Genomic DNA, 108,939 nt, shown 5'->3' on the forward strand with positions numbered 1-108,939 from the left:
CCGTACCGAGGAGGATCTCGCATGTCCGTTCAGCCGCAGAGCCGGTTCGTCGTGGTCACCGGAGGGCCCGGGGCCGGGAAGACGACGCTGATCGAGCAACTGCGCCGCGAGCGGTTCGCGTGCGCTCCGGAGGGCGGTCGCGCCATCATCCAGGACCAGGTGGCCATCGGCGGTGCGGCGCTGCCCTGGCGGGACCCCGGACTGTTCGCCGAGCTCATGCTCGCTTGGGACCTGCGCTCGTACCGGCATGCGACGGAGTACGGGGCGGCCGGGAGCGCGCCGGTCTTCTTCGATCGCGGGGTCGTCGACGTCATCGGGTATCTCCGGCTCATGCGGCTGCCCGTACCCCCGCATCTGCACGCCGCCGCGCAGCGGTTCCGGTACGACCGCCGGGTGTTCGTCGCCCCGCACTGGCCCGAGATCTACCGGCGGGACGACGACCGTCGGCAGACTCCCGAGGAGGCGGAGCGGACCTTCCACGCCTGCGTCGCGGCCTACACCGACTATGGCTATGAACCGGTCCTCCTTCCTCGCACCGCGGTGACGGAACGAGCGCGCTTTGTTCTCGACGCCCTCGGGCACGCCGCGCAAAAGACTCGGTGAACGCGGCTGGGTGTTGCTAAAGCACACGCTTATCTCCAGCCAAGCATCGGTGAAAATTTCGCCTTATAACGAAATATGGGTTGATTCGGGGCGTGATGCGAGGTCGAGTGGAGTGTGGATAGGCACCGCATACCGTCTACCGGTCAAGTCCTGAGTGTGTGCCAACCGCATGTCCATCGATCGAACAAAGGGGTGTGTTCCATGAGAATTCCCAAGCGGATTGCTATCGCCATCTCAGGAGCGGCCTTCGCCGGAGCGACAACCCTGTTCCTGGGAACCGCCGTCCAGGCCGGCGCGCAGGTCGCCATCGCACCTCACAATGGCATCGCCGTCGCGCCTCAGCACACCGCCGCCGGTCATATCTCCACCCAGATCCGAACCGACGACGATGACTGGGGCGACGAGGGCTACTCCTGCGGCTAGTCAGCAAAGTCGACAACAGCAGCGAGGGAACGGCACGGCCGACCAGCGGTGCCGTTCCCTGCGCCGGGGGTCCCGTCCAACGAGCGGGGTTGCGTCCGGCGACGCGTTCCTCGACTCAGCCGACCGCGGAAACGTAGAGGTCGATCAACCGATTCTGTCATAAGACGTTGCCTCGCTTTGACTCACGTAGTGGACGAAAAGGTGTATATGTGAGCATATCGCGCGGACAGGGCCGGGTCGCCGATGTAATGGCTCAGTGATCGGCGGAAGTGAAGATCTCCCTTGGCGCAGCGACATCGTGGGTCGGCGATGAAGATCGGAGTCACGCAGCCGGGCGAGCGGAGGTGTCACGGGAGCGATATGAAGATCCAGGTACTCCAGGGGAGGGGCGGCGAGTATCGGCTGTCACCGAACGTCGTGTTGCTACGACTTCCCGACGGAACAGGCCAACTACTAGATCTTGATGGACAGTTCTACGCGCTCTCCAGCACGGCCGTCGAGATGCTGCACGATGTCCTTGATGGCGGCACCGCCTCGGCGGCCGAAAAGTCCGCGGTCACTTACTCGACGCCTCTCTCGGTAATCCGTAGAGACCTTGACTCGTTCTTGCGCGATCTGACAGGTAGAGGACTCATCTGCCCGCTCGATGAGATCTCTGAAGCATCGGGTCGACGATCGGCGATACTGTCTCGAGTCGTGCTGATCTTGTTGCGGTTGGTGCAGGCCAGAACGCGCTCGGTCAATAGGCGCATGGCGGCTTTGATGACCCTTTCCTATGTCTCCGTCCGGATACTCGGTTGGTCGCAAGCGGTTGCAACATGGCAGGCCTGCCGTCGGCAGAATTCGGCACCTACTGGAGCCGCCTGTTCAGATCGCCGACGACTGGCGGACTTCATCAGGGAGACGACTCGTCGGCTCAGAGCCCGCCATCCGCTGCCCCTCGACTGCAAAGACCAGGCTTTGTGCTCTTGGGCGCTCCTCCGCGACCAAGGGCTGCGGCCGACGCTGGTGGTGGGGGTGGCGTACCCGGTGGCTTTCCACTGTTGGTGCGAATTGGATGGCTTCATCGTCAGCGATGACGAGTATATCTGCCGGCAGCATACACCTGTCGCACGCTACACATAACGACGAAGGGGGCCTGGTTGATGGCGCCGGGATTTACGGTTATTCGCCGATCAGGAAAGCTCCAGGTTCAGATTGCAATCGTTCGTTCGGGGCAACCGTCGGGCCTGACGTCGTGGATCCGTAGGGGCGGCGACATTGCAGCGCTCATGGGTTCGCTCTATTACAAACAGGACCTTATGTCAAGACTCAAGTCGCTGTCGCCGGCGCTGTATGAGAACGATGCGGACCTCGCGCTCACCGCCTATCAAGATATGGGTGTATCGGCGCTGGACCTACTGGAGGGAGACTTCGCACTTGTTATTTGGGATGCGAAGAGCCGACGTTTGATCGGAAGTCGTGACCCGATGGGCGGATATCCTCTGTTCTGGATGAACAGACCGGATCGGCAATTGTTCTCCACGGAAATGAGTGCTCTGGCGGCCGAGCAAGAGCCGCGGCGCCTCAACTATGAATACTTCGCCGAGTTCCTGATGGCAATGCTGCCTCATGAGGAGGAACCGAGGGAAGAATGCGCGTACGCAGGGATCGCGCGAGTACTTCCAGGAACAGCCGTGATCCTGGGACTCCCAGGAGCGGAGGTCGAGCGGCGCAAGTGCTTCGATTGGGTATCGAGCATTGTAGATCCAGGTTCAAATGTTCCGGCGGAGATCGCTGAGCAATACAGGTCTATGCTCACTGCGGCGACTCGGGAGCGGATCCATGGACGCACGATGGCTGATCTGTCTGGAGGGATGGACTCCACCTCGATTTCTTTGCTTGCCCGGGATCTGATTCGCTCCGGAGTCGGTGAGTATCCTCTGCATACTCTATCTCTGATATATGAGAAGCTACCCCTTCTCTCCAAAGAGCAACTATATATCGATACGATTCTTCGCGGCGAAGGGAATATGTGTGCCCATAAGATCGCGGCGGACGGCCTCCTTTTCTTCGACCCCTTCGAAAATCCTCCGCTCTATGATGAGCCTTATACGGGGTTGTGGGGTGATTCGATATCCCGATGCACTGTCGATGCTGCCGCCCAAGAAGGTTGTCTGACCTTGCTTACGGGCATGGGATCTGACGAGGTGCACGTCCTTCAGCCGTACTATCTGGCGGACTTGCTGCGTAGCGGAAAGTTGCTGGAGACGTGGAGACAGGTTCACATTTGGGCGCAGACATGCAACCGCGGCCCGTGGGCTGTCGTGCAGCAATATGGCATTGAACCGATTGCGTCGGCCTGGCGAATACCCCTATTCCATCGTCGCAACGAGAGGCGACTCGGTCGGCAGACGGACGCCACGATTCCGCCATGGGTCAGGCCAGAATTCGCGCGTCGCCACGACTTGCGTGAACGAACAATGGTGCAGCTCCAACGTAGGTACCGGCGGTGTTCTCGGACGGCTCTGTCTTTGGCCATTGATATGGTCGAGCAACGAGCTGGCGACGCACTTCGATGGGAGGTGGCGGCGCCTCTGGGAATTGCACGTTCTCACCCCTTCCTCGATCCGAGATTGCTCGCTTTCGGATTGGGGATACAGGCCCGAATGCGGCCAGAGCCGGGAGAAAGGAAACCAGTCCTCGCTGCTGCGATGGAGGGTCTGCTCCCCGAAATCATCCGCAAGAGGAAAGTCGCTAAGGTTGGCTTTGGCGAGGTGTACTTCTTGGGATTGACGCGTAACGAACCAACCCTTCAGAAGCTGATCCGCCATGCCCCTGGCGATATTTGGGAGATGTTCGATCAGGACGTTCTCTCCAGTGTGCTCAAACAAGCTGGAGTGGCGGCAGTGACTTCACGACAGTTGCAACGCCTCGATATCACGCTTTCATTGATCGGCTGGCTGAGTATTGAGAGGACGCACCCCCTCTCGTCTCGCAGGTCTCAAAGCGTGAATGTCATTGACATTGCTGAATCCAGAGATGCAAGCTAATGGCGCGGTAAACTATGTGTCATATGGCGAACAAATATTCCGGTCGTCATGTATGGCGAGCGACTTTGCGCGTACAATGAGAAAGAGAAGGGCGATAAATATCTGACGCGGGAGGAAATAATGAGAAACGTTGAGTATCAACCTCCATGGATCCTGCCCATTGGAACGGCGGCGCAGCTGATAGCAGGGTGGACCGGTTCCGACAAGGAGAGTTCCGGCCAGGGCAATTACAAGTACGACCCCTGCTTCGGATGAGCTGCTCAGATCGTAATCCAAGAACAGGTTGGAAGGGGTTGTGATTCACGAGCTGATCGCAACCCCTTCCCCGTGGCGCGGCCCGGTGGGGTGTGTGCCTGATTGAGGGTCGACGTGAATGAATGATCACTCGGCCGCTTGGCGGGCGCTGCTCGATTATGTGCGGCCGCACCGCCTCGCCCTTCTTGCAGGCGGTGTGCTGAGTGTCCTGAGCGGGGCGGCCGGCCTTGCGCTCCCACTGGTCACGCGGAGGCTCATCGACGAACTCTCGCATCGTCGAGCCCTGACGGCGACGTTGTTGCTCATGACCGTCCTGGTGATGGTGAGCTCCGTGATCGGAGCCCTCGCCGACTACGTGCTGCGGCGGACCTCGGCGTCGGTGGTGCTGTCCGCGCGCGGGCGGGTGGTGTCCTGCCTGCTTCGGCTACGGGTCGGCGCGGTGGATCACTCCGAACCGGGCGATCTGATGTCCCGGGTCACCTCCGACACGACACTGCTGCGCGAGGTCACGACCACGTCTCTCATCGGCTCGGTCACGGGTGGCCTCACCGCGCTCGCCACGCTTTTCCTGATGGCACTGCTGGATCCGGTGCTCCTCGCCGTCACCTTGACCGTGATCGCGCTGACGTGGTCGGTGATCAGTGCGGTACTGCCACGGATAAGGCACGCCACTCGCGAGATACAACGGTCTGTCGGACTGATGGGGGCGGCCTTGGAACGGACGCTCGGCGCCTTCCGAACCGTCAAGGCGGCCGGTGCCGAGCAGGCTGAAGGTCAACGCATCCACGCCGCCGCGGTCCAGGCCTGGCAGGGCAGCTTGCGTGCCGCCAAATGGCAGGCTCTCGCCGGCAGCGCAGCGAGGCCCTCGTCAGAGATCGCCTTCCTGACGGTGCTCGGCGTAGGCGGAGCACGGGTGGCTTCCAATGCCATCGATGTCGGCACTCTGATCGCATTCCTGCTGTATGTGTCCTACCTGCTGCCGGCGGCACAGCAGTTGGTGGCCGCGGTCACCGGCTACCAGATCGGTGTCGGGGCGGTCGCTCGCATCCGCGAGGTCGAACAGCTACCCCGCGAACCCGCCGGCTCGTCGGTGGAACCTCGTCAGGAGCGTGGCCGCGACGATCGGCTCGGCCGCAGGTCCGGCGACGGGAGCGCAGGCCCCGCCCCGGCTGCGGTGGCGTTCGAAGGTGTGCACTTCCGCTACCGGCCGGACGCACCGAAGGCGCACCACGATGTCACTTTCGCGATTCCGGCGTTGGGCACGACCGCCATCGTCGGCCCGTCCGGGGCCGGCAAGACCACCATCTTCTCCCTCCTCGAACGGTTCTACGAGGCCGATTCCGGCCGGGTCCTCCTCGACGGCATCGACGTCACCGCCTGGCCGATCGCCCGCCTCCGTGCCCTCATCGGCTACGTCGAGCAGGAGACGCCCGTGCTGTCGGGAACCCTGCGTGACAACCTGCTCCTCGGAGCCCCGCTCGCCGGGGACGATGCATTGCGCGACATTCTGCATGCCACCCGCCTCAACGAACTGATCGAGCGCCTCCCTCTCGGACTCGACACCGAGGTAGGGCCCCACGGCGTCGAACTGTCCGGAGGACAACGCCAGCGAGTGGCCATCGCCCGGGCCCTGCTGCGCCGTCCGAGGCTGCTCCTTCTCGACGAAGTGACATCACAACTCGACGCGGTCAACGAGGCCGCGCTGCGCGATACCGTCGCCGAGGCCGCCCGCAGCATCACCGTGCTGATCATCGCGCACCGGCTGTCCACTGTCGCGCTGGCCGACCGCATCATCGTCATGAACGCCGGCCGGATAGAGGCGATCGGCAGTCACGCCGACCTTCTCGCCACCAATTCCCTGTACGCCGAACTGGCCGCCACTCAGTACGCCGCCTACGGCGTACAGAAGGCTCGGTGACCGCGCCCTCGGAGTAGCCCGGTCGCACGGCGGCCGACGGGCTCGGGTAGTCCTGCGGCATGGCGGCGGTGTCGTTGTTCGTGGTCATGTCAGACCCACTTCGTCTTCGTCCGGTCCGCGAGGTGGCCCGGAGCAACGGCCCGGGCGCTACGGGGCGGGCGACTCGTTCGGCGGTCGCCAGCCGTGGGCGAGGACGTCGAAGATCGTCTCGACGGCGGCTCGGCGGTCCTGCCGGCCGCGCGCGAGAGCCGGGACCTCGAGGACGAATCGCGCGAGAGTCGCGCATGCGAGGTCGTCGTGGTCGACGCCGAGTTCGTCGGCGATGGCTGCGCCGAGGGCGTCGGTGTGCCGAGTCCACATGCGTTCGGCGTACGCGCGTAGCGCCGGCGTGGAGTCCACCAAGTTGATGAACTCGGCCCGCTGCGGATGCGCTGCGATCGGCAGCCAGGTGTCGAGGACGTGCTGCCGGAGGGCGTTGAGGATGCTCTGGCCGGCGGTTCGCTGCCGGACTGCGGCGATCAGTTCCGACTCCCGGGCCTCGGCCTGGTCGAACACCAGGGCCTCCTTGCCGGTGAAGTGCTTGAACACCGTGGCGGGCGACACGTCGGCGGCGTCGGCGATGTCACGGATGCTCACCCGCTCGTAGCCGCGCTCCAGGAAGAGCCGCAGCGCCGCGTCGGCGATCGCTTGCCGGGTGGCCGCCTTCTTACGTTCACGGCGGCCGACAGGAGGCATGGTCATGAGTTGAGTCTATCCACTAGTTGTATCGAAAGATAAGTTAACTCGTTGCACTTTTCGATTCGGTCTGCTTTTCTAGGCGCTGAGAGCATCCGATTGGAAGGAACGGCCATGAACTCCCCAGCACCTGACCACGCCAGGATCAGCGTCATCGGCGCCGGGCCCGGCGGGCTGACCTGCGCCCGCATCCTCCAGCAGCGCGGCATGGCGGTCACCGTCTACGACCGCGACACCGGGCCCGACGCGCGCAACCAGGGCGGCACGCTCGACCTGCACGCCGACAACGGCCAGATCGCCCTGCGCGAAGCCGGCCTGCTCGACGCGTTCTTCGAGCTGGCCCGCCCCGAAGGGCAGGAGATGCGCCAGATGGACCCGACCGGCACGATCACGTTCCACAACGTCCCGGAGGCCGACGAGCTCTTCAAGCCGGAGATCGACCGCGGTCAGCTGCGCGACCTGCTGCTCGACTCCCTGCGACCGGGAACCGTGCACTGGGGCCGTGCCCTCGAAACGATCAGCGGGCCCGCCGACGGGCCGCGGCGGTTGCACTTCGCCGACGGCACCACCGTCGAGACCGATCTGGTCATCGGCGCCGACGGCGCCTTCTCCCGGGTACGCCCGGCCGTGTCCCCCGCCGTCCCGGCGTACACCGGGGTGAGCTTCCTGGAGGCATGGTTCTCCGACGTCGAGAACCGGCACCCGGACATCGCCGAGCTGGTCGGCCAGGGCAGCGCCGCCGCAGCCGACGGCGACCGCGGCCTGTTCGCCCAGCGCAACAGCGGAGACCACATCCGCGTCTACCTCATCCAACGAGTCCCGGTCGACTGGATCACCGCGAGCGGCCTGGCCGCCGACGACACCGACGGGATCCGCGCCCTGCTACTCGTGGAGTACGCCCACTGGTCGCCCCGCATGCGCCAGATGATCAGCGACAACGACGGCCCCTACGTCGATCGTCCGATCTTCGCCCTGCCGGTCCCGCACACCTGGGAACACGACCCCACGGTGACCCTGCTCGGCGACGCCGCCCACCTCATGCCTCCGCTCGGCGTCGGCGTCAACCTCGCCATGCTCGACGCCAGTGAACTCGCTCTCGCTCTCGCGAACGCCGCCACCGTCGACGACGCGATCCACACCTACGAGAAGACCATGCTTCCCCGCTCCACCGAGACGGCCAAGGCCCTCGAAGGCGGCGCCGAACACCTGCTGTCCGCCGACGTCCCCGACTTCGGCGACGATGGCGACACCAGGTCCTGAGCGCCGGTGACGGTGCCCGATCGGGGCTGGTCTTGGGAGCGGGCCAGGGCTTTGGGAGACTGCGGGCATGGCTGCTTCGCTGAACAAGGTCGGGGTCGTGGGGCTCGGGACGATGGGGGCCGGGATCGCCGAGGTGCTGGCCCGTAGTGGGCTGGACGTCGTCGGGGTCGAGGTGGGCGACGAGGCGCTGCAGCGCGGGCGCGGTCACCTGGAGAACTCCACCGGCCGAGCGGTCAAGCGCGGGAAGCTGTCCGCCGAGGAGCAGCAGGCGATCCTCGACCGGATCACGCTGTCCACGTCGTTCGGCGCGCTCGGCGACTGCGACCTGGTCATCGAGGCCGTGCCGGAGCAGCTCCAGCTCAAGCGCCGCGTGTTCGAGCAGCTCGACGAGGTCTGCCGGGCCGACGCCGTGCTCGCCACCAACACCTCGTCCCTGTCGGTCACCGAGATCGCCGTCAGCACGAACCGGCCGGAGCAGGTCGTCGGGGTGCACTTCTTCAACCCCGCGCCGGTGATGAAACTCGTCGAGATCATCCACTCCGTGCTGACCCGGCCGGAGGCCCTGTCCGTCGTCCAGGGGCTGGTCGAGCGGCTCGGCAAGGTCGGCGTGACGGTCGGCGACCGGGCCGGGTTCATCGCGAACCGGCTGCTGTTCGGCTACCTCAACCAGGCGGCGGCGATGTACGACGCCGGGCACGCGAGCCGTGCGGACATCGACGCGGCGATGAAGGCGACCGGCCTGCCGATGGGCCCGCTGACGCTGATGGACCTCATCGGGCTGGACGTCTCGCTGGAGGTCTGCGAGGCGATCTACCGGGAGACGCGGGACCGGCGGCACGCGCCCGCGCCGATCCTCCGGCAGATGGTCACCGCCGGCCTGCTGGGCCGCAAGACCGGCCGCGGCTTCTACTCCTACGGCGAGCCGGCCGCCGCGGCCGAGGCCGAACCGGCCGGGGCGCCGCCGCGGGTGGGCGTCGTCGGGTCGGGGCCGCTCGCCGTCGCCCTCATCAGCGGCTGCCTGCGGGCCGGGGCCGACGTCCGGTTCGTGGCGGGGGACGCGGAGAAGGCCGACGCCGTCCGTACGGCGCTGGAGCAACCCGTCGAGGGCGGCACCGAGCTGGGGCTGCTCGCCGACTGCGACCTCATCGTCGAGGCGGTGGCCGAGGACACGTCGGTGAAGCGGTCGCTGTTCGCCGCCGTCGACGACGTGGCCAAGCCGGGCGCCGTCCTCGCCACGACGACGACCACGGTGCCGGTGATCGAGGTGGCGGCCGCGACCGACCGGCCGCAGGACGTCATCGGGCTGAACCTGCCCGACCCGGCGGGCGAGCTCGTGGAGATCGCCGCGACCGTGGTGACCGCTCCGGAGGTCGTGCGCCGGGCCGCCGAGTACGTCACGGCGCTCGGCAGGCGTCCGGTGCGCTGCCGCGACCGCGCCGGGTTCATCGTCGACGCGCTGCGCGTCCCGTACCTCAACGACGCCGTCCGCATGCTCGAGACGGGGTACGCCGACGCGGACTCCATCGACGCCGCGATGCGCTACGGCTGCGGGTACCCGATCGGGCCGATCGCCGACCTCGACCGGCTCGGCCTCGGCCACGCGGTGGAGGTGCTGCGCGCCCTCTACACCGAGTACCGCGAGCCGGCCTACGCGCCCGCGCCGCTCCTGGAGGAGCTGTTCACCGCCGGCCGCACGTTCCGCTGAGACAATCGGAACAAAAAGATGGAGCGGCCCCGAGGGGCCGCTCCGGTGACACCGAAGTGGCGAGTACTAGATCCGCCAGCCCAGGTGCGCCTTGATGTTGTCGCCCTCCTTGACGCTGCCGTTGCGGTTGCGGTTGCGGTTGTCGCTGCTGCCGCTGCCCTGGCTGCGCCCGGCGTTGTTGTCGGTGGTGGTCTGCTTGGAGTCCGTGTTCGCGCTCATGTCGATCCACCTGTCTCGGTTTGGGTCCGCCGATGGCTGGACTGCTTACTTATGAATGGATCGTCCTCGAGCAAGACCGGGCGGCAACCCTTATCGCGCGCATTCATGGATCCGTCGGGCATTGGCGCGGGCAGGTGGTTCGGCCCGTACGGCCCGGTCCCCGTACCCTGAACGCCTTGACGTCCTCCCCCGCCTGAAGGCGGGGGATTCCAACCCGATTTCTACCCGGGGGTGAGAACAGGTTGAGGTTCGCGGTTCACGGCCCCGCCCGGCGGCTGGAGGGCTCCTCGCGCTGTCACGGCACGTCCTGCCGCGATGTTCTTGGCCGCGTTCACGTCCGCGTGATCGGTATGCCCGCAGGCGCGACAGCGAAAGACCGCTTGGCTCTCACGGCTCTCCGCAGCGCAATGCCCACAGGCATGACAGCTCTGAGACGTATACGCGGGATCGACCTTCTCCACCCGGCCCGGCGCCTTCTGCTCCAGACGGGTCACCAGAAGACCCCAGCCGGCCGCGTGGATGGAGCGGTTGAGTCCGGCCTTGGCCCGCACGTTCGTGCCCGGCGCGTCGAGGGTGCCGCGCGCGGACCGCACCATGCTCTTGATCTTCAGGTCTTCGACCCGGATGACGTCGTAGCGGCGGGACAGGGCGGTGGAGGCCTGCTCCACCCAGTCCTTACGCCGATCGGTCTCACGCGCCTTCAACTGGGCGATCACGGTCTTGATCTGCGCGCGGCGGTTCGACCCGAGCTTGGCGCGCGCGAGCCTGCGCTGCAGCCGCCGCAGGCGGTTGGCCTCGGTCTCGCGCAGGCCCGGCACGGACAACCGCTCACCTGTCGAGAGCGCGGCCGAGACGGCCACCCCGCGATCTATACCTACGACCTCGCCCGTACTGGGTCCATTGATTGGGGGTGGGATCACCGCGAATGCGACGTGCCAGCGGCCCGCCCGGTCTCGGTTGACCCGGAACGACTTGGCGTCGTCCGGAACGTTACGGGACCAGCGGAACTTCACCCAGCCGACCTTCGGGATCCACACCTGTCCCGTCTTGCGGGCCAGGCGGCGTACGTCCCAGTGGTTGCCGCGCTGCCCGACGATCCGGAACCCCTCATGCCGACCTGCTTTACGCCAGGTCGGCCGCCGATGCGTCCCGGCGAAGAAGCCCGCCATGGCCTGGGCGAAGTCTCGCAGGGCCTGCTGTCGTACGGTTTGGGAACCCGCCGCCAGCCATGCGAACTCTCGTCTCGCTTCGGTCAACTGGCGGGACTGCTCGGCATAGCCCGGCGCGTTCTTCCGTCCCGGTCGCCAATGTTGGTGCTGCTCGACCGCGAGATTCCATATATATCGGGCATGTGTACAGTGCTCCAGCAGCGCCTGCTCTTGAGCGGGCGTGGGCGCAAGCCGGAACCGCATGCCCGCACCCTAAACACCACCACCGACAATCAGAGGAGGAAGCGGCGTTCCCTCCCCGGCCCGAAGGCCGGGGACTCCACGCCGCACGACCGATGAGTCCGCGCAAGAACCGCCGTGGTCGCGACACCGTCCGGGAGACCGGGGCGAGCGCGTTCGGCGGTCCGCAGCGGATCGAGGAGGGGCCGGACGGCGACTGGATCGTACGGCCGGTGGCCGGCGGGACCAAGGCGTACCGCTGTCCGGGCTGCGACCAGGAGATCACACCCGGCGTCGGGCATCTCGTGGCCTGGCCCGCCGAGGGCGGTGGGCCCGACGACCGGCGGCACTGGCACCGGCCGTGCTGGAACCACCGGCTGAACCGGCTGCCGAACATCCAACGGTCCCGTCGGGGACCGCGCTACTGAGAAGGGACCGCGATGGGGGAGATCCGGGCGAGCACGGTGCTGCCCGCGCGTCGTACCGACATCGAGCTGCGGACCGCCGACGGCCTCACCCTCGTCGGCGAGCTGGCCGTGCCCGAGGACCGGCCGCCGGTCGCCACCCTCATCTGCCTGCACCCGCTGCCGACGCACGGCGGCATGATGGACAGCCACGTGCTGCGCAAGGCGTCCTACCGGCTGCCGGCCCTCGCCGGGCTCGCCGTGCTGCGGTTCAACACGCGCGGCACGACCAGCGAACGCGGGACGAGCGAGGGGGAGTTCGGCGGCGGCGACTCCGAGCGGTACGACGTTGCGGCGGCGCTCGAGTACGCCGAGTACCACGACCTGCCGCGGGCGTGGCTGCTCGGCTGGTCGTTCGGCACCGAGCTGGCCCTCAAGTGGGGCCACGACCCGCTCGTGGAGGGCGCGATCCTGCTGTCCCCACCGCTGCACCGGGCGACCGACGCCGACCTCGACGCCTGGGCGGAGTTCGGCCGCCCGCTCGTCGCGCTCGTCCCGGAACGCGACGACTACCTGCAGCCGGCGGAGGCCCGCGAGCGCTTCAAGCGGGTGCCGCAGGCGGAGGTCGTCGGCGTCGACGACGCCAAGCACCTGTGGGTGGGTGAGCCGTACGTCCGGATCGTGCTGAACGAGATCGTGCGCCGCGTCGCGCCGGAGGCGTACCCGCTGCCCACCGAGGTCGAGTAGAAGGATTTTCTAAACCTCCGCGACCGAACACGGCCACCCTCTCGGCGGATCGATCCGCAGCGGTGAGGATAACGGGGTCCGGGCGTTCGCCGGGCTGAGCCGGATTCTTACCCGATGAGGTGATAGCCGTGCAGCTGTACAGCCGTGACGTCGGAGACGGGACACCGCTGGTCCTGCTGCACGCGTTCCCGCTGTCGTCCGCCATGTGGCTGGCTCAGCGGGAGGCACTGTCCGCACGGTTCCGGGTGGTGACACCGGACCTGCGCGGCTTCGGCGGGTCCCCGCTCGGCACCGCGGAACCCTCGGTCGACGTGATGGCGGACGACGTCGCCGCGCTGCTCGACGCGAAGGGCATCGACCGGGCCGTCGTCGGCGGGCTGTCGATGGGCGGCTACATCACGCTCGCGTTCTGCCGCCGGCACGCGGATCGCGTCCTCGGCCTGGTGCTCGCCGACACGAAGGCCACGGCCGACACCGAGACGGCGCGGGCCGGCCGGCTGCGTATGGCGGAGCGGCTGGAGGAGGACAAGACCGTGGACGTCCTCCTCGAGGATTTATTGCCACGGCTGGTCGGGCCGACGACGATGCGGCAGCGCGCGCTGATCTACGGGCGGGTGCGCGGGCTCGTGCAGTCGGCGCCCCCGGCCGCCGCGGCGTGGGCACAGCGGGCGATGGCGGCCCGCCCGGACGCCCTGGAGTCCCTCGCCGAACTGCGGTCCCCGGCGCTCGTCATCCATGGCGCGGAGGACGAGATCACGACGGAGGAGGACGCGCGGGCGATGGCCGGCGCCCTGCCGAACGCCGAGCTCACCCTCGTGCCCGGATCCGGCCACCTCACCGCCGTCGAGCAACCACAGCTGTTCAACGACGCGGTGGCGGAGTTCGCGGCGGCGCTCGGCCGTACGACCCGCTGACCCGACGGCCGTACGGTCAGGAGCTCTCCTGGCGGGGCATGACGACCTCGCGGAGGATCAACGCGACCGCGGCCGCGGTGGGGATGGCCAGCAGCGCGCCGATCACGCCGAGGAGCGCGCCGCCGAGGAGGGCCGCGATGATCGTGACGGCCGGCTGGACGTCGACGGACCTCTTCATCACGCGCGGCTGGACCAGGTAGTTCTCGACCTGCTGGTAGATCAGGAAGAAGATCGCGGTGGCGATGCCGATCCAGAAGCCGGAGAAGAACGCGATCGCGGTGACGAGGACGGCCCCGATCGTCGCCCCGATCAGGGGGATCAGGTCGGTGATGGCCACCAGCATGGCCAGCGCGATGGCGTACGGGACGTTGACGATCAGCAGATAGATGTAGGCCACGATCCCGGCGATGACCGAGATGAGGACGTTGCCGGCGACGTACCCGCCGATGCGGGAGAGGATCTCGTCGCCCAGCAGCGCGACGCGGGCGCGCCGGGACCTGGGCGCCAGGCGGTACATGAAGCCGGTGATGTTCGGCAGCGAGCCGAGGAAGTAGAGCGTGAGGATCAACACGGTGAACGTGCTGAACACGCCACTGATCACCACTTGGCCGACGCCGAGGATCCCGTTGGCGGCCTGCTTGCCCAGGTCCTTGCTCTGCACCGCCGTCTGGGCGCGTTCGAGCAGGTGGTAGCGGTGGTCCCAGTCTTGCAGCTTCGGGTTGTGCGCCAGCTGCTCGAGGTAGCCGTTGCCGCTGCTGAGGTTGTTGATGAAGGCGGTGATCTGTTCGGTCAGCGGCGGCACGATGGCGAAGCCGAAGCCGACGAAGAACCCGACCAGGCACAGGAAGACGATGAGCACGCCCCACCGGCGGGACACGCCCAACCGCGTCAGCGCCTCGACCGCCGGGTTGAGGCCCACGGCGAGGAACAGCGCGACGACGATCAGGACGATCACCTGCCGGGCGTCGGTGACCGCCTTGACCAGCATGTAGGCGGCCAGCACCCCGAGCGCGCCGTAGAAGCCGAAGATGAACGGGTGACTGCGGGTCAGCGGACGGCCCGGGCGGCCGAAGGGGAACAGCGCGTCGACGCCCGCCTCACGCTCCCGGGCCGCGATGTCGGTGACCGGATCGAGCGCGGCGACCTCGCCCGCCGGCTGCCGGGCACTGTCCGCGAGGGTCCCGACCTCCTCGCGCTGTCCGCCGTCGTGGGGGGTTTCCGCCGGCACGCACGTCTCCTTGAGCTAGATATCGACAAGAGCCTAGGGGATTACGGCCCCTAGGCTCTTGTCCGGCTCAGTGCGGTCGAACGGCGGAGGATGTTACTCCTGCCACCAGTCGTCGTCTTCGTCCTTCTTCTTGGCCTCCGCCGCGGGCGCGGCCGCCGCGGGCGCCGGCTTCGGCGCGGGCTTGGGCTCGGCCGGGGCGATCGCGGGCTTCTCCGGCGGCGCGGCGATGGCCTCCTCGGTCGGTCCGCCCATCGGCGCGGACACGCCGCCGATGAGCTGACGGAGCTGGTTGAGGTGGCTGGTGATGCTGTCCCGCTGGCGCGTGAGCTCGTCGACCTGTCGCTGGGCCGTGGTGCGCATCCGCTCGGCCTCGCTCTTGGTCTCGCTGAGCAGGTGCTCGGCCTGGGACTTCGCCTCGGCGATGATCTGCTCGGAGTTCTTGCGGGCGTTGGCGACGAGCTGCTTGGCGTGGCTGTCGGCCTCGCGGCGCGTCTGCTCGGCCTGCTGGGTCGCCTTGGTGGCGCGCTGCTCGGCGGACGCCGCACGCTGCTCGGCCTCGGCCACGAGCTTCTGCGTGGCGCTCTGCGCGGCCGCGTGCCGCTCGGCGTCCTGCCGCTCGGCCTCTTCGCGCCGGGCGGCCAGCTGGATCTCGAACTCGGCCTCGGCCTGGGCCCGCTGCGCCTCGCTCTCCTCGAGGATGCGGTTGGCCTGCGCCCGCATCTCGTCGGCCTGGCGCTTGGCGGTGGTGAGGATCTCGTCGCGCTCGCGCTTGGTGGACGCCCGCAGCTGGGCGACCTCCCGCTCGGTCGTGGTCCGGAGCTTGGCGATCTCCCGCTCGGCGCTGGCGCGCTTCTCGGCGACCTCGTGGTCGGCGGTGGCGCGCAGCTTGGCGACCTCGCGCTCGGTGGTGGAGGTCAGCTCGTCGGCGTGCCGGCGGGCCGCCGTGCGCACCTCCTCGGCCTCGCGCTCGGCCGCGTTGCGCATGTCGTCGCCCTCGCGCTTGGCGGTGGCGCGGACATCGGCCGCCTCGCTCTCCGCGGCGGCGCGCAACTCCGCGGCGTCGACCTTCGCGGCGGCCTTGATCTCATTGGCCTCCGTGCGGGCGGCCTGCACGAGCTCGGTCGCCTGCTCCTCGGCGAGGCGCAGCAACTGCTCGATGCGCGCGCCGAGGCCGGAATAGGTGGGTCGCTCCTGTTCCTGGAGCTGACGATGTGCGTCGGAGAGCTCCCGTTGCAGTGCCTGAGTCTGCTCACGGCTCTGGCGGACCTCGGCGTCGAGCTGCTTGATGTGCTCTTCGACCTGGTGCCGGTCGTAGCCGCGCAGCACCACGTCGAACTCGCGTGGGGGCGTGCTGTCTTCGAAGAAGTTGCTGAGCTGGGCGTCGATGTCGGACTGCATGAGGCTCAATCCTGCTGTGACGAGACGGCTACAAGTGGTGGAGGTACCAGACGATGGCCGCGCGAGTACTGCGTGTTACGGGGTACGGCACGTGCGGGACCACTTTCCGGCGACAGCAGAGTACTCCCGACACTGCCGTGTTGGGGGCTCAACTTTACGACCTGGGCAGTTTGTCGCGATTGTCAGAGCCCATGTAGCGACCTGGTAAGGCACCGGGTTCTGCCCGGGTGACAATGAGTCAGTGTTGGCGTGGCCTCGCCTGGACGAGTTCGGTCAGGACGCCGCCGACATCCTTGGGGTGCAGGAACGCGATCGAAGCGCCCATCGATCCGTGCCGCGGACGTTCGTCCAGCAGGCGCACGCCCTTGCCGCCGATGCTCTCCAGTGCGGCCACCACGTCCTCGACGCCGTATCCGATGTGGTGCACGCCTTCTCCCCGTTTCGCCAGGAACTTCCCGACCGGCGTATCGGGGTGCAACGGTTCCAGCAACTGGACGTACGAGGCTCCGGCGGGCCCGTCCGCCACGTGGAGCATCGCCTCCTTCACCCCCTGCTGCTCATTGACCTCCCGGGACGCGACGATCAGACCGAACGTGCCCTCGTAGAAAGCGATCTTCTCTTCAAGATCATGGCATGCGATCCCGACGTGATCGATTCGGGTGAGCATGGCGGTGGCCTCCCTGGAAAGTCCCGGCTCTCTTGTGGGTATGTTGGCAAACGTCGCCCCCACCATTCGTCGGAGGTCTCGTTTCATGGCCGGTTCCGTCATCGTCGCCGGAGCGCGGACGCCCATCGGGCGCCTGCTCGGCTCTCTCAAGGACTTCGCAGCGGTGGACCTCGGCGCGATCGCCATCCGCGCCGCCCTGGAGCGCGCCGGTCTCACCGGCGACCAGGTCGACTACGTCATCATGGGCCACGTGCTGCAGGCGGGCGCGGGACAGATCCCGTCCCGCCAGGCCGCCGTCAAGGCCGGCATCCCGATGAACGTCCCGTCGCTGACGATCAACAAGGTCTGCCTCTCCGGCCTGGACGCCATCGCCCTCGCCGACCAGCTCATCCGCGCCGGCGAGTTCGACGTCGTGGTGGCGGGCGGCATGGAGTCGATGACCAACGCGCCGCACCTGCTGCCGAAGTCGCGCCAGGGCTACAAGTACGGCTCGATCGAGGTGCTCGACGCCACCGCCCACGACGGTCTCACCGACGCCTTCGACGGCGTCTCGATGGGCGAGTCGACCGAGCGTTACAACGCCAGGCTCGGCATCTCCCGCGAGGAGCAGGACGAGTTCGCCGCCCGCTCGCACCAGCGGGCCGCCGACGCCATCAAGAACCAGCTGTTCGACGACGAGATCGTCCCGGTGGAGATCCCGCAGCGCCCGGGGGCGGCGGGGCGTAGCCAAGGGGGTGGAAAGCAGGGTGACCCCGTCGTGTTCTCCGCCGACGAGGGCGTCCGCGCCGACACGACGGCCGAGTCGCTGGCCCGCCTGCGGCCCGCGTTCAGCAAGGACGGCACGATCACCGCCGGCACGTCCTCGCAGATCTCCGATGGCGCGTGCGCGGTCGTCGTCATGTCCAAGGCCAAGGCCGAGGAGCTCGGGCTGACCTGGCTGGCCGAGATCGGCGCGCACGGCAACGTCGCCGGCCCGGACAACTCGCTGCAGTCCCAGCCGGCCAACGCCATCAAGCACGCCCTGGGCAAGCAGGGGCTGACCGTCGGCGACCTCGACCTGATCGAGATCAACGAGGCGTTCGCGTCGGTGGGCATCCAGTCGATGCGCGACCTCGGCGTGGACGCGAGCAAGGTGAACGTCAACGGCGGGGCCATCGCGCTCGGCCACCCGATCGGCATGTCCGGCGCGCGGATCGTCCTGCACCTGGCGCATGAGCTGCGCCGCCGGGGCGGCGGCGTCGGCGCCGCGGGGCTGTGCGGGGGCGGCGGCCAGGGCGACGCCCTGATCCTGAAGGTCTGAGGGCCCGGGGTGGCGCGGAACGTCGACGTCGAGGATCTGGTCGAGCGGGCGAGGAAGGGACAGCCGCGCGCACTGGCGCGGCTGATCTCCCTCGTCGAGAACGCCTCGCCGCAGCTGCGGCCCATCATGGCCGCGCTCAACCCGCTCGCCGGCCGGGCGCGGGTCATCGGCCTGACCGGCGCCCCGGGCGTCGGGAAGTCCACGTCCACCGGCGCGCTGGTGACGGCGTTCCGGGCGCGCGGGCTACGCGTCGGCGTGCTGGCGGTCGACCCGTCCTCGCCGTTCACCGGCGGGGCGCTGCTCGGCGACCGGGTGCGCATGCAGGACCACGCGAGCGACTCCGGCGTCTTCATCCGCTCGATGGCCAGCCGCGGCCACCTGGGCGGCCTGTCCTGGGCGGCGCCCCAGGCCATCCGCGTGCTCGACGCGGCCGGCTGTGACGTCGTGCTGGTCGAGACCGTCGGGGTCGGCCAGGCGGAGGTGGAGATCGCCTCGCTGGCGGACTCGACGATCGTGCTGGTCTCGCCGGGCATGGGCGACTCGATCCAGGCCGCCAAGGCGGGGATCCTGGAGATCGCCGACGTCTTCGTCGTCAACAAGGCCGACCGGGACGGCGCCCAGCAGACCGTACGCGACCTGCGCAACATGATCGCGCTCGCCGGCGACGTCGGCTGGAAGCCGCCGATCGTGCCGACCGTCGCGGTCAAGGGCGAGGGCATCGACGACGTCATCCGGCGGCTCGACGAGCATCACGCCTGGATGGAGGAGTCCGGCGAGCTCCGCCGGCGCCGGCTGGCCCGGGTCCGCGACGAGGTGGAGGCCATCGCCGTGACCGCGCTCCGCGAGCGGATGGGCGACCTGCACGGCCACCAGCGCCTCGACGTGCTCGCCGCCAAGGTCCTGTCCGGCGACTGCGACCCCTACTCCGCCGCCGACGAACTCATCGCCGCCCTCACCAGCGACTGAACGCGTACATTCGGTCACCTCGACATGCGTGGAGGCGCCGAATGACGAAGATCCTCGTGGCAGTGGATGACGACGCGCTCGCCGCGGCGGCAGAGATTCTGGGCACCAGGACGAAACGTGACACGGTGAACACCGCTCTCAGAGCGACGGTCGCGGCCTTGCGCAGCGCTCGCGAGATCAGCGTTTCGCCTCACCCGGCGGAACGCCAGGGCGAGGGGGCGTAGCCGTCCTCGGAGGCTTGCTCGGCGGCAGCGGCGGCGGGATCGGGCTGGGCCCGGGGTGGGCGGCGGTGGCCGAACTCGAGGGTGAGCAGGGCCACGCCGACGGGCACGAGGCTCGCCCACGACGGGAAGGCCACGGCCCTCCGTACGTAGCGCGGCCGGAACTTCCGGTTGAACAGGTACAGCGACTCGACCTTGATGAACGGGTCGAGCAGGTGGATCAGGCGGTAGCCGCCCTGCTCCAGCGGCCCGCGCTCGGCGGTGTCGAACAGCTCCCGGAACGCCGCGAAGTTGAGCGAGACCTCGTCGAGTCCGCGGTCGCGGGCGTACTCCATGACGTCGACGATCATCCGCTCGTTGAGGCCGTTCGGGGCGCCGGGGACGCGGCGCATCGCGTCGAGGGAGAGCCGCCGCCCGCAGGCGCTGGGCAGGTACCGCTGGAAGCCGATCGGCGCGCCCTCGGCGTCGCGGGCGATCACGACGACCGAGGAGGCGTGTCGGCCGGTCAGCAGGTCGTCCATGTTCATGGAGAACCCGCGCTCCTCGGTGCCGCCCATCGCCTCGGCGGCCACCATCTGCAGCCGGCCCAGCTCTTCGGCGGTCAGGTCGCCCTCGCGCGCGACCCGCGTGGTGACGCCCGCGTTGCGGGTGCGCTGCACCGCCTGCCGGACGTTGCGCATGCTCCGGCCGCTCAGGCCGAACTCGTTCGGCGACAGCAGGACCTCGTCGCCGATCTCGATGGAGCGCAGGCCGTACGGGCGCCACAGGTCGAGCAGGTCGGCGCGGGCCCCGAGCACGGCCATCCGCCACCCGGAGCGCTCCGCGAGCGCGGCGAACTCGGCGACCGCGGCCGGGTAGGAGCGCGGGTCGCCGGCCGGGTCGCCGCCCGCCACGGCGACGCCGAACAGCACGCGGTACCCGATGACGGCCCGCCGGTCGGGGCTGAAGACGTACGACTTGTCGCTGCGCAGGACGAACGGGGCGAGGGTGTCGGAGCCCTGGTCGTCGACCAGGCGTGCCGCCTCGGCGCGCTCCCGGTCGGTGCCCGCCGGGGGCGGCGGCGCGGGTGTGAGCATCGTGACCAGCATGGCGAGCAGGCCGCCCCCGCCGATGACGCCCAGGCTGGCCTCGAACCAGTGGTCGGCCGAGCCGCTGAAGTGGATGGGGCCGGGGCCTGAGGCGGTCAGGCCGGCGAGGATCTCGCGGCCGGCGTCGGCCGGGCTCGGGCCGGGCGTCATCTGGTGCCACTGCAGGACCAGCACCGCCAGGCCGTACGCGATCGCGAGGCCGTACGTGATGAGGCCGGCGCGGACGGCGGTGCGCACCCGGCTGGGGGAGGCGGTGAACTCTCCCCGGTACCGGACGAACGCGCCGATGGCGGCGGTGAGGAGGACGAGCCGGCCGAGCTGCCAGGTGCTCAGGGCGTCGAGGGCCGACAGGCCGGTGAGCAGCAGGATGACGTAGTACGCGACCCGGCGGCGCAGGAGCACGCCGCGCGCGGTCGCCAGGAGGATCAGCGCGAGCAGGAGTTCCTGGCCGTTCGGGAACAGGTCGCCGATGACGAGGTTGGCCGGCCGTTCGGGCGTCGAGCCGCTCAGGGCGGGAAGCGCGACGGCCACCGCGGCCGCCGCGATGGGCAGCGCGAGCGGCCAGGTCGGCCGGCGATGGAGAGCGGACATGTGGTGAAGAGCGGACGCGCCTGCCACGGACACAACGATCACCCCGGTTTATCCGTAACCGGCCCTTTGTTAGTGCTATTCCCCGCGGGCCGTCTCGGTAAGATCACGGTGATGTGGCGTAAGTCACCGTAACGGTTTTGAAGCCCAGGCTGCGCAGTAGGTTCATGATCATCTGCTTGGTGTTCGTATCGGCGCGTTCGGCCAGGCCACTGGAGCCCGCGGCATCCTGGATCTTTTGGGCGGCGAGCACGTAGAGCTGCTGCTGCTGATTCGGGTTCGAGCTGAAGAACTGGCCAATTCGGTCGAACAGTCCGCGCTGTTGGGCGAACACATAACTGCGCTTCGAGTCCAGATTGGTCTTCTCGAGCTTGGCGTGCGGCAGCCGGATCGTCACCGAGGTGCGGTCCTTGTCAGTCGTGACGGCTCCGTTGCCCAGACCGGAGAAGTCGACGTACGCGTCGACGCTCCCGGTGCCCACGAACAGCGTCCGCTGGCCGCGGATCGCGCCGGGCAGGAACCGCGCGTCCTTCTCCAGGTCCACGATGACCTGGAAGTCGCCGGTCGCGGCCTCGTACCGGGAGAGGTTCTGGATCGACCGCAGGACGGCGGGGCCGCTGCGGTCCTTGGTCTTCTCACTGAACGGGTCGAGCCAGTGCGGAAGGGCGTGCACGGCCTGCAGGACGGCGTACACCAGCGCGAGGAGCACGACGATGAACGCGATCCAGCGAACGCCCGGCCGGCGCGGCCGCGGCGATGCCGGTTCGTCCTCGGGGGCTTCCGGTCGCACCATTCTCGTCTCACCTCTAGGGGTCTCGGCTAGAACCGGGATTACCCCAGAAGAGGCTCACTCATCCCCCAGGACGTACGGCCCCGGCGGCACTAGTGGTTGACCTGGTCGTTCGCGCGAATTCGTTATCCGGCGGCCTCTGCGTGCGGGGCCACGGCCGCCTGCTCGACCTCGATCAGCGACTCGCCGCGCCGGTGCGCCTCGAACGCCTCCTTGCCGCCGCGGACGCCGAACAGCCTCTTGGAGACGACGAGGTACACGACCAGGCCGACGTTGATCACGAGCGCGCCGATGCGGACCGCGGTGACGCGGTCCGTGAGCTCGTAGATCTCGACCGGCAGGCCGAACGACGTCGCGACCACCGCGAAGTACTCGCCCCAGCGCTTGCCGAGCCACAGACCGACCGCCTCGACGAGTTCGATCACGGCGTACGCCAGCAGCCCGACCGCGAACCAGGTCAGCGTCTCCGACTTGAGCGTGAAGACGTGCCGGATCTCCTCGATGATGCGCGAGTGGTCCAGGTCCCAGCCGATCTGCCGGGCGAGCGGCCGCAGCAGCGGGATGTCCTTCTCGAAGACCCGCTGGATCGACCCGCGGTTGGCCGAGAACCGCCACACGCCGTACGCGGCGGCGACGATCAGCAGGCCGCGGATCACGCGCTCGACGGCGAAGAAACGCATGATCAGCTCGTCCCGCAGCTCCCGGCCGCGCGCGACGAGCGGGGCGCGGTCCGCGGGGCCGCGTCCGTGCGGCTCGCCGTGGACGTAGGTGCCGCAGCGCAGGCAGCGCCAGGCCTCCCCGGCGGGGGTGGGCACGTGCAGCCGGTCCCGGAGGGCCGGTTCGTCGGGGGCGTAGGTGACGTGCCCCGAGCGGGCACACTTCAGCAGGCTCCAGTCCACGGCCCGACGATAGTGAATACCGGCAGACAGAGCACGTCGTTCGTGGATTGTGCGATCAGCGTTCGCGGAAATCCCTGCCGCGGAGGGCGCAGGAGTGGTAGCGGGCGTAGTGCGCGCGCAGCCATCTCCGGCGCCGCTGCTCGTCCCAGCGGGCGAAGTTCCGCGCGGCGACGGCGTCGGTGAGCCGCGGCGGTGCCTCGTCGAGCAGCCACGCCGACACGAGGGCGCTGTAGTGCGCGCCGGCCGCGTGCCCGGGGTCGCCGCAGGTGCGCGCGTCCAGCAGGCTGATGTCGATCTCCTGCTCGGCGCGGTGGGCGTACCCGGGGGACAGGTCGCTGAGGTGGATGTAGACGACGCCGCGGCCGGGCCGGGGGAAGTCGTTGTCCGGCCGGTGCTCGACCCGGACGAACCGCCCGGAGGTGCCGCTCAGGCGGGTGGCGAGGGGGGTCAGCCCGGCCTCCAGCGACGGCAGCGCCGCGCGCAGCGCCGGGTGCACGCAGACGGTGAGCGGCCACTGGCGGCAGGCGTACGAGAACGCGCGCGGCACGACCGGCGGGGTGCGCTGCTGGCCGTGCAGCCACACGGTGGTGCCCGCGACGACGCCCGCCGCCGCGACCGCCGGGAGCGCGAGCCAGAGGTGCCGGGTCAGCGCCCACAGGTAGCCGGTGACCAGCACGGTGCCCAACCCCAACGCCCACAGCGCCTGGCCCGCGAGCAGTTCGGTGCGCAGCGCGGCGAACAGCCCGATGTGCCCGATGCCCGGCGGCGGCAGCAGGTCCGCCCAGGCCCCGGGGCGGGCGGCGCCCCACAGGTAGGTGAGGACCGCGACGGCCGGGACGGCCGGGAGCCGCGGGACCATGCGGCCGCCGAGATAGCCGATGACGGTGTAGACCAGCAGCGTGAGGGCCCCGGCGAGCGGCCCGATCGGCTTCGGGTGGCCCGCCTCCACATGGATCATCGTCTTGGCGGCGACGACCAGGGCCACGACGGTGTACGCGCAGAGCGTGACGATCCCCAGCAGGAGCAGGTCGAGCAGCGGACCCAGGGCGGGGGAGCGGGCGGTCAGCCCCCGGAGGTAGTCGAGACGGTGCTCGCGCAGGGCGACCCAGGCGGCGAACCCCGCCGAGGCCGGACCGAGCAGGCACACCGAGGAGAACAGCGCCGCGACGGCGTCGTCCCAGTACGCGACGCCCGGCAGCAGTGCCCGCCACGCCGCGACGGCGCCGAGGAACGCGAGCGCCGGCACGGCCAGGAACAGGGCCGTACGGCGAGCGTCGATCCGCAGCACCCGCCCGAGGTCAGACACCGGCAGGCACCCGAAGCCGGGGACGGGGGACGCAGGGCACCTCGACGAGGCGGCCCCGGACCATGCTGAAACCCCGGTCGCACCACCCCGTCAGCTCCGCCGGATCGGCGGCCGTGGCCACGACCGTCGGAGCCAGGCCCCGCAGCAGCGGGATCAGATCCTCCCGCTCGGAATCACCGATGCCGGCGAGCGGCTCGTCCAGAAAGACGAGCTCCGGCTCGTGCACACAGGTCGCGGCCAGCCCGGCGCGCAATCGCAGATCTTGCGGGAGCATGTCCATTTCGAGCGCCGCGGCGTCGCTCAGCCCGAATCGCTCCAGAATCGCGTCGACCGCCCGGCGCGGTGTGCATTTGTAGTAGGACGCGTAGGCGACGAAGTCGCGGGTCGACAAGCCGGACGTCCAGGCGAATCGCGCGGGCAACAGGCCGATCCGGGCGCGCGCCGCGCGCCGCCCGGACCGCCGGGTCACGTCGTGGCCCAGCACCTCGAGGTCGCCCACGGACGGGCGGCGCAGGGTCGTCAGCGCCTGCAGCACCGCCGATCTGCCCGGACCCGCCGGACCGGCCAGGCCCACGACACCGTGTGTCACGTCGAACGTGGTGGGACGCAGGATCCACCGCCGGCTGCGGCGGATGCCCAGGCCCCGTGCCACGATCGCGGAAGAATTTGCGATCATAATTACCCCCCGAATTGGCGACGCGTGCGCGAGGGCCGGGGCGATCACTGCGTTGAACCGCTGCGCGACGCCCCTCTTTGCCGTCGTCCGCACGCGTCGACAATGGAACTATAACTTGCCTTGATGATGAGTGTCAGCGTTCCTTAGGCGGCCGCCGGGATTGCGGCTGATTCGCGGGATTCACAGGTCGATCGCGGCTATATCAAGCTTGATTCGGCCGATGTCGGGCCGGGCAGGCGATAACGTATGTGAGTGGCCAAGCCGCTCAACCTGCCTTTCGACCCGATCGCCCGCGCCGGAGATCTCTGGGAGCGCCGCTGGGGGCGGTCGCCCGCCATGCTGGCGGTGACCTCGATCATGCGGGCGCAGGCCATCCTGCTCGCCGAGCTCGACGCCCTGCTGAAGCCGTACGGCCTGACGTTCGCCCGGTACGAGGCGCTCGTGCTGCTGACCTTCAGCCGGAAGGGCGCGCTGCCGCTGTCGAGGATGGGCGAGCGGCTGATGGTGCACCCGACGAGCGTCACCAACATCATCGACCGGCTGGAACGCCAGGGGTACGTCCGGCGCCGTCCGAACCCCCGCGACGGCCGCGGCGTGCTCGCGGAGATCACCGACAGCGGCCGGGAGACCGTCGAGCGCGCCACCGCCGACCTCCTCGCCGCGGACTTCGGGATGGGCGCGTACGGCGCCGAGGACCTGGAGCTGATGTTCGAGACGCTGCGCGGCCTCCGCGTCGCCGCCGGCGACTTCGAGGAGTAGAGGCCGCGCCGAGTCACTCTCGAGCAGGATGGTTGGCGGCGAGATACTAGGACATCCTAGTATCTAGGGGAGCCACGTCACCGGCCTGAGGAGCGCTCATGGACATGCGGGACATCGAAGAGGGCCGTCGCCGCTGGCAGGCGAGGTACGACTCTTCCCCGACCAACCGACCCCGACCGACCTCCCGGGGCTCCCGCCGACGCGACGCCGACTTCACCACGCTCTCCGGCCTCGAGGTCGATCCGGTGTACGGGCCGCCGGCCGCGGACCCCCGGTTCGAGCGCATCGGCTGGCCGGGGGAGTTCCCCTACACGCGCGGCCTGTACGCCACGGGCTACCGCGGCCGCACCTGGACCATCCGCCAGTTCGCGGGCTTCGGCAACGCCCGGCAGACCAACGAGCGGTACAAGATGATCCTCGGCGCGGGCGGCGGCGGCCTGTCGGTCGCCTTCGACATGCCGACGCTCATGGGCCGTGACTCCGACGACCCCCGCTCGCTCGGCGAGGTCGGGCACTGCGGCGTCGCCATCGACTCCGCCGCCGACATGGACGTGCTGTTCGACGGCATCCCGCTGGGCGACATCACGACGTCGATGACCATCTCCGGCCCGGCGGTGCCGATCTTCTGCATGTACCTCGTCGCGGCCGAACGCCAGGGCGTCGACGTCCACGGCCTCGACGGCACCCTGCAGACCGACATCTTCAAGGAGTACATCGCGCAGAAGGAGTGGCTCTTCGCGCCGGAGCCGCACCTGCGCCTCATCGGCGACCTGATGGAGTTCTGCGCCCGCGACATCCCGGCGTACAAGCCGCTCAGCGTCTCCGGCTACCACATCCGGGAGGCGGGCTCCACGGCCGCGCAGGAGCTGGCGTTCACGCTCGCGGACGGCTTCGGCTACGTCGAGCTCGGCCTGTCCCGCGGGCTCGACGTCAACCGGTTCGCGCCCGGCCTGTCGTTCTTCTTCGACTCCCACGTCGACTTCTTCGAGGAGATCGCCAAGTTCCGCGCCGCGCGCCGCATCTGGGCGCGCTGGATGCGCGACGTGTACGGCGCCACGTCGGAGAAGGCGCAGTGGCTGCGGTTCCACACCCAGACCGCCGGCGTCTCGCTGACCGCCCAGCAGCCCGACAACAACGTCGTGCGCACCGCCGTCGAGGCGCTCGCCGCCGTGCTCGGCGGCACGAACTCCCTGCACACCAACGCCCTCGACGAGGTCCTGGCGCTGCCGAGCGAGAAGGCCGCCGAGATCGCCCTGCGCACCCAGCAGGTGATCATGGAGGAGACCGGCGTCGTCAACGTCGTCGACCCGCTCGGCGGCTCCTGGTACGTCGAGGCGCTGACCGACCGCCTCGAGGAGGAGGCCGAGCGGATCTTCGCCCGGATCAAGGACATGAGCCCGGACGGCTCCATCACCGGCGGCATCCTGCGCGGCATCGAGGACGGCTGGTTCATGGCCGAGATCGCCGACGCCGCGTTCACCTACCAGCAGCAGTTGGAGAAGGGCGAGAAGAAGATCGTCGGGGTGAACTGCCACACCCAGTCGATCGAGGAGCCGCTGGAGATCCTGCGGGTCGGGCACGAGGTCGAGCGCGAGCAGAACCGTCTCCTGGCCGAGCGGCGTACGGCGCGGGACCAGGCGGCCGTCGACGCCGCGCTGCGCCGGATGACCGAGGTGGCCCGGACCGAGGACAACCTGATCCCCGCCATGCTGGACGCGGTACGGGTCGAGGCCACCCTCGGCGAGATCTGCGGCGCGCTGCGCGAGGAGTGGGGCGACTACTCCGAGCCCGCCCGCTTCTGACCCCGCCGGATCACCCCGGGCGACCGCCGCGGAACGCGCCCGGGTGATGGTGGAGCGTGCTTGATCGATTACATGGGCGGCCGTGCGTATTCGTTCGGCGGTGCATGCGGCAGGATGGACACATGACGTCATCGGACTTCTCGTTGCACGGCGCGATCGACCTCGGCGCGCGGCGTGCCGCGGCCCAGAGACAGCAGCAGCGCCCGGCCTCGGGAGCCTCGGACGACTCCTCGCAACACGTCATCGACGTGACCGACGCGACGTTCAACACCGAGGTCGTCGAGCGGTCGCGCACCGTGCCGGTGCTCGTGGACTTCTGGGCCGACTGGTGCCAGCCGTGCAAGCAGCTCGGCCCCATCCTGGAGAAGCTCGCCAATGAGGCGGACGGCCGCTGGGTGCTCGCCAAGGTCGACATCGACGCGAACCCCGCGCTCGGCCAGCAGCTCGCCCGGATGGGCGTGCAGGGCATCCCGTTCGTCGCGGCCGTGGTCGCGGGGCAGATGCTCCCCGTTCTCAACGGCGCCGCCCCCGAGCCGCAGGTACGCCAGGTGCTGGACCAGCTCTTCGCGGCGCTCCGCCAGCAGGGCATGCTGCCCGAGGACGACGGCGCGGACGCCGTCCAGCAGCCGGCCGCCGACCCGCTGGAGATCGAGGCGGAGGCCGCCCTGCAGCGGGGCGACCTCGACGGCGCCGCCACGGCGTTCGGGCGGATCCTGGAGACCTCGCCGAACGACCCCGTCGCCAAGAGCGGCCTCGCACTGGTCGACCTGCAGCGCCGCGCCCAGGCGTACGACCCGGCGGCGGTGCGCAAGGACGCCGCCGACCGACCCGACGACGCGGCCGCCCAGGTCAAGGCCGCCGACCTCGAGCTGGTGGAGGGCCGGATCGACGAGGCGTTCGACCGTCTCATCGGCACGGTGCGCCGGACCGCGGGAGACGAGCGGGAGACGGCCCGCAAGCACCTGATCGCGCTGTTCGACGTCCTGCCGCCGGACGACCCGCGCGTGACCCGTGCCCGGCGGAAGCTCGCCTCGGCGCTCTTTTAGACCTTCCTCGGCGGGAGGGGCGGGTGATGACCGGAGTCATCACGATCTCCGCGACGTTCGGCGCGGGTGGCAGCGCCATCGGCCCCGCCGTCGCCGAGCACCTCGGCGTGCCGTTCATCGACCGCGCCATCCCGTACACCGTGGCCGCCGACATCGGCTGCTCGCTCGAGGAGGCGCTCGCCCACGACGACCGCACCGAGCACGGGCTCGGCCGCCTCCTGGCCGACGCCGCGCGCCTGCCGAACGTCACGCTCGGCGGCATGGACGTCCACCTTCCGCAGCGCGGCGTCGTGCCCGAGGAGGAGTTCGTCCACCACACCGAGCAGGTGATCAAGGAGGTCGCCGGCCGGGGCGAGGGAGCGGTGATCCTCGGCCGCGCCGCGCAGGTCGTCCTCGCCGACCATCCCGCCGCGCTGCACGTCCGCCTCAACGGCCCCCGGCGACGGCGGATCGCCCGCGTCCAGGAGGCGATGGAGCTGTCCGCGCAGGAGGCCGAGCGCCTCCTCACCGAGAACGACCGGGCACGAACCGCGTACGTCAAACACTTCTACCGGGCGGACCCGGCCGATCCGGCCCTTTATCATCTGGTCATCGACAGTACGCGGCTGGCCGCGGCTGCCTGTGTCGACATGATCGTGACGGCGGCGCACGCGGTGAGCTGACCTTCGTCGTCGCCCCGTACGCAGGGATGACACCATTGGCGTGCGGACTCTCGCCTCACAAAGGAGCAGTTGACGTGGCCACCGTGCCGAGCGTGTCCTATTCGATCACCGTTCGCCTCGAGGTCCCGGCGGGCGGCAAGGCCGTAAGCCAGCTCACCGGAGCGGTCGAGGGCGCGGGCGGCATCGTCACCGCGCTCGACCTGACCCCCGCGGGTCACGACCGGCTCCGCATCGACGTCACCTGCGCCACCCGCGACACCGAGCACGCCCAGGAGATCGTCGACGCGCTCGAGGGCCTCGACGGCGTCTCCATCCACAAGGTCAGCGACCGTACCTTCCTCATGCACCTCGGCGGAAAGATCGAGATGCAGTCGAAGGTGCCGCTGCGCAACCGTGACGAACTGTCCATGGCGTACACCCCGGGCGTCGCCCGGGTCTCGCTCGCCATCGCCCGCAACCCGGAGGACGTCCGGCGGCTGACCGTCAAGCGGAACAGCGTCGCGGTGGTCACCGACGGGTCCGCGGTCCTCGGCCTGGGCAACATCGGGCCGGAGGCGGCCCTGCCGGTGATGGAGGGCAAGGCGGCGCTGTTCAAGCGCTTCGCCGGGATCGACGCCTGGCCGATCTGCCTCGACACGCAGGACACCGACGAGATCGTCCGTACGGTGCAGATCCTCGCGCCGGCGTTCGGCGGGATCAACCTGGAGGACATCTCCGCGCCGCGGTGCTTCGAGGTCGAGCGGCGGCTCCGTGACCTGCTCGACATCCCGGTCTTCCACGACGACCAGCACGGCACGGCCATCGTCGTGGTGTCGGCCCTGACCAACGCCCTGCGGGTCGTCGGCAAGGACCTCGCCGACGTGCGCATCGCCCTGGCCGGCGCGGGCGCGGCCGGCAACGCCGTGCTCAAGCTGCTGATGCACGCCGGCGCCAAGCACATGGTCGTGTGCGACTACCACGGCGCGGTCCACACCGGCCGCGACGACCTGGACGACTCGCTCCGCTGGATCGCCGAGAACACCAACCCCGAGGGCTACGCCGGCGACCTGCGCGGCGCCGTCCGCGGCGCCGACGTGTTCATCGGCGTCTCGGCCCCGGGGATCCTGACCGGCGACGACATCGCGACGATGAACAAGGACGCCGTGGTGTTCGCGCTGGCCAACCCCGACCCGGAGGTCGACCCGGCCGCCGCCCGCGAGCACGCCGCCGTGGTCGCCACCGGCCGCAGCGACTACCCCAACCAGATAAACAACGTGCTCGCCTTCCCCGGCGTCTTCCGGGGCCTGCTCGACGCGCAGAGCCGCACGGTCACGCAGGACATGCTCCTGGCGGCCGCGCGCGCCCTGGCCGACGTGGTCACCGACGAGGAGCTGGGCCCGAACTACATCGTGCCGAGCGTCTTCCACGCGGACGTGTCCCACGCCGTCGCCGCCGCCGTGCAGAAGGCCGCCGGCGGCGCCAAGTGACCTGACCGCCAGGTGGGCGGGCGCGGCGAGACGCCCGTCCACCCGGCGGCGGCCTTCGAAGGCGCCCGCCCGCGCTGGGCGGGCCGGCAGGAGGCCCGGACGCCACTCCGCCGGTGCGTCGGTGGCTCGCCGAGGCGGTGGGGTGCCGAGGCCGTGGCTGGCCGAGGGCGCGGGGCGCCGCTCAGCGGTCGAACATCTTGCCTCGGCGGCGCGGCCACTGGCGGCCGTACCAGAAGATGATGACGCCGGTCAGCATGGCGGCGACGCCGGTGGCGACCCGCGCGACGATCATCCCGCTGTCGGGACCGGTGTGCGGCAGCGTCTGGTCCGACGTCTTCCGCACGCAGTTCGCGTGCCGGTCGACGCTCTGCACCGGCAGGTTGCGCCAGGTCACGGCGACGGTCGTGGTGCGGTCCTCCCCGACGTTGACGGTGGACCTGCGGGTCGCGCCCGCCGGGATGCGGTCCGCCACCGAGATCGCCCCGTCGGTCAGGATGGCGTAGTCCTCGGCCTGCGCGCTGCTGTTGACGACCGATACCTGGACCGTACGCCCGGGGCAGCGGACCTTGCCGATCTGGACCTTGAGCGGCGCGGACGAGCCGGCGGAGGGCAACGGCTCTCCGATCGCACCGTGCGTCGGCGAATGCGTCGGAGAGTGCGTGGGCGACGCCTTGTGCGTGGGCGATCCCTTGGGGGGCGGAGACGCCTTGTGCGTGGGCCGGGAGCTCTTGGTCGGGCTCGGGCTCGTCGTCGCGGAGACGCTGACGCCGGGGGTACTACTGGCCGCCCGGGAGGGCGGCGAGGAGTCCGTGAGCATCGGGAACACGATCAGCGCCCCCACGATGAAGAAGACGGCCGCGATCGCGACCCTCGACAGCGGCATCGCATCCTCCGGGGGGTGATGATCTACGCCGGTATTCTGCCGATTACCCACGCTCCTCGCGCGCGTAACCGACCGACCCGACCGTCCTGTGTTCCCTCCGCCCCCGAGCAAAGCATGATGAAGGCATGGACGACGGCATTTCCACCGGTCGGCTGCTCGTAGCGACGCCGCAGTTGGCCGACCCGAACTTCCGGCGCAGTGTGGTCCTGATCGTGGAGCACGAGCCGGAGGGCGGCACGCTCGGCGTCGTGCTGAACCGGCCGACCCAAGTGCCGGTCGACCAGGTCCTTCCGCCCTGGTCGGAGCTGGTGACCGGCCCGTCGGTGGTGTTCCAGGGCGGACCGGTCGCGCTCGACAGCGCGCTCGCCCTCGCGCACGTCCCGGGCACCGACGAGCCGCTCGGCTGGCGGGCGCTGAACGGCAGCCCGGCCGTGGCCAGAGTCGGCCTCGTGGACCTGGACGTGCCGCCGGAGATCCTCGCCCCGGAGGTCGCCCGGTTGCGGGTCTTCGCCGGCTACGCCGGCTGGGGGACCGGTCAGCTTCAGTCGGAGATCGACGAGGGCGCGTGGTACGTGCTCTCGGCGGAGTCCGGGGACGTGTTCGCGGAGGAGCCGGACGGGTTGTGGCCCGCCGTTCTGCGCCGCCAGGGCGGTGAACTCGCCTTCGTCGCGACGTTTCCCGAGGATCCGTCACTAAACTGAGCACGTGAGTACGAAGATCCTTCCGGAGAGCGACACCAGGCCTGATCTCTCCCACGGCGACGGTGATCACGAGCGGTTCGCGCACTACGTGCAGAAGGACAAGATCATGGAGAGCGCCGTCAGCGGCACTCCCGTGATCGCGCTGTGCGGCAAGGTCTGGGTGCCCAACCGTGACCCGAAGAAGTACCCGGTATGCCCGGAGTGCAAGGAGATCTACGAGTCGATGGACGCCGGCGGCGGCGAAGAGTGACCGTCAAATCGGCGTGAAGGACCCGCGCGTCGGGCGTTGACCGCGACCGCCGAAGTCTAGCCTCTCCGTCTCGGGGGGGATCGTGATGAGGCGGAGAGGTCTGAGCGCGCTCTTCGGGGTCGTGCTCGCGTCGTGCGCCGCCGTACCCGGCGGCGCACGTGTCCAGTCGGCGCACGGGACGACGGCGGCCTGCGCGCGCCCGACATCGGTGGCCCGGTCGGCGCGTTCTGCGCTGCCGGCACGGTCGGTGGACTCGGCGTCGGCGGCCCGATTGGTACGTCCGGCGTCGGCGGCCTGGTCGGCACGTCCGGCGGCGGCCCGGTCGGCGCGCTCGGTGTCGGCGGACTCGGCGGCGGTGGCCCGGTCGGTACGTCCGGCGTCGGTGGCTCGGTCGGCGGACTCGGCGGCGGCCCGGACGGCGCGTCCGGCGGACGGCGACTCCCTCGCTCCCGGCGAGATGCAGGCGATGCTGGGCGACTTCACCGGCACGCTGCGCGCCCGGTACGGCAACGCCGACGAGCGCGCCCTCGCCGCCGCGCACCGGATCCCCGACCGGATCGTGGTCCCGCTGCGGTTCCACGTGCTCACCGACGGCCGCCACGGCCGGCTCTCCCGCGCCGCCGTGGACCAGCAGGTCGCGGTCCTCAACGCGGCGTACGGCGGGCGGCTCGCAGGTCCCGGGGGCACGGTGCGGTCGGCCACGCGGACGCCGCAGGGCGCCGACACCGGGGTGTCCTTCCGGCTCGACGGCGTCGACGTCACGACCAACGCCCGGTGGTTCGGCAAGCCCCATGACCACCGGACCGAGATCGAGTCGGCGCTCGCCCGGGGCGGGTACGGCACGCTGAACCTGTACACCGCCGCGGTCGGCTTCGAGATGCTCGGATTCTCGACGTTCCCCAAGTGGGCGCGGGAACGACCGGGCGTCGGCGGCGTCGTGGTCGACTACCGCAGTCTCCCCGGCGGCACGTTCCCGCACTTCAACCGCGGCCTCACCGCGGTGCACGAGATCGGGCACTGGCTGGGGCTGTTCCACACCTTCGAGAACGGCTGCTGGCCGCCGGGCGACGGCATCGACGACACGCCGGACGAGTCGGTGCCCACGGTCGGCTGCCCGGCCTCTAAGGACACCTGCCCGGCGCCCGGCACCGACCCGGTGCACAACTTCATGGACTACGGCTTCGACAGTTGCATGCGGGAGTTCACCCCGGACCAGGGCCTGCGGATCCGGGCCATGTGGGCCGCCTACCGTCTCGGCGCCACGCCGTCCGGTGGTCAGGCGCGATACCGGTGACGAGCGAGGCGGACAGCGGCGATACGCAGGCCGGAACGCCGGTAACAGGAGCGCCAAACGTCCCGAAGACCTCGGGAGGGCGGGCCCGTCCTGTCGGCAGGTCAAGGTAGCCTTCTTTCACCGTGAGCACGTTCGCCGCATCAGACACCCCACCCGCGCTGCCCAACCGGGCACCCTGGGGCACCGCGACCGCGCTGCGTGCCTGGCAGCAGGGGGCCCTGGAGGAATACTTCCGCACCGGCCCGCGCGACTTCCTCGCCGTCGCCACGCCCGGCGCCGGTAAGACCACCTTCGCGCTCCGGCTCGCGGCCGAGTTGCTGCACCGCAAGATCGTCGCCCGCATCACCGTGGTCTGCCCGACCGAGCACCTGAAGCGGCAGTGGGCCGACTCCGCCGCCCGCGTCGGCATCAAGATCGACCCGGAGTTCAAGAACTCCCAGGGTCGTACGGCCAAGGACTTCCAGGGCGTGGCGGTGACGTACGCCCAGGTCGCCGCGCACCCCGCCCTGCACCGCAACCGCACCGAGACGCTGAAGACGCTGGTCATCCTCGACGAGGTCCACCACGCGGGCGACGGCCGGTCCTGGGGCGACGCGATCCGGGAGGCGTTCGAGCCGGCCGCCCGGCGGCTGTCGCTGAGCGGCACGCCGTTCCGCACCGACATCAACCCGATCCCCTTCGTGCTGTACGAGGAGGGTCCCGACGGCATCCGGCGCAGCCGCGCCGACTACACCTACGGCTACGGCCCGGCGCTCGCCGACGGGGTCGTCCGGCCGGTCATCTTCCTGGCGTACGCCGGGGACATGCGCTGGCGCACCCGCGCCGGCGACGAGATCACCGCCAGCCTGAGCGACCCGCTCACCCAGGACCAGACCTCCCAGGCGTGGCGTGCCGCGCTCGACCCGAAGGGCGACTGGATCAAGCAGGTGATCGCCGCCGCCGACCGGCGGCTCACCGAGGTGCGCCGGGGCGTCCCCGACGGGGGCGGCCTGGTGATCGCCTCGGACCATGAGTCCGCGCGGGCGTACGCCAAGATGATCCGGGAGATCACGAACACCAAGGCGACCGTCGTGCTGTCCGACGATCCGACGGCGAGCAAGAAGATCAAGCAGTTCAGCGCGTCGGAGGACCGCTGGATGGTCGCGGTCCGCATGGTCTCCGAAGGCGTCGACATCCCGCGCCTCTGCGTCGGCGTCTATGCCACCTCGACCTCGACCCCGCTGTTCTTCGCGCAGGCGATCGGCCGCTTCGTCCGGGCCCGCAAGCGCGGTGAGACGGCGTCGGTGTTCCTGCCGTCGGTGCCCACGCTGATGGGGCACGCGGCCGAGATGGAGACCGAGCGCGACCACGTCCTGGATCGGCCGGTCCGTGAGGACGGCCTCGACGACGACCTGATCGCCGAGGCGAACCGGCAGCGCGACAACCCCGACGTGGGGGAGGAGCTGGCGTTCGAGACGGTCGAGGCGTCGGCGACGTTCGACCGGGTCGTGTTCGACGGCGGCGAGTTCGGCATGACCGCCGCGCCGGGCTCACCCGAGGAGGAGGACTTCCTCGGCATTCCCGGCCTGCTGGAGCCGGACCAGGTCGCGCAGTTGCTGAAGCAGCGGCAGGCCGAGCAACTGGCCGCCCAGCGCAGGAGCAAGAAGGGCGAGGCGCCGACCGAGGAGGATCACACCGCCGCCGAGGACCTGCACGCGCTGCGCAAGGAGCTCAACAACCTCGTCGGCGCGTGGCACCACCGCACGGGCCAGCCGCACGGCGTGATCCACGCCGAGCTCCGCCGGGTGTGCGGCGGGCCGCCCAGCGCGCAGGCCAGCAGCGACGACGTCCGCAAGCGCATCGCCAAGATCCGCGAGTGGGCCGCCCGCCCGATGCCCCGCGTCCGAGACTGACCCACGCCGAGCGCGCGAGGCCGGGCGTGGATCTCCGACAGGGGCCGGCCGGCGATACGCGGCCGGCGAGGGTACGAGCCGACCGCGAGGCGAGCGCGGCGCTACCGGCCGCCGGGCCCGGCCGGGAGGTCAAGCCGCCGGTGGATCTCCTCGACGATCGTCTCGATCGCCTGGTCGATCGAGACGATCAGCGCGTTCTCGTCCGGCGCCGGTGTCTCCAGGTCGGCGAACTGGCTGTCCAGGAGCTGCCGGGGGAAGAAGTGCCCGTGCCGGGCGGCGAGCCGCCCGCCGATCAGCTCCTTGGAACCGTCCAGGTACACCAGGTGCAGATCCGGTCGGCTCTCCCGCAGGACGTCCCGGTACTTACGCTTCAGCGCCGAACAGGTGACCACCGCCGGATCGTCCTGTTCGTGCATCCACGCGCCGATGGCCCGCAGCCACGGCCAGCGATCCTCGTCCGTCAGCGGCACGCCGGCGTGCATCTTCTCGACGTTCGCCGGCGGGTGGAAGTCGTCGGCCTCGGCGTACTTCCAGCCGAGCCGTCCGGCCAGCATCGCGCCGATCGTCGTCTTCCCGCTACCGGAGACGCCCATGATGAGGACTATCGGGTGTCGCATATGCGGCAACGTATCGGGTGATCCCCGGACGTCGGATGCGGGGCCGTGCGCCGCTAGCGGAGGAGCGGCTGGCCGGACAGCTCCACGCCCGCCGCGCCCATCTCGTCCAGCGCCCGCTCGACGGTCTCCTCGGCCACCCCGGCCGTCATGCCCAGCAGCACCCTCGTGGCGATCCCGGACCGTACGGCGTCCAGGGCGGTCGCGCGGACGCAATGGTCGGTGGCGATGCCCACGATGTCCACCGAGTCGACCTGGTGGTTGCGCAGCCAGTCGCCCAACGACGTGCCGTCGTCGGTGGCGCCCTCGAAACCGCTGTAGGCGGCCTTGTGCTCTCCCTTGCTGAACACCGCCTCGATCGGCGCGAGGTCGAGGTTCGGGTGGAAGTCGGCGCCCGGCGTGCCGATCACGCAGTGCGCCGGCCAGGTGCCGACGAAGTCGGGGTTGTCCGAGAAGTGGTCGCCCGGATCCAGATGGAAGTCGCGGGTCGCCACCACGTGCGCGTACGCCCGCCGGTTGTCCTGCAGGTAGGTGGAGATCGCCGTCGCAACGTTCGCCCCACCGCCCACGGGCAGTGATCCGCCCTCGCAGAAGTCGTTCTGCACATCAACAATGATGAACGCCGTGCTCACGGCAGCCTCCCCGCCAGATCTCCAGCACAGGAAAAGCTACCCCGCCGGGCCCGGAAACATCATCGGACGAGCGCCAAGAATTCCAGGGAAGACGATCGCGGCGTGCGGCGAAGCATGGGTGACCACGACCCCTCACCCAGGAGGCACCGCATGACGGAGGCAGGGCCATGACCGAGCGAGGCGAGGGAATCGACGGCGCGGCCCCACGGGTCGCCCGTTCGACGAAGGAGGGCCCATGACCGAGCGAAGCGAGGGAATCGACGGCGCAGCCCCACGAGTCGCCCCTCCGACGAAGGAGGGCCCATGACCACCGACGTCGGCGAGCAGGCTAGCGACGCCGAACTCGCCGCCCGATTCCGCCGGGACCCGGAACTCTTCACGGCCGTCCACGACCGGTACTTCCGCGACATCTACCTGTACGCGGCGGGCCGGCTCGACGCGCAGACCGCCGAGGACATCGCCGCTGAGACGTTCTGCGTGGCGTTCCGCGACCGCGAACGGTTCGATCCCGGCCGTGGCGCCCTGCGGCCGTGGTTGTTCGGCATCGCCACCAACCTTGTCGCCCGGCACCGGCGCAAAGAGGCACGGCACTACAAGGCCGTGGCCCGCGCCGGGACCGAGCCGGCCGCCGACAGCCATGAGAACCGCGTCGTCGCCTCGGTGGCCGCCGCCCACATGAAGCCGCAGCTGGTCAGGGCCCTGGCGCGGCTCTCCCCGGGCGAGCGCGACGTCGTCCTGCTCGTCGCCCTCGGCCAGCTCAGCTACGACGAGGTGGCCGGCGCGCTCGGCATCTCCGCCGGCACGGTCGGCTCCCGGCTCAGCCGCGCCCGCAAGAAGCTCAAGGAGGCATTCCATGGATGACGAACTGACGATGCTCGCCACCGCGCTGGCGGCCCCGGAGCCGACCGAGGAGACGGCCGACCGGAGCCGACACCGGCTCCAGAACACGATGCGCGGCGGCCCCGCCCGCAGGCGCCGCGTCGGCAGGCTGGCCGGCGGCCTCGGTCTGGGTCTCACCGCCGTCACGGCGGCGACCGCGATCGTCCTGACCTCGACCGGCACGCCGCGCACCCCGAACCCCAACAGCCCGCCCACCACGGCCGCGCCCTCCACCTTGTCCGCCCGGCAGATCCTCCTCGCCGCGGCCACGACGGCGGAGAAGGCTCCCGCGACGAGCGGAACCTACTGGCACGTCAAGACCGTCTACACCAAAACCTCCAAGGGCGACTCCGACACGGGAGCGACGGTGATCGAGACGTGGACCCGGCGCGACGGTCGATCCTGGGTCAGGACGGGTTCGCCGACCAGTCCGGTCAAGGAGAACGGGGGCCCCCACAAGGGAATCTGGAACAACGGTTTCTTCGTAGGGGACACCAGGCTGAGCTTCGAGCAGATCCAGCGGCTGCCGGACGACCCGACCGCGCTGAAGACCTTCATCAAACAGCACAGCAGGTTGATGCGGCTCGTCGGCAAGGGAAAAGGGAAGGTGTCCGAGGACGAGGTCGTCATCGGAGGGTTGGTCGGTCTTCTCGAGAGGACGCCCGCTCCGCCCGCGGTCCGGGCCGCCGGCTTCCGGGCACTCGCCGATCTCCCGGAGGTCAAGAAGCTCGGTCCGGTGAAGGGCGGGCAGGGCCTGCAGATCTCCTACACGGATGGCTGGGCGAGACTGGTCGTCGATCCGGCGACCTCGCGACTGCGCAACTCAGACTTCGGTGATCACAAGGCGAGCGGTACGTCGAGGGTTGACGCGGCCGAATGGACCAACACGCCGCCCAAGTGATCGACACCGGCGAAGGGCGCACGGACGACCATCCGCGCGCCCTTCTCCGGAACGTCACGTGGGCGTCCCCAGAAGGGGAGCACCGGTGCCGCAGCCCGCTCCGCGTACCGCCCCTCCAGCGTCTTCTCGCCGCCGCGCCGGCCGCGATGGGCGAGACCCCGCGCTCGACGGGGTGGGGGCGGAAGGCTTTTCCGGCGGTCGCCCGGCGTGCCCGCCGGCGATCGGCCCCGTGCCGACGTGGCGCTCCTCCCGTGATCGTTCGTGCCGGCGGCCGATCACGACCGCCTGGATCCAACGCCCCCCACCAAGTGGGTGATCAGGCGTAATCGACGAGGCCCCACATGGATGCATTCTCGTGAGCACTCTCATCCCCTTCCGGTCCGCCGGTCCCGGCCGCCCGGCGCGCCGGCCGGGACCCCGCTGGCCGGCGTTCGTGCTGATCGGTGCGGGCCTGGCGTTGGTCCCATGGCTGTTCGTTCTCGCGTTCGAGCTGCCGGGAGCGACCGTCGCGGCGCACTGGTCGACGGCATGGGCGGGATTCGACGGTCTGGAGGCGCTCGGCCTGATGGTCGCCGGCCTGCTCCTCGGCCGGCGTGATCCCCGTGGCTGCCTGGCGGCCGCCGCGACCGCGCCGCTGCCGGTCGTGGACGCCTGGTTCGACGTCGTCACGGCCACACCGGGCGGTGACCGGGCCACCGCCGTGGCGATGGCGGTCTTCCCGGAGGTGCCCCTGGCCATCACCTGTGCCGCCCTGGCCGTCCGAGCGCTCCCGCGCCGGGATCACGGACCGCCCGGTCCCCCGAGCGCCCGCATTCCTCACCGACTTCATCCCATGGAGAGACGATGACCGTACTGACCGCTCGCCGTACCCGCTGGGGACTGGCCGCCGCCGGCGGGGCCGCGGCGGCCGCCTGGTGGCTCGGCGACCGGGCGCCCTATCCGTACGCCCAGCGGACCCTGCTCGACATCCCCCTGCCGTACCTGACCTGCGGTCGCCTCGACGAGGTGCTCCGCCCCCGCCCGGGGGAACGGATCCTCGAGATCGGCCCCGGGACCGGGCTGCAGTCCCTGCACGTGGCGCCGCAGCTCGGCCCGGCCGGGCGGCTCGACGTCGTCGACATCCAGCCGGAGATGCTCGACCACGTCACCCGCCGCGCCGAGGAGCGCGGCATCGCGAACCTCACCGCGACCGAGGCGGACGCCCGGACCCTGCCGTTCGGTGAGGCGACGTTCGACGCGGTCTACCTCGTGACCGCGCTGGGCGAGATCCCCGAACCCGACCGGGTCCTGCGCGAGGCCGCGCGAGTGATCGCGCCGACGGGACGGGTGGTGGTGGGGGAGTTCTTCGACCGGCACTGGATCCCGTTCGGCCGGCTGCACCGCCTCGCCGACGCCTGCGGCCTCCACCTGGAGACCCGCCACGGCCCGACGTTGGCCTACCTGTCCCGCTTCCGCCCCTGCCCCCGACCGGGCACAGCCGTGTCGCCCGTGTGACCGCTAAGCCAAAAGATCACTGGCGGTCGCTGCGCCTAGACAACAGCGACCGCCAGTGATCAGCTCATCCTGAGCCCCGGACGACCGCGACCTCGACGCAGTTCGTCTCGGTGCCGCTGTAGGAGGACTTGCGCCAAGCCGCAGGGGAGACATCCAAGGTTCTCTCAACTCTCATACTCGGCGGCCACGGTGGTGAGGAAGTGGACCGAATCATCCGGATTGAGCGCGATGTCTCGTAGCGTAGCCACACTTGCCGTAAACGGCGTGATGTCTTCCGGGTCGTCAAGGAAGAGAGATGAGCGCTTGTGCTCCAAGTGCACGATCGTTCGTGCCTTGGCGAACTCGAGAACGACGAATGAGCCGTTGACGCCGGGATGGGCGCCCGCGGAGTACGGAACCACCTGCACGGTGACGTTCGGGTTCTTCGCAGCTCTCGCCAGGTGGTGGAGCTGGTCGACCATGACCTTCCGGCCGCCGACGGGGCGGCGTAGTGCGGCCTCATCGATGATCGTGACCACCTCGGGTGGCTGAGGACGGCTCAACAGAGCCTGGCGGCCCAGTCGCGTCGCGATCCGTGTCTCCGCCTCTGCCGTTGGAATACTTCCACCTTCCATGAGGGCGCGGGTGTACTCGGGCGTTTGCAACAGCCCGGGAACAAGGATCAGCTCCACATCCGTGATGCGCGTCGCCTGAGACTCGAAGCCGATGAGCGCGGTGAGCTGGCTGGGCAATCCGGGGTGGCGGGTCTCCCACCAGCCGGGCTGGCTCGCCTCGCGGGCCAGCGCCAGAAGGTGATCGCGGTCCCGCCCGGCCACGCCGTACATGGCGAGCAGGGCGGCGACGTCCTCGCTGCTGATGTTCCGCTGTCCGGTCTCCGTCCGGCTGACCGTGCTCGCCGACCAGCCGAGCCTCCTGGCGACTTCGCGGGTCGTGAGGTGATTCTTCTCCCGTAGTTCCCGAAGCTCGGCGCCCAGGCCCCGAGCGCGCACCGTCGCGGGCCGTTTCGGCATCTCCGCCCCCTCCGCTGGTCCTCGCCTGCCGACCCTAGAGCCGCGGCCCTCCCGATCTCAGGTGGATGTCACGAAAAGTGTTGCGATCATAACTATGCGCTGTCACTGTTGCTGCAACAAGCGAGACAGGGATGGCGGCAGGCTCACTGCTGAGACGGGGGTCAACATGTGCGAAGTGCCGGTCAACGGGTCTGAGGAGGCGGAGCACGGCCTGCTCGCCGAGCTCGTGGAGTTGTCGGCCGAGACGGCTCCGCGCCGGTTCGCGCTGGGGCTCCTGGACTTCGAGCACGACGACGGCGTCGTGGTGGGCTGGGGGCTGGACTTCGGTGACGAGGCGATCGTGTACGCCCCTACCGACGGCTCCGGTCAGCGGTTGTTCCGCACCGAGACCGCGGACCGTGCGCGGCGGCTGGTCGCCCGGCGCGCGGACGTACGGCTCATTTGGCTCGACCCGCCGGCGGCGGCAGCGCTCTGATGCGCGTGATCCTTGGCGATCGCCGCCCTTGGAGCGCGGCGATCGTCGGTGATCAATCGGTACTCACGCGCCGTTCAGGAACTCCGTCGGGATCGCGGCGTCGCCGCGGGAGAGTTGGAAGGCGGACGGGGGGAGTTCGGCGAGGGCGCGTTCGTGGCGGGTGCGGGCCTCGGAGAGGTCCTCGCGGCCGACGATCTCGCCGCCCACGACCAGCGGGCGCAGCAGCGGACGGTCGTACGGGCCCGGGGTCGGCTCGTTGAGCGAGACGACCTCGGCGATCGCCCGGCCGTTCTCGTCACGGTGGCGGACCGCCCACTTGCGCCCGCCCCGGCTCGGCTTGCCGACCGAGTGCTTGGCGACCGGCCGCAGCGGCCCGTCGTCGGACTGGGCGCGGGCCACCAGTTTGTAGACCAGCGACGCGGTCGGCGCGCCGGAGCCGGTGACCAGCGAGGTTCCCACGCCGTACCCGTTCACGGGCGAGGCGGCGAGGCCGGCGATCGAGTACTCGTCCAGGTCGCCGGTCACGATGATTCTCGTCTTGTGCGCGTCGAGCGCGTCGAGTTGTTCGCGCACCTCCCGCGCCATCTCGCCCAGGTCGCCGCTGTCGATCCGGACGGCGCCGAGGTCCGGGCCGGCCAACTCGACCGCGACCGCGACGGCGCGGGCGACGTCGTAGGTGTCGACGAGCAGTGTCGTCGAGGCGCCGAGCGCGTCGAGCTGGGCCTGGAAGGCGTGGCGCTCGCTGTCGTGCAACAGGGTGAAGGCGTGCGCGCTCGTGCCGGCGGTCGGCACGCCGTACGTGCGCCCCGCCTCCAGGTTCGACGTTGTACGGAAGCCGGCGAGGTAGGCTGCGCGGGCGGCGGCCACGCCGGCCATCTCGTGCGTGCGCCGGGATCCCATCTCGATGAGCGGACGGTCGCCGGCCGCGCGCACCATTCGGGAGGCGGCGGAGGCGATCGCACAGTCATGGTTGAGGATCGACAGCGCGAGGGTTTCGAGGATCACGGCTTCGGCGAAGCTGCCCTCCACGACGAGGATCGGCGAGCCGGGGAAGTAGCAGTCGCCCTCCGCGTAGCCCCAGACGTTGCCGGTGAACCGGTAGGACTCCAGCCACGCGGCGGTCGGTTCGTCGACGATGCCCTGGGAGATGAGGTACTCCAGCTCGGGGCCGCCGAACCGGAACGACTCCAGCGCGTCGAGGAACCGGCCCGTACCGGCGACGACGCCGTACCGGCGGCCGTTCGGCAGGTGCCGGGCGAACACCTCGAAGATCGCCCGGCGCTCCGCGGTGCCGGCCGTCAGGGCACCCTGGAGCATGGTGAGTTCGTAGCGGTCGGTCAGCAGCGCCGTCGAATGATGCACGAGTGGCAGATTACGGTGTGGTGTGTACACCATGTGCGCGCAGCACCCGGGAAGGAGGCACTGAGGTGAGCACGGCTCCCGTCGAACTGGATCGGCCGGACGCCGCCGAAGACGTACGTTCGGACCGTCCGTGGGTGTCGATCGTCTGGAACGACCCCATCAATCTCATGTCGTACGTCACATACGTCTTTCAGAGCGTGTTCGGCTATTCCAAGATGAAGGCCGAGAAACTGATGCTCGACGTGCACCACAAGGGCCGCGCCGTCGTGTCCAGTGGCACGCGGGAGGAGATGGAGCGCGACTGCGAGATCCTGCATTCGTACGGTCTGTGGGCCACGGTCCGGCAGGATGTCTGAGTCATGAACACCTGGTTCACCCGCGTCCACGGCGGCGGTGTGCGGCTGCGGATGACGCGGGAGGAGGCCTCCGTCGTCCACGCGCTGGTCACCCAGCTTCTCGACCTGCTCGGCGGCCCCGCGCCCGGCCCGCGCGACGACGGCCTGCCGGACCTCAGCTTCTCGGAGAACACCACCGTCTCGGATGATCCGGTGCTGGCCCGGTTGTTCCCGGACGCCTACCGGGACAACGGGGCCGCGGCGGCGGAGTTCCGGCGCTACACCGAGGCCGGCCTGCGGGACGGCAAGCGGGCGGCGGCCCAGCTCGTGCTGGACACGCTCGGCGACGGCGGCGAGATCCTCCTGGACGACGAGCAGGCCCAGGTGTGGCTGCGGTCGCTCAACGATCTTCGCCTGGCCCTGGGCACCCGCCTGGGGATCAACGAGGAGACGCTCGAACAGACGCGCAGGCTCGACTGGAACGATCCGCGGACCGCGCCGTTCGCGGCCTATGACTGGCTGACCTATCTCCAAGAGGACCTGGTTCGAGCGCTTTGGTAAGCATTTGTCGCGAAGTGATCGGCTGATCGGTCGTTCGGCCCGCTCAGTCGATCAGCGGCTTGGTAGGTTGGCGGCGCCGCCGGACTCCGCGCTGGGAGGAACGGGCGTGAGCGAGCGAAGCGAGGGAACCGATAGGCACAGCACCTTGGTCATGAGGCCGACGAAGGAGGTCCCATGACCGAGCGAAGCGAGGGAATCGACAGCACAGCCCCTCTGGTCACTCCTCCGACGAAGGAGGCTCCATGACCGCGACCGACTCCGTCGATGTGCTCGTGCACCGAGCCCTGCTGTACGGACACGAGGACGAGTTCCTCGACGCGACGATCCCCTTCTTACGGGAGGGCCTGGCCAGGGGCGGCCGACCGGTCGTGATCAGCGAGCGGGCCGGGCTCGTACGCCGGAGCCTCGGCCGCGGGACCGGGCCGGTCGAGTTCGTCGACGCGTCCGGCTGGTTCGGCACGCCGGCCCGGACCCTCACGGCCTACCTCGCGCACGCGCGCGAGCGGTGGTGGCCCCAGGGCCCGCTGTACCTCGTCGCGGAGCCGGTGTGGCGGGCGCGCACCCGGCCGGAGATCCGGGAGTGGGGCCGGCTGGAATCGCTGCTCAACGTGGCGTTCGCCGAGACCGGGACCAACCTGCTGTGCGCGTACGACGTGCGGTCGCTGCCCGCCGAGGCCGCCGAGGACGTGGGCCGTACCCATCCGGAGCTGGTCGGCGTCACCGGAAGCCGCCAGAGCGCGCTGTTCACCGACCCGGCGGTCTTCTACGCCGAACGCAACCGGGTCCCGCTCGCCCCGCCGACCGAGCCGGTGCTGAGCCGCGGTTTCGCGGGCGGCGACCCGGCCGGGCTGCGCGCCTTCGTCGCGGCGGCGGCCGAGCACCATGGCCTGTCCCGCGAGCGCCGCCACGCCCTGGTGCAGTCGGTGAGCGAGGTCGCCGCGCACATCACGCGGTGCGGCGGGGGCCACGGATCGGTGTGGGTGTGGTCCGCGCACGGCAGGCTGATCTGCGACGTCGTCGACGCCGGCGTTGCGCTCGACGACCGGTACCTCGGCTACTTCCCGCCCACGCCGCACCGGCCCGTGGGGGCGGGCATGTGGGCGGTCCGGCAGCTGTGCGACCTCGTGGAGATCCGGTCCGGCGCCGGCGGCTCGGTCGTACGGCTGCACATGGGCCACGAATCCCGCTGAGGCCCGCCGTGGATACGCTTTGCGCATGCTCACCATCGAACGGGCCATCGTCGACCAGATCGTCGCGCACGCGCGCGCCGACCACCCGGACGAGGCGTGCGGCGTCGTCGCCGGGGCCGTGGGCTCGGACCGGCCGACCCGGTTCATCTCGATGGCGAACGCCGAGCGTTCGCCGACCTTCTACCGATTCGACTCGATGGAGCAGTTCAAGGTGTGGCGCGAGATGGACGACCGCGACGAGGAGCCGGTCGTCATCTACCACTCCCACACCGCGACCGAGGCCTACCCCTCCCGCACCGACATCTCCTACGCCTCGGAGCCGAACGCGCACTACGTGCTGGTCTCCACCCGCGCCGACGACGAGACGGAGTTCCGCTCCTACCGGATCGTCGACGGCGAGGTGGACGAGGAGGAGGTCCGCGTCGTGGAGTCGTACGAACCCGACTCGGTAGACTAATTCCGTGACGACGATGACGGAGCGCCCGACCCCGGTCGTCACGCCCGTGCAGAACTTCCTCTTCGGCCACTGCCGCGCCGAAGTCGTCTACGACTGTCGCCAGGGCTGACCCCCCAGAGCCCGGAATCCCCGCGCATCCGGCCGTGTTGAGCCATGCCGGGACCGTAAGACGAAGGAGCACACTCGCGATGGCGATCGAGGTTCGTATTCCGACGATCCTGCGTAACTACACCGATGGGGCGAAGGCGGTGGAGGGTGGCGGCGCCACGCTCGACGACCTGTTCGCCGACCTGGAGACCCGTCACCCGGGCCTGCGCGACCGGCTGGTCGACGAGAAGGGCCTGCGGCGGTTCGTCAACGTCTACCTGAACGACGAGGACGTCCGCTTCCTGGGCGGCCTCGGCACGAAGGTCTCCGACGGCGACACCGTGACCGTGTTGCCCGCCGTCGCCGGCGGCTGACGTGCGTTTCGACTCCCTGCTCGACTCCCTCGGCCGTACGCCGCTGGTCGGCCTGCCACGGCTGTCGCCGTCGCCCGAGGTGCGGCTGTGGGCCAAGCTGGAGGACCGCAACCCGACCGGCTCGGTCAAGGACCGCCCCGCCTTCTGGATGATCGCGAAGGCGGAGAAGGAGGGTCTGCTCGCGCCCGGCCGTACGATCCTGGAGCCCACCTCCGGGAACACCGGCATCTCGCTGGCGATGGTCGCGAAGCTCCGCGGCTACGACATCGTCTGCGTGATGCCGGAGAACACCTCGGCCGAGCGCCGGCAACTGCTGGAGATGTGGGGCGCGCGCATTATCTTCTCCCCGGCGGCCGGCGGCTCGAACGAGGCGGTGCGCGTCGCCAAGCGGCTGGCGGAGGAGAACCCCGACTGGGTGATGCTCTACCAGTACGGCAACGAGGCGAACGCCCGGGCGCACTACGAGACGACCGGTCCGGAGCTCCTCGATGACCTGCCGTCGATCACCCACTTCGTCGCCGGCCTCGGCACCACCGGCACGCTGATGGGCGTCGGCCGGTACCTCCGCGAGCAGGTGCCCGGCGTCGCGATCGTGGCCGCCGAGCCGCGCTACGGCGAGCTGGTGTACGGCCTGCGCAACATCGACGAGGGCTTCGTGCCCGAGCTGTACGACGAGTCGGTGCTGACGACGCGGTACTCCGTGACGTCGGCGGACGCGCTCCGGCGCACCCGTGAGCTGCTCGCGCGGGAGGGCATCTTCGCCGGCATCTCCACCGGCTGCGCCCTGCACGCCGCGCTCGGCATGGCGAACAAGGCGGTCAAGGCCGGCGAGCGCGCCGACATCGCGTTCATCGTCGCCGACGGCGGCTGGAAGTACCTCTCCACGGGCGCGTACGGCGGCACTCTCGAGGAGGCCGAGGAGCGCCTCGAAGGCCAGCTCTGGGCCTGACCGGCCTCGCGGGCGTTCGCCGTCTCTTTCGGTGAGCGCCCGCGTACGTTCGGTGTGCTCGGCATAATGGCCGTATGCCCGAGACGTTGCCGAGCTGGACGGCGCACCTGCCGCGCTGGATTCCCCGCTCCCTGTCCGACCTACACGGTCCTCGCGAGGGCGTCATCGACCTCCCTCTGGATCTCTGCTGGTCAGGTCACACCCGTTACGACATCGAGCGCTTCGCGCAGCGAGTCGCGCTTTACGAGTTGGTGATCGTGCAGGGACTGCAGAAGCACTATCCGGAGTTCCTCAACGGCGACTACCTCCTCGAGGCGTGGCCCCTTCTGCACCGGAGGCTGGGCGACGGTTACGTGGAGGCATGGGAGGGCCGTTTTCCCGAGTTGGCCAGGATCGGTGCGTCTCCCGGTGCCTTCGCAGCAGCCTTCGCCCGCTGGAAAGAGTCGCCGTGGGCATAGATTTCCCTCCCTTTCACCGGCGACTCATCGAGGCGGGGCTCGACCTTTGCGAGGAGCACGGGTTATTCCTCGCAGGCGGTTATGCGATGAAGGCCCACGGCTTGGTAGATCGACCCAGTAAGGACATCGACTTCGCGACCGCGAACCCCCTACCGGTCGAGGAACTGACACTGCGCGTGGTGGCGGGTTATCGGGCGAAGGGGTTCGATGTCGCCGCCGCTCCGGGTAACGACCGGTTCGCCCGGCTGGTGGTCACAGATCCGCTGACGAGTGAGTCCTGCGAAGTCGATCTCATGAAGGCGACCCTTCGCGTCAGCCCCGTGATCGTGGACTCCTGCCCCGTGCTGGGTTTCGACGATGCAGTCGGCCTGAAGATGCGAGCGCTGCACGATCGTGGCATAGCGCGTGACCTCATCGACGCGGCAGCGCTCGCGGGGGAGTACAGCTTCGAGCGCCTCGAATGGCTCTGCCGTTCGCATGAATCCGACTTCTCACTGCGTCGCCTGGCCTCGCGACTTGAAGCGGCAGAGCTGCGCAACGACTCGGAGTTCGAGGCTTACGGCCTGACGCTGGACGAGGTGCGGCGGGTGAAGCGGTTCGCGGCCGAATGGGCGCAGGACATCAACCTCCGGCTCATGGAGGAGGAAGAGGTCGATCCCGAGCTCTGAGTCCTGCCGGAGCGTTCTCACCCGCCGCCCTCCCGGGGCGCGACGGCGCCCTACCGCTGAGCCGTGGCGGTGATACGGCCGTACCCGACGATGTGGGGGCCCATGGTGAAGGTCGCGACGGCGGGCGGTGTGTCGGCCGGCAGATCCAGGCCGGAGACGTTCAGCGCGTACACGGTCACCTGGTAGCGATGCCCGATGTCGCCGGCGGGCGGGCAGGGGCCGAGGTAGCCGGTGCCGCCGGCGTCATTGGTGCCGGAGACGGCACCCGTCGGCGGCTTGGCGCCCAGCGTGGTGTCGCCGGCGGGGATGTCCCAGACCAGCCAGTGCCAGAACCCACTGCCGGATGGCGCGTCCGGATCGTACATGGTGACCGCGTAGCTGCGGGTCGCCGCCGGTGCTCCGCTCCAGGTCAGGCGCAGTGGTCTGTTACCCGCCGAGCAGCCGAACGAGTTCGCCCAGGACGCGGCCGGGAAGGCGCCGCCGTCCCGGACGTCCGGGCTGGTCAGCGTCATCCGCTCGGCGGAGTCCGGCACGCCCTTGCGGATCACGGTGAAGCCGTAACCCCCGTCGCCGGCCGGGCCGTGACGCCCATCGTGCGCGGCGGCGGCCGTCGCGGCCGATCCCACCAGGACGGCGGCACCGGCCACCGTCGCGAAGGTCCGAACGGATCTCTTCATTTCCTGCCTCCTTCGATCGTGCGTCCACGATCGCGGCGCGGACCCGACCGGAGGAAGGCCGCCAGGATGCTGGTACTCGCAGTGCCAGGCTCCTCGATCGACATGGCGCACCGGCCTCTTGGATCATGCGGGTCATGGGTGAGTCGGATGAGTCGGCATAACACCGAACTGGCGGAGTTCCTGCGCGTCATGCGGGCACGCGTACGGCCGGAGGACGTCGGTCTGCCGGCGGCGGGCCATCGCCGTACGCCGGGTCTGCGGCGCCAGGAGGTCGCCCAGTCGGCCGCCATCAGTGTCGAGTGGTACACCCGTCTGGAGCAGGGCCGGGTGGGCTCGCCCGGCACCGCCGTCCTCGACGCCCTGGCGCGAGCCCTGCGGATGTCGGAGTCCGAACGGCACCACCTGCACCTGATCGCGCGGGGAGAGGCCCCGCCGTCCCGCCACCGGCCCGCACCGGTCGGGGCCGACCTTCAGGAGCTCCTGGACGGGATGCCGCTGCTGCCCGCCTACATCGTGGACTTCCGCTTCGACGTCCTGGCCCGGAACGAACCCGCGGCGGCGTTGTTCGGCGCGGACTTCGGCAGCGGTGAGACCGCCAACGTCGCCCGCATGCTGTTCCTCGTGCCGCGGATCCGCGAGATGCAGCTGGACTGGACCAGGATCGCCAGAGAGACCGTCGGGAACCTGCGCGCCAACCTCGCGCGCCACCGCGCCGATGCCCCGCTGCGCGCGCTGATCGGCGAGCTGCGCCATCACAGCGAGGAGTTCTCGGCCTGGTGGAACGACCACACCGTGCAGGAACGCACGCACGGTACGAAGCGCGTCCGCCACGAGGTCGGAGGTGACCTGACGATCCGCTACACCACCCTGGCCACACTCGACAACTCCGACCAGTACCTGATCGCCGTCACTCCGGCCGACGCGGCGGCGGAACAGGCGCTGCGCAAGATCGTCTCCTCTCGCGCCGGCGTGCTCGCCCGGACGGCGAGGGCGGTGAGCTGAGTCGCGACGCGCGGCGGAACATGTGGCGATCGTCCCATCTGAGCTCCTCGTCCGGCTCGTACGCCACCGGGCCGGTAGGGTATTACCGAATGTGATTCGATTCGGCGGTTGGGGTGGGGGAATGGGCGGCTTCGCGGCGGCCACGACCGTGCGACGGGTGGCGGAGGGACGCTACGCCGTCGACCTGGACGGGGACTTCGGCATCGGAGAAGCGATCAATGGCGGCTACGCGATGGCGGTGATGACGCGCGCGGTACTCGAGGAGTCCTCGCACCCGCACCCCGTCGCCACCAGCGCGAGCTTCCTGCGCGTGTCGAAGGCCGGGCCCGCGGAGGTCCGGGTCGAGCCGCTGAAGGCCGGGCGTACGGCGGAGGTGGCACGCGTCACGCTCGTACAGAACGATCAGGCCCTGGTCGAGTCGCTCATCACCACCGGAACCCTCGACGGTGACGCCGCTCCCGTTTACTCGGTGGAGCAGGAGAAGCTTCCGCCGATCGAGGAGTGCCCGGAATTCCCGTCGAACAACGGCTTCGCCCGCCAGATCGACCTGCGGTACGACCCGGCCACCATAGGCTGGCTCGACGGGCGGCCCAGCGGGGTTCCCGAGATGCGCGGGCATCTCCGGATGCGCGAGCCGTACGAACCCGACGGGATCCTCCTCGCCCTCGCGGTCGACGCCCTACCGCCGGTGGTGCTCAACGCCGGCGCGAGTGGCTGGGCGCCGACCGTGGAGCTGACGTGGCACATGCGGGCCGTTCCCACGCCGGGCTGGCTGGCTCTCCACGGCCGCGCCCGGCTGGTCAGCGACGGGTGGTTCGACGAGGAGGTGGAGGTCTGGGACTCCGCCGGACGGCTCGTCGCGCAGAGCCGCCAGATCGCCCGCGTCGGCCGCGGCCGCTGACGCCCTCCGCGCCGACTGCCGACGCCCTCCGCGCCGGCCGCAGCCGCCGCCACCGGCTGCGGCCGCTGACGCCGTCCGTCCCGGCCGCAGCCGCCGCTGACACCTTCCCCCCGCCGTCGACACCGCCCGCGGTCACTGCCGCCGTCCGCGTCGACCACGGCCGCGAGGGCGCTCCGCGTCGGCCGCGTCTCCTGGGTTTCTCTGGTCCGGAAGCGGGCGTCGTAAAGGGCCGGAAATCACAGTGTGATGTGCGGCGCATCCACCCGGCGATCAGCTCATGGTCTCTTAGCCTGTTGGGATCATGTCTGACGCGCCAATCGGAATCTTCGACAGCGGGGTCGGCGGGCTGACCGTCGCCCGCGCCATCCTCGACCAGTTGCCGAACGAATCCGTGTTGTACGTCGCCGACACCGCGCGGTTCCCGTACGGCCCGAAGACGATCGCCGAGGTGCGCGCCTACGCCCTCGAAGTGCTCGACCACCTCGTGGCCGAGGGCGTGAAGATGCTCGTGATCGCCTGCAACAGCGCCAGTTCCGCGGTGCTGCGCGACGCCAGGGAGCGCTACGACGTCCCGGTCGTCGAGGTGATCCTGCCGGCCGTGCGCGCCGCCGTCAGCGCCAGTCGTACGGGTCGCGTGGGGCTGGTGGCGACTCGTGCGACCGTGACCAGCCGGTCATATGATGACGCGTTCGCCGCTGCGCCTCATGTGACACTGACAAGTGTGGCGTGTCCGCGTTTCGTAGAGTTCGTGGAGCGGGGCATCACCATGAGCGACGAACTCCTCGACGTCGCGCGAGGCTATCTCGAGCCGATCCTCGACGCGGGGTGCGACACACTCATCCTCGGCTGCACGCATTACCCGTTGCTGGCCGGTGCCATCTCATATGTCGCCGGTGACGGGGTAACCCTCGTATCAAGCGCCGACGAGACCGCCAAGGACGTCTACCGGGTGTTGCACGACCGCCGCCTGGCCCGTGCGGAGGGCTCCCCGGAGCCCCGCCACCGGTTCCGGGCGACCGGAGACCCGGCGCCGTTCGGCGTCCTCGGCCGCCGCTTCCTCGGCCCGGAGATCGGGCTCGTCGAATCCGCCCCGGTCAGCGGTATGCATACGGTTTAAGGAGGTCGTGGTGCGGCTTACGGTCATTGGGTGTTCTGGCAGTTTTCCCCGACCCGACAGCCCGGCATCCTGTTACCTGGTCGAGGCCGACGGCTTCGCGATGCTCCTCGACCTCGGCAGCGGCTCGGTCGGGATGTTGCAACGTCACCACCCCTTTCTCGACATCGACGCCATCTGCGTCTCCCATCTCCATCCAGATCACTGCCTCGACCTGTGCGTCTACTGGATCGCCCGGACGTTCGCGCCCCATGGGAAACAGCCGGTGATCCCGGTCTACGGACCCGCCGGCGCCGCCGAGCATCTGGCCGGCGCCTACGGGCTCGATCCGGAGCCGGGCATGCGGGAGACCTTCGACTTCCACACGCTGCGACCCTCGACCTTCACCATCGGGCCCTTCACCGTGACGACGGCCCAGATGAACCATCCCGTGGAGACCTTCGGGTTCCGCATCGAGCACCAAGGCGGCACGGTCGCCTACTCCGGAGACACCGCGGAATCGAGCGCCCTGATCGAACTCGCCCGTGACGCCGACCTCTTCCTGTGCGAGGCCGCCTGGATCGAGCGCCCCGACCTGCCCCTCGCCGCGCAGCACCTCACCGCGCGCCAGGCCGCCGAGCACGCCGCGAAGGCCGACGCCGACACCCTCGTCCTCACCCATCTTCTGCCGTGGAACGACCCGGCGCTGTCTTTGTCGGAGGCGAAGGACAGCAGCTTCCGCGGCAGGATAGAACTCGCCCAGCCGGGCGCCGTCTACGAGATCTAGGAACGAACAGACGCGGTACCCGGCTCGGCGTTCCCGTTCACCCCAGGGCTATCGCCGCGTTCGAGTATCGGGTCTCTCCGGTGACCTCCCGCTCGTAACGGAGGAAGTCCGGAAGGGGCACCTCCTCGGCGAGGCGGTCGATCTCGACCTCCAGGAGGAGGCATCTCCTGGTCACGGGTTGCTGGATGTCGTCGAGTTCGAAGAATCGCCCCTGCCAGGTGAAGCAGTGGCGGTCCTTGATGATGATCTGCCGCGTGGGGTCGCGTCGGAGGCGCAGTCGCTCGTATTCGCCGGCGTCGATCTCCTTCTCGATCACCTCGCGGGTGCCCTTGCTCAACGGGCGGAGGTGGGCGTAATGGTAGCTGTCGACTCCGTCGCGCCGGCTCCGCCGGATTCTCTCCTCTTCGGCGCCGTCCGCCTTGAGGTAGATCTGTTCGAAACCTATTACCGTCGCGGAGCGCAGAAGGGGATGGTTCCAATCGGGTGTGGCCGCGAGGAGGAACTTCCGTTCGATCTCGATGGGCATCGGCACTCCTGTGTCTGATCGCGTGGGCGGAGGGTCCAGGCTAAGCTCGATGACGACGTGGTGGACGAGGGCCTGACGAGAGGGCGATACTTGCGGATCACCGTGGTCGGTTGTTCGGGCAGCTTTCCCGGGCCGACGAGTCCCGCGTCGTGCTACCTGGTCGAAGCGGACGGCTTCGCACTGCTACTCGACCTGGGGAACGGCGCCTTGGGGGCTTTGCAGCGCCATATCGACCTTTATGCGATCGACGCGATCCTGCTCTCGCATCTGCACGCCGACCATTGTCTCGACCTGTGCGGTTACTACGTCGCCCGCAAATACGGCGCCGGGGGTCCTTGGCCACGCATCGACGTTCACGGGCCCGCGGGCACCGCCGAACGGATGGCCCGCGCGTACGACCTTCCGCTCGATCCCGGGATGAACGAGGTGTTCGACTTTCGCACCCTGCGTCCCGGGACGCTGCGGGTCGGACCGTTCACCGTGACGGCCGCACGCGTGAACCACCCCGTCGAGGCGTACGGCTTCCGGCTGGAGCACCAGGGGAGGACGCTGGCCTACTCCGGCGACACGGGGGAGTCCGACGCGCTCGTGACGCTCGCGGAGGGCGCCGACCTCCTGCTCGCCGAGGCGTCCTTCCTCCAGGAACGGTACGACCCGACGCAAGGGCACCTGACCGGCAGGCAGGCGGCGGAACACGCGGCACGGGCCGGCGTCGGGCGGCTGGTCCTCACCCACCTGGTGCCCTGGAACGATCCGGCCACCGTCCTGGCCGAGGCCGGCGCGGGCGGATTCCGCGGCGAGATCGAGCTGGCCCGCCAAGGCGCCGCCTACGACCTGTGACGCGCGTACGACCTGTGACCCGTGCGGCGCGTACGAGGTGTGACGCGCGGCGGATATGAGTTATGACGCGCGCGGCCGGTGCCTCGGTCCGCGGTCGACGTCCGTCGTACCCGCCGTTGAGGCGCCGGGGCCCTCCAAGGTCTGGATAGGGTTGGGCCCATGGCTCGCCCCGACGGTCGGTCAGCCGACCAGCTACGTCCCGTCCGCATCCAGCGTGGCTGGCTCTCCCACGCCGAGGGCTCCGTCCTGGTGGAGTTCGGCCGCACGCGGGTGCTGTGCGCCGCGTCCGTCCAGACCGGTGTGCCGCGCTGGCGCCGTGACTCAGGGCTCGGCTGGGTGACGGCGGAGTACGCCATGCTGCCGCGCGCGACCAACACCCGAAACGACCGCGAGTCGGTCAAGGGCAAGATCGGCGGCCGCACGCACGAGATCTCGCGTCTCGTCGGCCGCTCGCTGCGGGCCTGCGTCGACTACAAGGCGCTCGGGGAGAACACCATCATCCTCGACTGTGACGTGCTCGAGGCCGACGGCGGCACCCGCACCGCCGCGATCACCGGCGCGTACGTCGCCCTCGCCGACGCGGTCGCCTGGATGCGCGAGCGCAGGCTGGTCAGGTCCAGCCCGCTCGTCGGCTCCGTCGCGGCCGTCAGCGTGGGCGTCATCGACGGCGAGCCCCGCCTCGACCTGTGTTACGAGGAGGACGTCGCCGCCGAGACCGACATGAACGTCGTCTGCACCGGCGACGGCCGCTTCGTCGAGGTGCAGGGCACCGCCGAGGGCCAGCCGTTCGACCGTGCCGAGCTCGACGCCCTCGTCGACCTCGCGGCCGGCGGCTGCGCCGAGCTCACCCGCATCCAGCAGGAGGCACTCGGGTCATGAAGGTCGTGCTCGCCACCCGCAACCAGGGAAAGGTCGCCGAGCTGCGCCGGATCCTCGACGGCATCGACGTCGTCGGCCTCGAGGAGTTCCCGGACGCGCCGGAGGTCCCCGAGACCGAGCTGACGTTCGCGGGCAACGCCCTGCTCAAGGCCCGCGCGATCGCGGCGCACACCGGGCTGCCCGCCGTCGCGGACGACTCCGGGCTGTGCGTCGACGCCATGAACGGCATGCCCGGGGTGTTCTCCGCCCGCTGGGCCGGCCGGCACGGTGACGACCAGGCCAACCTCGACCTGCTCCTCGGCCAGCTGTCCGACGTCGCGCCCGAGCACCGGGGCGCCCGGTTCGTGTGCGCGGCGGCCATCGTCTGGCCGTCCGGCGAGGAGGACACCGTCGAGGCGCACATGGACGGTGTCATCATCGACGCGCCGCGCGGCACGAACGGCTTCGGCTACGACCCGATCTTCGTCCCCGAGGGCGACACCCGTACGAACTCCGAGCTGGGCCCCGAGGAGAAGGACGCCATCAGCCACCGCGGCAAGGCGTTCACCGCCCTCGCGGACCGCATCCGCACGCGGGCGGACCACGCGGGCTGAGGCCTCACCGGCTCGCGGCCCCCTCGTCGAGCGGCAGCGCGCTCCACGACGCTCGTGATCAGCGCCTCGACCTCCGCCTCGGGCAACACCTCCGGCAGGGTGAGCCGCTCCACGATCAGCCATTTCATCGCCGGATAGAGCGTGACCACCGTCGTGCCGTTCCCGGGCGGCCCGGAGTCCAGGTGGTAGGCGATGTTCGCCTCGACGTCGGCGCGGATGGTGCGGGTCAGCACCCTCGCGCGACTCGGGGCGGCGGGGGGCCTCCAGGCGTGGTCACCGGCCGACACTCGCACCTTCGCCAACGGCGCCCTCCTCCTGACCTGCACCAAGAAGTAGAGCTGGGCCGCTACAGGAGATCTGGTCGGTCCTCCGCCAGTGCCCGCTGCGCGGTCATCAGCCGCTCATGAAACTCGGCGGCCCGCCGCTCGCCCGGATACCGCTTCCGGAGAATGCGGTTCAGGTCCTGACCGCGATTGATGAGGTCGGTCAGGCTCCTGCGCTGGTACCCGAACGCCGTTATCGCCTCCTCGACCGCCGCGTCGAGATCGCCGCGACGCGCGTGTACGAGGCTGAGGTCGAGGCGGGCGTTGGCGACCCGCATCGGGGCGTTCGTGGTGCCGTCCGAGCGGGTGTGGCGGGCCAGGATTTCCCGGGCGTGCTCCTCGGCGCGGGCATCGTGGCCCTGCCACGCGTAGACGGTGGCGGCGTAGAAGATCCACTTAGTGTTGTCGAAGACGAAATGGTTGTCCGGGTGTACGGGGGTCGGCAGCTTGGCGAGCAGCGCAGCCCCCTGCTCGAGGGCCGCAGCCGCCTCCCGGCGGTGCTGCAACCGGGCGTGGGCCTTGGCCTCCTGCAGGGTGAGCTGGACCAGTGCGCTGCTGGTACCCGCAACGGCCTTGCCGCGCTCGGCGGCTTCGAGGACGTCCTCGTAGCGGCCCTCGGTCAGGGCGAACCAGGCCGCCATTTCGTGCGCCCACGCCTCGAGCTCACCGTGCTCGGCCTGTCTGCCCATCTGCAGAGCGCCAAGCCGTGCGGCCTCGGCGTGCTCGCGCTCGCCGAGGTCGTAATGCAGGCAGCCGAGCAGCGCGGCCAGCCAGCCGGCCTGGATGAGGATCTCGCGGTGCTGGGCGAGGGTCAGGCGTCCGTTCAGCAGGCCGAGGACGTATGAGAGTCGCTGTTTGACACGGTCGCGCAGGAGCCGCGCGGGCGTGTTGGGGTATGCGCGGCACAGCAGCTCCACCGCCTCCTGGATCGCCTCGACGGTGCCCGACCCGATGTGCGAGACGTCGGCGATCCTGGCCAGCTCCATGGTGCTGAACAGCTCGGCCTCGGTTCGCAGCGCGTCCTGAGGAAGGATGCGCGCGGCGACCATGCGCCGCTCCCGCTGCCTGCTCGGCGGGACGAAACCGAGCTCCTCCATCGACAACCCGGTCAGCTCCTCCAGAGCCTGGCGGTACGGCCGGTGCGGCCACAGCACCCCCCCGCGCTCCCAACGGCGGATGCGCTCCTCGTCGCACATCAGCCCCTCTGCGATGCCCGTCGGTGTGCCGTTCACGGCGGTCGCCATCTGGGCGCGACTCCAGCCGCCGTCGCCCTGTGCCTCCCGCCAAGCGGTGAGCTGAATATTCGGCGTTGTGCTCATTTCCGGCATTTAGTCCTCCACCAAAAAGAAGGGGAGAGAAGGAGTGTGGCTCGGGGGTCGTTACGTTTGGTGGAAACAGCTTCTCTTGCCGTTGGCAAACAAGCAACGGAGGCCGCCGTCAAGCGGCGGAGCAGGGAAGGTGCCATGGAGATCCCCCCGGAGAATCCGCACGGTGAAAGCGCAGGATTCGGGCGCGAAGCAAAACTCAGGCTCCTCGTCGAGCTCTGTGAAGAACTGGCCGGCTCGGGACTGTACGTCGGGCTGAGCGACGCCCGGCCGGCCCTTTCGGTCCGCGCCGGCCTCACCGGCGAACGGGTGTGGATCGAGGTCAGGAACGGGTCGTTCGTCTGGCGTCGTACCGATGAGGTGCGTCACGCGACGGACGACCCGGCGGGTGCGGCGGCCCAGATCACGGGGTATCTGGCCGGGCGGCCGGACCCACGGGCGTGAGCGAGAGCGCGCTGGGCGTGCTCCGCCGCAGATTCCCGGGAATGGTGATCTGGTACGGCTCGTACACCGGCTCCTGGTGGGCACTCGTGCCGCCTCCGGTGGGATGGCGGCTGGTGGAGGCGCTCGATCCGGAGGAGTTGACCAGGGCGATCCTCACCGCGACGACCTGGCCCTGGCCGCCGCGGTTCCGGCTCAATCCGCGAATGCGGGGCGGGCGGATGGCTCGGTAAAGCTTCGATGGCGGCTCTGGCAAAGCGTCATCATCCGGGATAAATCATCCTGAGATCGTCTCGTTCTCCGAGCCTTCCGGTCGCCACCGGTTCCCGGTGCGCAGGTGAGGCGGGGCGTTGTCGGGGGAACAAAGTTGCATAAGGCCCGCGAAAGGGGCGCGCCGACGGCGCGCGCCGACGGCGAAGAGGGCCTGCGCCACATGGACGAGTCCCGCTTCCAGCCGGGCACCCGTCGCCGCCGACCGGACCACTGCCCGCTCCTGGAAGAGGATCTGGGCGGGGCGGCCTAAGAGAGTGCACTCCATCTCGCGTGGAATGCCTGCCGCGCCGGCGATGGTGCCGGAGGCCGGCGGCCCGCGACGTCGATCAACCGGATAGGCGACCACGATGTGGATGTTCCGGCCCCTCGGGGTATATCGGCCGCAAAGCGACACGTTCCTGCTGGCCAGAGAGCTGTGCGGTGGCAGGCTGCAGGGCTCCCGGGTGCTCGACCTGTGCACCGGGACCGGTGCGCTGGCGATCGTCGCCGCGTACGCCGGCGCCGAAGCGGTGACGGCCGTGGACGTCGAGGGCCGCGCCGTCCTGACGGCGTGGATGAACGCCCGGCTGCGACGTGTGCCGGTGCGGGTGCTTCGAGGCGATCTGTTCGAGCCGGTCGCGGATGAGGTGTTCGACGTCATCGTGGCCAACCCGCCGTACGTGCCGAGCGCGGGCGCGCCGCGCGGCGTACGCGGCCGGGCGTTCGACGCGGGACGGCGGGGCCGGGCGGTGATCGATCGGATCTGCGCCCGCGTGCCGGGGACGCTGGCCGTCGGGGGAACGCTGTTGATGGTCCAGTCGGTGCTGTGCGGGGTGGAGACGACGCTGAACTCGCTGCGCGGCGGTGGGTTGAAGGCGTCGGTCGTCGCGCGGTGGAGGCAGCCGTTCGGGCCGGTGATGCGGTCGCGGGCGGCGTTCCTGGAGGAACAGGGGCTGATCCGCCCGGGTCAGCGACACGAGGAGTTGGTGGTGGTCCGTGCCGACCAGAGCTGAGCATCCGGACGGGCGACCCGGCCGGGAGCCGCGTCGCGTGGTCGTCGTGCCCGGCGGCCCGGTCCTCATCGAGGGGCCGGTGGAGCTGGTCACCGACGCCGGCACGACGTTGTACTGCGATCGTTTCGTGGTCGCCGTATGCGCGTGCCGGCGCAGCCGCCGGTACCCGCTGTGCGACACCAGCCACCGCCGCCGGCAGCGGGGATCAGGGGAGCGGGCGCCGCAGGGAGGTACGGCCTGATCGCCAGCACTCCAGCAGGTGATCGCTGAGCCGGTCCTCGAGATACGCGGTGGCCTGGATCCCGAGCACGACGTCGGCCGCCAGCTCCGGCTCCCGGGACAGCAGGTCGCCGATCACGTCCCGGCGCATGACCTGCTCGTGTACGGCGTCGGCCTCGATATGCTCGGTGAAGAACCGCGTGCACTCCGGCCCCGCGCCCAGGCGGGTCAGGGCCCGCGCCATCCGGTCCGCGTTCGGCGGGGTAGTGATCTCCGCGGCGGCGAAGTGCCCGACGAGAGCCCCGCGCAAGGCCCGGTGCAGGCCGAACAGCGACATGAGGTTCACGGTGGCCAGCGTCCGGGCGGGCGCGTGATCCAGATAGTGGCCGTACCGGGAGTCCAGCCCGGCGCCGTCCAAGAGGTCCGCGAACAGCTTGGCGTGCATCCGCTCGCCCCGCCCGCCGCCGAACTCGTCGAACTCGACGGCGACCAGCGCCGCCTTGCTCTCGCCGCGCAGCCGCGGGATCACCCACGCGTGCGGATCGGCCTCCTTCAGGTGGTAGATCGAGCGATGCGCCAGGTACTCGCGCATCTCCCACCACCGCCCCGCGTCGAGCAGGTGGTGCGAGACGCCGTAGGCGTCGGGGTCCTCGACGAGCAGCCCGCCCAGCGCGGTCCCCGCGTCGGTCCCCCCGGGGCACACCGCGCGCAGGGCCGGCAGGAGGCGATCCTCCAGCCGCCGCCGTAGCCGCAGCAACTCCGGATCCCACTCCCAGCGCGGGTCCACCCCGTCGAACCCGCGATAGTGCAGCTCGTAGCAGACGTACAGCGCCAGGTGCAGATCCTCGCCGAAGGGCTCGGCGGCACGGACCGCCTCCGGCGACGCCGTCGGCGGCGGCCCGCCGGCCAGCGCGACCGTCACGGTCTCCGACAGGGGCCCGCGCGGCTCGGGCATCGTGGCCTCCAGCGTCATGGGATCTCCTTCGTCGGCCCCATGACCAGGGCGTTGCGCTTCCCGATTCCCTCGCTTCGCTCGGTCATGGGACCTCCGTCACGTCCTCTCGGCATGGGCCGGCCGTCTGTTCGGCGAGCACGTCCACCACCGCGCCCAGGCCGTACGCGGCGGCGGCGCGCTGGCGCAGCGCACCGGAGCCGTGCCGCGCCAGCCAGGCGAGGACGGCGCGTACGCGCGCGAGGTCGCCCGACGCCTCGAGCGCCGGGCGGACCCGGTCGAGCATCTCCCGGAGCAGCCGCGTCGCCGGTACCGCGCGTTCCTCGACCGGATGCACCCCGGGACCGTCGAGGCCGTACCGGGCCGCCGTCCACGTCGCGGCGGCGCAGAGCTGGTCGTCGACGGCGGGTGCCTCCCGGCCCCGCCGCAGGTCGGACAGGGCCGTACGGATCAGGGCGCGGACGAGGGCCGCCTGCAGCACCGCCTCGTCGACGGTGGTGGCGGCGTCTCCGGCACGGACCTCGACGGTCGGCAGCCGCGGCGACGGCCGGGCGAGCCAGAAGGACATGCGCTCGTCGATGAGCGCGCCGGCCTCGACCAGCCGAGCCACCTGCCGGTCGTAGGCGGCGGCCGAGGGGAACCACGGCGGCACCCCGGAGCCGGGGAAGCGCGCCTGATCGAGCATCCGCCAGCTCTGGTACCCCGAGTCCCGGCCGTGGTCGAACGGTGAGTTCCCCGCCAGCGCCACCAGCGTCGGCAGCCAGGGCCGCAGGTGGTTGACCACCGCGATCGCCGTCTCCCGGTCGGCCACGCCGGTGTGCACGTGGCACCCGCACGCCTGGTAGTCCGCCACCACGCCGGCGTACCGTTCGGCGATCTCCGCGAACCGCTCACCGGGGGCCACCGGGACGGCGTCCCCGGGCAGCACGGCGGTCCCCGACGAGATCAACCGCGCGCCCTCGGCGTCCGCCGCGACGGCGAGCCGGCGCCGGCCGTCGCACAGTTGGTCGCGCAGGGCGTCCAGCGTGGTGCAGGTTCCGGTCGCGGCCTCGACCTGGGCGGTGAGCAGCTCGCCGTACAGCCCGCCGCCGGGCGTGAGATCGACGCCGGCCTCCGGGGCGCGGGCCAGTACGGCCGCCGCCCGCGGCACGGTCCGCCGCGTCTCCGCGTCCACGAGGAGGAACTCCTCCTCCACGCCCACGGTCACCCCGTCGTCGAGGCCGTACACCGGCCCGTCCCCCATGCCGATGCCATTCCCGGTGCGGCGGCCCGCTAACGGTTCGCCAAGGAATGACCCTCACGGTCGACACCGGGGCCGGAGGTCCTCAGCCGGTGGCGGCGGCGAGGGCGGCGCGCAGGTCCGCCGCCGCCCCGCGGTCGCCGCACACGCGGACCGCGTCGTCGCCCCGGCGGCCCCACAGCCACAGGTAGACGGCGGCCGGATCGCCGATCACCACGGCGTCCGCGTCATCGGGCAGCTCGGCGGTCACCTCGGCGGACGCGGGGCCGAAGGTCACCCGCCATACCCGGGATCCGGCGGCGACACCGACGGTACGGGCGGCCGCGGGCCGCCCTCGGCCGCCGCGGCCGAACCGCTGGACGAGGTAGAGCGACAGGACCTCGTCGGCGCCGTCGGCGGCGAACTCCGCGTCGACCGGGCCGATCGGGCCGTACGCCGCCTCGACGTCGACCCGGTGCACGGTGGTCTCGTGCGCCATCCGCCGCCACCAGAAACCGACGGTACGGTCCTCCGGGGACCACGTGTCGCAGGGTTCGTCCGGAGACCGCCGGCCGAGCTCGTCGTGCAGGTCGGCGGCGCCCGCGCGGAACCAGCGGATCACGTCGCCGTCGTCCGGTCGGCGGTCCCAGTCCTCGGGCCGGCGCTGCGCGCGCACCCAGTCGATCACCGCGCGGTGCACGCTGCCGAGGTGCCGGACGACCTCGCCGACGTTCATACCGGGGCAGGTGGGGACGGGCGCGCCGAGGTCGCGATCGGCGGCGAACGCGGCGAGGTGCGCGCTCTCGGCCCGCAGCCGGGTGAGGAAGTCGGAGGGCTCCATCGGGACAAGCCTGACCGGTCGCGCGGACTCCGTCAAAGACCGTGACAACCGATCGGCCCGGAGGCGGGGTTGATGGGGGTGTACGGAAACGAAGGGATCTTGCCATGACCGATCGCAGACGCCGCCGGACCACCTTGACCCTCGCGGGGGCCGGCGCGGCCGTCGCCGTGCTGGCGGGGGTGTGGGCGGGCGGCACCGCCCTTGCCGGGGGCTCGGGCCACGGGGTGAAGAACGTCGCCGACTCCTCCCGGGTCGCCCCGACCCCGACCTCTCGGCAGCCGGTGCCGGTGCAGCCCTCTCCCCGGCCGACCCGGAGCACTGAACCCCGGCCCGTGCCGACGGACGTACCGCGTCCCGTGCCGACGTGCGCGACCACCGCGCGGCCGCAGCCTCGGCCGACGAGCACCGCGCGGCCGGAGCCCCGGCCGACGAGCACCGCGCCGGTCCCGGCGAAGCCCCATCCGACGCCCACTTCGACGGCCCGGCCGTCGCACCGGCCCGTGGCGGCGACGCCGGTGCCCTCCTACTGCCCGCGCCCGAAGGCAGTGGGGTAGGCGGGACACTGTCCATCCTGAGCCGAGAGGAGGCCCGCGGAGTGAGTGGAGACGAGCTCACGTTCGACGAGTTCGTCATCGCCTCCGCGGGGCGCCTGCTGCGCACCGCGGTGTTCCTCGTCTACGACCGCCACCTCGCCGAGGACCTCCTTCAGATCACGTACGAGCGGGTCGCGCGGCGGTGGACGCGGATCCTGCGCGGCGGGCACCAGCCGGAGGCGTACGCGCGGAAGGTGCTCGTCAACCTGGCCATCGACCACCACAAACGCCGCAGGAGGCGACCCGATCTGCCGGTCGGCGGAACGATCGACGTCGATCGCCTGACCGGGGCGCGCGAGGCGCACGACGCGGCGGGAACCCCGCTCGACGACGTCCTCGCGGCCCTGCCCGTCAAGCAGCGGGCCGTGGTGGTGCTGCGCTACTGGTGTGATCTCAGCGAGCAGGAGATCGCGGAGGCGCTCGGCATCTCCCGGGGAACGGTGAAGAGCCACACGTCACGGGCGATGACGGCGCTACGGCGGCAACTGGCGGAGGAAGGAGCGGCTCATGAGCGATGATCTCGACGCCCTGCTCCGCGACCACTACCGGCGCGCGGCCGAGGGCGTCCGGCCGGACGCCGAGCTGATCGACCGGCTCCGGAACACCGCGCGGCCCGCGCGGGCCGTTCCCGGGTGGCCGCGGATGCTGCTCGCGGCGGCGGCGGTCGCGGCGATCGCCCTGGTCACATGGGGCCTGCTCCGGCCGGATCACCCGGCCGAACCGAGCGATCACAGCGTGCCGGTCGCTCCGCCGTCCGCGACGACCGTGGTGACACCCTCGCCGGAGCCGTCGGTGCGCCCGGTCCGTCCGAGGCAGCGGGCCACGAGGCCAGAGCGGCGCACCCCGTCGGCCCGGCCGACCCCGCGGCCTACCCGCACCGCGGCCGGGACGCCGAGTCCGTCGTCCACGGTGAGGTCGTCTTCGGCCCCCCGGCCGACGGGACGGTGATCTGCCACAATCATGTGGATGACCACAGTCATCATGGTGATCGTCGTGGCCGTCGTCATCCTGGCCGGGGTGGGCATCGGCCAGGTCGCGCGATCGAGGACGGAGCCGCAGGTGCCGGTGCTCCTGTCGCCGACCGCGGTGCCCGCCGTGACGGCGGTGACGCCCGGTTAACGGCGGCGATGCTCGGCTGACGGCGGCGGCGCCCGGCTGACGGCGGCGATGCTCGGCTGACGGCAGGGGCGCCCGGGCTAACGGCAGGGGACGTGCAGCCGGACAATGGTGCCCGTCGGGCCGGTGCGCAACTGGACCAGCGCGCACAGCATGCGAACGCCCCACAGCCCGAATCCCGACAGGGACGCGGGATCGGGGGGCACGAAGCCGGGGACCGGGTCCGGCTGCCAGTGGCCCGCGTCGGTCACCTCGACGATCAGGTCGTCGTCCTCCCGCCACAGCTGGCAGCCGATCGGATGGCGGCCGTGCCGGATCGCGTTGGTGGCCACCTCCGTCGCCGCCACCAGGAGGTCGTTCACCCGGGGGCGGGACATGCCGTGATGGCGGGCGTGGCCGGCGAGGAACGAGCGCAGCGTGCTCAGGTCGTCGTCGTCGATCGGTAGCCGGACCGCGCCGGGCGGCGGGGGCGGCAGGGGATCGCGGTCGACGCGCGCGCGGACGGTGGCCGGGTCGAGGTAGGCGTCGTTGCAGCGGGGGCAGGTCCCCTCGACGATCTGGGGGTGGGTGCGCAGCGCCCCGTCGAGCAGTCCCCGATGCGTGGTGCGCCGGTCGTACAGGCACAGCACCGAGGCGCTGACGTCGGCGAACGCCTCGTTGATGATCGACTCATACCTCGTCCACTCGGCGATCTCAGCCGGCGTCCCCGTCTCCCAGCCCGGCTCCGCGACCACCCTGACCCGGGCGGTGGCGTTCTCGGCGATGAACGAGCTGTAGTTGGCGATCGTGCGCGTCGGCTGGACGTACCAGGAGGCGGAGTCGGCGAACTCGACGGCGTCGGAGTCGGCGCCCAGGGCCTGACGCAGGCAGGAGAGACTGGGGGCCGTGCCGACGGTCAGCACGGCCTCGCCCGCGCCGAGCCCCTCCTGGAGGAACGGCACGACCGTGTCCAGGATGTCCTTCTCGTTGTCGTACATCAGGATCTGATGGATGAGTTGCGTCATCGGGCCTCACCGTCGCCGATCTCCAGCCAGGGCAGCAGCCGGCTGCTTACCAGGTCGACGACATCCGTCAGGTAGATCGAGGGATTGTCGAGGACCACCCGCGCACCGAGGTGCATTGCCGCGCCGGCCATCATGCTGAGCGCGCCGAGGTCGATGAACCGCAGGTCGGTGAGATCCAGGTGCACCTCGCCGCCCCGATCGACGACCTTCCGCAGCGACTCGCCGAACACGGCGTGCCGCGCGCCGTCCAACTCGCCGCTGAGCCGGAGGCCACGGGGATGGAACGTCGGGGTGATGCTCAGCACTCCGTCGTCGAAGTAGGGATCGGCGCCCACGAGCACCTCGTGCCTCTCCTTCAGCGCGGTGAGTTCCTCAGGCGTGCAGGAGCGCGCGTCGACCTGGCAGATCGCCATCGCCATCGTGCTGGGCGAGATCGCCGCGTCCACCCGCGCCTCGCACTCCAGGAGGCCGTCGCGTCCGCTCTCCTGCCGGAAGGCCCACGTCATGTCGACGGTGACCCGGACACCGCGGAACCGTTCGGTCTCCGCCCGGTCGAGGGCCTCCCGCAGCGTCGTCGTCATCCGCGCCGGGTCGAACACCCCGCGGGTCAGGCAGGTCTCCGCCTGCGGGAGGATCGCCAACTGCCCGCTGCGCAGATAGGTCTCAGGCTCCAGCCGGTAGCGCGCCCGCAGGTCGGGAAGATCCCGCGCGCCGGCGTCGGTGATGTAGATGACCTTGTCGGAACCGGCCAGTCCGTCACGGAGGAAGGCTCCGATGACGTGGTCGTGCTCCTCCTGGTCGGCGTAGGAGAACCAGGCGTGGTCTCCGGGAAGCAGCTCTCCGACGGATCTTCGGGCGAACCAGGGCTCCATGTGCCTCCTCCCGCGCTACGTCGGCAGGTGGCCTCTACCATACGGCGAACGACACAGCGTGACGACGATTTCACGAATCCCACTGTCATTGAAACTTGCAGTGAATATGTCAGTCACCTGTTGTGTGCGGTGAACCGGCCGTACCGGCCGCGATGGTAGAGCAGGGGAGCGCCCGGCGGGCCGACGCCGGTCTCGACGACCAGGCCCACCACGAGCCAGTGATCTCCCATCGCGACCGTGTCGTACGGCTCGCACAGCAGGTGGGCCGCGGTGCCGTTCAGGATCGGCACCTCACCCGGCCCCGGGCGCCAGGAGGCCGGTGGGGCGAAGCGGCCACCGCCGGGCCCGGCGAACCGGGACGCGATCTCCGTCTGGTCGGTGGCGAGCACGTTCACCGCGAACGTCGCGGCGTCGCGCAGGTGCGGCCAGGCCGTCGAGGCGCGTCCCACGCAGAACGACACCAGCGGCGGGTCGAGACTGACCGAGGTGAACGATGTGGCCGTGAGGCCCACCGGGCCGGGACCGGTCACGACCACCACCCCGGCGGCGTGCCGGCCCACGGCCCGCCGGAAGCTCGCGCCATCGACCACCGGTCGCTGGCTCACGCGCGTGCCCATCGACTTCGCCTCCGAACCGGGTCACCGGACTGCTTCGGGGAGCCGTACGGCGGCGGCCCATCCGGCCAGGACCTCGTCCAGGCGGTCGATGTCGGCCTCGACCACGGCGAGCCCCGGGGTGGGAACGGTCGCGCCGAGCTCGACGAGGAGAGGCCGCAGGTGCACCTCGACCGCGAGCGCGTGCCGGGGCGACCCCATCACCAGGAGCGGCAGCGCCGTCACGCCGGCCAGGGACGGCACCCGGTCGAGGAACGACTTGAGCAGGCCCGTGTAGGTCCCCTTGTACGTAGGGCTGGCCACGACGAGCAGGTCCGCCGAGGTCACCCGCGACACCGCCTCGTCCAGGAGCGGGCCCGGGTCCCGGCTCAACAGGCGATCGGCGAGCTCGGTCAGGTCCACGGTCTCGGGCCGGACGCCCGGCGCGATGGCCCGCGCGACCCGGTCGGCGACGGCGTGCGTGCGCGACGCCGGGCGGGGGTTGCCGACCAGCACGACGACCTTCGGGCCGCGGCGCCCGGGAACCTCGTCCGGGCCCACGGCCGGCCGGCCGTTCAGAACCTCGCCCCGCTCGGTCATGCGGCCACCTCCCGGAGTCCGCGGCGGGTCAGCTCGGGCAGGACGCCCTCGCCGAACCAGTACGCCTCTTCCAGGTGCGGGTAGCCGGAGAGGACGAACTCGTCGATGCCGAGCGCGGCGAACTCCTCGATCCGCTCGGCCACCTGGGCATGGCTGCCGACCAGCGCGGTGCCGGCACCGCCGCGGACCAGGCCGACGCCCGCCCACAGGTTCGGGTGGATCTCCAGGTCGTGGCTGGACCCGCCCTTGCGGAAGGTCTCGTGCAGGGTGCGCATCCGCTGCTGGCCGACCGACTCGCTGCGGGCCAGGTTCTGCTGCGCGGCGGTGATCTCGGCCGGGTCGAGGTCGTCCAGCAGCCGGTTCGCGGCCGTCCAGGCGTCCTTGGCCGAGTCACGGGTCACGACGTGCAGCCGGATGCCGAACCGGAGCGTACGGCCCTCCCTCGCGGCCAGCTCCCGCACCCACTCGATCTTCTGGCGCACCTGCTCAGGTGGCTCGCCCCAGGTGAGGTAGACGTCCGCGTGCCGCGCCGCCACGGGCCCGGCGGCGCCCGACGACCCGCCGAAGTACAGGCGGGGCGCCGGGTCGGGCGCCTCCCGTACGGTGGCGCCCTCGATCTCGTAGTAGTTGCCGGAGAAGTCGAACGGGGTGCCGCTCCAGGCGCCCCGCAGGACGGTCAGGAACTCGTCGGTGCGCGCGTAGCGTTCGTCGTGGCCGAGGTGGTCGCCGAAGCGCGCCTGCTCGGCGGTCTCCCCGCCGGTGACGATGTTCAGCAGCAGCCGTCCGCGGGACAACCGCTGGTACGTCGCGGCCATCTGCGCGGCGAGCGTCGGCGACAGCAGACCCGGGCGGAAGGCGACCAGGAACTTCAGCCGCTCGGTCTCCCGCGTCAGCGCGGCGGTGGTCAGCCAGGCGTCCTCGCAGAGCGTTCCCGTGGGCGTCAGCACGCCCTCGAAGCCGAGCTGTTCGGCGGTGCGGGCGATCTGCGCCAGGTACTCGATGTCGGGTTCGCGCTGCACACCGCGTACGGCGGCGCCATGGCCGCCGCCGACGAGCGTGCGGCCGTCGCCGCTGGTGGGCAGGAACCAGTGGAATGCGGTCACGCTGTCATGGTCGACGAGTATTCTAACAAAGTCAACCAATAAAGTAGGGATATCTTCCGTGGGGCGGAGGCGTCAGCTCCGCCGTGTCGCGCGCGCCGTGCGCTCACGGAGCCGGGTGACCGCCTCGTCGAGGAAGCCGAGGAACGCCGTCAGCGCGGGCGGGGCCGTCACCCCGGCGGGTGTCGCGGCGTACACCCGGCGCACCGGCGCGTCATCGGGATGCAACGGCACCAGGGCGATGTCCGGCCGGGCCGCGCCGGCCGCCAGCGACGGGATGAGCGTCACCCCCAGACCCGCCGCCACCATCCCCTGCTTGGCGATCCACTCGCCGACGACGTAGGTGATCCGGGGGCGGAACTCCCGATGCGGCGTCGCGCTGATCAACGTGTCCTCCGGGCGGGACCGGCCCGCGATCCAGTCCTCGTCCGCCAGCTCGGCGAGCCGTACCTCCTGGCGCCCGGCCAGGCGGTGGCCCGGGTGCACGGCCACGAGCATCGGATCGTCGAGCAGGTGGCGCAGCCGCAGGCCCTCGAAGTCCTCCTCGGTGTCCGCCGTCACGATGGCCAGGTCGAGCTCGCCGGCCCCCAGCCGCTCCGCGTGGTGGCGGGTCAGGCCGTCGGACAGCGAGACCGACACCCGCGGATGCGCGGCGCGGAACGCGGCCATCGCCTGCGGCACGAGCGCGGCGTCGGCGGTGGCGAACGCGCCCACCCGGAGTCGGCCGGCCGCCAGGTCCCGCAGCGCCCGGAGATCGCCCCGGGCGGTCCGGAGACGTTCGATGATCGCCGAGGCGTGCGGCAGCAGGCACCGGCCCTCCTCCGTGAGCCGCACGCCACGGGGCAGGCGGTCGAACAGCGCCGCGCCCAGCCGGCCTTCCAGAGCGGAGATCTGCCGGGAGACCGCCGACTGGGTGTAGCCGAGCGCCTCCGCCGCGCCCGTGAAGGACCCCCGCCGAGCGACCTCCTGAAAGACCACGAGGAGATCGGTGTCCATCCAGCCATGCTAGAGCCGCATGCCTTTAATGCGAAACATTCGCTGGTGGAATGCGTCGCCGGCTCCTAACGTCTTCACCGTGATCGCCTTTCTCGGACTCGGGCGCATGGGAGCGCCACTCGCCCGGCGGCTGCTCGCGGCCGGGCACGACGTGACCGTCTGGAACCGCACCGCCGAACGGGCCGCGCCGCTGGGCGCGGCCGGAGCCGCCATCGCGGCGACGCCCGCCGAGGCCGTCCGCGCCGCCGACGTCGTCATCACGATGCTGGCGGACGCGCCCGCCCTCGAGGCGGTGGCCGCGCGGATCGCTCCGGCGATGCGGCCCGACGCCTGCCTCGTCGAGATGTCCACCGTCGGGCCGGCGGCGGTCCGCGCGCTCGCCGCGCGGGTGCCCGCCGTGGTCGACGCGCCGGTGATGGGCAGCGTCGACCGTGCCGCCGACGGCACCCTCACCGTGCTGGCCGGCGGCGACGTCGACCGGGTCGCGCGGATCCTCGCCGTCTTCGGCACCGTCGTACGGTGCGGGGAACTCGGAGCGGGGGCCGCGCGGAAGATCCTGCTCATCAACGCCGCCATCGGGGCCGTGGCGCTGACCGCGGACCTGACCGAGCTCGCCACCCGGCTCGGCGTCCCCGACCCGCTCGCCCTCCTCGCCGAAGGACTTCTCGCCGGGGCCGTCGCCCGGCTCCGCGCCGAGGAGGCCGACTTCCCGCTGCGGCTGGCCGCCAAGGACGTCGGGCTGGCGCTGGACGTCGTGACGCTCCCCGTGCTCGTGGCCGTACGGGAAAGGCTGCTGCGCGCCTCCGACCAGGAGGCCGACCTGCGAAAGGTACTGAAGTGACGACCTTCGACAACCCCGCCACCGTCCCGGCTCCGCCCGCGGGCAGGTACTCCCACGTGGCCCGGATCGAACTCGGCGACAAGACGATGCTCGTCCTGTCCGGCCAGGTGGCGATCGACGCCGAGGGCAGGCTCGTCGGCGCGAACGACATGCGGGCCCAGGCCGACTACGTGCTGGACGTGATCGAGAAGATCCTCGCGGCGCATGGCGCGACGCTCGGCGACGTGGTCAACATCCGGACGTTCGTCACGGACCTGGACCGGCTCCGAGAGTACGCCGAGGCGCGGCTGCCGCGGTTCACCGGCCCGCCCCCGACCAGCACGACCGTGGAGGTGTCCCGGCTGTTCGTCCCCGGGGCGCTGCTCGAGATCGAGGTGACCGCGATCGTCTGAACCACCGGGCGCCGAGGCGCTGCCCGCGCCTCGGCGCTCTCCGATGCCCTTTGCCAGGACTTTACTGTCTTAGCCTTGACTCAGACAGTCAGGGGCTGCTGCCTGGGGTTCCTCGGAAATCGAGCTTTACTGTCTTTGGCACTTGTTGCTGAAATTGCCAGAAATTTGGGGTCTTTTGGTGTTGTCGGGCGTCATGTGAAGATTCCTGCGTCGTACCCCCCGCCGGCTCTGAGGAGAGCACATGCGACGACGCGTCACCGGGACCCTCATGGGTGGGCTGATCCTCGCCCTGGTCCCATTCCTGTCCGGCCCCGCCTCCGCCAGCCCGACCGCCGCCACGAGCGCGGCCGCGCCCGCGGCACCGGTGGTCCAGCACCCGTTCCACCACGCCTGCTCGACTCCGCGAGCGGGCCGCGCGAGCTGCAACGCCCTCGTCCGCAGTGACGTCGCCACCAGCGCCGCCACCGTACGCGCGGCGGCCGCCGCCCCGTCCGGCCTCTCACCGGCCAACCTGCAGAGCGCCTACAAGCTGTCGACCAGCGGCGGCTCCGGCCAGACCGTCGCCATCGTCGACGCCTACAACGCCCCCACCGCAGAGGCCGACCTGGGCGTCTACCGGAGCCAGTACGGCCTGCCGGCGTGCACGACCGCCAACGGCTGCTTCAAGAAGGTCGACCAGAACGGCGGCACGTCCTACCCGTCCACGGACGGCGGCTGGGCGCAGGAGATCTCCCTCGACCTCGACATGGTCTCCGCCGTCTGCCCCAACTGCAAGATCGTCCTGGTCGAGGCGAAGTCCGCGTCGTTCGCCAACCTCGGCGCCGCCGAGAACACCGCCGCCAAGCTCGCCAACGTCATCAGCAACAGCTACGGCGGCTCCGACGCATCGGACTCCAGCTACGGCTCGTACTACAACCACCCCGGCAAGGCGATCACCGTCAGCTCCGGTGACAGCGGCTACGGCGTCGAGTACCCGGCGTCCTCGCACTACGTCACGGCCGTCGGCGGCACCTCGCTGAGGACCGCGAGCAACAGCCGCGGCTGGACCGAGACCGCCTGGAGCGGCGCGGGCAGCGGCTGCTCGTCCTACAACACCGCCCTGTCCGGCCAGTCCAGCTTCAACACGGGCTGCTCCCGCCGCGCCGTCGCCGACGTCTCCGCGGTCGCCGACCCGAACACCGGCGTCGCCGTCTACGACAGCACCGCCTACCAGGGCCAGAGCGGCTGGATGGTCTTCGGCGGCACCAGCGTCGCCGCGCCGATCATCGCCGGCGTGTACGGCCTGGCCGGCAACGCCGCCAGCATCGACAACAACTACCCCTACACCCACTCCGGCTCGCTGTTCGACGTGACCTCGGGCAGCAACGGAAGCTGCTCCCCGTCGCAGCTCTGCACTGCCCGCACCGGCTGGGACGGTCCCACCGGCCTGGGCACCCCGAACGGCACCGGCGCCTTCTAGCGGTCTGGTGAACGGCGGGCCCGGCACGCACGACGCCGGGCCCGCCGTCGCTTTCCGGGGAGGACGGGGCGGCGATCCCGGGGTGTCCCTGCGTCCGTAATGCCGGTAAACCCGAGATAGCTTCAGATACCACCGAGTACGATGATCATCGCGAGCCGACCAGAGCCGATCGGCGACCGATGAGGGGGTGGGCGGCCGTGACCGACGCGGACAGCACGGCGACCGGCCGGGCGGACCAGCGCGACGAGCAGGCCCCACCGGGCATCGACGTACGGACGCCCAGCCCGGCGCGGATCTACGACGTCTTCCTCGGCGGCAAGGACAACTACGCCGCCGACCGGGCGGCGGCCCAGGTCGCCATCGAGGCCGGACCCGACATCCCCCGCGCCGCCCGGGAGAACCGCGCGTACCTCGGCCGGGCCGTACGCTTCGCCGTCGAGAGCGGCATCCGGCAGTTCGTCGACCTCGGCACCGGCCTGCCCACCCAGGGCAACGTCCACGAGGTCGCCCAGTCACTCGCCCCGGACGCCCGCGTCGTCTACGTCGACAACGACCCCATCGTCCTCGCCCACGCGCGGGCGCTGCTGCCGCCGTCCAAGACCACGACCGTCATCCAGGCCGACTTCCGCGAACCCGCCGCCATCCTCGACCACCCGAAGACCCGGTCACTGATCGACCTCGGCCGGCCGGTCGCCGTGCTCATGCTCGCGGTCCTGCACTTCGCCGCCGACGACGAGGTCCGCGCCACCATCGCGACCTTCCGCGAGGTGATGGCCCCCGGCAGCCTCCTGATCCTGTCGCACAGCACCACCGAGGGCCACCCGGAGACCGGCGACCAGGCCGCCGGCGCGTGGAAGAACGCCACCGCCCGCCTGCGGAGCCGCACCCAGAAGGAGATCGAGGCCCTGTTCGACGGCTTCGACCTGCTCGACCCCGGCGTCGTCTGGGTCCCCCAGTGGCGCCCCGATCCGGACGCGGAGGACGGCACCCGCTGGATGTACGCCGGCGTCGCCCGCCGCCCGTAGCCCTGTCCGCGGCCACATCGTGGGCGGGGCCGATGACTTCGTCGCTGAATCAGTTGAGTCGTTCCCGCACTGTCCGCGCCTCTTCCCGAGCAGTCTGGGCGGCAGCCTCGTTCCCCAACCGCTCCTCGACCTCGGCACATCGCTCGAGGCTGGTCGTGAGGTCGCGGAGTGCGGTGGGCGTCTCACCGTAGGTGTCGAGGATGCGGCGGGCGATCTGGAGGGCCTCGGTGTAGGCGGTGCGGGCGGCGTCGGCGTCTCCGCTGTCGCGGGCGGTGTCGCCGACGTTGTTCAGGCTGGTCGTGAGGTCGCGGAGTGCGGTGGGCGTCTCACCGTAGGTGTCGAGGATGCGGCGGCGTAGTTCGAGGGCTTCGATGTAGGCGGCTCTCGCCGCGTCGACGTCCCCGCTGGCGCGGGCGATGTCGCCGACGCGGTTCAGTGTGACGGACAGGTCTCGGAGTGCGGCGGGAGTGTCTCCGTAGGTTTCGAGGATGCGGCGGTGGAGCCGGAGAGCCTCGGTGTAGGCGGTCTTCGCCGCGTTGAGGTTTCCCGTATCACCGGTGGCTCTGCCCACCTTGCCTAGGCTGACGGACAGATCGCGGAGCGCGGTGGGGCTGTCTCCGTAGGTGTCGAGGATGCGACGGGTGATCGCGAGGGCTTCGGTGTAGGCGGTCTTCGCCGCGTTGACGTCTCCGGCGCCGCGGGCGGTGTCGCCAACGCGGTTGAGGGTGATGGAGAGGTCGCGGAGCGCGGTGGGGCTGTCTCCGTAGGTGTCGAGGACACGACGGGCGATGTCGAGCGCCTCCGTGCAGGCGGTGCGGGCGGCGTTGAAGTCTCCGGTATCGCGGGCGACGTCGCCGACCCTGGCGAGGGTGATGGAGAGGTCGCGGAGCGCGGTGGGGCTGTCTCCGTAGGTGTCGAGGACACGACGGGCGACCTCCAGCGCTTCGGTGTAGGCGGCGCGGGCAGCGTTCAGATCACCGGTGGCGCGAGCGATGTCGCCGACGCGATCGAGCGTGACGGACAGGTAACGGAGCACGGCGGGAGTGCCCTTATAAGTGCTCGGGATTCGGCGGAGCAGGCCGAGGGACTCCGCGAAAGCGGTCGCTGCGGCGTCCAGTTCCCCTATCTCGCGGAGAACATCCCCTTCATTGACCAACGCGGCTGCGAGCTGCTCCGAAGCGTCAGAGGATGGACGGACCCCACTGGTCGCCGCACGAGCTAGGGCGACAAGAGCACGGCGCGCCGACAGCGCGGTCCGCATGTCCTGTCGGCGTTCAGCCAGCCTGGCGATGCGCTCGAGCAGTTCCTGGCGTAGCGCGTGATCCTCCGTAGACAGCAGAGCCAGTGCGCGTTCGGCATGATCGGTCGCCGCGCCGTCGTCTTGCGCCGCTTCCGCGGCGCGGCTCGCCCAGATCAGCGCGGTGGTCACATCCTGGACACTCGTACGCGAGGTGACCAGGGCCAATGCGTGATTCGCCAGCGCCGGTCGGCGGTCCGGTGCTGATCCTGCACTTCGGGATGACCGGCTCGCTGTCCTGGCATTCGCCGGACGAGCCACCGCACCCGCACGACCGCGTCATCTGGAGTCTCCGCGACGGCGAGCTCCGCTTCCGGGACATGCGCTGCTCCGGCACAAAGAAGTGCTACCCGCGCTGCCCGAGAATATGAAAAATCCTCCGAACCCATGGATCCGGAGGATTTCCCATTGTGGGGCCGGTGGGATTCGAACCCACACTGTCACGCTCCTAAGGCGTGTGTCTCTGCCATTGGACTACGGCCCCTTGCTCTTCTTGTTCTTCATTCTACCGGCATACGTCGGTGTCTGCGTGTGGCAGTTCGGGCAGAGGAAGCGAAGGTTTTTTCTGCGGTTGTCGAAGTAGTCCCCGTTGATGTGGTCGACGTGCAGGATCAGCGGCTTGCCTTGCCATGTCGCCTCCAGGCCGCACTCGCCGCACCGGTAGGCGACTCCGGACTCGATTAAAGTCCTCCGCAGGATTTCCGGCCGCTGGCGCCGTGCGTCGCTCGACCGAATGACGAAAACCTGCTCCGGTGTCAGACGATGGGCCGCCGGCTTGCCTCTGTTCCAGGCCTGACGGCCGAAATGGGACGTGTCGATATTGAAGTGCTTGAGTCTACGGCTGATATGGGCGTGGGTTCCTCCTGACCATGGGATCCCGAGGTAACGCAGGACTCCGGCGATGCTGTTGGAGGCGGCGGCCGCCTCGGCGAGCAACTCCGGAGTGTACTTGTAGCTGTACTTTCTGTTGACCATGGCGTGAACCTAGCGCCAGGGTCGGACAGTCCCCGGGCGGTCGCGTCAGACGCCGAGTTCCTTCATCAGGCGTTCGACGTGGCCGGTGGCCTTCACGTTGTAGAAGGCCTTCTCGACCTTGCCGTCGGCGTCGATGATGAAGGTGGAGCGGATGACGCCGACCATGGTCTTGCCGTACAGCTTCTTCTCGCCGTACGCGCCGTACTCCTGGAGGACCTTGGTGTCGGGGTCGGACAGCAGCGGGAAGGTCAGCTCGTCGCGGTCGCGGAACCTCGCGAGCTTGCCGGGCTCGTCCGGCGACACGCCGAGCACGTCGACGCCCGCCTCCTCCAGCGCCGGGAGCGCGTCGCGGAAGCCGACGGCCTCCTTGGTGCAGCCGGGGGTCATCGCCGCCGGGTAGAAGTAGACGATCACGCGGCGGCCGCGGTACGACGACAGCGACACCGGCTTGCCGTCGGCGTCGGGAAGCGTGAACTCCGGGGCCACGTCTCCGGGCTGCAGTCGTTGCTCCGTCACTTGATCACCTTTCCGATCGGGCTGAGTCCCACCGTACCCGGGTCGCAGCATACGACGCGGGATCGGGGTACAAGTCCGCCAGAGAGCGATGTCGGGCGGCGGCACCTGACAGACTTGTGCTGGGATCATGCCGCCGATTCCGATCACCACCGCAGGAAGGAAACCTCATGGCCGACAGAGCCCGCGATCCAGCGGCGATTGAGCGGGACATCGAGCAGACGCGCGAGGAGTTGGCGCGCAGCATCGACGAGCTCGCCGACCGGCTGAGCCCGAAGCACGCCGCGCAGCGTGGCATGGCGAAGGTCAAGGAGGAGGCCGGTCTCGTCGCCGAGGACCTCGGCGCTCTGGCCCGGCGGGAGAAGCAGGACCGGCCGCGCAGCCCGCTGACCGGACCGGTGCTGATCGGTGCCGGGGTCGTGGCGACGACCCTCGCGCTCCGGATGCTGCTGCGCCGGCGCGGGCGCTGACCGCGCGAGCGAAGCGCCCGGACTCCTGACCGGGAGTCCGGGCGCTTCGGCGTTTCTCAGCGGAGGGGCACGGCGGTGGCGGCGGTGCCGCCGGCCTGGGCGTCGAAGGCGACGGCGAGCGTGCCGGCGGCGCCGGGCACGGTGACGGTGCGGGTCCCCGCCGCGGTGAAGGCGACCTTGGCCTGGCCGAGGACCTTTCCGTTCCAGACGTAGGCGTACGCGGTGCCGGGGCCGGTGGCGCGGAGCCGTACGGTGACCGCGCCGCCGGTGACGGCGGGCCGCCCGACGACGCGGGCGGTGTCGGAGCGGGGCGCGGCGGTTCCGGCCGCGAGGGGGACGCCGGTCCTGGCGGCCTGCAGGATCGACTGCGGGGAGTTGACGGACAGCGCCGCGGTCTTGGAGATCACCGGGGGCGGCGCGGTCGTGGGCCTACCGGACGGCGGGGTGTAGCCGGGAAGGGTGGCCAGGCCCCAGCGGTAGGGGTCGCCCTGCACCCCGCCCCACGTCGACCAGCCGATGCGGGTCTGACCGGTCTTGTCGGTGGTGTCGGAGTCGTAGACGAAGATGTCGAGGCCGAGGCGGCTCGGGTCGACGGCGGCGGGCAGGTCGGCGAGCGGGATCTTCGTCTCGACGGTGTAGCCGGTGTAGGGCTTGTCGACGACCGAGGCGACCCGCATGCCGGGCGCGGTGTCCGCGCCGGGTCCCTGGTGGTTGTCGGCGTCGCGTTCGAAGCAGGGCGCGCCGTTCGTGGTGATGGGCATGATCCCGGTCTTGAAGGTGGTCGAGGTGTTCTCGGCGTCGCCGCGCGGGTCGAGGGCGATCTCGACCGAGTCGGTGCGCCAGTGCCGTTTGCAGTCGGCGGGGTCGAGGACACTGCCCTGCTTGTCGTCGGTGACGTGGACGAGGACGTAGAGGGCGTCGTCGTACCAGGTGACCTTGCCGGTGGCGGCGCAGTCGGCGGCCGACTCGCAGGCGGTGCCCTCCCAGAGGCGGGACAGGTTCAGGGTGGGGCCGGGGTACTCGGCGGCGGACTCCTTGCCGTCGACCGTGGGCTCCTTGGCGGCGTGCGGGATCGTGGTGGCCGGGACGAGTTCGAGCGCGGCGTTCGCGACGTCGGGGGTGCCGGTGGACGTGGTGGTGATGGTGTAGTCGTAGTCGCCGCCGGCGCCGCCCTGGTTGGCGGTCGGCAGTGAGGTGTCGGTGTCGCGCACGGTGAAGGCGACCGAGCCCTTCGCGCCGGCGGCGAGGGTGTACGGCTTGGACGCGGCGTCGCCGGTGAAGCCCTTGGGCAGGTTCAGGGCGACGGAGCCCTGCTGGGCCTGCTTCGTGGTGTTGGTGAGGTCGACGCGGACCTGGCGGGAGCCGCCGGAGGCGAGGGTGAGGACCCGCTTGACCCGGTCGGAGAGCTGGGGCGCGCCGGTGGCGGCGGCCCACGCATCGAAGTCGGAGACGCGGGGGAGCGGCTGCTGGCGGCCGGTGACCGCGGGTTCGACCTCGACGGCGCGGCCGGTGGCGCCGGTGCCGTGCGCGGTGGTCAGCGTGGCGCCGAGCCGTACGCGGCCGGGCTTGCCGATGGCGGTGACGGTGAAGGTCGCGGTGCCGTGGCGCAGGGCGCCGGAGCCGGTGACGGTCCAGCCGGCGGGCGTGGAGAGGGCGACGCGGCCGGGGACGGAGGCGTGCGCGGTGACGGTGAAGGGCTCACCGGCGGCGACGCCGAAGCGGCCGGTGGTCAGGGAGAACTCGGTGCCGAGGGGCAGGCCGCCCTTGGCGGGGTAGGTGGCGCCTTCGAGCGCGGCGAGGGGGTCGTGGTTCCCCCGGGTGAAGGGCACCCGGCTGTCGACCAGGGTGAAGTAGTCACAGCCGATCTTGTTCGGGTCGCTCGGGGCGTCGGGGTTGTGGGCCCAGCCCTGGCTGGCGTAGAGACGCCCGGCCTCGGTCTCGATCTGCGCCCAGGTCTTGCCGTTCTTGGCGGCGCGACCGCCCCAGACGCCGTAGACGTCGGCGCTGGGGTCGGTGGGCGTGAAGGTCGTCTCGCAGGACGGGCCGGCGCCGCTCGTGACGAGGTGTTCCTGGTGGAGCAGGCGGGCGGCGCGCCAGGGCCTGAGGTGCTCCTTGGTGAGCTGGTCGGGGAAGGCCGTGGGGTCGGCGGCGAGGTAGTACGCCTCGACGGCGAGGCGCCCGGCCTCCTGGTGGTTGCCGTGCTGGCCGGGGATGGGGGACGGCGTCATGGTCGTGATGACCTTGGGGCGGGTCTCCCGGACGAGGCGGACGACCTTGGCGAGCGTCGAGTCGTGGTCCCAGATCGAGCGGGTGAGCTCGTCGCTGACGGTGTAGTAGAAGTCGACCTTGTCGAGGTAGTGCACGTCGGTGATGCCGGCCTTGGCGACGGCGGCGCGTTCCTCGCCCTCGCGGAGCAGGCCGAGGGCCGGGCCCTCCTCGGGGCCGACGGCGTTGCCGCCGCCCTCGCCGCGGGTGATGGTGAGCACGCCGGTCTTCACGTGGGCCTTCTCGTTCCACTGGCCGTACGTGGAGAGGTTGGAGGACTCGTCGTCGGGATGCGCGCCGACGAACAGGACGTCCAGCCGGCCCGGCCGGGGCGGGTGCCCCGCGGCGGCCTGGACGGGCGGCGCGAGGCCGAGCAGGCCCGCGGCGAGCGTCACGGAGAGGGCGAGGCTCTTGCGCATGGGGGGTCAACTCCTTGTCCGGACGACGCTATTCCTTGATGGCTCCTGAGAGCATCCCGGCGATGAAGTGGCGCTGGAGGAAGACGTAGACGAGGACGACGGGTGCGGCGACGATCAGTGCGGCGGCCATGAGCATCTGGTACTCGGTCTGGTGCTGGCCCTGGAAGATCGACAGGCCGAGCGGCGCGGTGCGCAGGTCCTCGTTGGAGTTCATGATCACGAGGGCGAGCAGGAACTCGTTCCAGGTCCACATCGCGATGAGGACGACCATGGTGAGGATGGCCGGGCGCCCGACCGGCAGCAGCACCCGCCACAGCGTCGTCCAACTGGAGGCGCCGTCCATCCGGGACGCCTCGATGAGCGAGCGCGGCGCGGACCGGAAGTACGCGCGCATCCAGAACACGCCGAAGGACACCGACTGGGCGATCTGCGGCAGCATGAGGCCCGGCAGGGTGTTGTCGAGGCCGACGGACCGCAGGTCGAAGTACAGGGGTACGACGATGGCCTCGGTGGGCACCATCAGGCCGGCGAGGAACACGTAGAACAGCGCGGTCGCGCCGCGGAACTCCATCGTGCCCAGGGCGTACCCGGCCAGGACCGACAGCGCCGACGCCGCGATCACGACCACGGTGACGACGATCAGGCTGTTGGTGAGGTAGCGGGCGAAGTGCCCCTTCCGCCAGGCGCCGGTGAACGCGCCGGCGGACGGGTGGGGCAGGCCGAACGCCTGGGAGGCGACCGCCAGCAGCGGGAACACGGCGATCACCGCGAAGACGATCAGCACGGCGTACGTCGTGGCGCGCTCGGCCCGCGAGGTCGTCGGTGTCACGCGCGGCCCTCCACGAGACGGCCGACGCCGGCGGTCACGACGAAGACCACGACCGCGATGATGATGCCGATCGCGCAGGCCAGGCCGACCTCCCCGGTGTTGAACGTCCGGTTGTAGACCTCGTACGCCGGGACCCGGGTCGCGTCGCCGGGGCCGCCGCCGGTGGTCAGGTAGATCAGGTCGAAGTTGCGCAGCGCGGCGATGATGGTCAGCGTCAGCGCGACGGACAGCTCCCGCCGCAGCCCGGGCAGCGTGACCGCGAAGAACTCGCGGACGGCCCCGGCGCCGTCCACGCGCGCCGCCTCGTACAGCTCGCGGGGGATCTTCTGCACGCCGGCCAGGAACAGCACCATGGCCAGCCCGATCTCCGCCCAGGTGCCGATGAGCCCGACGGACGGCAGCGCCCAGGTGAAGTCGCCGAGCCAGCCGCGGGCGAGCCCGCCGAGCCCGACGAGGCGGAGCGTGCCGTTGATCGGGCCGTGCTCGGAGTAGATCCACTGCCACGCCACCGCGACCGCGACCATGGCCACGACCTGCGGCAGGAACAGCACGGTGCGGAAGAACGTCAGCCCGCGCGGCCGGGACCGGGACATGACGGCGACCAGCAGGAACGCGATGCAGCAGGGCAGGACGGCGTAGAAGAACACGAGGACGGCGGCGTGCCAGAACGTCCCACGCAGGTGCGGGTCGCTGATCGCCTGGGTGTAGTTGCCGAGCCCGGCCCAGGTGCCGACGGAGAGCCCGTCCCAGTGGAACAGCGAGAGGTACGCGCCGTGCAGCAGCGGCCAGAGCAGGAACGCCGCGTAGACCGCGAGGGCCGGGAGCACGTAGAGGTAGGCGACCTTGCGGGGCTCGCCGGGCGGCCGGGCGCCCGGCGGACGGCCTTCCGTACGGGGCCGGTCGGCGGGAGGCCGGGTCCGGGTGGCCGGCGCCTTCACCGCTTGGCCAGGAAGGCGGCGTAGTCGCGCTGGGCGTCCTGCATGCCCTGCTGCGCGGTCTTCCTCCCCGCGATGATCTCCTGTAGGACGCCGCCGAGCGTGTCGAGGAAGGTCGTCGTGGAGTAGTCCAGGTAGGGGACGAGGATGTCCTTGTCGCTGGCGGTCTTCCACGCGGCGGACAGGTCGCGGCCGACGGCGGAGGTCGGCTGCGCGCTCGCCGGGGGGAGCGCGGCGAGGCCGCCGGTCTGGGTGACGACGTCCATGGCCTGCGGGCTGGTCATGAAGTTCAGGTACGCGGCGGCGACGTCGGGGTGCTTGGACTTGGCGGTGATGGCGAGGGGCAGGCCGGGGCCGCCGAGCGTGGCGGCGGGGGCCCCGCCGGCCTGGGCGGGCGGCGGGAGGAGGTAGCGGACCTTGTCCCCCATCTTCTTCTGCAGGTCCGCGGCGAACCACGGCCCGCCGATCAGGAAGACGCCCTCGCCCTTGGCGAACGGCGCGGGCGAGTCGTTGTACTTGGCGGCGTTGACCTCGGACGGGAAGTAGCCCTTCTTCGCCCAGTCGGCGAGCCGCTGCGCGGCCTGCACGACGGATGGATCGGTCCACGCGCCGCCCCGGCCGAACACGAGGTCGCGCAGCTTGTCCTTGCCCGTCGTCTGGCCGAGCAGCACGCCGAACTCGTGGATGCCGGGGAACTTCTCCAGGTTGGCGAGGTAGATGGGCGTCTCGCCCTTGCTCTTGGCCGTGGCGAGGTCCTGCTCGAACTCGGCCCAGGTCGCCGGCGGCTTGAGTCCCAGCTTGGCGAGCTTGTCGGTGTTGTAGTAGATCCCGACGGCCTCGCCGGTCATCGCGACGCCGTAGAGGCTGCCGGAGCCGATCGCCTTGCCGCCGGCGCTGACGCTGTCGAGCTGGGTCAGCCCGGCGGGGAAGCGCTTGCGGAAGCCGTACGCCTGCTCGTACGGGTCGAGGGGCATCAGCGCGCCGGCCTTCACGAGGGCGCCCATGATGCCGTACCCCTGGTTCGCCTCGACGACGTCGGGCGGGTTGCCGCCGGACAGCGCCAGCCGCAGCGTCTTCTCCAGGTCGCTGAAGGACCGCGACACCCGCTTGATGGTCACGTTGGGGTACTTGGCGTGGAAGGCCGCGTTGAGCTTGTTCATCTGCTCGTTCTGGCCGCCGAGGACCTCCTGGTCCCAGACCGTGAGCGTGACCGGCCCGGCCTTGGCGACGGCGGTGCTGACGGCGCTCGGGGCGGCGGTCTTCGGCTTGCCGCCGCCCGACCCGGGGGCGCAGGCGGACGCGGCCACCAGCGCCGCTGTCAGGACCACCAATGGTTTCCGCATGGCGGGGGCTCCTTCGGTCAACCGAAAAGGGCGGCGCGGTCTTCTCTAATGATCTTCTCGCCGGTACCCGCGTTCGTTACGATCACGCCTGCCGTACGGTCGGCTCCGCCCGCATGACCGAGTCGACCGAGGAGTCCGGGATGTACGGGACGACGAAGGCGTAGTCCCGCAGGATCTCGTCGGGGACCTCGCCGGACTCGCCGAACGCCGCGATCTCTCCCCAGCAGGGCGAGCCGAGCGAGCCGCTGTAGTGCCGGACGGACAGCCCGGCGCAGAGGTTGGCGAACCGCAGCCGCTCGCTCAGGGCCCAGCCGGCGAGGGTGCCGTAGACGAAGCCGGCGGCGAACACGTCGCCGGCGCCGGTCGGATCGAGGGCTCTGACCGGCAGGGCGGTCGTCTCGGCCCGCTCGCCGGTGGTCGTGTCGATGGCGATCGCGCCGTCGCCGCCGCGCTTGACCACGACGACGGGGACGCGCTCGGCGAGGACGTCGAGCGCCTGTTCGGGGGAGCTCGTCCGGGTGTAGGCCATGGCCTCCACGGCGTTGGGCAGGAACACGTCGACCAGGTCGAGGCGGTTCAGCACGTCGACGGACCAGGTCTCGGTGGGGTCCCAGCCGACGTCGGCGACGACCGCGGCGCCCTTCTCACGCATGGTCGCGGCCCACTCCGGCACGGGGTGGGCGAGGTCGAGGAAGCAGGTCTTGGCCCTGGGCGGGGTGCCGACGAGCGCCTCGGGCAGCACCGGCATGGGCCGGTGGTAGGTCACCATGCTCCGGTCGGCGTCGTAGGCGAGCGACACGGTGACCGGGGTGGGCCAGCCGGGCAGCCGCCGGGAGTGCACGAGCCCGACGCCCTCCTGCTCCGACAGCGTCCGCCACAGGTAGGCGCCGAACATGTCGTCGCCGAACGCGGCGGCCAGGCCCACATTGAGCCCCAGCCGGCTCATCGCGACGGCGATGTTGGCGATGCCGCCGGGCGCCGACCCCAGTCCGTCGGTGATCAGCTCGGTGCCGGGCGGCGGCAGGGCCGGCAGCCCCGTGAAGATCATGTCCATGAAGACGGTGCCGGCCAGGAACACGTCGAGGCCCCCGGCGTCGCCGTGCAGAAGCTCGGCGGCCGCCTCCCGCTCGACGCAGGGATCCTCCAGCCGCGGCTCGGGCGGACGGCCCGGCGGCGCGATCATCGGTTTCACTCGGTCCACGGCGCCTCCCCTTCGGAGGGGGATTCAAACACTGTCGTACGACAGTACGCGCTGCTGGACCGTTCCCAGGGCGGTTCGGGGAATTCCCTACCTCACTTCGGGTATTTACAGGAACGTCCGTCCCTCGCCGCGATACGTCGGAACCGTCGCCGTGACCCGGTCGCCGTCGACGAGATGAAGGGCGTCGAACCGCTCACACAGTTCACCCGCCTTCGCGTGCCGGAACCACACCCGGTCGCCGATCCGCAGCCGGTCGGCGGCGGCGCCGAGCAGCGGGGTCTGCACCTCGCCCGCGCCCTCCCGGGCGTCGAAGCGCAGCCCCGAGGGCAGGTACGGCTGCGGCAGCCGGCTGCGGTCCGCGACCCCGGACGCGAGGTATCCGCCGCCGAGCACGGTCACCACCCCGGGCGCGGGGCGCCGTACGACGGGCAGGGCGAACAGCGCGGCCGGGCTGCCGGAGAAGTTCGTGTAGTGATCGAACAACACGGACTGATACAGGCCCGAGCCCGCGGCGACCTCGGTCACGGCCTTCTCGGCCGCCGTCTTCTCGACGCTGCCGGTCCCTCCGCCGTTGACGAACTCCAGGTCGGCGACCTCCCGGACCGCCTTGACGATCAACGCGCGGCGGCGCGCCAGCTCGACGCGCGACTGCGCCTGGATGAGGCGTACCGCACGGGAGAACACCGGCTTGCCGGGCGGGTCGTCCCCGACGCCGGCGATCTGCGACTCGTAGGCCATCAGCCCGACCAGCCGCAGCCCCGGACGCCGGGCGATCTCCCGGGCCAACTCCCCGGCCTGCTCCGGCGTACGGACCGGCGAGCGCAGCGCGCCGACGCGGATCCGGCCGCCGGCCGCGCGCCAGGCCGCGTCGATGTCGAGGCAGACGCGGACGGGCCGGCCGCCGGTGGCCTTCTCGATCAGGTCCAGGTGCTCGACGCAGTCGACCATCACGGTGACGACGGCCGCCGCGTGCTCGTCGTCGGCCAGCCGCGCGAGGGCGCTCTGGTCGGCGGTCGGGTAGGCGACGAGGATGTCGTCGCTCACCCGCTCCTCGGCCAGCCACAGCGCCTCCGGCAGCGTGAACGCCATGACGCCGGCGAACCCGTCCATGGCCAACACCTGTTCGAGCAGGGTCCGGCAGCGTACCGACTTGCTGGCCACCCGGATCGGCTTGCCGTGCGCACGCCGGGTGAGATTCGCCGCGTTGGAGCGGAAAGCCGCCAGGTCGACGATGGCGAACGGTGGTTCCAGGTGGGATGTGGCGATGTCATACCGTTTGCGCAGCGTCATGCCCGCAGCGTGCCACAGACCACTCGAATATGAGAAGAGTTCACGTCCGGGAATGCCCGGCGAAGAACTCCCAGAGCCGCCGGCTCGCGTCGGACGGCCACTGGTGCCCGCCGCCCGCGACGGTGCACAGGACCACCTCGACGCCGCCGTCACCGCGCCCGGTGGAGTGGCAGCCCGCGGCGCCGTCGGCCCGGAGCGGCAACAGGTGGTCGGTCCGCCGCCAGAAGTCCACCGCCTTGCCGACCGGCGGGAACGGCCGGGAGTCGCCCAAGTCACGGTGCCCGCCGCCGTCGTACGGGACGTTGTGGTCCGCGGTGCCGTGCCAGACCATCACCGACACCGGCCGGTCCGGATGGCACGTCATGGCGAGCGCCCCGGACACCGCCCCGATCGCGGCGACCTTCCCCGCGGACTCGCAGGCGAACCGGTAGGCCATGCCGGCCCCGTTGGAGAACCCCGTGACGTAGACCCGCTTCGGATCGGCCAGCCCCACGCCGGTCAGGTGGTCGATGAGCTTGTTCAGGAAGCCGACGTCGTCGATGTGCGCCAGTCGGGCGGGCGCACAGCAGTCCCCGGCGTTCCAGGTGAAGGCGAACCCGTCCGGATAGACGGCGAGGAACCCGTGCCGGTCGGCGAGCGCGTCGAACCCGGTCTTCTTCTCGAAGCCGGTCATGTTGTCGGCTCCGCCGTGCAGGGCGAGGACGACGGGCAGCGGCCGGGCGGGCCGCCCCGACCGGAACTTCTGCCGCGCCAAATCCGGAGGCACGTGAACGAGGTACTCCCGGTGCCCGGGCGTGCCCACGTCGATCTTCATCCGATGCGTCCCCGCCGCCGTGGGCACGTCACCCACCGACGCCGGAACCCCATGGCGCGCCCGGGACGGCCGGGGCGAACCGTGCCCCCCGGAGTCCGCCGACCTGCACCCGCCGAGAACGAGAAGACCGATGACCGCTAACGCCGCAACCCGTCGCATCTCCCCGATCTAACCCACTCGTCCCCGCCGAAACTACTAACCGGTAGCACAATGCGGTCACCTTGCCCATGCCTCGCAGCCGCGTCTGGTGGCGACCGCTCTTGGAGCGATCGCCACCAGGGTGCGGATCACGCTGCTCTAAGAGGTCTCCCTCGGTTTCGGGGCGGTCTCATCGAGGAGCGCACGCGCCGTCGCCATCTTCAGGACTAGCCGGCGTGGATTTCCTTTGATCGCCCGGAACCCGTGGTGCATGTAGAAAGCGGTGGCGTGGTCATCGATCGCGTCGACGACGATGATGCGGCCACCAGCGACTTCGGATGCGTTGACCGCCGTCTCGAGAGCGTCGTACAGCAACCAGTTGCCCAGTCCGGCGCCGTGGAGCGAGCGGTCGAGGGCGAGACGCCCGAGGAGGTAACCGGGAACGACTGACATGCCACCCGTCAGGGATCTCGGAAGCTCGGTCTTGAGTACCTCGGTAGGGGTGATGGCGTAGTGGTCGACGACGACTAACGAACCCTCCTCGATCCAGACGTAGGAGCGGGCGGTGTCCGAACGCTGGGCCCGATGAGCCTCGCGAAGCAGCCAGTCGTTCAGGGGGCTACTCCACAATCGAATCTCTCGTGACCGTGAACGTGATGCAACTGCTCCGACAGATAGCCCGTCATGAGCGCTTGTAGGGTCGCGGCTGCCCTGCCATGCGCCTGAAGACGGGAGGGACCTCGTCGGGCTCGTCCAGGGTGGCGAGCAACTCGTCGAACTGGTCGGCGGGCATCCAGGTGACGTCGGAACTCGCGAGGATGCGCCGGGCCTCCTCTTTGGCCGCGCGCAGTGTGAAGGAGGACACCGACTCGCCCAGCGCCTCGGCGGCCCGAGCGATGAGCCGCTCAGTGGTGGCGTCGGCGCGCAACTCGATGCGGCGGTCCTTCTTCGCGGTCATGAGCATCACTCCCACCTCCTCTCAAGATAGGGGCCCGCCGGGGGGCGGACCACGATGGATCGGATCCTTACGGTGACTTTGTGAACGCGCTAGGTGATTATAGCCAGAAAGCTGCCTGCCGCGGTATGGAGCGGTGAATATCTCAGGCGTCGGTCGGCTGAGGGGTGAGGCGAGGGGACGACGGGGCCGGGGGCGCGGGGGCTTCGGAGGTCTGGAGGGCGGTGATGGTGGCGGCGAGGGCCAAGGGGACGGCGACGGCGAGGGCCAGGGCGGGGACCGCGATCCCCGAGTCGTTGACCGCCCCGCCGACCAGAGCGGTCACGAACGCGCCCGACAGGCCGGCCCGGAACATGGGGGCGCGGTCGTAGGCGAGCTGCAGTCCGCTCGCCCCGGCGCGGCCCGGCCGGTGCAGCACGAGCAGCAGGAAGAGGAAGGCCGCGACCACGATCGGCAGGAGCGTCGGGTTGCCGAACGTGCGGACCATGGCGGTGAACTTGCGCTCCAGCCAGGGCAGGGCGTCGCCGTCGAGGAGCTGGCCGAAGAAGCGGCCCATGTGCGTCTGCCGGGCGGGCGGCCGCAGGTGGTCGAGGTAGGCCACGCCGAGCACCAGCGCCATGCCGGCCGCGCGCAGCAACTGCAGCCGCAGGAAGCCCACGCGACGGCCGCTCACCAGAAGCGCCGTCGTGGCCAGGCCGGGCACGAACGCGATCAGGCCGCCGAAGTCGCTGCCCCACGTGGTCCAGCTGTCCAGCAGCGCGGCGGTCAGCGTCATGGCGAGCACGGCGGCGACGGCCGCGCGGCGGCCATGACGGGGTTCGATCCACTGCGCGACCCCGGCGGCGGCCAGCAGGGTCGAGGTGGCCAGCACCGCGAACCCGATGTTGCCCATCCCGTAGTAGCGGCCGCCGACCAGCGGGGAGTAGCCCATGAGGCTGTCCAGCTGCAGCCGGCTGCCGGTCAGCAGGTCGGCGCCCAGGACGGCGGCCGTGCAGCCCGCGATCACCGTGCCGGAGCCCAGCACCCGGCGGCGCCACGGTCCGGCCGCGGCGACCGCGACGACCAGCGCGTCCGCGACCGCGATGCCCGCGATCAGGGCCGGCAGTGGATGGCCGCCGCGCCACCACGGAATCAGGTTCACCAGGTAGGTCGAGACCGGGACGGCCGCCGCGACCAGGGCGGTCAGGCGCGTGACGGCGAGGATCCGGGCGCGTCGCCGCTCGGCCCACCGCCGCCGGAGCGCGAGCGCGGCGGAGCCGTAGAGCAGCAGTTGGCCGACCACGAAGGCGGCGAAGAAACGGGGGATCAGCCCACGGTCGGTCTGCGCCGCGACGTCCTGCGCGCGCAGGTCCCGTACCGCCGCGGCGAGCGGGGCCGGGCGGGCCGCGTCCGGCAGCATCGGAGTGCCGATCAGCCGCGCCGGGTACGGGACGCCGAGCCGGGCCAGCATCGTCGCGGTCAGGTCCGGGAGGATCACCATGTCGGCCCGCCGGGTGGAGTCCGAGCCGAGGTAGCGGCCGGCGCTCGCGGGCCCGGTCGCCAGCACGACGCGCAGGTGCGGCGTACGGCCGTCGTCGGCGATTCCCGCGACCAGGACCTCGGCGTCGGCCGGCAGGCGCGCCAGCACCGTCCCGACCGCGGCGTCCGCACGGTGGGCCGCGGTGGCCCGGTCCGGACCCGCGACGGTCCCGGCGTCCACGATCGTGACGGCGGATCGCGCCCACCACTTCGGGGCGGGCAGGGCGGCGACGCCGGGGACGTACGCGTCGACGCGGCCGTGGGAGTCCGCGGCGGCCAGCGCCGCTCCCGGACCCACGGCGGCGGTGCGGCCGCCCGCCCGGTGCACGGCGTCCCCGAGCAGGCCGACGACGCCGAACCCGGCGTTCCGGCGGCGGATCGGGCCGACGTCTTCCACCACGGCGCCCGTTCCCGAGGGGGAGACGTCGACGGGCCGGTGGCAGTACGGACCCGCCGCGGACCGGGCACCGGCCGAAACGGTCGCCCAGCCGTCGCCCGGGCAGGTCAGGGTGCCGACCGTGCGGATCGAGAGCAGCCCGATCGCGGCCCGCCGCGCGAGGCCCCACACGTGCGGAGTGGCGGCGGGGCTCACGTCGCTCCACCGCAGCCCCGGAACCCCCATCAGCACGACGTGCCGGACGGGCGCCGCTGTCTCGGCGCGGGCCGGTGAGCCGGCGGAGGCGAGGAGCGTCAGGGCGACCGCGATCCCGGTGACTGCGCCTCTCAGCACCTGACCATCTCCTTGGGGCGTCCGAGAAACCGGTGCGGAGAGTACGGCCGTCGGCCGGCACACGCCTCGCGCTGCGGATCACGCGTGCCGGTCGACAGGGTGAAGTCTGGGCCGCGGCCGCGCGGCGGGTACAGCGTCGCCGCCGTTCGGGCTTCCGACTCTTTACCGAACCGCGTCCAGGAGGCGGCGGATCTCCGTCGAGGTGCGCCCGAACTCCGCCTTGACGGTGCGGGCCAGATGAGCCTGGTCGGCGAAGCCCAGGTCGGCGGCGACCTCGGCGAGGTTGTGCGCGCCCTGCTCGATGCGGTCGAGGGCGCGGCCGGCGCGGACGCGATTGCGGTAGCGCGTCAGGGTCAGGCCCGTCTCGCGGTGGAACACCCGGCTCAGGTGGCTGGGCGAGACGCCGAGCAGCCGGGCCAGCGTGACCAGCCCGGCGGCGTCGGGATGGTCGGCCAGGATCGCCTCGCGCGCCTGGTCGGCGAGTCCGGGACCCCTCGCGGGCCGGTGCGGGCGGACCGTCCCGGCGTCCGCCGCGCGCCCGAGGACCTGGCCGCTCGTCGAGCGGCTCGCCGCGACGGCGGGCCCCGCGCGGGCCTCCGCGATCTCCGCGTTGACCAACACCGGCACGCTGCTGACCAGCGTCGTGGCGATCGCCACTCTCGGCGGTGTCTATCTCGCGGCGCCGCGGTCGGCCGACGGACTGGTGCGCGTGACGGCGCTGCTGGGCATCCTGCTGCCGATCGGGGCGGTGTGCGCCTGGCGTACGGCCCGCGTCGCCACCGGATCACCGGAGCCGGCGCGGCCCGTACCGGCCGAGGCGGTGGCGGCGGGCGACGGCCCCGCTCGCGGCTGAACCCTCCGCCGTGCCGGCGATCCTCGCCGGTATCCGGTACGGGCCGCCGGCGTGGCCCCTGGCAGGCCGTAGGCTCGGAGGACATCGCGGGCGGGCCGGTCCACGCCCCGCCCGCCGACCGTACGATCCGACGTCTCGAAGGTGGCCGATGTCCGAATACGTGCTGACGCTGTCCTGCCCCGACCGGCCGGGCATCGTGGCCGCCGTGTCAGGGGCGCTGGCCCAGCGCGCGTGCAACATCCTGGAGAGCCAGCAGTTCGGCGACCGGAGCACCGGGCGCTTCTTCCTGCGCATCCAGTTCGAGGCGCCGGAGGGGCTGGAGGACGCGCTGCGGGAGGCGTTCGGCGCGCTGACCGGGGAGTTCGGCCTGGACTGGAACCTGTACGACCGCGCGGTCCGGTCGCGCGTGCTGATCCTCGTCTCCAAGTACGGGCACTGCCTGAACGACCTGCTCTACCGCCAGCGCTCCGGACTGCTCGACGTCGACGTCGTCGCGGTGGCCTCCAACCACCCCGACATGCGGCCGCTGACCCAGTCGTACGGCATCGACTACCACCATCTGCCCGTCACGCCCGAGACCCGCGCGGCGCAGGAGGCGGAGATCCTGGCCCTGGTCGAGCACTACCAGGCGGACCTCATCGTGCTGGCCCGGTACATGCAGGTGCTGTCCGACGACTTCTGCGCGAAGCTGCCGGGGCGTGTGATCAACATCCATCACTCGTTCTTGCCGAGCTTCAAGGGCGCCCGGCCGTACCACCAGGCGCACCAGCGCGGCGTGAAGCTCATCGGCGCGACCGCGCACTACGTGACGCCGCGGCTCGACGAGGGGCCGATCATCGAGCAGGAGGTCGCGCGCGTCGACCACACCCAGGGCCCGGAGGAGCTGATGGCGGTGGGGCGGGACATGGAATGCCTGGCCCTCGCCCGGGCCGTGCGCTGGCACGCCGAGCATCGGATCCTGCTGAACGCCGAGCGGACCGTCGTGTTCCGCTGAGCCCTGCGGAGCGGCGTAGCCTGGGGTGTCATGCCCTCTGCGCGCGTCACTCCCGACCTTCAGGACGATCTCGTACGTCTCCGTCGCGACCTGCACCGCGAGCCCGAGCTGGGCCTGGAGCTGCCGCGCACGCGGGAGAAGGTGCTGGCCGCCCTCGACGGGCTTCCCCTGGAGATCGAGCTCGGGCGATCCCTGTCCTCGGTGACCGCCGTGCTCCGCGGCTCGCCGCCCGGCCCCGCCGTCCTCCTGCGCGCCGACATGGACGCGCTGCCTCTGACCGAGCGCTCCGGCGTCGAGTACGCCAGCCGGTTCGCGGACCGGATGCACGCCTGTGGCCACGATCTGCACACCGCGATGCTGGTCGGGGCGGCGCGGATCCTCGCGGACGCGGAGTTCGCCGGCAGTGTGATCTTCATGTTCCAGCCCGGTGAGGAGGGGTCCGGCGGAGCGCGTCACATGATCGAGGAGGGAGTGCTCGACGCGGCGGGCACTCGGCCCGTCGCCGCGTACGGCCTGCACGTCACCTCGTCGGGCCTGCCGGGCGGCTTCTTCATGACCAGGCGCGGCCCGCTGATGGCCGCCGCCGACGAGCTCCACGTCACCGTGCGCGGCGCGGGCGGCCACGGCTCCCAGCCGCACCGGGCCAAGGACCCCATCCCGGCGGCCTGTGAGATGGTGACGGCGCTCCAGACGCTCGCCACCCGGTCGTTCGACGCCTTCGACCCGGTGGTCATCACGGTCGGCAGCATCCACGCGGGCACCGCGGCCAACATCATCCCGGCCGATGCGCGGCTCGAGCTGACGATCCGTTCGTTCTCCCGGGAGGCCCACGCCCGGGTCCTCGAGGGCGTCGACCGGGTCCTGCGCGGCATCGCGGCCGCCCACGGCCTGGACGTCGACATCGATCACGTCATGGGATATCCCGTCACGGTCAACACCGCCGCCGAGGCGGAGTTCGCCGCCGCCACGGCCGGTGACCTGTACGGCCCGGAGCGGTTCGTGTGGGGGCCGAATCCGCTGACCCCCGCGGAGGACTTCTCCTACGTCCTGGAGGAGGTGCCCGGGGCGTTCGTCTTCCTCGGCGCCTGCCCGCCCGACCGTGACCCCGCGACCGCGCCGTTCAACCACGCCCCGGACGCGGTCTTCGACGACGGGGTGCTGGCGGACGGGGCCGGGCTGCTCGCCGAGCTCGCCCTCCGGAGGCTGGCCTCGGCCTGAGGCGCGGGTCCCGCGACCGCCGGTTCGCCGCGCGGTGGTCCGAACCGGGTCGTTCGGTCTCCGGCACCGCGTGGCGGCCCCTATCATGATCCAGCGGTGTGCTGACAGTTCGTCCAATGGGGAGCGATGTCGTGCGGAGGCCAGCCCTGACCGCTGCTGTTGCGGCGGTACTGCTCGCCGGTTGCGGCAACGCCGCGCAGACCACGAACAACCCCCAGACCGCCACCCCGTCACCGACGCCGACGCGGGTGCAGCAGGTCAAGGTCGGGCAGACCGTCACACTCACCGGTGCGGACGACTCCGGCGGGGCCGGCCGGCTCCGCCTCGCGGTCAGGGTCAAACAGGTCGTCGCCACCACGACCGGTCATGGCGCGTTCCAACAGCCGCGCAAGGGCGAACGGTTCGCCGCCGTACGGTTCGTGCTGAAGAACGTCGGCGACGCCGCGTACGACGACAGCCCCACCTACGGCGCGAAGGTCGTGGACGCCACCGGGCAGACGTACGACCCGACGGTGGCCTCGGTGACCGCCGGCCCCGGCTTCCCCAAGGTCGTCAGGCTCCGGCAGGGGCAGGCGAAGTCGGGCGTCATCGTCTTCGCCGTGCCGAAGAAGGCGAAGGTCGTCGGCGTTACCTACGCCCTCAACGCCGGCTTCGCCACCGACCGCGCCGAGTGGCGGCTGACCTGACTCACGGAGCGAGGGGCGACCGGATCGCCGCGGTGACGATCGGGAGGTCGAACTCTCCGGACGCCGTCTCCGGCGTCGCGTGCAGGTAGTCGAGGATCTTCGCCATCAGTGCCGCCCGCTCGGCCTCCGGCAGGATGAGGACGTGCGAGTGCGTGCCGATGGTCGCCGCCATCGACGCGGCGGTCCTCCGCTGCGCGTGGGTGAACTCGGCCTGCTCGCTCGCCGGAAAGTCCGGGGTCGGGGCGAACGCCTCCTCGGCCTTCCAGTCCTTCAGGGACCGGCCGACGCGGGACACCTCTTTCAGGCCCCTGACCCAGGGGACCCGGTGGTCGTCGATGTTCCACAGGCAGGCCAGCACGCCACCGGGGGAGAGCACCCGCGCCATCTCGGGCAGGGCGCGGCCGAGGTCGAACCAGTGCAGCGCCTGCCCGACCAGGATCGCGTCGACCGATCCGTCGGCGAGGGGGATCCGCTCGGCCGTTCCCGCGACCGCCCGTACGTCCGGCAGCCGCGCGTGCAGCTCCGACAGCATGCCGAGGTCGGGTTCCACCGCGACCAGGGTGGTGGCGTACGGCATCAGGGCCTCGGTGAGCTTGCCGGTTCCGGCCGCCAGGTCGAGGACGCGCAGGGGGCCACGGGCCGCGACGGGCTCCAGCGCCCAGCGCACCGCCGCGTCGGGATAGCCGGGGCGCTCGGCGGCATAGGCGGCGGCCTGCCCGCCGAACGACGCCGCCCGGCGGGCGTGGGTCTCGGGATCGGGGCCGGGGGTGGGCGACACGGTGCTCATCTGCCCGACCATAGTCCGGCGGTGATCCGAAGACCCGTGCGACGGCGTGTTCAGCACTCGATGACGTTGACGGCGAGCCCGCCGCGCGAGGTCTCCTTGTACTTGTCCAGCATGTCGCGGCCGGTGTCGCGCATCGTCTTGATCGCCCGGTCGAGGGGGACGAAGTGGCGTCCGTCGCCGCGCATCGCGATTCGGGCGGCGCTGATCGCCTTGATCGAGGCGACGGCGTTCCGCTCGATGCACGGCACCTGCACCAGGCCGCCGACCGGGTCGCAGGTCAGGCCGAGGTTGTGCTCGATGCCGATCTCGGCGGCGTTCTCCACCTGTTCGGGCGTGCCGCCGAGGACCTCGGTGAGGCCGGCCGCCGCCATCGCGCAGGCCGAGCCGACCTCGCCCTGGCAGCCGACCTCGGCCCCGGAGATCGAGGCGTTCTCCTTGATGATCACGCCCATCGCCCCGGCGGTCAGCAGGAACCGGACGATCCCGTCGTCCGACGCTCCGGGCACGAACCGGTCGTAGTAGTGCAGGACGGCCGGGACGATGCCGGCGGCCCCGTTGGTCGGCGCGGTGACGATCCGGCCGCCCGCGGCGTTCTCCTCGTTCACGGCCAGGGCGAACAACGTGACCCAGTCCATCGCGTGCAACGGGTCCGTGGCGGTCTCGGTCACCAGCTTGCGGTGCAGGTGCGGAGCGCGGCGGCGCACCTTGAGCCCGCCGGGCAGCAGACCCTCGCGGGAGCAGCCGCGGGTCACGCTCTCCCGCATGACCTCCCAGAGCCGCAGCAGGAGCGCGCGGATCTCGTCGGGGTCCCGGCCGAATGCCTGTTCGTTCTCCAGCATCAGCGCGGAGATCGACAGGCCGGTCTCCCGGGTGTGGTCGAGCAGCTCGGCGCCGGTCGCGAAGGGATGGGGCACGACCGTGTCATCGGGCTTGATCCGGTCGGCGCCGGTGGCGTCCTCGTCGACGACGAAACCGCCGCCCACCGAGTAGTAGACCTTCTCCCGCAGCTCCACTCCTTCGGCGTCGCGGGCGGTGAACCGCATGCCGTTGGGGTGGTGCGGGAGCGACTCCTTGCGCTCGAAGACGAGGTGCTCGCCGACGACGAACGGCACCTCCTGCTCGCCGAACAGGCGGATGACGCCGCGCTCACGGACCTCGGCGACCCGGTCGTCGGCGGTCTCCACGTCCACGAGCTCCGGCTTGTCGCCCTCGAGCCCGAGGATGACCGCCTTGTCGCTGCCGTGGCCCTTGCCGGTCAGGCCCAGCGAGCCGTAGAGGATCACGTGGACGGAGGCGGTCTTCTCCAGCAGACCGTCGCGTCGCAGGCCGCGGGCGAAACGGTGGGCCGCCGCCATCGGCCCGCCCGTGTGCGAGCTGGACGGGCCGATGCCGATCTTGAACAGGTCGAAGACGCTGATCGCCATGGTGGTCTAGTCGGCCTGGCGGGCGGTGATGGCCTGCTGGTAGAGGCGTCCGGCGCGGTAGCTGGAGCGGACCAGGGGTCCGGACATGACGCCGGTGAAGCCGATGGCCTCGGCCTCGTCTTTGAGTTCGACGAACTCTTCGGGTTTGACCCAGCGTTCGACGGGGTGGTGGCGGGGGGAGGGCCGTAGGTACTGGGTGATGGTCAGCAGTTCGCACCCGGCTTGGTGCAGGTCCCGCATCGCCTCGGTGATCTCTTGGCGGGTTTCGCCCATGCCCAGGATGAGGTTGGACTTGGTGATGAGTCCGTCGGTTCGGGCGGCGGTCAGTACGGACAGGGAGCGTTCGTAGCGGAAGCCGGGGCGGATGCGTTTGAAGATGCGGGGGACGGTCTCCAGGTTGTGGGCCAGGACTTCGGGGCGGGCGGAGAAGACCTCGGCGAGTAGGTGGGGGACGTTGTTGAAGTCCGGGATGAGCAGTTCGACGCCGCAGCCGGGGACGGCCGAATGGATTTGGCGGACGGTTTCGGCGTAGAGCCAGGCGCCGCCGTCGGGCAGGTCGTCGCGGGCGACGCCGGTGACGGTGGCATACCGCAGGCCCATCGTCTGGACGGATTCGGCGACGCGGCGGGGTTCGTCGGGGTCGTAGGCGGCGGGTTTGCCGGTGTCGATCTGGCAGAAGTCACAGCGGCGGGTGCATTGGTCTCCGCCGATGAGGAAGGTGGCCTCGCGGTCTTCCCAGCATTCGTAGATGTTGGGGCAGCCGGCTTCCTGGCAGACGGTGTGCAGGCCCTCGGAGCGGACCAGGTCGGTCAGCTCGCGGTATTGGGGGCCCATCGACAGCCGGGTCTTGATCCACGGCGGTTTGCGCTCGATCGGGGTCGCGGAGTTCCGCACCTCGACACGCAACAACTTCCGGCCCTCAGGAGCGATCGTCATCGTGCGTCATCCCTCACAGGCTTGGGTAGAGAGGGTGCTTGTCCGCCAGCTCGCGGACCCGGGCGGACAGCGCCGCGGAGTCGAACGACGGCTGCAGCGCCAGCGCGATGATGTCGGCGACCTCGGCGAAGTCGTCGGCACCGAACCCGCGGGTGGCGAGGGCGGGCGTGCCGATCCGCAGACCGGAGGTCACCATCGGCGGGCGCGGGTCGTTCGGCACGGCGTTGCGGTTGACCGTGATGCCGATGTCGTGCAGGCGGTCCTCGGCGTCCCGTCCCGTGATCTCCGAGTCGACCAGGTCGACCAGGACCAGGTGGACGTCGGTGCCGCCGGTCAGCACCTTGACCCCCGCCTTGGCGGCATCCTCGCGCAGGAGCCGGGCCGCGAGGATACGGGCGCCCTCGAGCGTCCGGGCCTGCCGCTCGGCGAACTCGTCGGTCGCGGCGATCTTCAGGGCGACGGCCTTCGCGGCGATGACGTGTTCGAGCGGGCCGCCCTGCGTGCCGGGGAACACCGCCGAGTTGATCTTCTTGGCGTACTCCTCACGGCAGAGGATGAGACCGCCGCGCGGGCCGCACAGCGTCTTGTGCGTCGTGGTCGTCACGACGTCGGCGTACGGCACCGGCGAGGGGTGCAGGCCCGCGGCGACCAGGCCGGCGAAGTGGGCCATGTCCACCATCAGCAGCGCCCCGGTCTCGTCGGCGACCCGGCGGAACGCGGCGAAGTCGAGCTGCCGCGGGTACGCGGACCAGCCGGCGATGATCATCTTCGGCCGGTACTCCTGGGCGAGCCGGGCGACCTCCTCCATGTCCACGAGGCCGTCGGGACCCACGTGGTAGGCGGCCACGTTGAACATCTTGCCGGAGTAGTTGATCCGCATGCCGTGGGTGAGGTGCCCGCCGTGCGCGAGGTCCAGGCCGAGAATCGTGTCCCCGGGCTCCAGCAGCGCGAAGTACACCGCGATGTTCGCCTGCGCGCCCGAATGGGGCTGCACGTTGGCGTGGTCCGCGCCGAACAGCGCCTTGGCGCGGTCGATCGCCAGTTGCTCGGTGACGTCGACGTACTCACATCCGCCGTAGTAGCGCCGCCCCGGGTAGCCCTCGGCGTACTTGTTCGTCATCACCGAGCCCTGCGCCTCGAGGACGCCGACGGGCGCGAAGTTCTCCGAGGCGATCATCTCCAGGGTCGACTGCTGCCGCCGCAACTCGTCCGTGATCGCGGCCGCGACGTCCGGGTCGACCTCGGACAGGGGCAGGTTCAAGAGGTTCATCACGCCTCCTCGATCAGCTTCGAGTAGGCCTGCGCGTCGAGCAGGTCGGCGGGGTCGTCATCGGTCCGCACCCGGAACAGCCACCCCTCGCCGTACGGGTCGGAGTTGATGGCGGCCGGATCCTCCTCAACGGCGGTGTTCACCGCGACGACCTCACCGGTGACGGGCGAATAGACGTCGCTCACCGACTTGGTCGACTCGGCCTCGCCACACGGCTCACCGGCCTCAACGGACGCGCCCTCCTGGGGCAGCGACACGTACACGATGTCACCCAGCGCGTCGGCCGCGTGGGCGGTGATGCCGACGGTCACCACGCCCTCCGACGGCTCGGTGACCCACTCGTGCTCCTGGGTGTAGTACAGCGTCTCGGGAACGGTGCTCACGAAGTCCTCCTGTAGAACGGCAGTGCGACCTTGTCGACCGGCTCGTGCTTACCGCGGATGTCCACCGCGAGGTCGGTGTCCTCGGCATGACCCGCGTCGATGTAGGCCATCGCGATGGGCTTGCCCAGCGTCGGGGACGGCGCGCCACTGGTCACGACGCCGCAGGGCGTACCGTCCGGCGTCACCACGTCGTACCCGTGGCGCGGGACGCGACGCCCCCGCCCGACGAGCCCCACGAGGGCGCGGCCCGGTGGCGTGTCGGCGCGGGCGGCCAGCGCGGCGCGGCCGACGAAGTCACCGGGCTTGTCGAGCTTGACGGTACGGCCGAGGCCGGCGTCGTACGGGGTCGTCTCGGCGGTCAGCTCGTTGCCGTACAGCGGCATGCCGGCCTCCAGCCGCAGTGTGTCCCGCGCGGACAGCCCGGCGGGCCGCAGGTCGTCGCCGCCGGCCTCCGTGACGGCGTTCCAGACGGCGACGGCGTCACCGGCCGCCACGAACAGCTCGAAACCGTCCTCGCCGGTGTAACCGGTGCGCGCGATCAGCGCGTCGATCCCGGCGACCTTGCCCGGCAGGATCGCGTAGTACTTGAGGTCGGCGAGCGCGGCGTCGGTGAGCGTCGCCAGGATGCCGTGGGCCTTCGGGCCCTGCACGGCGATGAGGGCGTACGCGCCGGAGCGGTCGTCGACGGTGGCCTTCTCGAACCCGTCCGCCCGCTCGGTCAGCTCGGCCCGTACGGTCGCGACGTTGGCGGCGTTCGCGACGACCATGTAGGTCTCCGGGGCGAGCCGGTACACGATCAGGTCGTCGAGCACGCCCCCGGCCGGGTCGACGATCATGGTGTAGCGCGCCCGGCCGACGGCGAGCACGGACAGGTGCCCGATGAGCGCGTGGTCGAGGGCCGCCCCGGCCTGCGGGCCGGTCACGAAGATCTCTCCCATGTGGGACAGGTCGAACAGGCCCGCGCCGGTGCGGACGGCCTGGTGCTCGGCGGTCTCGCTGCCGTACCGCAGCGGCATGAGGTAGCCGGCGAACTCGGTGATCATGGCGCCGAGCTCGGCGTGGACCTCGTGGAGTGGTGTTCTCTTGGCGTCCGGCGTGGACATCGGGGCAGGCTCCTATCACGCGGGCGGCCGGGAATCCCATCCTCCCATTGGCACGCGAAATGCGGTGGCGGTGCCCTCCCCCTCTGTCATCGGTGCCTGAGAGCTTCACCCCCTCGTCAGGGGCTTGCACCTTCGGCGGGAGCGTGGCTCCACTTTCCAGAGGTCGCCTGGTCCGCGCGGTTCGTGTGGCCTGAGAGGTTCCGGGGAGGGGTTGCTCCTTCGGCGTACCTCGCTGGCAACGAGGTCACTCTCCCGCACGGGATCAACGGCATGGCCAGGCTAGCAGGACCTTCCGGGAGACGGAATCGAGCGCGGGCCGCTCCGCAGGCGGCGCGGGGAGCCCCGAGGCATCACCCGGCCGGTCGCCGGGCCCCGCACGGACGACGGGCCGGGCAGGAGGGCGTACACGCGCCCGGGACGGCCCTCGGGCACGGGTTTTCGGCATACGCTTGACCGGTCGAGATCTCGGAGGCCCTCGGTGAGCGTGCGCGACACGGTGCGCGGAGCGGCCTGCCGCGGAGCCCGGTGGGCGCCCGCGGTGCGACGGGTGAGGAGCGTGTGCGGGCAATGAGCGTGCTTTTCGTGGTGGGCATCGTCGTCTTCTTCCTCGGGCTGCTCGCCTCGATCGCCCTGCACGAACTGGGCCACATGTCCTTCGCCAAGCTCTTCGGCGTCCGCGTGCCGCAGTTCATGGTCGGGTTCGGGCCCACGATGTGGTCACGGCGCAAGGGCGAGACCGAGTACGGCGTCAAGTGGATCCCGCTCGGCGGCTACATCCGGATGATCGGGATGCTGCCGCCCCGCCGGGGCGACGCGCCCGGGACGGTCCGCCAGGGGTCCACCGGTCCGTTCCAGGGGCTGATCGAGTCGGCGCGCGGCGCCGCCCTGGAGGAGGTCGGCCCCGGCGACGAGGACCGCGTCTTCTACCGCAAGAAGTGGTGGCAGAAGGTCATCATCATGTTCGCCGGGCCGTTCATGAACATCCTGCTGGCGTTCGTGTTCATCAGCGTCGTCGTCATGGGGATCGGCATCTCGACCCTGCAGCCGGTGATCGACTCGGTCTCCAAGTGCACGATCCCGGCCGCGCAGGCGGGCCGTGACTGCCAGGCTGGCGACCCGGTGACCCCGGCGGTACGCGCGGGGCTGCGGCCCGGCGACCGGATCGTTTCCTACGAAGGCCACCGGATCCACACGTACGCGCAGTTGCAGGGCCTGATCCGGGGGTCCGGCGGCCGTACGGTCCCGGTCGTCGTCCACCGCGGCGGCCAGGACATTCCGCTGAGCGTGCCGGTGACCACCAACCAGATGCAGTCGCTGACCGACCCGGACAAGACCGAGACCGTCGGGTTCCTCGGGATCAGCCCGACGAGCGCCCGCGAGCGGCAGGGCCCGGGCGTGGTCGTGAGCACGATGACCGACCTGACCAAGCACACCTTCGGGTCGCTGATCGACATGCCGAAGAAGATGGTCGGGGTCTGGAACGCGGCGTTCAGCGACAAGAAGCGCGACCCGAACGGGCCGATCGGCGTCGTCGGCGCCAGCCGGATCGGCGGGGAGATCGCCGCCTCGAAGGAGCCGGGCCTGGACAAGCTCGCGTTCTTCCTGATGATGCTGGGTACGGTCAACTTCGCGGTCGGCATGTTCAACCTCGTGCCGCTGCTGCCGCTGGACGGCGGACACATCGCGGGCGCGCTGTGGGAGGCGGTGAAGAAGGGCATCGCCCGGGTGGCCCGCAGGCCCGACCCCGGCCACGTCGACGTGGCGAAGGCGCTCCCGCTCACGTACGCGATGGCCGCGGTGATCATCACGATGGGCGCTCTGCTGATCTACGCGGATCTGGTGAATCCGGTACGCCTGAACGGCTGACGGTCTCGGCGGCTCCCGAGCCGGCAGTGACCACCGACGTCAAGCGTTATCACAGACCGGAATAGGTCATGATGAGGACGTATGACGTCGGGGGCCAACGTGAAGGGACTGTTCACCGAGCGGGTCGTCCAGAGCGGGCGGCTGCCGCTGTTCTGCTTTTTCGTGGCGTTCATCGTCACGTTCGTCATCGTGCGCATCAACGTGCGGCTGATCCGCGCCAAGGTCCGCTGGTGGTTCAAGAACGTCGAGGTCGGTGACCTCCACATCCACCACGTGGTGTTCGGCGTCGTGCTGATGCTCATCGGCGGGGTGGCCGGGTTCTGCATCCCGGACGCCTACACGGGCTGGTACGCCCTCGCGGCCTCCGTCTTCGGGGTGGGGGCCGCCCTCGTCCTCGACGAGTTCGCGCTCATCCTGCACCTGCGCGACGTCTACTGGATGGAGGAGGGGCGCGCCTCCGTCGACGCGGTGTTCATCGCGGTCGCGGTGACGGGCCTGATCCTGGTGGGCGTCCGCCCGATCTGGCTCAGCGACGTCCATGATCTGCGGCCGGACGCGACCGTCTCCGTCGGCGTCTTCCTGGTCGTCCTCGCCAACATCCTCATCAACCTCGGCCTGGCCATCGTGACCCTCTTCAAGGGCAAGATCTGGACCGGGCTGCTGGGCCTGTTCCTGCCGGTGGTGCTCATCTTCAGCGCGTTCCGGCTGGCCCGGCCGGGCTCCCCGTGGGCCCGCTGGAGGTACCGGCCGGGCACGCGGAAGTTCCGGCGGGCGCTCCGCCGTGAGCAGCGCATCCGCCGTCCGATGATCCGGGCGAAGATCTGGGTCCAGGAGTTCATCGCGGGCCGCCACGATCTGATCGCCCACGAACGGACCGTCAGCCCCCGGCGCCGTCTGGACCGCGGCGGCCGCCCGTAGTGATCAGACCGGGAAAGGGGCGACGGCGCGCACGTCGGCGAAGGTGTCGGCCTCGGCGGCGGTCTTGTCCGGGCGGTGGCGGAGCACCCGCGCGAACCGCAGCGCCAGTCCGCCGGGATAGCGCGGGCTGCGCTGCACGCCGTCGAAGGCGATCTCGACGACGAGCTCTGGCCGTACGTAGACCGTGTAGTCGTCGCGGTGCGTCTCCAGCGCGAGCAGCCGCTCGGTCTGCCAGGCCAGCATCTCGTCGGTCAGGCCCTTGAACGTCTTGCCCAGCATCACGAACCCGCCGGTCTCCGGGTCGCGGGCCCCGAGGTGCAGGTTGGACAGCTTGCCCCGGCGGCGCCCGTTGCCCCACTCGACGGCCAGGACGACCAGGTCGAGCGTGTGGCGGGGCTTCACCTTGATCCACCCGGCGCCGCGCCGGCCGGCGGTGTACGGCGTGTCGAGGGACTTGACCAGCACGCCTTCGTGACCGTGCGCGAGGGCGTCGTCGAAGAACGCGCGGGCCTCGTCGACGGAGGCGGTGACCAGCCGCGGCATGCGCAGCGCCTCGGGGACGACCCGGACCAGCGCCTCGTTGCGCTCGGCGCCCGGCAGGTCGATCAGGTCCTCGCCGTCGAGGTGCAGCACGTCGAACAGGAACACCGACAGGGGAACGTCCTGCCCGCCGCCCGGTCGTACGCCGTGGCTGGCGGCACGGGCCGAGGTGACCTGGAACGGGTGGGGCCGGCCGTCGTCGCGCAGTGCGATGAGCTCACCGTCGAGGACGGCGGTGTGGGCGGGCAGCGCGCCGAGCGCGGTGACGATCTCCGGCAGCCGCCCGGTGATGTCGTCGAGCGTGCGGGTGAACAGGCGCACCTCGCCCTCGGACACGTGCGCCTGGACCCGGATGCCGTCGAGCTTCCACTCCACGGCGGCGGGGCTCACCTTCTCCAGCGCCGCCTCGACGGACGGCGCACTGGCGGCGAGCATCGGCTTGACCGGGCGCCCGACCTCCAGGCCGAACGCGCGCAGCCCCTCCCGGCCCTCGGACAGCGCCGCGTCGGCCACCGCGCCGAGCGAGCCGCGGAACATCACGGCACGGCGCACGTCGGCCGCCGGCACGTCGGCCGCGGCGGCGATGGCGTCGGCCATCACGCCGTCGAGAGCGCCCTGGCGCAACTCGCCGGAGAGCAGACGGAGGAGGAAACTCTGCTCGGCGGTGGTCGCTCGGGAGAACAATTCTCCCACCAACTGTCGCCGGGCGGTGACGGAACCCTTACCCGAGACCGCGCCGATCGCGGTGAACGCGGCGTCGACCTCGTCCACGGTGAGGGCCGCCTCCGTCGCGGCGGGCGGCAGGTCGCGAAGCGTCGCCCAGCCGACGCCGATCTGGCGTTGCGGCAGCTCACCGGAGAGATACGCCACCGCGATCGCCGTCTCCTCCGGCTCGGCGTCCCGTAGGCAGGCGGCGAGCAGCTCGATCTTGGCGCGTCGGCCGGACGTCGCGGCGACGGCCCGTGAGGTCTCGGTGATCTCGCTCAACAGCACATTCCATTCTGACGCCGGGGACCGACAATCGGGTGAGCCCGTCCCGGAGGACCGGCGGCCGGGCACCGGTGGCCGGAGGAGGAGGCGAAGAACGGCATGGCGTCACACTTGCCGGACACGTATGAGTCTGGTTTTGGAGTGGAATCGCCGGTTACGGTCGCATCGAGCCGACATCCCGGGCCGTCCGGGGAACACGAGTGGGGAGAAGGATTGGGACTGCCGCGGCTGCCGGAACCGTTCCACCGGGTCTACTCGCCCCCGGAGGCGCCGAGGGCGAAGAGCCGCCGGCCGCGTACGGCCGGTGTCGTGGCCGCCGCGTTCGTCGTGGTGGCGATGGGCCTCGCCGCCGTGGCCGTCCTCGTGTTCGGCCGTGGGGGAGCCCGCCCGGGGGCGGCGCCGGCCCGCTCCCATCCGGCCACGGCCCGCTCCCATCCGGCCACGGCCCGCTCCCATCCGGCCACGGCCGGTTCCCGGGCGGCCGACACGCCCGCGAGGACCGCGCAGCCGCCGGTGTTCGCGAGCCTGCCGCAGGCGTGCTCGATCCTGCCCGCCGACACGGTACGGCGGCTGGTGCCGACGGCCGCCCCGAAGATCGACAAGATGGGTGCGGAGACGGCGGGCGTCTGCAAGTACTCGATGACCGACGGGGGCCGCTACCGCGCCGTACAGGTCGACGCGCGGGCGTTCCTGCCCAAGTACATGCACGACCAGGCCACCGGTATGACCGTCTGGTCGTTCGAGGCGCAGTGGCGGCAGGCGCAGAAGGACCGGACGGCCGACACGAGCTCGCTGCGCCGGATCGGCGGCCTCGGCGACGCGGCGTTCGAGCGGTTCTGGATCGACCGGGACGTGCGGATCGCGGTCGGGGAGGCCACCGTGCGGTACCGCGACATCATCCTGCGGGTCCAGTACACCGAGGAGCAGCCGGCCGACAAGGACCGGCCCGCCGCCGAGCAGCGGTGCCTGGCCGACGCCATCGCGGCCGCCCGCGCGGGCCTGGCCTCGCTGCACTGATCCCGGACCGGCACCGGTGCCGACACCCGGGAATGTCCGAAAAATGAGTGAAACGGCTTCTTGTCGGCGTTCGATGCTTGATTTCGCGTGAGGTGGTCGCCTCTCGCTTGAGTCGTGCCTTGTGCGACTCTCGCGGCCGCCCATCGGCCGATTCGGCGTGACCGGCCACTCATCCGCGCATAACGACCGATGTGGGGCGGAGAAGCGCGCTTGGTCGGGGTTGCGCTCGCGGGTGTCGACCGTCTCGATCGCGGTGACATGGCAGGTCAGCGCGCATGTCCACGGTGCGCGTCGGGCGGTGTCGGTTGTGCGGCAAATCCGCTTAATGGGACCAAGGTCGGCTGATTCCCTACTCGTTGAGAATGGCGGTATGGCCGATCCGACTAAGCGTCCATCTCGCACCGTAATCATTTCATCAAGAGCATAGAGACTTAGGTCGCGGTGTCGGTGATGGGGGAATGAGGGGAACGGTGGCGATGCCGGCAGCCAGGGAGCAGTCCGGGCTGCCGCTGACATCAAGGGGGTACTTATGAGGGTCGAACTCCTGACCCTGACAACCGCTTCAGCGGCCGCTCTGACGATCGGGCTTGCTTCACCCGCTCTTGGCGCGGCGTTCCAAAGCGATGCTCAGGCGGGGCTGCACCACCGGGCGCAGCACCTTGCCGTCCAGACGGGGGCCCACCAGGCGCTGAAGGCCGAAGGTGCGCACGGCGCGGCCCTCCGCCGGGGCGGCGACGATGACGACGGTGACGGTGACGGTGACGGCCGCGGTGACGGCGACGTCGGCATCGCGCAGCACCAGTTCCGTCACCGGCACCACGGCATCATCGGTGGCCCCTTCGCCTTCGGGGACGAGGGGGGAGGTGGCTGTGACGACGAGAGCTGTGGTGGAGACGGCGACCACGCGTCCGGTGAGGAAGAAGGCGGAGGCTGCTGCGCCGGCGGCGGTGGCGGCGGCAAGGAGGTCGTGAAGAAGATCCGCGGACGGGTCGTGCACGCTGTGCCCGGCCAGGTCAGCGCGATTCCTCGTGGCGCCGCGCCGACCGGTTTCGGTGGCAGCCAGGGAGCGAGCGTGCCGATGGGCGTCGCCGGCCTCACCTTGATCCTGGGCGGCGCGGGGCTCATTGCCCGCCGGCGGATCCGGACCGGTGCCCGTTCATAGCCGATCATCGCGATCACGTGGCGGCCGTCTCCGCGGCGGGGCGGCCGCCGGGTTGATCGCTACCGGGGCGGCGGTCCTGTGGTTCGACGCATGTCAGCACACAGGGCCGCCGCGACCGGACCCGCACGCCGCCCGGTCGGGCGCGGCGACCAGCCCGCCGGCCGGGCCGGTCCTCAAGGCGGCGGTGCCGCTGCGCGTGGACGTGCCGCGCGTCGGGATCCACTCGCGCCTGATCCGGCTCGGCCTCCAGCACGACGGCTCGCTCGAGGTGCCGCCGCTGTCGCGCGCCCAGTTGGCCGGCTGGTACGAGAAGGGCCCGTCGCCGGGGGAACTCGGACCCGCCGTGCTCGTCGGCCACGTCGACACGAAAAAGGGGCCGGCCGTCTTCTTCCGGCTCTCGAGCCTGCGCCCGGGCGACCGGATCGAGGTCACCCGCGCGGACGGGAAGGTGGCGACCTTCAGCGTGGACTCGGTGGAGCGCGTCCCCAAGAAGCACTTCCCGACGCAACGGGTCTACGGGAACCTGAGGTTCGCCGGGCTCCGCCTGATCACGTGCGGTGGCGACTTCGACGGCCATAGCTACAAGGACAACACGATCGTCTACGCCCACCTGGCCATGAACCGCCGGACCGGCGCGCCCTCCGCCACCGCGACACCCACCGCGGGCGGCTCACCGGAGGCTCCCCGAACCACCGGCCGGGTTTCGCATAAGCCGTGACGTTTCCTCGAAGAGGGAGGATGCTTGGCGTAATGCTGCCTGGTCACGACCGGTCGGGAGGTCGACAGATGCGAATTTCGGAGATCCTCCGCGCCAAGGGCGCGGACGTCGCGACGATCGCCCCGGAGGCGAGCGTACGGCGACTCCTCGCGCTGCTGGCGGAGCGCAACATCGGCGCCGTCGTCGTGTCGGCGGACGGTTCCACGATCGAGGGCATCGTCTCGGAGCGTGACATCGTCCGGCGGCTGAACGAACGGGGCACGGACCTGCTCGACGCCCCGGTGTCGTCGATCATGACGAGCCCGGTGCGCACATGCGATCCCGGCGACGCCGTGGACGGGCTGCGCGGCACGATGACCGAGCACCGCATCCGTCACCTGCCGGTCGTCCGCGACGGCCGCCTGGTCGGGATCGTCAGCATCGGCGACGTCGTCAAGAGCGCCATCGCCGAGCTCGAGACCGAACGCGAACAGCTCGTCGACTACATCAAGCGCTGACCCCTTCCCCGCGCCCGGCCCGCCCGGTACGCCACCGGTCGCCCGGTCAGTCACTGAGCCGCTCGGTCCACCACCGAGCCCACCGGGGGATCCGGTCGCCGTCGTTCCGGGCGGGGGCGGGCACGATGGACCACATGAGCGTTGAGCCCCTCACCCTGCATGCGATGGACGGCGTCCGGATCGACGCCGGCCACCTCCCCGGACCGGACGGCCTGTGCCTGGTCCTCGCGCACGGGTTCACCGGCGCGTGGCGGCAGCCGACGACGCGGCGGATCGCCGCGGTGCTCGGCGAGGTGGGCGGCGTCATCGCGATCGACTTCCGCGGCCACGGGCGGTCCGGCGGCCGGTCCACGGTCGGTGACCGGGAGATCCTCGACGTCGACGCGGCGGTCCGGCACGCACGCCATCTCGGGTACCGGCACGTCGGGCTCGTCGGCTTCTCGATGGGCGGGGCCGTCGTCGTCCGGCACGCGGCGCTGCACGGCGGCGTCGACGCGGTCGCCGCGGTCAGCGCGCCGGCCCGCTGGTACTACCGCGACACCAAGCCGATGCGCCGCGTGCACTGGGCGATCGAGCGCCGGTCGGGCCGCCTGGCCGCCCGCCTCGTCAAGCGGACGCGGATCGCCGGCGGCACCTGGGCGACGGTTCCCGCGGCGCCGCACGAGGTCGCCGGGCGCATCGCGCCAACACCGCTGCTCGTCGTGCACGGCGACCAGGACCCGTTCCTGCCGGTCGAGCACGCCGAGCAGCTCTACGCCGCGGCCCGCGATCCCCGCGAGATGTGGATCGAACCCGGCTACGGCCACGCCGAGAGCGCCGCGACCCCGGCGCTCATCCGCCGGATCGGACAATGGGCCGCATCTCAGGCGAGGACCGTGCACTAAGGTGCGCACGTGCGGGTGGTGGTGACGGGGGCGGCCGGATTCATCGGCGGCCATGTGGCGGAGGCGTTCGCCGGGGCGGGCCATGAGGTGCTCGCCGTCGACGCGCTGCACCGGTCCGCCGCGCCGGAGGCCGCGCGGGCCACCTGGGCGGCGCTCGCCGACCGGGCCGGCGTCACGCTCGTCGAGGCCGACCTGGCGGCCGACGACCTGACCAAGCTCGCCGACGCGGACGTGGTCGTCCACCTGGCCGGCCGACCCGGAGTGCGCAGTTCCTGGGGTGCCGGGGAGGCGGCCACCGAGCGCGACAACGTCACCGCCACGCGGCGGCTGCTCGCCGCCTGCCTGGATCCGGCGGCCGGTCGCCGTCCGCGCGTGGTCGTCGCGTCGAGCTCCTCGGTGTACGGCTCCGCGGGCGACCGCCCGCACCGCGAGGACGATCCGCCGCGTCCCGCCAGCCCGTACGCGCGGAGCAAGGTCGCCGTCGAGCACCTCGCCGCGCGGGCGGTCGAGGAGGGCCTGCCGGTGGTGACGCTGCGGTACTTCTCGGTGTACGGCCCGCGCCAGCGCCCCGACATGGCCTTCCACCGGTTCGTCGAGGCGGCGCGGCACGACCGGCCGCTGCCGGTCTTCGGGGACGGCCGGCAGTCCCGCGCCTTCACGCACGTCGCCGACGTCACGGCCGCGACGCTGGCCGCGGCCACCGCCGACCCGCCGCCGGGGAGCGTGCTCAACGTCGGCCATCCCGAGCCCGCCACCGTCCGGGACGCGATCGACCTCCTCGCCGGTCTCCTGGGCGTACGTCCGCTGGTGCGCGAGTACGCGCCGGCGGCCGGCGACGCGACCCGTACGTGGGCGGACACGGCCAGGGTCGAGCGTCTGCTCGGCTGGTCCGCCCGGATCGGGCTGGCCGAGGGCCTGGCCGACCAGGTCGGGTGGCACCGCGAGCGTACGGAGCGGGCGGGATGAGTTCCGAGACACCGGCGGCCGTCCGCGCCGCCTACTTCGCCTTCGACCGCTTCCCATCGAGCAAGGGGTCGGCCGTGCACATCGGGCACATGACGGCCGAGCTGTTCGCCCGGTTCGACGGCGGCCTGCTCGGCGTGCTCGGCGGCGGGCCCCTGCCGCGTTACCAGCGGGAGGCGGGCGGCATCGAGATCGCGCGCTTCGGCGAGCAGATCCCCAACCTCCTCGACCGCGCCGAGGCGTTCTCCCGATGGGTCGCCGCGCACGTGGAGCCGCACCGCGAGACCCTGCGGATCTGCCACGTCCGCGATCCGTGGAGCGCGCTGCCCGTGGTCACCCCTCCCGGCCGGGGATATCGCGTCGTGTACGAGGTCAACGGGCTGCCGTCCGTCGAGCTCGCGCACACCCACCCGTCGGTCACCCCCGCCACCCTGGCGAAGGTCGCCGACCTGGAACGGCTCTGCCTGGAGGGCGCCGACGCGATCGTGGTGCCCTCGCGCGTGATCGCCGGGGCGCTGTCCCGCCGGGGCGTCCCCGAGACGAAGGTCCACCTGGTGCCGAACGGCGCCGACGTGCCCGCCGTCGCGCCACGCCCGGACGGCGCGCCGGAGCGGTACCTGGTCTACGTCGGGGCGCTGCAGCCGTGGCAGGGCGTCGACGTGCTGCTGCGGGCGTTCGCCCGGCTGGCGGACCTGACCGATCTCCGGCTGGTGGTCTGCTCGTCGGTGCCGGAGCGCCGGGCCCGTCCGCTGCGCCGCCTCGCGGAGCGCCTCGGCGTCGCGGACCGCCTGCTCTGGCGGTTCACGCTCCCGCACGCGGAGGTGGCGGCCTGGCTGGCGGGCGCCGCGATCTCCGTCGCGCCGCTGACCGCCTGCGCGCGCAACCTCGACCAGGGCTGCGCGCCGCTGAAGATCCTGGAGTCGATGGCCGCAGGCGTCCCGGTGGTCGCCTCCGACCTCCCCGCCGTACGAGAGATCATGACCGACCGGGAGCACGGCCGGCTGGTCGCTCCGGACCGCCCCGCCGAGCTGGCCCGCGTGCTCCGCGTCCTGCTGGAGTATCCGGACGCCGCCCGCGCGATGGGCGAACGCGGCCGGCAGCGGATCGAGGCCGACCTCACCTGGCCGGCGTCCCGTGCCCGGCTGTCCGCGGTGTACGACGCCCTGACCTCTCCTGTCGCGCGCCGCTGACCCGGACCGTGGAGGCCGAACATGCCATATGAGGCTTATCGCGGGCGATATCCGGTTGGTATTGTCCGCCCATGTTCTGGCGGAAGACACGGGCGGCGATCGAGCGGTTCCACCCGGTGCACCAGGGGCTGATCCTGCAGCGCACCGCGTCCGCCACGCTCCCGCCGGCGGAGTGGGACGCCGTCGTGGCCGGCCTCGCCCGGCACGCCGAGACGGTGAAGCGGCGGAAGTGGCGCCTGCCGGACCGGGCGGTGCACGTGGTGGTGCCGCTGATCAGGGTGCTGTGCGAGGACGTCGCGCCGAACGGCGCCATCGGCATCACCGCCGACCTGCGCGGCCCCAAGGTGCCCGAGAAGACCGGGCCGAGCCGGCGGTTTCCGGGGCGCGGGCGGGTGCGCAGCATCACCGAGTGGTTCGCGCAGGACCCCTGGCTCACGGTGCGG

Annotated in this window: 124 protein-coding genes, 1 tRNA gene, 1 pseudogene and 1 riboswitch (1 of these 127 running past the window's edge); of the genes and pseudogenes, 72 read left to right on the forward strand and 54 right to left on the reverse strand. The window is 70.9% G+C overall.

What is annotated here, in order from left to right; all coding sequences use genetic code 11:
- Positions 1–21 precede the first annotated feature (21 nt).
- From AB0K82_RS03850 to AB0K82_RS03870, 5 genes are all read left to right on the forward strand, one after another.
- Entirely contained in the window at positions 22–603 is a 582-nt protein-coding gene (locus tag AB0K82_RS03850) for an AAA family ATPase (protein ID WP_364392375.1), read from the forward strand.
- A 201-nt stretch (positions 604–804) separates the two neighbouring features.
- Positions 805–1,026 carry a hypothetical protein gene (locus AB0K82_RS03855; protein ID WP_364392378.1) on the forward strand — a complete coding sequence of 74 codons (222 nt, stop codon included), beginning with the start codon at positions 805–807 and terminating at the stop codon, positions 1,024–1,026.
- A 309-nt stretch (positions 1,027–1,335) separates the two neighbouring features.
- The gene (locus AB0K82_RS03860) at positions 1,336–2,151 is read left to right on the forward strand and encodes a lasso peptide biosynthesis B2 protein (protein ID WP_364392380.1); all 816 of its coding nucleotides are present in this window, start codon (positions 1,336–1,338) and stop codon (positions 2,149–2,151) included.
- 20 nt (positions 2,152–2,171) lie between these two features.
- Positions 2,172–4,058 carry an asparagine synthase-related protein gene (locus AB0K82_RS03865; protein WP_364392383.1) on the forward strand — a complete coding sequence of 629 codons (1,887 nt, stop codon included), beginning with the start codon at positions 2,172–2,174 and terminating at the stop codon, positions 4,056–4,058.
- 373 nt (positions 4,059–4,431) lie between these two features.
- Complete coding sequence (locus tag AB0K82_RS03870) at positions 4,432–6,231, forward strand: ABC transporter ATP-binding protein (RefSeq protein ID WP_364392385.1); 1,800 nt, start codon at positions 4,432–4,434, stop codon at positions 6,229–6,231.
- Positions 6,232–6,378: 147 nt separating this feature from the next.
- Here the strand turns inward: AB0K82_RS03870 and AB0K82_RS03875 are convergent, their stop codons facing one another.
- Positions 6,379–6,972 carry a helix-turn-helix domain-containing protein gene (locus AB0K82_RS03875; RefSeq protein ID WP_364392387.1) on the reverse strand — a complete coding sequence of 198 codons (594 nt, stop codon included), beginning with the start codon at positions 6,970–6,972 and terminating at the stop codon, positions 6,379–6,381.
- 108 nt (positions 6,973–7,080) lie between these two features.
- Between AB0K82_RS03875 and AB0K82_RS03880 the strand changes: the two genes are divergently transcribed.
- Entirely contained in the window at positions 7,081–8,226 is a 1,146-nt protein-coding gene (locus AB0K82_RS03880; protein WP_364392389.1) for an NAD(P)/FAD-dependent oxidoreductase, read from the forward strand.
- A gap of 67 nt (positions 8,227–8,293) precedes the next feature.
- Positions 8,294–9,931, forward strand: coding sequence for a 3-hydroxybutyryl-CoA dehydrogenase (locus tag AB0K82_RS03885; RefSeq protein WP_364392391.1), 1,638 nt, complete (start codon positions 8,294–8,296; stop codon positions 9,929–9,931).
- Positions 9,932–9,997: 66 nt separating this feature from the next.
- Here the strand turns inward: AB0K82_RS03885 and AB0K82_RS03890 are convergent, their stop codons facing one another.
- Together AB0K82_RS03890 and AB0K82_RS03895 are read right to left on the reverse strand one after the other, a co-directional pair.
- On the reverse strand, positions 9,998–10,150 hold the full coding sequence (locus tag AB0K82_RS03890) for a hypothetical protein (protein ID WP_364392393.1): 153 nt from the start codon (positions 10,148–10,150) through the stop codon (positions 9,998–10,000).
- 221 nt (positions 10,151–10,371) lie between these two features.
- Positions 10,372–11,562: a transposase gene (locus AB0K82_RS03895; RefSeq protein WP_364392396.1), complete on the reverse strand. Its 1,191-nt coding sequence runs from the start codon at positions 11,560–11,562 to the stop codon at positions 10,372–10,374.
- Between the two features lie 92 nt (positions 11,563–11,654).
- On the opposite strand from AB0K82_RS03895, the gene AB0K82_RS03900 reads away from it, so the two are divergent.
- The 3 genes from AB0K82_RS03900 to AB0K82_RS03910 all read left to right on the forward strand — a co-directional run bounded on the left by AB0K82_RS03900 (position 11,655) and on the right by AB0K82_RS03910 (position 13,603).
- A complete protein-coding gene (locus AB0K82_RS03900; protein WP_364392398.1) occupies positions 11,655–11,966 on the forward strand; it encodes an ATP/GTP-binding protein in 312 nt (103 codons plus the stop codon).
- Between the two features lie 12 nt (positions 11,967–11,978).
- Entirely contained in the window at positions 11,979–12,689 is a 711-nt protein-coding gene (locus AB0K82_RS03905; RefSeq protein WP_364392400.1) for an alpha/beta hydrolase, read from the forward strand.
- A 128-nt stretch (positions 12,690–12,817) separates the two neighbouring features.
- A complete protein-coding gene (locus AB0K82_RS03910) occupies positions 12,818–13,603 on the forward strand; it encodes an alpha/beta hydrolase (RefSeq protein ID WP_364392402.1) in 786 nt (261 codons plus the stop codon).
- Between the two features lie 16 nt (positions 13,604–13,619).
- On the opposite strand, the gene AB0K82_RS03915 is transcribed toward AB0K82_RS03910, so the two are convergent.
- The 3 genes from AB0K82_RS03915 to mce form a co-directional block, all read right to left on the reverse strand.
- Entirely contained in the window at positions 13,620–14,831 is a 1,212-nt protein-coding gene (locus AB0K82_RS03915) for an AI-2E family transporter (RefSeq protein WP_364392404.1), read from the reverse strand.
- Positions 14,832–14,924: 93 nt separating this feature from the next.
- Positions 14,925–16,229 (reverse strand): DivIVA domain-containing protein, encoded by a 1,305-nt coding sequence (locus AB0K82_RS03920; protein ID WP_364392407.1) that lies wholly within the window; start codon positions 16,227–16,229, stop codon positions 14,925–14,927.
- Positions 16,230–16,467: 238 nt separating this feature from the next.
- Positions 16,468–16,896, reverse strand: a complete 429-nt coding sequence (gene mce / locus AB0K82_RS03925) for a methylmalonyl-CoA epimerase (RefSeq protein ID WP_364392731.1) — start codon at positions 16,894–16,896, stop codon at positions 16,468–16,470.
- Between the two features lie 85 nt (positions 16,897–16,981).
- Here mce and AB0K82_RS03930 point away from each other — a divergent pair, with 85 nt between their 5' ends.
- From AB0K82_RS03930 to AB0K82_RS03940, 3 genes are read left to right on the forward strand one after another with little or no spacing between them, the layout of a single operon-like run.
- On the forward strand, positions 16,982–18,196 hold the full coding sequence (locus AB0K82_RS03930) for an acetyl-CoA C-acetyltransferase (RefSeq protein ID WP_364392409.1): 1,215 nt from the start codon (positions 16,982–16,984) through the stop codon (positions 18,194–18,196).
- Positions 18,197–18,205: 9 nt separating this feature from the next.
- Entirely contained in the window at positions 18,206–19,162 is a 957-nt protein-coding gene (gene meaB / locus AB0K82_RS03935) for a methylmalonyl Co-A mutase-associated GTPase MeaB (protein WP_364392411.1), read from the forward strand.
- A gap of 41 nt (positions 19,163–19,203) precedes the next feature.
- Positions 19,204–19,386 (forward strand): type II toxin-antitoxin system VapB family antitoxin, encoded by a 183-nt coding sequence (locus AB0K82_RS03940; protein ID WP_364392413.1) that lies wholly within the window; start codon positions 19,204–19,206, stop codon positions 19,384–19,386.
- Here AB0K82_RS03940 and AB0K82_RS03945 read toward each other — a convergent pair.
- The 5 genes from AB0K82_RS03945 to AB0K82_RS03965 all read right to left on the reverse strand — a co-directional run bounded on the left by AB0K82_RS03945 (position 19,353) and on the right by AB0K82_RS03965 (position 24,730).
- Entirely contained in the window at positions 19,353–21,062 is a 1,710-nt protein-coding gene (locus AB0K82_RS03945) for a phosphatidylglycerol lysyltransferase domain-containing protein (protein WP_364392415.1), read from the reverse strand. The genes AB0K82_RS03940 and AB0K82_RS03945 overlap by 34 nt on opposite strands.
- Positions 21,063–21,165: 103 nt before the next feature.
- Positions 21,166–21,852, reverse strand: coding sequence for a DUF4230 domain-containing protein (locus tag AB0K82_RS03950; RefSeq protein WP_364392417.1), 687 nt, complete (start codon positions 21,850–21,852; stop codon positions 21,166–21,168).
- Positions 21,853–21,974: 122 nt separating this feature from the next.
- Complete coding sequence (locus tag AB0K82_RS03955) at positions 21,975–22,748, reverse strand: DUF2127 domain-containing protein (RefSeq protein WP_364392419.1); 774 nt, start codon at positions 22,746–22,748, stop codon at positions 21,975–21,977.
- Between the two features lie 55 nt (positions 22,749–22,803).
- Complete coding sequence (locus AB0K82_RS03960; RefSeq protein ID WP_364392421.1) at positions 22,804–24,054, reverse strand: hypothetical protein; 1,251 nt, start codon at positions 24,052–24,054, stop codon at positions 22,804–22,806.
- A complete protein-coding gene (locus AB0K82_RS03965) occupies positions 24,047–24,730 on the reverse strand; it encodes an ATP-binding cassette domain-containing protein (RefSeq protein WP_364392424.1) in 684 nt (227 codons plus the stop codon). The genes AB0K82_RS03960 and AB0K82_RS03965 overlap by 8 nt, the downstream gene beginning before the upstream one ends.
- Positions 24,731–24,982: 252 nt before the next feature.
- Between AB0K82_RS03965 and AB0K82_RS03970 the strand changes: the two genes are divergently transcribed.
- The 5 genes from AB0K82_RS03970 to AB0K82_RS03990 all read left to right on the forward strand — a co-directional run bounded on the left by AB0K82_RS03970 (position 24,983) and on the right by AB0K82_RS03990 (position 30,465).
- Positions 24,983–25,489, forward strand: coding sequence for a MarR family transcriptional regulator (locus AB0K82_RS03970; protein WP_364392426.1), 507 nt, complete (start codon positions 24,983–24,985; stop codon positions 25,487–25,489).
- 98 nt (positions 25,490–25,587) lie between these two features.
- The gene (locus AB0K82_RS03975) at positions 25,588–27,291 is read left to right on the forward strand and encodes a methylmalonyl-CoA mutase family protein (protein WP_364392428.1); all 1,704 of its coding nucleotides are present in this window, start codon (positions 25,588–25,590) and stop codon (positions 27,289–27,291) included.
- A gap of 122 nt (positions 27,292–27,413) precedes the next feature.
- Entirely contained in the window at positions 27,414–28,337 is a 924-nt protein-coding gene (locus AB0K82_RS03980) for a tetratricopeptide repeat protein (protein WP_364392430.1), read from the forward strand.
- Between the two features lie 26 nt (positions 28,338–28,363).
- Positions 28,364–28,999: a cytidylate kinase-like family protein gene (locus AB0K82_RS03985; RefSeq protein WP_364392432.1), complete on the forward strand. Its 636-nt coding sequence runs from the start codon at positions 28,364–28,366 to the stop codon at positions 28,997–28,999.
- A 74-nt stretch (positions 29,000–29,073) separates the two neighbouring features.
- On the forward strand, positions 29,074–30,465 hold the full coding sequence (locus AB0K82_RS03990) for an NAD-dependent malic enzyme (RefSeq protein ID WP_364392434.1): 1,392 nt from the start codon (positions 29,074–29,076) through the stop codon (positions 30,463–30,465).
- 181 nt (positions 30,466–30,646) lie between these two features.
- On the opposite strand, the gene AB0K82_RS03995 is transcribed toward AB0K82_RS03990, so the two are convergent.
- Positions 30,647–31,078, reverse strand: a complete 432-nt coding sequence (locus AB0K82_RS03995; RefSeq protein ID WP_364392436.1) for a hypothetical protein — start codon at positions 31,076–31,078, stop codon at positions 30,647–30,649.
- Positions 31,079–31,142: 64 nt separating this feature from the next.
- Here AB0K82_RS03995 and AB0K82_RS04000 point away from each other — a divergent pair, with 64 nt between their 5' ends.
- The 3 genes from AB0K82_RS04000 to AB0K82_RS04010 all read left to right on the forward strand — a co-directional run bounded on the left by AB0K82_RS04000 (position 31,143) and on the right by AB0K82_RS04010 (position 32,299).
- The gene (locus AB0K82_RS04000) at positions 31,143–31,367 is read left to right on the forward strand and encodes a hypothetical protein (RefSeq protein WP_364392438.1); all 225 of its coding nucleotides are present in this window, start codon (positions 31,143–31,145) and stop codon (positions 31,365–31,367) included.
- 106 nt (positions 31,368–31,473) lie between these two features.
- Positions 31,474–32,049 (forward strand): YqgE/AlgH family protein, encoded by a 576-nt coding sequence (locus tag AB0K82_RS04005; RefSeq protein ID WP_364392440.1) that lies wholly within the window; start codon positions 31,474–31,476, stop codon positions 32,047–32,049.
- Positions 32,050–32,053: 4 nt separating this feature from the next.
- Entirely contained in the window at positions 32,054–32,299 is a 246-nt protein-coding gene (locus AB0K82_RS04010) for a DUF3039 domain-containing protein (RefSeq protein WP_364392443.1), read from the forward strand.
- Between the two features lie 3 nt (positions 32,300–32,302).
- Here the strand turns inward: AB0K82_RS04010 and AB0K82_RS04015 are convergent, their stop codons facing one another.
- Entirely contained in the window at positions 32,303–32,782 is a 480-nt protein-coding gene (locus AB0K82_RS04015; RefSeq protein ID WP_364392445.1) for a hypothetical protein, read from the reverse strand.
- Here AB0K82_RS04015 and AB0K82_RS04020 point away from each other — a divergent pair.
- Together AB0K82_RS04020 and AB0K82_RS04025 are read left to right on the forward strand one after the other, a co-directional pair.
- A complete protein-coding gene (locus tag AB0K82_RS04020) occupies positions 32,766–33,593 on the forward strand; it encodes a zinc metalloprotease (RefSeq protein WP_364392447.1) in 828 nt (275 codons plus the stop codon). The two genes, AB0K82_RS04015 and AB0K82_RS04020, sit on opposite strands and share 17 nt — an antisense overlap.
- Before the next feature lie 122 nt (positions 33,594–33,715).
- Positions 33,716–35,485 (forward strand): DEAD/DEAH box helicase, encoded by a 1,770-nt coding sequence (locus AB0K82_RS04025; RefSeq protein WP_364392449.1) that lies wholly within the window; start codon positions 33,716–33,718, stop codon positions 35,483–35,485.
- 101 nt (positions 35,486–35,586) lie between these two features.
- On the opposite strand, the gene AB0K82_RS04030 is transcribed toward AB0K82_RS04025, so the two are convergent.
- A complete protein-coding gene (locus AB0K82_RS04030) occupies positions 35,587–36,102 on the reverse strand; it encodes a gluconokinase (RefSeq protein ID WP_364392451.1) in 516 nt (171 codons plus the stop codon).
- A gap of 53 nt (positions 36,103–36,155) precedes the next feature.
- On the reverse strand, positions 36,156–36,731 hold the full coding sequence (locus AB0K82_RS04035) for a nicotinamidase (protein ID WP_364392453.1): 576 nt from the start codon (positions 36,729–36,731) through the stop codon (positions 36,156–36,158).
- Positions 36,732–37,034: 303 nt separating this feature from the next.
- On the opposite strand from AB0K82_RS04035, the gene AB0K82_RS04040 reads away from it, so the two are divergent.
- The 4 genes from AB0K82_RS04040 to AB0K82_RS04055 all read left to right on the forward strand — a co-directional run bounded on the left by AB0K82_RS04040 (position 37,035) and on the right by AB0K82_RS04055 (position 40,005).
- Positions 37,035–37,592 carry an RNA polymerase sigma factor gene (locus AB0K82_RS04040; protein ID WP_364392455.1) on the forward strand — a complete coding sequence of 186 codons (558 nt, stop codon included), beginning with the start codon at positions 37,035–37,037 and terminating at the stop codon, positions 37,590–37,592.
- Positions 37,585–38,511 (forward strand): CU044_5270 family protein, encoded by a 927-nt coding sequence (locus AB0K82_RS04045; RefSeq protein WP_364392457.1) that lies wholly within the window; start codon positions 37,585–37,587, stop codon positions 38,509–38,511. The genes AB0K82_RS04040 and AB0K82_RS04045 overlap by 8 nt, the downstream gene beginning before the upstream one ends.
- A 355-nt stretch (positions 38,512–38,866) precedes the next feature.
- Entirely contained in the window at positions 38,867–39,358 is a 492-nt protein-coding gene (locus AB0K82_RS04050) for a hypothetical protein (RefSeq protein ID WP_364392459.1), read from the forward strand.
- Positions 39,355–40,005 carry a methyltransferase domain-containing protein gene (locus tag AB0K82_RS04055; protein WP_364392461.1) on the forward strand — a complete coding sequence of 217 codons (651 nt, stop codon included), beginning with the start codon at positions 39,355–39,357 and terminating at the stop codon, positions 40,003–40,005. Before AB0K82_RS04050 ends, AB0K82_RS04055 begins: the two co-directional genes overlap by 4 nt.
- A 64-nt stretch (positions 40,006–40,069) precedes the next feature.
- On the opposite strand, the gene AB0K82_RS04060 is transcribed toward AB0K82_RS04055, so the two are convergent.
- Entirely contained in the window at positions 40,070–40,219 is a 150-nt protein-coding gene (locus AB0K82_RS04060) for a DUF397 domain-containing protein (RefSeq protein WP_364392463.1), read from the reverse strand.
- Positions 40,170–41,015, reverse strand: a complete 846-nt coding sequence (locus tag AB0K82_RS04065) for a helix-turn-helix transcriptional regulator (protein ID WP_364392466.1) — start codon at positions 41,013–41,015, stop codon at positions 40,170–40,172. The genes AB0K82_RS04060 and AB0K82_RS04065 overlap by 50 nt, the downstream gene beginning before the upstream one ends.
- 166 nt (positions 41,016–41,181) lie before the next feature.
- Here AB0K82_RS04065 and AB0K82_RS04070 point away from each other — a divergent pair, with 166 nt between their 5' ends.
- The gene (locus AB0K82_RS04070; RefSeq protein WP_364392468.1) at positions 41,182–41,490 is read left to right on the forward strand and encodes a hypothetical protein; all 309 of its coding nucleotides are present in this window, start codon (positions 41,182–41,184) and stop codon (positions 41,488–41,490) included.
- Between the two features lie 63 nt (positions 41,491–41,553).
- On the opposite strand, the gene AB0K82_RS04075 is transcribed toward AB0K82_RS04070, so the two are convergent.
- A complete protein-coding gene (locus tag AB0K82_RS04075) occupies positions 41,554–42,885 on the reverse strand; it encodes a nicotinate phosphoribosyltransferase (RefSeq protein ID WP_364392470.1) in 1,332 nt (443 codons plus the stop codon).
- Positions 42,886–42,917: 32 nt separating this feature from the next.
- Here AB0K82_RS04075 and clpS point away from each other — a divergent pair, with 32 nt between their 5' ends.
- The 8 genes from clpS to AB0K82_RS04115 all read left to right on the forward strand — a co-directional run bounded on the left by clpS (position 42,918) and on the right by AB0K82_RS04115 (position 47,931).
- A complete protein-coding gene (gene clpS, locus AB0K82_RS04080; protein WP_252778952.1) occupies positions 42,918–43,208 on the forward strand; it encodes an ATP-dependent Clp protease adapter ClpS in 291 nt (96 codons plus the stop codon).
- 3 nt (positions 43,209–43,211) lie between these two features.
- Positions 43,212–43,748, forward strand: a complete 537-nt coding sequence (locus tag AB0K82_RS04085; RefSeq protein WP_364392472.1) for a DUF2017 domain-containing protein — start codon at positions 43,212–43,214, stop codon at positions 43,746–43,748.
- A gap of 242 nt (positions 43,749–43,990) precedes the next feature.
- Positions 43,991–44,938, forward strand: a complete 948-nt coding sequence (locus AB0K82_RS04090) for a sensor histidine kinase (RefSeq protein ID WP_364392474.1) — start codon at positions 43,991–43,993, stop codon at positions 44,936–44,938.
- A gap of 25 nt (positions 44,939–44,963) precedes the next feature.
- On the forward strand, positions 44,964–45,395 hold the full coding sequence (locus AB0K82_RS04095; RefSeq protein WP_364392476.1) for a M67 family metallopeptidase: 432 nt from the start codon (positions 44,964–44,966) through the stop codon (positions 45,393–45,395).
- 188 nt (positions 45,396–45,583) lie between these two features.
- A complete protein-coding gene (locus tag AB0K82_RS04100; RefSeq protein ID WP_345359784.1) occupies positions 45,584–45,856 on the forward strand; it encodes a MoaD/ThiS family protein in 273 nt (90 codons plus the stop codon).
- A 1-nt stretch (position 45,857) separates the two neighbouring features.
- Positions 45,858–46,805, forward strand: coding sequence for a cysteine synthase (locus AB0K82_RS04105; RefSeq protein WP_364392478.1), 948 nt, complete (start codon positions 45,858–45,860; stop codon positions 46,803–46,805).
- 74 nt (positions 46,806–46,879) lie between these two features.
- Positions 46,880–47,263 (forward strand): hypothetical protein, encoded by a 384-nt coding sequence (locus tag AB0K82_RS04110; RefSeq protein WP_364392480.1) that lies wholly within the window; start codon positions 46,880–46,882, stop codon positions 47,261–47,263.
- Positions 47,254–47,931 (forward strand): nucleotidyl transferase AbiEii/AbiGii toxin family protein, encoded by a 678-nt coding sequence (locus AB0K82_RS04115; RefSeq protein ID WP_364392482.1) that lies wholly within the window; start codon positions 47,254–47,256, stop codon positions 47,929–47,931. Before AB0K82_RS04110 ends, AB0K82_RS04115 begins: the two co-directional genes overlap by 10 nt.
- Before the next feature lie 50 nt (positions 47,932–47,981).
- Here AB0K82_RS04115 and AB0K82_RS04120 read toward each other — a convergent pair whose 3' ends face one another.
- Positions 47,982–48,608, reverse strand: a complete 627-nt coding sequence (locus AB0K82_RS04120; RefSeq protein ID WP_364392484.1) for a YbhB/YbcL family Raf kinase inhibitor-like protein — start codon at positions 48,606–48,608, stop codon at positions 47,982–47,984.
- Between the two features lie 147 nt (positions 48,609–48,755).
- Here AB0K82_RS04120 and AB0K82_RS04125 point away from each other — a divergent pair, with 147 nt between their 5' ends.
- The 4 genes from AB0K82_RS04125 to AB0K82_RS04140 all read left to right on the forward strand — a co-directional run bounded on the left by AB0K82_RS04125 (position 48,756) and on the right by AB0K82_RS04140 (position 52,391).
- Positions 48,756–49,610 carry a helix-turn-helix transcriptional regulator gene (locus tag AB0K82_RS04125; RefSeq protein ID WP_364392486.1) on the forward strand — a complete coding sequence of 285 codons (855 nt, stop codon included), beginning with the start codon at positions 48,756–48,758 and terminating at the stop codon, positions 49,608–49,610.
- 157 nt (positions 49,611–49,767) lie between these two features.
- Positions 49,768–50,511, forward strand: coding sequence for a thioesterase family protein (locus AB0K82_RS04130; RefSeq protein WP_364392488.1), 744 nt, complete (start codon positions 49,768–49,770; stop codon positions 50,509–50,511).
- Positions 50,512–50,812: 301 nt separating this feature from the next.
- Positions 50,813–51,628: a glutamate racemase gene (gene murI, locus AB0K82_RS04135; RefSeq protein WP_364392490.1), complete on the forward strand. Its 816-nt coding sequence runs from the start codon at positions 50,813–50,815 to the stop codon at positions 51,626–51,628.
- A 10-nt stretch (positions 51,629–51,638) separates the two neighbouring features.
- Entirely contained in the window at positions 51,639–52,391 is a 753-nt protein-coding gene (locus AB0K82_RS04140; RefSeq protein WP_364392492.1) for an MBL fold metallo-hydrolase, read from the forward strand.
- Positions 52,392–52,428: 37 nt separating this feature from the next.
- On the opposite strand, the gene AB0K82_RS04145 is transcribed toward AB0K82_RS04140, so the two are convergent.
- Positions 52,429–52,917: a hypothetical protein gene (locus AB0K82_RS04145; protein WP_364392494.1), complete on the reverse strand. Its 489-nt coding sequence runs from the start codon at positions 52,915–52,917 to the stop codon at positions 52,429–52,431.
- A gap of 90 nt (positions 52,918–53,007) precedes the next feature.
- On the opposite strand from AB0K82_RS04145, the gene AB0K82_RS04150 reads away from it, so the two are divergent.
- The 3 genes from AB0K82_RS04150 (at position 53,008) to rdgB (ending at position 55,229) form a co-directional block, all read left to right on the forward strand.
- Positions 53,008–53,757, forward strand: coding sequence for an MBL fold metallo-hydrolase (locus tag AB0K82_RS04150; protein ID WP_364392496.1), 750 nt, complete (start codon positions 53,008–53,010; stop codon positions 53,755–53,757).
- Positions 53,758–53,916: 159 nt separating this feature from the next.
- On the forward strand, positions 53,917–54,636 hold the full coding sequence (rph, locus tag AB0K82_RS04155) for a ribonuclease PH (RefSeq protein WP_364392498.1): 720 nt from the start codon (positions 53,917–53,919) through the stop codon (positions 54,634–54,636).
- Positions 54,633–55,229, forward strand: coding sequence for an RdgB/HAM1 family non-canonical purine NTP pyrophosphatase (gene rdgB / locus AB0K82_RS04160; protein WP_364392500.1), 597 nt, complete (start codon positions 54,633–54,635; stop codon positions 55,227–55,229). The genes rph and rdgB overlap by 4 nt, the downstream gene beginning before the upstream one ends.
- Before the next feature lie 101 nt (positions 55,230–55,330).
- Here rdgB and AB0K82_RS04165 read toward each other — a convergent pair.
- A pseudogene (locus AB0K82_RS04165) lies at positions 55,331–55,462 on the reverse strand (TetR/AcrR family transcriptional regulator); the annotation flags it as partial.
- Here AB0K82_RS04165 and AB0K82_RS04170 point away from each other — a divergent pair.
- On the forward strand, positions 55,422–55,565 hold the full coding sequence (locus tag AB0K82_RS04170; protein WP_364392735.1) for a hypothetical protein: 144 nt from the start codon (positions 55,422–55,424) through the stop codon (positions 55,563–55,565). The pseudogene AB0K82_RS04165 and the gene AB0K82_RS04170 sit on opposite strands and share 41 nt — an antisense overlap.
- Positions 55,566–55,575: 10 nt before the next feature.
- On the opposite strand, the gene AB0K82_RS04175 is transcribed toward AB0K82_RS04170, so the two are convergent.
- On the reverse strand, positions 55,576–56,871 hold the full coding sequence (locus AB0K82_RS04175) for a hypothetical protein (RefSeq protein WP_364392502.1): 1,296 nt from the start codon (positions 56,869–56,871) through the stop codon (positions 55,576–55,578).
- 144 nt (positions 56,872–57,015) lie between these two features.
- On the opposite strand from AB0K82_RS04175, the gene AB0K82_RS04180 reads away from it, so the two are divergent.
- The 5 genes from AB0K82_RS04180 (at position 57,016) to AB0K82_RS04200 (ending at position 58,824) form a co-directional block, all read left to right on the forward strand.
- Entirely contained in the window at positions 57,016–57,321 is a 306-nt protein-coding gene (locus AB0K82_RS04180; protein WP_364392504.1) for a hypothetical protein, read from the forward strand.
- Positions 57,318–57,551 carry a hypothetical protein gene (locus AB0K82_RS04185; protein ID WP_364392506.1) on the forward strand — a complete coding sequence of 78 codons (234 nt, stop codon included), beginning with the start codon at positions 57,318–57,320 and terminating at the stop codon, positions 57,549–57,551. The genes AB0K82_RS04180 and AB0K82_RS04185 overlap by 4 nt, the downstream gene beginning before the upstream one ends.
- Before the next feature lie 134 nt (positions 57,552–57,685).
- Complete coding sequence (locus AB0K82_RS04190) at positions 57,686–57,841, forward strand: hypothetical protein (protein ID WP_364392508.1); 156 nt, start codon at positions 57,686–57,688, stop codon at positions 57,839–57,841.
- Between the two features lie 103 nt (positions 57,842–57,944).
- Complete coding sequence (locus AB0K82_RS04195; protein ID WP_364392510.1) at positions 57,945–58,583, forward strand: HemK2/MTQ2 family protein methyltransferase; 639 nt, start codon at positions 57,945–57,947, stop codon at positions 58,581–58,583.
- Positions 58,567–58,824, forward strand: coding sequence for a CDGSH iron-sulfur domain-containing protein (locus AB0K82_RS04200; RefSeq protein WP_364392512.1), 258 nt, complete (start codon positions 58,567–58,569; stop codon positions 58,822–58,824). Before AB0K82_RS04195 ends, AB0K82_RS04200 begins: the two co-directional genes overlap by 17 nt.
- Here AB0K82_RS04200 and AB0K82_RS04205 read toward each other — a convergent pair.
- From AB0K82_RS04205 to AB0K82_RS04215, 3 genes are all read right to left on the reverse strand, one after another.
- The gene (locus tag AB0K82_RS04205; protein ID WP_364392514.1) at positions 58,789–59,775 is read right to left on the reverse strand and encodes an iron-containing redox enzyme family protein; all 987 of its coding nucleotides are present in this window, start codon (positions 59,773–59,775) and stop codon (positions 58,789–58,791) included. The two genes, AB0K82_RS04200 and AB0K82_RS04205, sit on opposite strands and share 36 nt — an antisense overlap.
- A 64-nt stretch (positions 59,776–59,839) precedes the next feature.
- Positions 59,840–60,997, reverse strand: a complete 1,158-nt coding sequence (locus AB0K82_RS04210; RefSeq protein WP_364392516.1) for a glutamate--cysteine ligase — start codon at positions 60,995–60,997, stop codon at positions 59,840–59,842.
- Between the two features lie 82 nt (positions 60,998–61,079).
- Complete coding sequence (locus AB0K82_RS04215) at positions 61,080–61,814, reverse strand: maleylpyruvate isomerase family mycothiol-dependent enzyme (RefSeq protein ID WP_364392518.1); 735 nt, start codon at positions 61,812–61,814, stop codon at positions 61,080–61,082.
- 104 nt (positions 61,815–61,918) lie between these two features.
- Here AB0K82_RS04215 and AB0K82_RS04220 point away from each other — a divergent pair, with 104 nt between their 5' ends.
- The 4 genes from AB0K82_RS04220 to AB0K82_RS04235 are packed head-to-tail and all read left to right on the forward strand — an operon-like array spanning position 61,919 to position 63,526.
- Complete coding sequence (locus AB0K82_RS04220) at positions 61,919–62,368, forward strand: hypothetical protein (protein ID WP_364392520.1); 450 nt, start codon at positions 61,919–61,921, stop codon at positions 62,366–62,368.
- A 41-nt stretch (positions 62,369–62,409) separates the two neighbouring features.
- A complete protein-coding gene (locus AB0K82_RS04225) occupies positions 62,410–62,925 on the forward strand; it encodes a SigE family RNA polymerase sigma factor (RefSeq protein WP_364392522.1) in 516 nt (171 codons plus the stop codon).
- Complete coding sequence (locus AB0K82_RS04230; RefSeq protein ID WP_364392524.1) at positions 62,915–63,355, forward strand: hypothetical protein; 441 nt, start codon at positions 62,915–62,917, stop codon at positions 63,353–63,355. Before AB0K82_RS04225 ends, AB0K82_RS04230 begins: the two co-directional genes overlap by 11 nt.
- A gap of 18 nt (positions 63,356–63,373) precedes the next feature.
- A complete protein-coding gene (locus AB0K82_RS04235) occupies positions 63,374–63,526 on the forward strand; it encodes a hypothetical protein (protein ID WP_364392526.1) in 153 nt (50 codons plus the stop codon).
- Between the two features lie 77 nt (positions 63,527–63,603).
- Here AB0K82_RS04235 and AB0K82_RS04240 read toward each other — a convergent pair whose 3' ends face one another.
- The 6 genes from AB0K82_RS04240 to AB0K82_RS04265 all read right to left on the reverse strand — a co-directional run bounded on the left by AB0K82_RS04240 (position 63,604) and on the right by AB0K82_RS04265 (position 68,688).
- Positions 63,604–64,527, reverse strand: coding sequence for a sensor histidine kinase (locus AB0K82_RS04240; RefSeq protein ID WP_364392529.1), 924 nt, complete (start codon positions 64,525–64,527; stop codon positions 63,604–63,606).
- A complete protein-coding gene (locus AB0K82_RS04245; RefSeq protein ID WP_364392532.1) occupies positions 64,524–65,399 on the reverse strand; it encodes an MEDS domain-containing protein in 876 nt (291 codons plus the stop codon). Before AB0K82_RS04245 ends, AB0K82_RS04240 begins: the two co-directional genes overlap by 4 nt.
- Before the next feature lie 113 nt (positions 65,400–65,512).
- Positions 65,513–66,016 (reverse strand): flavin reductase family protein, encoded by a 504-nt coding sequence (locus AB0K82_RS04250; RefSeq protein WP_364392535.1) that lies wholly within the window; start codon positions 66,014–66,016, stop codon positions 65,513–65,515.
- Between the two features lie 21 nt (positions 66,017–66,037).
- Positions 66,038–66,592 (reverse strand): NAD(P)H-dependent oxidoreductase, encoded by a 555-nt coding sequence (locus AB0K82_RS04255; RefSeq protein WP_364392537.1) that lies wholly within the window; start codon positions 66,590–66,592, stop codon positions 66,038–66,040.
- Positions 66,589–67,695, reverse strand: coding sequence for an LLM class flavin-dependent oxidoreductase (locus AB0K82_RS04260; RefSeq protein ID WP_364392539.1), 1,107 nt, complete (start codon positions 67,693–67,695; stop codon positions 66,589–66,591). The genes AB0K82_RS04255 and AB0K82_RS04260 overlap by 4 nt, the downstream gene beginning before the upstream one ends.
- Positions 67,696–67,767: 72 nt before the next feature.
- Positions 67,768–68,688 (reverse strand): LysR substrate-binding domain-containing protein, encoded by a 921-nt coding sequence (locus AB0K82_RS04265; protein ID WP_364392541.1) that lies wholly within the window; start codon positions 68,686–68,688, stop codon positions 67,768–67,770.
- Between the two features lie 79 nt (positions 68,689–68,767).
- Between AB0K82_RS04265 and AB0K82_RS04270 the strand changes: the two genes are divergently transcribed.
- From AB0K82_RS04270 to AB0K82_RS04285, 4 genes are all read left to right on the forward strand, one after another.
- The gene (locus AB0K82_RS04270; protein WP_364392543.1) at positions 68,768–69,529 is read left to right on the forward strand and encodes an NAD(P)-binding domain-containing protein; all 762 of its coding nucleotides are present in this window, start codon (positions 68,768–68,770) and stop codon (positions 69,527–69,529) included.
- The gene (locus tag AB0K82_RS04275) at positions 69,526–69,921 is read left to right on the forward strand and encodes a RidA family protein (protein WP_364392545.1); all 396 of its coding nucleotides are present in this window, start codon (positions 69,526–69,528) and stop codon (positions 69,919–69,921) included. Before AB0K82_RS04270 ends, AB0K82_RS04275 begins: the two co-directional genes overlap by 4 nt.
- Before the next feature lie 241 nt (positions 69,922–70,162).
- On the forward strand, positions 70,163–71,380 hold the full coding sequence (locus AB0K82_RS04280) for a S53 family peptidase (RefSeq protein WP_364392547.1): 1,218 nt from the start codon (positions 70,163–70,165) through the stop codon (positions 71,378–71,380).
- Positions 71,381–71,577: 197 nt separating this feature from the next.
- Entirely contained in the window at positions 71,578–72,405 is an 828-nt protein-coding gene (locus AB0K82_RS04285; RefSeq protein WP_364392549.1) for an SAM-dependent methyltransferase, read from the forward strand.
- Between the two features lie 49 nt (positions 72,406–72,454).
- Here AB0K82_RS04285 and AB0K82_RS04290 read toward each other — a convergent pair whose 3' ends face one another.
- Complete coding sequence (locus tag AB0K82_RS04290; protein WP_364392551.1) at positions 72,455–73,834, reverse strand: tetratricopeptide repeat protein; 1,380 nt, start codon at positions 73,832–73,834, stop codon at positions 72,455–72,457.
- Between the two features lie 35 nt (positions 73,835–73,869).
- Here AB0K82_RS04290 and AB0K82_RS04295 point away from each other — a divergent pair, with 35 nt between their 5' ends.
- Entirely contained in the window at positions 73,870–74,073 is a 204-nt protein-coding gene (locus AB0K82_RS04295) for a DNA-formamidopyrimidine glycosylase family protein (protein ID WP_364392553.1), read from the forward strand.
- A 40-nt stretch (positions 74,074–74,113) separates the two neighbouring features.
- Here AB0K82_RS04295 and AB0K82_RS04300 read toward each other — a convergent pair.
- The 3 genes from AB0K82_RS04300 to bcp form a co-directional block, all read right to left on the reverse strand.
- Positions 74,114–74,186 (reverse strand) — tRNA-Leu (locus AB0K82_RS04300).
- The gene (locus AB0K82_RS04305) at positions 74,177–74,677 is read right to left on the reverse strand and encodes an HNH endonuclease signature motif containing protein (RefSeq protein WP_364392555.1); all 501 of its coding nucleotides are present in this window, start codon (positions 74,675–74,677) and stop codon (positions 74,177–74,179) included. The genes AB0K82_RS04300 and AB0K82_RS04305 overlap by 10 nt, the downstream gene beginning before the upstream one ends.
- Positions 74,678–74,722: 45 nt before the next feature.
- A complete protein-coding gene (gene bcp, locus AB0K82_RS04310; protein WP_364392558.1) occupies positions 74,723–75,193 on the reverse strand; it encodes a thioredoxin-dependent thiol peroxidase in 471 nt (156 codons plus the stop codon).
- Positions 75,194–75,360: 167 nt separating this feature from the next.
- On the opposite strand from bcp, the gene AB0K82_RS04315 reads away from it, so the two are divergent.
- Entirely contained in the window at positions 75,361–75,660 is a 300-nt protein-coding gene (locus tag AB0K82_RS04315) for a DUF3618 domain-containing protein (protein WP_364392560.1), read from the forward strand.
- 56 nt (positions 75,661–75,716) lie between these two features.
- On the opposite strand, the gene AB0K82_RS04320 is transcribed toward AB0K82_RS04315, so the two are convergent.
- The 11 genes from AB0K82_RS04320 to AB0K82_RS04370 all read right to left on the reverse strand — a co-directional run bounded on the left by AB0K82_RS04320 (position 75,717) and on the right by AB0K82_RS04370 (position 88,715).
- Positions 75,717–78,344 (reverse strand): sugar-binding protein, encoded by a 2,628-nt coding sequence (locus AB0K82_RS04320; protein ID WP_364392563.1) that lies wholly within the window; start codon positions 78,342–78,344, stop codon positions 75,717–75,719.
- Positions 78,345–78,372: 28 nt separating this feature from the next.
- Positions 78,373–79,173 carry a carbohydrate ABC transporter permease gene (locus AB0K82_RS04325; protein ID WP_364392566.1) on the reverse strand — a complete coding sequence of 267 codons (801 nt, stop codon included), beginning with the start codon at positions 79,171–79,173 and terminating at the stop codon, positions 78,373–78,375.
- Positions 79,170–80,111 carry a sugar ABC transporter permease gene (locus tag AB0K82_RS04330; protein WP_364392568.1) on the reverse strand — a complete coding sequence of 314 codons (942 nt, stop codon included), beginning with the start codon at positions 80,109–80,111 and terminating at the stop codon, positions 79,170–79,172. The genes AB0K82_RS04325 and AB0K82_RS04330 overlap by 4 nt, the downstream gene beginning before the upstream one ends.
- Complete coding sequence (locus AB0K82_RS04335) at positions 80,108–81,451, reverse strand: extracellular solute-binding protein (RefSeq protein ID WP_364392570.1); 1,344 nt, start codon at positions 81,449–81,451, stop codon at positions 80,108–80,110. The genes AB0K82_RS04330 and AB0K82_RS04335 overlap by 4 nt, the downstream gene beginning before the upstream one ends.
- Positions 81,452–81,533: 82 nt before the next feature.
- Positions 81,534–82,652 (reverse strand): carbohydrate kinase family protein, encoded by a 1,119-nt coding sequence (locus tag AB0K82_RS04340; RefSeq protein ID WP_364392572.1) that lies wholly within the window; start codon positions 82,650–82,652, stop codon positions 81,534–81,536.
- A 105-nt stretch (positions 82,653–82,757) separates the two neighbouring features.
- Entirely contained in the window at positions 82,758–83,942 is a 1,185-nt protein-coding gene (locus tag AB0K82_RS04345; RefSeq protein WP_364392574.1) for an amino acid deaminase/aldolase, read from the reverse strand.
- A 40-nt stretch (positions 83,943–83,982) separates the two neighbouring features.
- Entirely contained in the window at positions 83,983–84,756 is a 774-nt protein-coding gene (locus AB0K82_RS04350) for a PHB depolymerase family esterase (protein ID WP_364392576.1), read from the reverse strand.
- Positions 84,757–85,053: 297 nt separating this feature from the next.
- On the reverse strand, positions 85,054–85,524 hold the full coding sequence (locus AB0K82_RS04355) for a GNAT family N-acetyltransferase (protein WP_364392578.1): 471 nt from the start codon (positions 85,522–85,524) through the stop codon (positions 85,054–85,056).
- A gap of 52 nt (positions 85,525–85,576) precedes the next feature.
- Positions 85,577–85,858 (reverse strand): DUF1778 domain-containing protein, encoded by a 282-nt coding sequence (locus AB0K82_RS04360; RefSeq protein WP_364392580.1) that lies wholly within the window; start codon positions 85,856–85,858, stop codon positions 85,577–85,579.
- Between the two features lie 136 nt (positions 85,859–85,994).
- On the reverse strand, positions 85,995–88,097 hold the full coding sequence (locus AB0K82_RS04365; RefSeq protein WP_364392583.1) for a hypothetical protein: 2,103 nt from the start codon (positions 88,095–88,097) through the stop codon (positions 85,995–85,997).
- 162 nt (positions 88,098–88,259) lie between these two features.
- Complete coding sequence (locus AB0K82_RS04370; protein WP_364392585.1) at positions 88,260–88,715, reverse strand: AraC family transcriptional regulator; 456 nt, start codon at positions 88,713–88,715, stop codon at positions 88,260–88,262.
- Here AB0K82_RS04370 and AB0K82_RS04375 point away from each other — a divergent pair.
- The 4 genes from AB0K82_RS04375 to AB0K82_RS04390 all read left to right on the forward strand — a co-directional run bounded on the left by AB0K82_RS04375 (position 88,708) and on the right by AB0K82_RS04390 (position 91,848).
- On the forward strand, positions 88,708–88,950 hold the full coding sequence (locus AB0K82_RS04375; RefSeq protein ID WP_364392587.1) for a hypothetical protein: 243 nt from the start codon (positions 88,708–88,710) through the stop codon (positions 88,948–88,950). The genes AB0K82_RS04370 and AB0K82_RS04375 overlap by 8 nt on opposite strands.
- Positions 88,951–89,098: 148 nt before the next feature.
- A complete protein-coding gene (gene purU, locus AB0K82_RS04380) occupies positions 89,099–89,944 on the forward strand; it encodes a formyltetrahydrofolate deformylase (RefSeq protein ID WP_364392589.1) in 846 nt (281 codons plus the stop codon).
- A 30-nt stretch (positions 89,945–89,974) separates the two neighbouring features.
- On the forward strand, positions 89,975–91,162 hold the full coding sequence (locus AB0K82_RS04385) for a M20 family metallopeptidase (protein ID WP_364392591.1): 1,188 nt from the start codon (positions 89,975–89,977) through the stop codon (positions 91,160–91,162).
- 131 nt (positions 91,163–91,293) lie between these two features.
- The gene (locus AB0K82_RS04390) at positions 91,294–91,848 is read left to right on the forward strand and encodes a DUF4352 domain-containing protein (RefSeq protein WP_364392593.1); all 555 of its coding nucleotides are present in this window, start codon (positions 91,294–91,296) and stop codon (positions 91,846–91,848) included.
- A 1-nt stretch (position 91,849) separates the two neighbouring features.
- Here the strand turns inward: AB0K82_RS04390 and AB0K82_RS04395 are convergent, their stop codons facing one another.
- The 6 genes from AB0K82_RS04395 to gcvT are packed head-to-tail and all read right to left on the reverse strand — an operon-like array spanning position 91,850 to position 97,751.
- Positions 91,850–92,635, reverse strand: coding sequence for a class I SAM-dependent methyltransferase (locus AB0K82_RS04395; RefSeq protein ID WP_364392595.1), 786 nt, complete (start codon positions 92,633–92,635; stop codon positions 91,850–91,852).
- A 50-nt stretch (positions 92,636–92,685) separates the two neighbouring features.
- On the reverse strand, positions 92,686–94,059 hold the full coding sequence (locus tag AB0K82_RS04400; protein ID WP_364392597.1) for an L-serine ammonia-lyase: 1,374 nt from the start codon (positions 94,057–94,059) through the stop codon (positions 92,686–92,688).
- A gap of 6 nt (positions 94,060–94,065) precedes the next feature.
- Positions 94,066–94,995, reverse strand: coding sequence for a lipoyl synthase (gene lipA, locus AB0K82_RS04405; protein WP_364392599.1), 930 nt, complete (start codon positions 94,993–94,995; stop codon positions 94,066–94,068).
- A gap of 13 nt (positions 94,996–95,008) precedes the next feature.
- Positions 95,009–96,265, reverse strand: coding sequence for a serine hydroxymethyltransferase (gene glyA / locus AB0K82_RS04410; RefSeq protein WP_364392602.1), 1,257 nt, complete (start codon positions 96,263–96,265; stop codon positions 95,009–95,011).
- Positions 96,265–96,648: a glycine cleavage system protein GcvH gene (gene gcvH / locus AB0K82_RS04415; RefSeq protein ID WP_364392604.1), complete on the reverse strand. Its 384-nt coding sequence runs from the start codon at positions 96,646–96,648 to the stop codon at positions 96,265–96,267. Before gcvH ends, glyA begins: the two co-directional genes overlap by 1 nt.
- Complete coding sequence (gene gcvT, locus AB0K82_RS04420; RefSeq protein WP_364392606.1) at positions 96,645–97,751, reverse strand: glycine cleavage system aminomethyltransferase GcvT; 1,107 nt, start codon at positions 97,749–97,751, stop codon at positions 96,645–96,647. Before gcvT ends, gcvH begins: the two co-directional genes overlap by 4 nt.
- 167 nt (positions 97,752–97,918) lie before the next feature.
- Positions 97,919–98,016: riboswitch (glycine riboswitch) on the reverse strand.
- Positions 98,017–98,318: 302 nt separating this feature from the next.
- Here gcvT and AB0K82_RS04425 point away from each other — a divergent pair.
- Both AB0K82_RS04425 and AB0K82_RS04430 read left to right on the forward strand, forming a co-directional pair.
- Positions 98,319–99,617, forward strand: a complete 1,299-nt coding sequence (locus AB0K82_RS04425) for a site-2 protease family protein (protein WP_364392608.1) — start codon at positions 98,319–98,321, stop codon at positions 99,615–99,617.
- A gap of 81 nt (positions 99,618–99,698) precedes the next feature.
- Positions 99,699–100,535: a hypothetical protein gene (locus tag AB0K82_RS04430; protein ID WP_364392610.1), complete on the forward strand. Its 837-nt coding sequence runs from the start codon at positions 99,699–99,701 to the stop codon at positions 100,533–100,535.
- Positions 100,536–100,538: 3 nt separating this feature from the next.
- Here AB0K82_RS04430 and AB0K82_RS04435 read toward each other — a convergent pair whose 3' ends face one another.
- Positions 100,539–102,068 (reverse strand): ATP-dependent DNA ligase, encoded by a 1,530-nt coding sequence (locus AB0K82_RS04435; protein ID WP_364392612.1) that lies wholly within the window; start codon positions 102,066–102,068, stop codon positions 100,539–100,541.
- Between the two features lie 210 nt (positions 102,069–102,278).
- Between AB0K82_RS04435 and AB0K82_RS04440 the strand changes: the two genes are divergently transcribed.
- Positions 102,279–103,082 carry a hypothetical protein gene (locus AB0K82_RS04440; RefSeq protein ID WP_364392614.1) on the forward strand — a complete coding sequence of 268 codons (804 nt, stop codon included), beginning with the start codon at positions 102,279–102,281 and terminating at the stop codon, positions 103,080–103,082.
- A gap of 592 nt (positions 103,083–103,674) precedes the next feature.
- Here the strand turns inward: AB0K82_RS04440 and AB0K82_RS04445 are convergent.
- On the reverse strand, positions 103,675–104,079 hold the full coding sequence (locus AB0K82_RS04445; protein WP_364392615.1) for a hypothetical protein: 405 nt from the start codon (positions 104,077–104,079) through the stop codon (positions 103,675–103,677).
- A gap of 217 nt (positions 104,080–104,296) precedes the next feature.
- On the opposite strand from AB0K82_RS04445, the gene AB0K82_RS04450 reads away from it, so the two are divergent.
- From AB0K82_RS04450 to AB0K82_RS04475, 6 genes are all read left to right on the forward strand, one after another.
- Positions 104,297–104,962, forward strand: a complete 666-nt coding sequence (locus AB0K82_RS04450) for a class F sortase (RefSeq protein ID WP_364392616.1) — start codon at positions 104,297–104,299, stop codon at positions 104,960–104,962.
- Positions 104,963–105,030: 68 nt separating this feature from the next.
- Complete coding sequence (locus AB0K82_RS04455) at positions 105,031–105,459, forward strand: CBS domain-containing protein (protein WP_364392618.1); 429 nt, start codon at positions 105,031–105,033, stop codon at positions 105,457–105,459.
- A gap of 134 nt (positions 105,460–105,593) precedes the next feature.
- Positions 105,594–106,343: an alpha/beta fold hydrolase gene (locus AB0K82_RS04460; protein ID WP_364392620.1), complete on the forward strand. Its 750-nt coding sequence runs from the start codon at positions 105,594–105,596 to the stop codon at positions 106,341–106,343.
- 9 nt (positions 106,344–106,352) lie between these two features.
- Positions 106,353–107,309: an NAD-dependent epimerase/dehydratase family protein gene (locus AB0K82_RS04465; RefSeq protein ID WP_364392622.1), complete on the forward strand. Its 957-nt coding sequence runs from the start codon at positions 106,353–106,355 to the stop codon at positions 107,307–107,309.
- On the forward strand, positions 107,306–108,496 hold the full coding sequence (locus AB0K82_RS04470; RefSeq protein ID WP_364392624.1) for a glycosyltransferase: 1,191 nt from the start codon (positions 107,306–107,308) through the stop codon (positions 108,494–108,496). The genes AB0K82_RS04465 and AB0K82_RS04470 overlap by 4 nt, the downstream gene beginning before the upstream one ends.
- Positions 108,497–108,567: 71 nt before the next feature.
- Positions 108,568–108,939 carry the 5' portion of a hypothetical protein gene (locus AB0K82_RS04475; RefSeq protein ID WP_364392626.1) on the forward strand. The gene runs 357 nt beyond the window's last position, so 372 of the gene's 729 nt are visible here — the first part of the coding sequence; the start codon lies at positions 108,568–108,570; its stop codon lies off the right edge, out of view.

The sequence above is a fragment of the Actinoallomurus sp. NPDC052274 genome (assembly GCF_040679475.1).
Taxonomy (GTDB): domain Bacteria; phylum Actinomycetota; class Actinomycetes; order Streptosporangiales; family Streptosporangiaceae; genus Actinoallomurus; species Actinoallomurus liliacearum.

Bases quoted from the DNA above. Each gene is read 5' to 3' on its own strand.
- AB0K82_RS04250 (WP_364392535.1), bottom strand. From the start codon at position 66,016: ATGGGCACGCGCGTGAGCCAGCGACCGGTGGTCGATGGCGCGAGCTTC.
- mce (WP_364392731.1), bottom strand. From the start codon at position 16,896: ATGCTCACCCGAATCGATCACGTCGGGATCGCATGCCATGATCTTGAA.
- AB0K82_RS03940 (WP_364392413.1), top strand. From the start codon at position 19,204: ATGACGAAGATCCTCGTGGCAGTGGATGACGACGCGCTCGCCGCGGCG.
- AB0K82_RS04315 (WP_364392560.1), top strand. From the start codon at position 75,361: ATGGCCGACAGAGCCCGCGATCCAGCGGCGATTGAGCGGGACATCGAG.
- AB0K82_RS04220 (WP_364392520.1), top strand. From the start codon at position 61,919: ATGACCGATCGCAGACGCCGCCGGACCACCTTGACCCTCGCGGGGGCC.
- AB0K82_RS03850 (WP_364392375.1), top strand. From the start codon at position 22: ATGTCCGTTCAGCCGCAGAGCCGGTTCGTCGTGGTCACCGGAGGGCCC.
- AB0K82_RS04125 (WP_364392486.1), top strand. From the start codon at position 48,756: ATGAGTCGGCATAACACCGAACTGGCGGAGTTCCTGCGCGTCATGCGG.
- AB0K82_RS04345 (WP_364392574.1), bottom strand. From the start codon at position 83,942: ATGACGCTGCGCAAACGGTATGACATCGCCACATCCCACCTGGAACCA.
- AB0K82_RS04240 (WP_364392529.1), bottom strand. From the start codon at position 64,527: ATGACGCAACTCATCCATCAGATCCTGATGTACGACAACGAGAAGGAC.
- AB0K82_RS04395 (WP_364392595.1), bottom strand. From the start codon at position 92,635: ATGAGCACCGTGTCGCCCACCCCCGGCCCCGATCCCGAGACCCACGCC.
- AB0K82_RS04045 (WP_364392457.1), top strand. From the start codon at position 37,585: ATGGATGACGAACTGACGATGCTCGCCACCGCGCTGGCGGCCCCGGAG.
- AB0K82_RS03900 (WP_364392398.1), top strand. From the start codon at position 11,655: ATGAGTCCGCGCAAGAACCGCCGTGGTCGCGACACCGTCCGGGAGACC.
- AB0K82_RS04265 (WP_364392541.1), bottom strand. From the start codon at position 68,688: ATGGACACCGATCTCCTCGTGGTCTTTCAGGAGGTCGCTCGGCGGGGG.
- AB0K82_RS04095 (WP_364392476.1), top strand. From the start codon at position 44,964: ATGCTCACCATCGAACGGGCCATCGTCGACCAGATCGTCGCGCACGCG.
- AB0K82_RS04055 (WP_364392461.1), top strand. From the start codon at position 39,355: ATGACCGTACTGACCGCTCGCCGTACCCGCTGGGGACTGGCCGCCGCC.
- AB0K82_RS03865 (WP_364392383.1), top strand. From the start codon at position 2,172: ATGGCGCCGGGATTTACGGTTATTCGCCGATCAGGAAAGCTCCAGGTT.
- AB0K82_RS04350 (WP_364392576.1), bottom strand. From the start codon at position 84,756: ATGAAGATCGACGTGGGCACGCCCGGGCACCGGGAGTACCTCGTTCAC.
- AB0K82_RS04360 (WP_364392580.1), bottom strand. From the start codon at position 85,858: ATGCTCATGACCGCGAAGAAGGACCGCCGCATCGAGTTGCGCGCCGAC.
- AB0K82_RS04280 (WP_364392547.1), top strand. From the start codon at position 70,163: ATGCGACGACGCGTCACCGGGACCCTCATGGGTGGGCTGATCCTCGCC.
- AB0K82_RS04235 (WP_364392526.1), top strand. From the start codon at position 63,374: ATGACCACAGTCATCATGGTGATCGTCGTGGCCGTCGTCATCCTGGCC.
- AB0K82_RS04110 (WP_364392480.1), top strand. From the start codon at position 46,880: ATGCCCGAGACGTTGCCGAGCTGGACGGCGCACCTGCCGCGCTGGATT.
- AB0K82_RS04205 (WP_364392514.1), bottom strand. From the start codon at position 59,775: ATGACGCTGGAGGCCACGATGCCCGAGCCGCGCGGGCCCCTGTCGGAG.
- AB0K82_RS04085 (WP_364392472.1), top strand. From the start codon at position 43,212: ATGAACACCTGGTTCACCCGCGTCCACGGCGGCGGTGTGCGGCTGCGG.
- AB0K82_RS03905 (WP_364392400.1), top strand. From the start codon at position 11,979: ATGGGGGAGATCCGGGCGAGCACGGTGCTGCCCGCGCGTCGTACCGAC.
- AB0K82_RS04100 (WP_345359784.1), top strand. From the start codon at position 45,584: ATGGCGATCGAGGTTCGTATTCCGACGATCCTGCGTAACTACACCGAT.
- AB0K82_RS04065 (WP_364392466.1), bottom strand. From the start codon at position 41,015: ATGCCGAAACGGCCCGCGACGGTGCGCGCTCGGGGCCTGGGCGCCGAG.
- AB0K82_RS03945 (WP_364392415.1), bottom strand. From the start codon at position 21,062: ATGTCCGCTCTCCATCGCCGGCCGACCTGGCCGCTCGCGCTGCCCATC.
- AB0K82_RS03930 (WP_364392409.1), top strand. From the start codon at position 16,982: ATGGCCGGTTCCGTCATCGTCGCCGGAGCGCGGACGCCCATCGGGCGC.
- gcvT (WP_364392606.1), bottom strand. From the start codon at position 97,751: ATGTCCACGCCGGACGCCAAGAGAACACCACTCCACGAGGTCCACGCC.
- purU (WP_364392589.1), top strand. From the start codon at position 89,099: ATGTCCGAATACGTGCTGACGCTGTCCTGCCCCGACCGGCCGGGCATC.
- AB0K82_RS04145 (WP_364392494.1), bottom strand. From the start codon at position 52,917: ATGCCCATCGAGATCGAACGGAAGTTCCTCCTCGCGGCCACACCCGAT.
- murI (WP_364392490.1), top strand. From the start codon at position 50,813: ATGTCTGACGCGCCAATCGGAATCTTCGACAGCGGGGTCGGCGGGCTG.
- lipA (WP_364392599.1), bottom strand. From the start codon at position 94,995: ATGACGATCGCTCCTGAGGGCCGGAAGTTGTTGCGTGTCGAGGTGCGG.
- rph (WP_364392498.1), top strand. From the start codon at position 53,917: ATGGCTCGCCCCGACGGTCGGTCAGCCGACCAGCTACGTCCCGTCCGC.
- AB0K82_RS04455 (WP_364392618.1), top strand. From the start codon at position 105,031: ATGCGAATTTCGGAGATCCTCCGCGCCAAGGGCGCGGACGTCGCGACG.
- AB0K82_RS03895 (WP_364392396.1), bottom strand. From the start codon at position 11,562: ATGCGGTTCCGGCTTGCGCCCACGCCCGCTCAAGAGCAGGCGCTGCTG.
- AB0K82_RS04030 (WP_364392451.1), bottom strand. From the start codon at position 36,102: ATGCGACACCCGATAGTCCTCATCATGGGCGTCTCCGGTAGCGGGAAG.
- AB0K82_RS04210 (WP_364392516.1), bottom strand. From the start codon at position 60,997: ATGGGGGACGGGCCGGTGTACGGCCTCGACGACGGGGTGACCGTGGGC.
- AB0K82_RS04060 (WP_364392463.1), bottom strand. From the start codon at position 40,219: ATGATTCGGTCCACTTCCTCACCACCGTGGCCGCCGAGTATGAGAGTT.
- glyA (WP_364392602.1), bottom strand. From the start codon at position 96,265: ATGAACCTCTTGAACCTGCCCCTGTCCGAGGTCGACCCGGACGTCGCG.
- AB0K82_RS04335 (WP_364392570.1), bottom strand. From the start codon at position 81,451: ATGCGGAAACCATTGGTGGTCCTGACAGCGGCGCTGGTGGCCGCGTCC.
- AB0K82_RS03965 (WP_364392424.1), bottom strand. From the start codon at position 24,730: ATGATCGCAAATTCTTCCGCGATCGTGGCACGGGGCCTGGGCATCCGC.
- rdgB (WP_364392500.1), top strand. From the start codon at position 54,633: ATGAAGGTCGTGCTCGCCACCCGCAACCAGGGAAAGGTCGCCGAGCTG.
- AB0K82_RS03985 (WP_364392432.1), top strand. From the start codon at position 28,364: ATGACCGGAGTCATCACGATCTCCGCGACGTTCGGCGCGGGTGGCAGC.
- AB0K82_RS04460 (WP_364392620.1), top strand. From the start codon at position 105,594: ATGAGCGTTGAGCCCCTCACCCTGCATGCGATGGACGGCGTCCGGATC.
- AB0K82_RS03890 (WP_364392393.1), bottom strand. From the start codon at position 10,150: ATGAGCGCGAACACGGACTCCAAGCAGACCACCACCGACAACAACGCC.
- AB0K82_RS03870 (WP_364392385.1), top strand. From the start codon at position 4,432: ATGAATGATCACTCGGCCGCTTGGCGGGCGCTGCTCGATTATGTGCGG.
- AB0K82_RS03920 (WP_364392407.1), bottom strand. From the start codon at position 16,229: ATGCAGTCCGACATCGACGCCCAGCTCAGCAACTTCTTCGAAGACAGC.
- AB0K82_RS04175 (WP_364392502.1), bottom strand. From the start codon at position 56,871: ATGAGCACAACGCCGAATATTCAGCTCACCGCTTGGCGGGAGGCACAG.
- AB0K82_RS04180 (WP_364392504.1), top strand. From the start codon at position 57,016: ATGGAGATCCCCCCGGAGAATCCGCACGGTGAAAGCGCAGGATTCGGG.
- AB0K82_RS04245 (WP_364392532.1), bottom strand. From the start codon at position 65,399: ATGGAGCCCTGGTTCGCCCGAAGATCCGTCGGAGAGCTGCTTCCCGGA.
- AB0K82_RS04075 (WP_364392470.1), bottom strand. From the start codon at position 42,885: ATGGTGTACACACCACACCGTAATCTGCCACTCGTGCATCATTCGACG.
- AB0K82_RS04170 (WP_364392735.1), top strand. From the start codon at position 55,422: ATGTTCGCCTCGACGTCGGCGCGGATGGTGCGGGTCAGCACCCTCGCG.
- AB0K82_RS03950 (WP_364392417.1), bottom strand. From the start codon at position 21,852: ATGGTGCGACCGGAAGCCCCCGAGGACGAACCGGCATCGCCGCGGCCG.
- AB0K82_RS04385 (WP_364392591.1), top strand. From the start codon at position 89,975: ATGCCCTCTGCGCGCGTCACTCCCGACCTTCAGGACGATCTCGTACGT.
- AB0K82_RS04425 (WP_364392608.1), top strand. From the start codon at position 98,319: ATGAGCGTGCTTTTCGTGGTGGGCATCGTCGTCTTCTTCCTCGGGCTG.
- AB0K82_RS04020 (WP_364392447.1), top strand. From the start codon at position 32,766: ATGCTGGGCGACTTCACCGGCACGCTGCGCGCCCGGTACGGCAACGCC.
- AB0K82_RS03980 (WP_364392430.1), top strand. From the start codon at position 27,414: ATGACGTCATCGGACTTCTCGTTGCACGGCGCGATCGACCTCGGCGCG.
- AB0K82_RS04255 (WP_364392537.1), bottom strand. From the start codon at position 66,592: ATGACCGAGCGGGGCGAGGTTCTGAACGGCCGGCCGGCCGTGGGCCCG.
- AB0K82_RS04470 (WP_364392624.1), top strand. From the start codon at position 107,306: ATGAGTTCCGAGACACCGGCGGCCGTCCGCGCCGCCTACTTCGCCTTC.
- AB0K82_RS04230 (WP_364392524.1), top strand. From the start codon at position 62,915: ATGAGCGATGATCTCGACGCCCTGCTCCGCGACCACTACCGGCGCGCG.
- AB0K82_RS03860 (WP_364392380.1), top strand. From the start codon at position 1,336: ATGAAGATCGGAGTCACGCAGCCGGGCGAGCGGAGGTGTCACGGGAGC.
- AB0K82_RS04295 (WP_364392553.1), top strand. From the start codon at position 73,870: ATGCGTGATTCGCCAGCGCCGGTCGGCGGTCCGGTGCTGATCCTGCAC.
- AB0K82_RS04090 (WP_364392474.1), top strand. From the start codon at position 43,991: ATGACCGCGACCGACTCCGTCGATGTGCTCGTGCACCGAGCCCTGCTG.
- AB0K82_RS03975 (WP_364392428.1), top strand. From the start codon at position 25,588: ATGGACATGCGGGACATCGAAGAGGGCCGTCGCCGCTGGCAGGCGAGG.
- AB0K82_RS04400 (WP_364392597.1), bottom strand. From the start codon at position 94,059: ATGGCGATCAGCGTCTTCGACCTGTTCAAGATCGGCATCGGCCCGTCC.
- AB0K82_RS03875 (WP_364392387.1), bottom strand. From the start codon at position 6,972: ATGACCATGCCTCCTGTCGGCCGCCGTGAACGTAAGAAGGCGGCCACC.
- AB0K82_RS04070 (WP_364392468.1), top strand. From the start codon at position 41,182: ATGTGCGAAGTGCCGGTCAACGGGTCTGAGGAGGCGGAGCACGGCCTG.
- AB0K82_RS03855 (WP_364392378.1), top strand. From the start codon at position 805: ATGAGAATTCCCAAGCGGATTGCTATCGCCATCTCAGGAGCGGCCTTC.
- AB0K82_RS04040 (WP_364392455.1), top strand. From the start codon at position 37,035: ATGACCACCGACGTCGGCGAGCAGGCTAGCGACGCCGAACTCGCCGCC.
- AB0K82_RS03885 (WP_364392391.1), top strand. From the start codon at position 8,294: ATGGCTGCTTCGCTGAACAAGGTCGGGGTCGTGGGGCTCGGGACGATG.
- AB0K82_RS04215 (WP_364392518.1), bottom strand. From the start codon at position 61,814: ATGGAGCCCTCCGACTTCCTCACCCGGCTGCGGGCCGAGAGCGCGCAC.
- AB0K82_RS04320 (WP_364392563.1), bottom strand. From the start codon at position 78,344: ATGCGCAAGAGCCTCGCCCTCTCCGTGACGCTCGCCGCGGGCCTGCTC.
- AB0K82_RS03880 (WP_364392389.1), top strand. From the start codon at position 7,081: ATGAACTCCCCAGCACCTGACCACGCCAGGATCAGCGTCATCGGCGCC.
- AB0K82_RS04305 (WP_364392555.1), bottom strand. From the start codon at position 74,677: ATGGTCAACAGAAAGTACAGCTACAAGTACACTCCGGAGTTGCTCGCC.
- AB0K82_RS04005 (WP_364392440.1), top strand. From the start codon at position 31,474: ATGGACGACGGCATTTCCACCGGTCGGCTGCTCGTAGCGACGCCGCAG.
- AB0K82_RS04430 (WP_364392610.1), top strand. From the start codon at position 99,699: ATGACGTCGGGGGCCAACGTGAAGGGACTGTTCACCGAGCGGGTCGTC.
- AB0K82_RS04120 (WP_364392484.1), bottom strand. From the start codon at position 48,608: ATGAAGAGATCCGTTCGGACCTTCGCGACGGTGGCCGGTGCCGCCGTC.
- AB0K82_RS04195 (WP_364392510.1), top strand. From the start codon at position 57,945: ATGTTCCGGCCCCTCGGGGTATATCGGCCGCAAAGCGACACGTTCCTG.